Source organism: Pseudomonas sp. GW821-FHT03C07 (assembly GCF_059420925.1).
Genome location: NZ_JBWKUQ010000020.1, coordinates 1 through 115,343, shown reverse-complemented (window position 1 = coordinate 115,343; position 115,343 = coordinate 1). Strand labels below are relative to the sequence as shown.

Here is a 115,343-nt window from a genome sequence, read left to right as displayed (position 1 = left end):
GACTCCTGGCGCGAACTCGCCAACCCCCGGGACCTGAGCAAGTTATTCCTGACGCCCGAGCATGCCGCCTGGCGCAACCTGCGGCGCTCCGAGGACTCGCGCTATATCGGCCTGACCATGCCGCGTTTCCTCGGGCGTATTCCCTATGGCGTGCGCACCGCGCCGGTGGCGGAGTTCGCCTTCGAGGAAGTCACCGAGGGCCAGGCGCAGAACTATCTATGGGCCAACGCGGCCTATGCCATGGGGATCAATATCAACCGTTCCTTCAAGGAGTACGGCTGGTGCTCGCGGATTCGCGGCATCGAGTCCGGCGGCGCCATCAGCGGCCTGCCGGTACACACCTATCCGACCGAGGAGGGCGGTGTCGACATGACCTGTCCGACCGAGGTCGCCATCAGTGATCGGCGCGAAGTGGAGTTGGCCAAGAACGGCTTCATGCCCCTGGTGCATTGCAAGAACAGCTCGCTGGCGGCGTTTATCGGCGCGCAGTCCCTGCACGGTCCCCAGGAATACGACGACCCCGACGCCACCGCCAATGCCCAGTTGGCGGCGCGCTTGCCGTATCTGTTCGCCACCTGCCGTTTTGCCCATTACCTCAAGTGCATCGTGCGCGACAAGATCGGCTCCTTCAGCGAGCGCGAAGACATGGAGATCTGGCTCAACAATTGGATTGTCAAGTACGTCGAGCATAACCCGGCGACCGCCAGTGACGCCGACAAGGCGCGCAAGCCGTTGGCGGGTGCCGAAGTGGTGGTGCAGGAAGTGGAGGGTAACCCGGGCTTCTACCAGGCCAAGTTCTTCCTGCGTCCCCACTATCAATTGGAAGGCCTGAGCGTATCCCTGCGCCTGGTCTCTCAACTGCCCTCGGTCAAAGGCTGAGGGGTTCCTGCCCGACCGGGGCCTCCTCCCGGGAAAGGTGCTTAACCATTCAAATAAATAGATGTTGGAGTACCGAATGATTGTATTGAAGTTCAAAACCGAGATTAAGGGGAACTGCCAGGAGAAGGATCACAAGGACTGGATCGTAATCGACTCCTGGGGGTTCAGCAGTGGTCGTTCCATCTCCATTGGCAATGACCGTGAGCCGAGCGTCGGGCATGTCACCGAGATCACCTTGAACAAGACCACTGACGTTTCTTCGCCCAATCTGTTTATCGAGTCGGTCAGCGGCAAGTCCCTGGGTGAGGCGACCTTGCGCATCATCCAGACCAGCGGCAGTTCGACGGGCAAGAACGAACCCTATGTCGAGTTCACGCTGGATGCGCCGATCATCAGCAACTATGCGATCAGCGGCAGCGGCGACCGCCCGATCGAGACCTTCCAGATCAGCTTCACTGCCATCAAGTACCAGTACAAGCACTTCGTTGACGGCAAGGCTGTCGCGACCCTTGAAAAGGGCTACGACCTGCTCAGCAACACGACCGTGTGATCGAACGCCGATGGATTGCGCAACGCTGTGCGATCCATCGGTGCCTGGGTTTTTTCGGGAGGATTTTATGAGCACTTCCATGACGCCGCTGCTCGAACGTCTGTTGCGTCCCACCAACCCGGACGACGAGATGACCCGGCGCCGGGCCGGGGCTGGCGCGCAGCAGGAGTTGGAACAGCTGTGCCGGGATCTTAGGCTGCTGTTCAATGCCACTGGGCTGGGGGCGGTTTGTCCACTGGGCAGCCAGCCCCATGTTACCCGTTCGGTGCTCAACTACGGCCTGGGCAACCTGGCCGGGGTGGTGCTGTCGAGCATCGATACACAGAAGCTCGAGAACCGCATTCGTGAAATCGTTCTGGATTTCGAACCGCGCATTCTGCGTTACAGCGTCGCGGTGCAACTGCTGCCGGTGACACCCTGCAGTGCCAGCCTGAATTTTCTGATCGAAGGCGAGATTCGCGGCCTCGAGGCGTTGCACACTTTCCGCCTGGAGTCTGCCTGGAACACCGAGAGCGGGGAGGTGCGGGTCCGGCCCTACGACCGCCTGTCCGTCCATGGATGAACGGCTGCTGCGGCATTACGAGCGTGAACTGAGTTTCCTCCGTGAAGCCGGTGCCGAGTTCGCCGAGGACTACCCGAAGATTGCCGCCACCCTGGGCCTGCGTCCCGAGGAGGTGACCGACCCGTCGGTGGAGCGCTTGCTGGAGGGCTTGAGTTTTCTCACCGCCCGCGTGCAATTGCAAATGGAAGCCGAATTCCCGCGTTTCACCGAGAGCCTGCTGGAACTGGTGCAGCCGCAACAGTTGCTGCCGGTGCCATCCATGGCGGTGTTGCAGTTTTCCCCGGATTTGCAGGAGGGGTCGCTGGCCTCGGGGTTTACCTTGCCGGCCGATAGCGTGGTGCGCTCCGTGGGGGAGGCGGGCGGGCAAGACCCGCGTTGCGAGTTTCGCAGCCTGCGCCCGGTGACGCTCTGGCCCTTGGCGTTGGAATCCGCGGATTACCTGCCCAGTGCCGGGTTGCTCAAGGGCTTGCCCGCCAGCGTGCTCAAGCACGACGGTGGCGCCCTGCGCCTGCGCCTGCGGACCACGGCTGGGGTAGCTTTCGATCAATTGGCGCTGCAGGAACTGACACTGTTCCTGCGCGGCGATGGCTCGCTGCCCCTGGCGGTCCAGGAAGCCTTGCTGACCCGCGCCGAGGGGCTGTTCGTGCGTGCTGGCGAAGGCGAGGGCGGGTGGAGTCCGTGGATCGATCCCGGACAGATCCGCCAACCGCCGGCGCACCCGGTTTCCAGCCAGTATGCGCGGTCGTTGAACAGTGACGCGGTGTGCGCGCGGCTGAAGACCTTTCTCGCCTTCGCCGAGGGCGAGCGCTTTGTCAGCCTCGGGGGGTTGGGGTCGGCGTTGCGCAATTGCCCGGCGCGTAGCGTGGAACTGGTAGTGGTGTTCGCGCCCCTGTCACAACCGTTGTCGACGCTACTCAATGCCAGCCACTTCGGGTTGTTCTGTGCGCCGGTGATCAATCTGTTCAACAAGCGGGTCGAGCGTATTGTCGTCGACCCCTATCGGCCCGACTTGCCGTTGCTGGTCGACAAGGCGTGGCCGCTCGCCTACGAGATCCAGGAGGTGCTGGCGGTCCATGGTTATGCCGCCGGCTCCAAGGAGCGCCAGGTCATCCTGCCGCTGTATGCCCCGTCAGGGCTGGACGCCAACGCCGCTCGCGCGACCGGTTTCTACCAGATGCAGCGCACGCCCAGCCGCGTCCCGCAACGCTTCGTCGACGGGCAGCGGCGTTACCGTGGTTGTGACGCCAGCCTGGTGTTGGCACTGCAGGCGGATGCCGAGTTGCAGCGTCTGGCGGTGGACGTGCTGTGTTCCAACCGCGACCTGCCGTTGCGCCTGCCTTTGGGGGCGGGCAACACCGATTTTGTTCTCGATGTGGGCGCCCCGGTGCTGGCGATCCGCTGTGTGGCCGGCCCCTCGCGACCGCTGCCCGCGCCGTCCCAGGGCGATCGGCAATGGCAGGTGGTGCGCCAGCTGTCGCGCAATTACCTGCCCTTGGCTCACCACGACGGGGCGGCCGGGGCCCAGGCCTTGCGCGAGCTGCTGGCGCATTACCTGCCCGAGGACGACAGCAGTGGGCATAAGTTGCTGCAAGGCATCGTCTCCTTGCGCGCGCAGGTCGTCACCCGACGCCTGCCCGGTGCCGGTCCGGTGGCTTTCGGACGTGGGCTGAACCTGACCCTGGTGCTCGACGACGCCGCCTGCGAAGGCACCGGAACCTATCTGTTCGGTGCCGCGCTGGAGCGCTTTTTTGTCCGTTATGCCGCGCTCAATGCCTTTATGCAGACCGAGTTGCACAGTGTGGGCCGAGGCCATATCAAGACCTGGCGGGCGAGGGCGGGTCAATGCATGATCTGGTAGCGCCACCGCCCGAACTGGTCGCACAGCCCTGGCGCTACGATTTCTTCTCGGCGATGCGCTTGCTCGAGCGCACTTACCCCGATGCGCCGCGCTGGGGTACGGCGCAGCGCCTGGGCGACGACCCGTTGCGCCTGGCGCAGCACGTCTCGCTGGCGTTCGAACCGGCGATGATCGCCCAGTTGCGCTTGCGTGAGGGCCGCGCCGCGTTGCTGGCGGTGAACTTCTTCGGCCTAACGGGGGCGAACGGACCGATGCCCCTGCATTTCAGCGAAGATGTGCTGTCGCGTCAGATCAACCATGGCGACAGCACCCTGGCGCACTTTCTCGATGTGTTTCACCACCGCCTGCTGAGCTTGCTTTATCGAAGCTGGGCACGGGTGCGGTCGGTGGTCTGGGCCGATCGCCCGGGCGACGACCGTTTTGCCGACTATGTGTCGGCGTTCTCCCCGGGTGAGATCGGTGCGTTGCCCGATGGAGCGCGCTTTTATGCCCCGCAGTTTATCGATCAACGCCGTAGCGCCGCCGGTTTGCTGGCCCTGGTCCGGGATCTGCTGCGCCTGCCGGTGGCGGTGAGTACCCTGGGCCGGCATCGGGCCGTCCTGGCGCGCGATGAACGCTTGCAACTGGGGCGGCGTTGCGAGTCGGCGCGGCTCGGCGGGGCGGCGTTGCTGGGGCGTCGCCTGTGGAATATCCAGCACAGTTTCTGCCTGCACCTGGGGCCGTTGTCCTGGGCGGAGTACCCGCATCTGCTGCCCGGCGGGCGCGACTTCGAGCCGCTGTGCCAACTGGTCGAGTGTTATGTCGGCCCGACCTTTCAATGGGACCTCGACCTGCGCCTGCAACCGGCGCAGCGACCCGCGCTGCAATTGGGCGCGCGGCAAGGCCTTGGACGAGCCTGCTGGCTGGGCAACGGCTGCGAAGCAGCGCCGGGATGGCGTTTCGAGCCCGCCCGCTGGCGGCGATCTGCAGCGGCCAGCGCCGACTGATTTAGGAGTTATCCGATACCCCACGACGCCCCCTTGATTGACACTGCACGGGCTTTCCATGGATGTCTGTCTGGAGCACGCATGAATCAACAAGTTGTAATGGGTGCCTTGCTTTCCTGTTCGTTTGGCGCCGCACCGGCCCGCCTGAATGTCCTGCCGCTGGGGCGGGTCACGGCCGAAGGCCAGCCGGCGGCGAACATTCTCGATCATCAACCCCTGGTCAATATCCCTGCCTTCGGCTTGTGCCGCAGTCCGGCCAACCCCCAGGTCGCGGCGGCGACCGCTGCCGCCATGGGCGTGCTGACGCCGATGCCCTGCGTGCCCGCCACGGCCACCCCCTGGCAGCCCGGCGCGGCGCGGACGCGGATTGCCAAGCTGCCGGCGCTGGACAACCGCTGTACCTGCCAGTGCAACTGGGGCGGGCAGATCCGCGTCAACACCAGCGCCACCCTCAAGACCACGATTACCTGAGCGAGTCCTTGTCACCATGTCCGAAAATCCTTACCACGCTCTTCAGGTGCCTGGCATCGACGCCAAGCTGTCGTTGCTCGAGCTCAGTGGCCGGGAAGGGCTGAGCCGGCTCGGCGAATACGAGCTGACCGTGGCCTGCGCGGACGACGGCTTGCAGGTCGATAACCTGCTGGGCCACCCGTTGGCACTGAGCCTCGGGGGCGAAGGTGAACGGGCGCGCTCCCTTCACGGCTACATCACGGCCTTCAGCACTATTGGCCGGGTCGAGCGCGAGGCGCGTTATCGGCTTTCCCTCAGGCCCTGGCTGTGGTTTCTGACGCAGTCCCGGCGCCAGCGTATTTTCCAGAACCTGAGCCTCAGGCAGGTGCTCGAAGAGGTCTTTGGCGACTATCCCGGCAGCCTCGACTGGCAGGCCGAATGCTCGGAGCCGATGGAGTATTGCGTGCAGTTCGGCGAAAGCGACTTTGCCTTTTGCAGCCGCTTGCTGGAGAGCGCGGGGCTCTACTATTTTTTCGAGCATTCAGCCGACGACCACCTGCTGGTGATCGCCGATTCGATGAGTGCCCACAAGCCGGTGCGGCACTTGCGTGAAATGAACTACCGGCCCAATCAGGACAAGGTCCCGGGCAGCCTGCTCGTCTGGGAGTCCCATGCTGAACTGCGGCCCGGGGAGGTCAGCCTGGTGGACTTCGATTTCACCAAGGCCAGCACTCGAGAGGCCAGCGTCTTGTCGGCCAGCCATGCTGGCGCGGCGACATCCCGTCATGGCAACTATCGGCAGGAAGGTTTTCCCGGGCGGTTCAGCCGCCGCGAATCCGGCGAAGCCCAGGCGCGGATCCAGCTCGAAGCCGCGCATGCCAACCAGCAGTGGCGCCGGGGTGTCAGCCAGTCGCCGTATCTGGCGCCCGGACAGTGTTTTACCCTGGTCGATCACCCGCGCGCCGAGCAGAACGGCGACTACCTGATCGTGGCCGCGACCTTGCAGCTGGATGAAACGCAGCCGTTGCACTGCGAGGTCGAGGCGATCCCCACCACCCAGGTGTTTCGCGCGCCGATCCAGACGCCGCGTCCGCTGATCGCCGGACCACAGACGGCCTTTGTGGTTGGCAAGCCAGGTGAACCGATCTGGGTCGATGAGTTCGGCCGGATCAAGGTGCAGTTCCATTGGGACGGCAGCGGGCAGCGTAACGAGCACTGTTCCTGCTGGGTTCGGGTCGCCCAGCCGCTGGCCGGCAAGCGCTGGGGCGCGCTGTTCGTGCCGCGGGTCGGGCAGGAGGTGGTGGTGGAGTTTCTTGGCGGCGACCCTGATCGGCCCCTGGTCACCGCCGGGCTCTATAACGCCGGTCACCGGCCACCCTGGGAACTGCCGGGACAGGCGGCCCGTAGCGGTCTCAAGTCGCAGTCTCTGGGCGAGCAGGGGGTGTACAACGAGCTGCGCTTCGAAGACAAGGCCGGTCGCGAGCAGTTGCTGATCCATGCCGGGCGCAACCAGGACCTGACGGTGCGCAACGATGCCTTCGCCAGCATCGGCAACGACTGGCACCTGACGGTCGGCGCCAATCAGTTGCTCAAGGTCAAGGACGATCTCCATGAGTCCGTGGGCGGCAAACGCAACAGTCGGGTCGATGCCGATCACTCGCTGGATATCGGTGGCGACAGCCACTGCAGGATTGCCGGCCAATGGCAGTCGACAGCGACCGATATGGATTTCAAGGCCCACGGCAAGCTCGTGCTGGAAGCCGGCAAGAGTCTGACCCTCAAGGTCGGTGCCAGCACCCTGGTGCTCAGCGCCGCGGGTGTGGCGATCAATGGCAAGACCGTGACCCTCGACGGCTCGGCCGCGGTCGACATCAATGGCGGTGCCGCCGCGGCCACCGCCTCGGCCAAGGCGGCGAAACCGGCGGCGGTCAAGCAGCCCAAGGAGGCCGACGATGGTCGTGATTAAGCCGGTGTTTCGACGGCTCGTGTGCCTGCTGCTGGCGTTGGCGCTACCAGGCTGCAGCTGGTTTTGGGCGGACGAGCCGCCGGCACCTGAACCGCATATCGGGTTGTCCCTGGAAGCGGCGCTGGACAGCAATCCCGACCTGCATGGTCGGCCGTCGCCGGTGATCGTCAGGCTCCTGCAACTGGCCGACAGCAAGCGCCTGGAGCAGGTCGAGCTGTTCCAGTCCGAGGCTGCGGCCGAGCAGGCGCTGGGCCGTGACCTGCTCTGGCAGGAGTCATTGCTGCTACGCCCAGGCCAGTTGCAGGCGCAGGGGTTTCTGCCGGTGCCCGGCACCCGGTTTATCGCGCTGGTGGTCGAGTACCGCAATATCGACCATGCCCAGTGGTGGGCCTGGGCCGAAATCGATCCGACACGGCCCTCGCGGCTGACCGCGCTGATCGGTCGCCAGCGCGTGGCATTGACGCCCGCGCCCCCGGAGGAGAAAGCCGATGAGTAGTCACGATAGCGTCGTCTGGTCCGAAGGCATGTTCCTGCTGCCGCAACACTTCCAGCAGCAGGAGCGCCATTACCGGGCCCGGCTGGCGCAGGTCCTGCGCGCCGTGCAACCCCATGGCTGGGGCTTTGCCGCGCTGAAAATCGATGCCGCGCAGCTGGCGCTGGGCACCCTGGCCTTGAGCGTCTGCGAAGGGATCATGCCCGATGGCAGCCCCTTCGCCCTGACGGACGAAGAGTTGCTCCGGCTGCGTTATCCGCTGGCCGACAACGCGCGTGACGTGCAACTGGTGCTGGCCCTGGCGCTCAATCGGCCTGGGGCGGCGGACACTGAAATCGCCGCCGGGGACACCAGTCTGGCGCGTTACCGGGTCAGCGAAATCCTGCTGGCCGATGCCAATAGCGAAGGTGGCGAACCGGCCTGTGTGCAGGTCAGCCGCCTGAACCTGAAACTGGCGCGGGAAGCCGATGTAGCCGCCTCCCATGTCTTTTTGCGGGTGGCCCGGGTGGTGGAACGCACGGCTGCCGGCCTGGTGGTGCTCGACCGGCAACAGGTGGCGCCGCTGCTGGCCTGGCGTTGTTCGCCGGTGTTGGCGCGTTCCGTCGACGAACTGATCGCCCGGGCCCGGCAACGTGGTGCGGCCCTGGCCGAGGGGTTGGGCCAGGGCGGGCTCGCTGGGATGACGGAGATCCAGCAGTATGTGATGCTGCAGAGCATCAACCGCGCCGAAAGTCTGTTGCTGCACCTGGCCAGCCAGCCGGCGCTGCATCCTGAGTTGCTGTACCGCGAGCTGGTGCGGCTGGCGGGCGAGTTGGCGATTTTCTGCCAGGAGCGCAAGCGCCCCCGGGCCTATCCGCCGTATCGCCATGACCGCCTGGGTGAAAGCTTTGTACCGCTGATCCAGGATCTGTTGCAGGCGTTAAGTACGCTGGCCAGCGCCGACGTGGTCGCCCTGGCTCTCAAGCCTGGGGCCTTTGGCTTTCGTTTTGCCCAGGTGCCGGACATCCACCTGTACCAGGCGGCGCGTTTCATTCTCGCGGTTCGCGCGCAGGTGCCCGACGAAGAACTGCGCAAAAATTTCCCCAGTCGCTTGAAGATCGGCCCGGCCGAGCGCCTGCACGACCTGGTGAATCTGCAATTGCCCGGGCTGGCGATCCAGGTCTTGCCAACGGCTCCCCGGGAGCTGCCTTACTATCCCGGCTTCAGCTATTTCCAGCTGTCGAACGATCATCCCTTGTGGTCCGACCTGGTGGACACCAGCGGCTTCGGCTTGCATGTGGCCGGTTCGTTTCCGGGACTGCAATTGGCGTTCTGGGCCATCAGGGAGGCGTGATGGCATTCGCCAAGGTGGCTCCCGGATTGCCAAAAAGCACCGCTGAGGGTGTTCAGGCACGACCGGCGTCGGTCGACGAAAACCTCTGCGTGCTGGCTGACGATCTGCTGTATGAAGTGGTGCTGTTCCAGCGCCTGACGCGCCAGCCCGACTTGCCGACGCTGCGCCTGCGGCTGATCGCGCTGATGCGGACCTTCCAGCAGCAGGCCCTGGCTTGTGGTATCGAGCAGCACACTGTGCGGCGCGCCCGTTATGCCCTGTGCACCTTGCTTGATGAGGTCATCGCCAGCAGCGAATGGGCCCGCGGCGCCTGGTCACAGCAGAGCCTGTTGATGACCTTTCACCAGGAAAGCGAGGGCGGCGAAGGCTTCTTCGCTTTCCTGGATGAGGCACAGCTCAGGCCGCTGGAGCACCTGGCACTGCTCGAACTGATGTACCTGTGCCTGGCGCTGGGCCTGGAGGGGCGTTATCGAATCCAGCGCGAAGGCCAGTCGATCCTGGCTCTCAAGCGTGCCCAGCTTTACGAAACCTTGCGCCTGTACCGCGAGCGTTATCCGCGTTCGGTGCCCAGGCGTGTGCAGTTGAGGCAGCGCTGGCGGCGTGCCCTGCTCTGGGGCGCTTACGCTCTGCTGGTGCTGTCGCCGATCCTCACGATGGTGGCCGCATATGACGTGCAAGTGCGTTCCGAGCGGCAATTGCGTAACGCCGCGCGGGTCTTGGCGGCCATGGACACGGGCCCTTATGTTCCTCCGCGACGGCCCTCGTTGGTCGAGAGTCTGGCTGAACATCTGGCTGAGGACCTCCAGGCCGGGCGGTTGACGCTAAAGCGCGAGGCCAACGGCGTTCGGTTGCTGCTCGGGACCACGGAGTTGTTTGCACCAGGTGCCAGTGTGATCGCACCACGGCACAGGGCGACCTTGCAGCGTATCGCCACGGTGCTGGCGGATCGGCCGGGACGTATTCGGATCATCGGCCACAGTGACGACACGCCGGTCGGCAAGGGGCAGGTCTCCAACGAGGAACTCTCGCTCCGGCGTGCCCGTGCCGTGCAGGCGGAAATGTTCGGCGAGGCGGCCGCTCAGGCGAGTGTGCAGGCCCTGGGGCGTGGCGCCAGTGAACCACGGGTGCCGAATGACAGCGTGGACAATCGGGCACGCAATCGTCGGGTGGAAATTGTCTTCGAGTCGGTGATGACCGACGTCGTCGTGCCATAGGGCGCGCCCTCTCTTTGCCCCCCGCTGGATGACTGCCACCATGCTCCTGAGATTGCTGAAAAACCTGCTGCGGTTGCTTCCGCTGGCGGCCGGCCTTTATCTGTTGACCCTGCTGGTGCGCAGTCAGGGTCCGCGCTTGTCCATCGATGGGGTCTCGCCGTTGGCGCATGACTGGCAGCAGTGGCTGTTGCTGGGGCCGTTGTACCTGGGTGGGCTGCTTTATTTCTGGTGGACCCGGCGCCAGCGCAAGCGTCGGGAGTTGTGCCATGCCGAGGCGGCGCAAAAGACCTTGCAGGGGCTGGACCCACCTTGTGCTCGGGAACGCCGCTTGCGTGAACGGCTGGAGCGCTGGCGCCTGGAAAGCCAGGCCGGTTCGGGCGGTCCGGTCTTCCTGCTGCTGGGGGCGGCGGGCGCCGGCAAGCGCAGCCTGATGGGCGAAAAGGGGCGGCGGGCGCGTGGGGGCGGGGAGTCGCCACCGGATGACTTGCAGACCAGGCGTATCGGCGCCTTTTCGGTCATGGCCGTGAGTGCGGCGCTGTTGGCCCAGGCAGACCCCAGTTGCGTTCAGCTATGGCGTTGTTTGCTCGATGAGCTGAAAAATTCGCGCCGCCAGGGGATCCGTGTCGCCGGGGCGGTGCTGGTGCTCAATGTCGTGCATCTGTTACGCCTGGCCCCCGCTGCCCGCGATGCCCAGGCGCTGATCCTGCGGGCACGTCTGGAAGAGCTGGCCGCCGAGTTCGGTCACGGCCTGCCGGTGCAGGTGATTGTCAGCCATTGTGATCGTTTGCCGGGCTTCGAAGCGTCGCTGCTGACCTTGCCGGCCGAGGCGCGGGACCTGGCGTTGACCTTTGCCCATGGGCGTAACCGACAGAACCTGGCGGTGTTGGCCGAACGTCTGGCCTGCACCTTCGCGGCGGTGCAGGACGGACTCCCCGAGCGTTTGCAGAGGGAAGTGCAGACCTCGGCGCGGGTTCAGCTCTACGGTTTTCCGCGCTTGTGGCGACAGTTCGGCGAGGTCTTGCAGCCTTATCTGCGGACGGCGTTTTTCGAGCAGCCGCGGGTCTCGCAGGTGCATCTGCAATCGTTACGTTGCAGCGCTCACTTGCGCGTCGAACCGGGCGCCCTGGCTGCCAGCCAGCGGCTGGTTCGCTGCTTGCAGCAGAGTCGGCGTCACACTCGCTGGCCGGGGTTTTTGCTTCTGGGGGCTGGCCGGGGGCGCTGGTTTCTTGCGCTCGGGTCGAGTGTCCTGGTCATTCTGTCGGCGACGTTGTTCGGTAACGGTTACTGGCAGCAGACCCGGCAGTTGCAGTGGTTGGCCGAGCAGCAAGCGTTGCTCGCGGCGTTGCCGGCCAGCGCTGCCGGGACGTATGCGACGCCGGCGCTGGTCGAACGTCTGGCGCGCTTCAGGAGCCTGGCCTATCTCCCCACGGGCGGCTGGCTGCAGCCCGGTTTCTGGTTGAGCGAGTATCAGCGATTGCTGGACCTGACTCGTAGTCTTTACGAGGGCGCGCTGCTCAATGAGTTACTCCCCGGTGTTGTGCACACCTTGCAACATTCCCCGCCGAACGGGCTGCACAACGAGCGCCTGGAGCGCTTGCGGTTTTACCTGATGCTGGGCGGCCAGGGCCGCTTCGACGCGACAGCCTTCGAAGACTGGTTGTCGGCCCAGGTGCAGGGCGATTTCGCGCAGTCGCTGGCCCCGACGCAACGCGAGCAATTGCAGGTTCATGTCCAGGCGCTGATACCGCTGTTGGCGAAGGGCCCGGTGATCAGTGTCGATCCGCAGTGGGTCGAGCAGGTGCGTCAAGATCTGCGCCGCGTGCCGCAACAGCAGCGGCTGTACGCTCGATTGAGCGAGAGGTTGGGAAATGCCGATGGCGAGGATTTCAGTGTCGTCGCCGTCAGTGGCAGCGAGGGCCTGCTGAGCCTTGCCCGCCGCAGCGGTGCCCCCTTGAACCGAGGTGTTCCGCCACGCTTCAGTCCCAGGGGATACGAGCGGCTGCTCAGCCGTCTGCCATTGCTGGTGGCCGAGACGCTCAAGGATGACGACTGGGTCATGGGCGCGGGCCCGCGACTGGACGCGCCGACCTTGTACCACGAAGTGTCCGCGCTCTATGCACAGGACTATATCCGCCACTGGGAGCGTTTTTTCGCGGACCTGCAACTGGTCGGCCTCGACCAGCCCGAGTCCCTGGCTCTCAGGCTCGAGCGACTGGCGCGGGCCGACTCGGCTCTGTTCAGCTTGCTGCGCGCGGCAGGGCGTGAAACCCACCTGGCGTTCAGCGAGGCCCCGCAGCCACTGCTCGACAGGGCGCTGCAGCAGGTTTCGTCACTGGCCTCCAGCCTTTCCCCGGAGGTGCGCAAGCTCCCCGTTACGCTTGATGCCGAGGAGCACCCCGTCAATCGGCACTTTGCGCCGTTGCAGCAGCTGAGCGAAGGCGCTGGCGCCCCGCTCGAGGCGCTGCGCGAAGCCCTGGCCCAGGCCGCGGTTTACCTGCAGGCCCGGGAGCAGGCACTGGCGCTGGGTTTGCCGAGCCCGCCGGTGGACGGTCTGGAGCCATTGAAACGGCAGATCGACAAGCTGCCGTCGATGCTGCAACCGCTGTTTGCCGATATCGTCAGCGTTGGCCGGCAACATGTGCACCTGCAGACAGTGGTGACAGTCGGCGTCGGCCTGAACCAGCAACTGAACCCCGAATGTTCACGCCTGCTCGCCCAGCGCTATCCCTTTGACCGACAGGCCCGAGAGCAACTATCGCTGGCCGACTTCAACCGCTTGTTCGCTCCTGCCGGACTGTTGCAGGATTTTCAACAGCGTCATCCGGACGTCACGCGACTGGAAGGCCCGGTGGCGGCACAGTTCCGGCGCGCGGAGCAGATTCGTCGGGCGTTTTTCCCCGGCACCTCCGACGTCGCGCGGGTCGATTTCGAACTCAGCCCTGTGTCCATGGCTGAAAGCATCGCCCAGGTGCGCCTGAGCCTGGACGAGCTGCAACTCAACTATGCCCACGGCCCGATCCGGCCCAGCCTGTTCACCTGGCCAACCCGGGCCCTGGGTAGTCAATTGAGGATGGTGGTCACACTGATCGACGGCCGTAGCCTGGTGCGCTCGGCCGAAGGGCCCTGGGCCTGGTTCCGCTTTATGGAACAGGGGCGGCTGGTGCCGGCGCCGAGTGGGGAGGGCTACTGGTTGACCCTGGGCTTCGAGGACGTCGAGGTGGTGCTGCAATTGCGCAGTGCCAGCCTTGACCATCCCTTTGGCCGCAAGATCCTCAGCGATTTCCGATGCCCCTCGACATAGCGACTGTAGGTATTTGGTCCGTCCCGCAAGATGAAGGTCAGTTTCACAATGGGTCTGTGGAAATGTCCTATGTCGGATGCGCCGACGACTGTTTAGCATGGTCAGCCATAGCCCACTCCAGGGGCGTCGGTCGATTGCGGCGCGGCTGGCCGGGGTATCTGGCGCAGGGAGAGGGGCCCTGCGGATCTGGGGATGTATCGGTTGGGCAGGATGCCATTGTGAAGGGGTGGCAGTCCGCACAACGATTTTGCGTCGGGCGGACCTGACCACTGCCGAGTCAGTTTTTCGTTGGCAGCAGTGCCGGAGAGTCCATGCTCGAAAAAAAGCCTACCCGCCTCATGATTCTGGATGACCACAGCCTGGTCCTGTGCGGCATGGAGATCAAGATCCAGGCCGAGGCCGACCTTCTGTTGTTGGGCAGCTTCACCCGTGGCTCGGCGCTGATGACCGCCTTGCGCGAGCAGGAGGTCGACCTGGTGGTGATGGATTACTCCTTGCGTTCGGGCGAAGTCGACGGTCTGAACCTGATTCGTACCCTGAAGATCCGCTTTCCAAAGCTGCGGCTGCTGATCATCTCGTCCTTGTACGTACCGGCCACGGTGGCCCTGGCGCTACGCTGCGGGGCCAGCGGCTTTATTGGCAAGGAACTGAATTCCGGCGAGTTCGTCCTGGCCATTCGTCAGGTGGCGGCCGGCAAGGTCTACCTGCATCCGGACATGCTCGAAGCGTTGCAGGTGCATGAGGTGTCACGGCTCGATATCGCCACCCCGGCCTCTGAGTCCGAGGTCGCCAGCCTCGACGTGCTGGCCAGGACCTCCGAATTGACGGTACGCGAGCATGAAGTGCTGCGCTGTTGCCTGGACGGCTTGTCGGTGACCCACATTGCGCGCAAGTTTTCGCGCAGTATCAAGACCATCAGTACTCAGAAACAGGCGGCGTTTCGCAAGCTGGGCCTGCGTGGCGATAACGAGTTGTACAAGGTGCGTTATCAGATGGAAGGGCGCTGAGGTGCATTTTCCTGAAAATTCGCTGTCACAACCTGTTCAGCGTGCGCTCAGCGATCTCGAACTGATGCACAATACGCCCCGGACCGTTTTTCCTCAGGATTTTCAATGTCGACATCATTCTACTTGCGTGCCGTTGCATTGGCACTGATGCTGGCGGGCGCCGCGGGCTGCTCGTCGACCACCAAGACCGCCGTTTACGAACGGGAAAATTTCGACGACGCCGGCACGTTCTCGCGCAACTACGGTGTGAGCGACGCGGCGTCCTGTGAAGCGGCCCGGCGCGCCTTGCTCAGCCAGGGCTACATCATCACCAGCAGCGACCCGAAGCTGATCAGCGGTAACAAGAGCTTCCAGCAGACTGGCGATACCCATATGCAGATCAGCTTCAGCGTGGTCTGTGCGGCGGATGGCAGTGCCAATCATCGCTCGACCATGTTCGCCAACGCCCTGCAGGACCGCTATGCCCTGAAGAAGGTCAACAACTCCGCCAGCCTGGGCGTGGGTGTGCTGGGCTCGGTGTCGATGCCGATCGGCTCGACCGATGACTCGATGGTCAAGGTGGCCAGCGAGACCGTGTCCTCAGCAACCTTCTATGACCGCTTCTTTACCCTGGTGGAACTGTTCCTGCCGCCTGAAGTGAAGAAAGAGAAACATACCGACGAGAAACCCAAGGTTGATCTGGGGATGCCCGAGGCGATACCCGCCAAGGCCCAGGCGGACAAACCGGCGGACAAGCCGACGGACCCCAAGCCGGTAGAGCACAAGGCGGCAGAAGCCAAGCCTGCGGAACCGACGCCTGTACCGGCACCGAAGACCACGGAGCCGCTGCATGGCGCTCCTGTCACCCCGGCCGCGCCTGCCGCGTCCGAGCCGGTCGCCGCGCCGGTCACGCCAGCCGCCCCGGTAACCCCTGTTGAGCCGACGCCCGCCCCGGCGCCCGTCGCCAGCGAGCCGGCAACCCCGGCTCAGTAAGCCCGGCACCAGGCGGCAGGATCGGCTTTGTCGACCGCGATCCCGTGGCCTTGTGATGGGGGACGCCGCCTACAAAATAAAACTGGGTAAATCCTGACCGTTCTGCTAATTTTTTATTTCAGGCCCTTATCCAGGCGCCTGGGCAGACGGGGTGCTTCATTTTTCCTTCACATGAGACCCCTATGCTGGATCCAGCCCGCTTTTACCTGTAGGAGGCGGTCAGCAAGACAGCGGTTTTACCCTCGAATGAAAAAAGGAGTTTGACGATGGATGACTATCAAGAAGAGCTGCTGGAGTTCCAGGCTTTCGAACTGGACCCTGTTGAACCGGCTGAAGACGCGACCGAGCTGTAAGCGGTCGTTTTTTTCGGCTCAGGTCGAATGCCGCTGACTGCGGCGGAACTCGCCGGGTGTCTGGCCGTTCCAGCGTTTGAAAGCCCGTTGAAAGGCCTCGGCTGAAGCAAACCCGAGCAGGTAGGCGATTTCGCCAAAGGCCAGTTCGGTGTCGCGAATATAGGTCATCGCCAAGTCACGGCGAGTGTTATTGAGAATGGCGCGAAATTGCGTGCCTTCCTCGGCCAGTTTGCGACGCAGTGTCCAGGTCGGCAGCTTCAGGCGTGCCGCCACTTCTTCCAGGTCGGGTTCCCGGCCGCCATTAAGCAAAGGACCCAGCAACTGAGTGATACGTTCACGCAGGCTGCGGGTGCGCGTCAGTTGTTCCAGTTCTCGTTCGCACAGCTGCAGCAGGTGCCGCCAGGTACTGGGGCAATGGTCTCGGTTGCGCAGGCCCAGGCTGGCCTGGCCCAGGCGCAGTTGATTGTGCTCGGCGGCGAAATGCACCTGGCAGTCGCCCAGGCCCTTGTAGGCCGTGGCATAGTCCGGTTCGGTGAATTCGATATCGATGCGCTCGGCGTGCAGCGTTTCGCCGCCGACACTGGTCAACTGCTGCAGCCAGCCGGCGATGATCGAGTCCACCACGAAGCGGTTGTAGGCGTTGTACGGGCTGATGGAGTAGAAACGCAGCCAGGCGCCATCGGCGTCTTCGTGGAAACTTGACTGCCCGCGATAGTTGGAGCCGTAGAGTGCCTCGAAGCGGGTCAGGGTTCGCGCCGCCTCACGTACCGTCGGTGCCTGGGCGGCGGTCACACCGGCCAGGCCCGCTTGGCTGAGTCGGCTGAAGCGGCCCATGCGCAATCCGAGGGCCGGGTCGCCGGTGAGTTGGATCGCCGCGTGTCCCAGGCGCATATAGCGTGGAATCGACAGCCGTGCGTTGGGCTCGGCCAGGCGCGCCGGGTCCAGCCCGTACTGCTCCAGCAGCCTGTCAGGGTCCTGGCCGTGACTGCGCACCGCGTCGGCGAGGCTGTGGACGAAGCTCACGGACAGGTCGCCCAGGCGCATCGACACCGGCTTCATGGCAGCCACAGGTTCAGCAGGCGCGCGCCGCGATCGCCGCGGTCCTGCCCGTCGATGGAGCGCCCATCCTGGCTGATAAAACTTTGTCCCGAATAGCGCTGGTTCCAGAACTGGCCATGGAGGAACACGGTCATGCCGGCCAGTGACTGGCTGGCGGGGGCACGGCTGGCCAGGGTCAGGCGATGCCAGGCCTCGCCTTCGCCGAGTTCGCCGGGCCTGAGGCTGATCTGCGCCGGGGTGGCCGCGTTTTTGAAACCGCGCCAGGGTTGCTCCCAACTGTCCTTGCCGGGCAGCGAGGCCGTCACGGCAATCAGTGACACGCCGAGTTCGTCAAACCGGCGGTAGTTGTCCGGGTACCAGCTGTCATTGCCAATCAGCACGCCCAGGCGCCCGGCCGGGGTCTGCACGGCATTCAGTTCCTGGCGTTCGCCACCCTTGATATAGCCGCGTTCGTCAAAGGTCGGGTAGAGCTTGCGTTGGGGCTGACCCAAGGGGCGTCCGTCGGCGGCAAAGACCAGGCTGACGTTGTACAAGGCGCCCTTGCCGATTTTCAGGGTGCCTTGCTCGACGCTGGGGTCCGGCAGGACGATGGAACCGGCCACCAGGGTGACACCGAACTCTTTTGCCAGGCCGCCGAACACGGCTTGGTAATCCTGGGCCATGGCTTTGGCCTTCATGCGCAGGCGGGCGTCTTCGAGGAAACTGCGGCCCTTGGCGTTGAACAGCGCGCCGAGCAGTTTCAGCGGGTTGCCGAGCATCAGCCAGTTCATCGCTTCCTGCTGGTCGAGGGCCTGGTAGAGGTCGTCCTTTTCCCCGCGCAGCAGCAGCCAGGTACCGATATGTTCCGGCAGTACCACAATGGTCTTGTCGTTCAGCAGTCCCAGGCCGCGAGCCTGCTGCAGATAGGCGGCCAACTTGCGGTGCAGGCGCGCCGGGCTCTGGTAGTCGTTGGGAAACAGTTCCGGTTGCAGGCCCAGCAGGTTGCCGTGATCGCCTGCCACGCCCTGGTTCAGGGCCAGGCGGATACGCAGGTCGGAGAGGTAGTGGCCATTGCTGCGATGTTGGGTCCACACGCCGTAACCGGTGACGGCGGCGAGCAGCAGGACCGGTAAGGAGAAGAGCAGAAATTTGCGCATGGGCTTGGATAGCGAACGACCGGGAGTGTGATGCTTCTTTCGGATTTTAATCAAGGGTACGGCAAAACAGTGGCTCGGCGCATACTTTGCCAGTCATTTAAGGTTTTTTAGTGCTGCTAATCGGTTGATTTTTAATATCACTTTGTGTTCTTCTTGTCAATGATTGCCGTTGCTAAATGATGGCAACATGCCATAAAAATTCTTGAGTTGTATAAATTGAGACTGGCTCCGATTAAGGCAGTCGAGATATTCGGCGTTTGGCGAGGGTAGTTGGATCGGCGGTGATGTTTGCGGCGTAACCCTTGGTGTTGCTGGCGGTTGGTCAGTGTGCCGCAGGGAAGAGGGGGGAGTTTTCGCCGCGGGATGTTGGGCCGCGTGCTACAGGGTCGGCGCCGTTATTCTGTGAGATGACGGGCGCTATTGGATCGAATGTAGAGGGGGAAATAGCATTATGGATGTGTTATTTGTAACACCTGACTCTTCTGCCAAGGCCTATCAAGGCCTGGCTGATATCTACTCTGCAATAGAACCACCGACATGGTCTCTGCTTCTGGCGCAATCGTGTCGTAGTCAGGGCTTTGAGGCAGCGATTCTTGATTGCGACGCAGAAAGGTTGACCCTGGAGCAGTCGGTTCTACGGATAGAAGAGCATCAGGCGCGACTGGTTGTCTTCGTCGTCTATGGACAAAATCCAAACTCCGGCACCACCAGCATGATTGGGGCTTTGGAACTTGCAAAAGCCCTTAAGGAGCAGTCTTCATTATTCAAGATTTGCTTTGTCGGCTCCCACGTTAGTGCACTACCCCGAGAGGTCCTGGCTCACACCTGTATTGATATTGTTTTGCTCAACGAGGGGGTTTATGCATTGCACGCCCTGCTCAGAAGCAACTTGGGCGATGATCTCCCTTCCATCAAGGGGATAGGTTACAAGCAGCCGGGACCGGCGAATTTTTCCATGCCGATGCTCAATGCCCCCGAACGGTTGGTGCCGCAGGAGCGCATGGACATCGATATGCCTGGTTATGCTTGGGATCTCTTGCCCTACAAACAGCGGCCACTGGATCTGTACCGGGCCCACTTTTGGCACGCCGGGTTCGATCACGGCAATCGCACACCGTTTGCAGCAATCTATACCTCCTTGGGCTGCAATTTTGCCTGCAATTTCTGCATGATCAATATTCTTAACCGGACTGACAACTCTGATGATGTAGACGCCGCGAGCTTTCGTGGCATGAGATTCTGGAGCCCGGCCTGGGTGATGCGGGAGATGGAGAAGCTGGCCCGGCTGGGTGTGCGCACGCTCCGAATCAGCGATGAAATGTTCTTCCTCAATCGCAAGTTCTATCAGCCGATTCTGGATCAGGTCATCGAACGCGATTTCAATTTTAATATGTGGACCTACTCTCGGGTCGATACCGTTCGTCGCGACGCGTTGGAACGTTTCAAAAAAGCGGGAGTCAACTGGCTGGCACTGGGTGTCGAAGCAGGCAATCAAATGGTTCGCCAGGAAGTTTCAAAAGGTTCATTCAAGGAAGTTAATATACGCGACGTTTGTGATGGGATTCGGAGCAGTGGAATCAATGTCATCAGTAACTTTATTTTTGGGTTTCCCGAAGATACGCTGGAGACGATGCAGGAAACGCTGGATCTGGCCATTGAGCTGAATTGCGAAATGACCAATATGTATCCGTGTCAAGCATTGCCAGGAAGTCCGATGAATCGAATGGCTCGCGAAAAAGGTTGGTCGTTACCCTCCAGCTATGAGGGTTATGCGTTCTTGTCCTATGAGTGCGAGCCCTTGCCAACGAAATATCTATCGGCCGCGCAGGTGCTGAAATTTCGAGATGAGGCGTGGCAGCGTTATTTTACGAATCCGTTGTATCTGGGGCTTGTTCAGGAAAAGTTCGGCCTTGCACAACGCCAGAATATTGAGGATATGACGCGTATAAAGTTGAAGCGCAAACTGCTGGGGGATTAACCTATGATTGTCACGCGCACGCCTTATCGTATCTCTTTTTTTGGCGGTGGTACCGATTATCCGGGTTGGTTTCGTGAAGAGGGTGGAGTGGTTATTTCTACCTCGATCGACAAGTATTGTTATATCAACTGTCGGCATTTGCCTCCTTTTTTCGATCACAAGTATCGGATCGTTTATTCGGCGATCGAAAACGTGATGGATCCTAATGAGATTCAGCATCCCGCGGTGCGTGAGGTGCTCCGCTACATGGCCTGTGATCGGGGGCTGGAGATACACCATGATGGTGATTTACCTGCGCGCTCGGGGCTGGGCTCTAGCTCGTCGTTTACCGTAGGGCTTTTACACGCGATGAAAGCACTTAACGGCGAACAGATTTCCCAGAATTCCCTGGCGAAGTTGGCAATACACATCGAGCAGGATCTGATTAAGGAAAGTGTCGGCTCGCAGGATCAGATCGCTGCGGCTTATGGCGGCTTCAATCGTATCGACTTTCATCATGATGGCGGTTTCAATGTTGCGCCGATCATCTTGCCCGAGGAGCGCCTGCAGTCTTTGCAAGATCATTTGATGTTGTTTTTTACCGGGTTTTCCCGCATCGCATCGGAAATTGCACAGAGTCAAATCAAGAACATATCGTCGCGGCACCGTGAACTGACGCAGATCATGCAAATGGCGGATGAAGCGCTGTCGGTTCTTCAGGCCCCAGGGACACTGGATGACTTCGGTGCCCTGCTTCATGAAGGATGGTGCCTGAAAAAAAGCTTGTCGAACCGGATCAGTAATCCTGATCTCGACCATATCTACACTATCGCCAGGTCGGCGGGAGCCACGGGTGGTAAGTTGCTGGGTGCCGGGGGCGGAGGTTTTATGCTGTTTTTCGTCAAGCCCGAATTGCAACGGCAGGTCATTGAGTGTTTGAAAGACCTGGTGCATGTACCGTTCCAGTTTGAGAACTCCGGAAGTCGTGTGGTCCTTTATCAGCCGAATGGATTCTAAGCATGTCGCCTTTTTTTTCCGAAGGTTCAGGGATATTTATCGCCGGGCACCGCGGATTGGTTGGCTCGGCATTTGTCAGGCACTTTACCGCAGCGGGTTTTACCAACCTGATTCTGCGTGAGCACGATGAACTGGAGCTGAGGGACAAGCGGGCAGTTGACGCATTTTTCGCCGATCAGCGACCAGAGGTAGTGATTCTCGCGGCGGGCAAGGTCGGGGGGATTGTCGAAAATCTCACCTATCCAACTGATTTTATTACAAATAATCTTGAAATTCAGACCAATGTCATACAGAGCGCTCATCATTACGGTGTGCAGCGTCTGTTGTTTTTCGGCTCGTCCTGCATGTATCCGCGGGAGACGACTCAGCCAATGGCTGAGGAGGCGTTACTCAGCGGAAAGCCGGAGGTGACCAGCATCGCCTATGCCATCGCGAAATTGGCGGGTGTGCACATGTGCCTGGCGTACAACCGGCAATATGGCGAGCAGCGCTTTATTCCAGTAATTCCCAATAGTGTTTATGGGCCTAACGATAATTTTGATCCTCAATCCGGGCATGTACTTTCGGCATTAATCAATCGTTTCGACCGTGCGCTTCGATCCGCTGATCAAGTGATCACTCTTTGGGGCAGTGGCGCGCCACGGCGCGAATTCCTTTATGCAGACGATTTGGCCGCTGCCGGCCATTTACTTTTGGATACGGATCTCTCGTCTACCGAACTGCCCATCAATATTGGCACAGGGTATGACCTGCCGATCAGCGAATTGGCTCGACTGATTGCCGATATTGTCGGCTACCGTGGTGAAGTTCGCTGGGATAGCGAACGGCCTGACGGCACCTTGCGAAAGTTGCTCGATAGTTCACGGATGCGGGCCCTTGGCTGGCAGCCGGGTATATCCCTTGAAACGGGTATTCGCCAAACGTATGCGTCCTTTCTGGAGAGTGAGAATTTCCATGCATGATATTGAACCTGCTCTCAGTGGGCAGTTACTGGAAAAAGCACGCTGGGTTTGGCGAGAAACCTTGAAGATTCACCAGCGGGCGCCGGAGACGCGAGTGGCTTCATCGTTGTCGCCGATCGAGATTTTCGTGACGCTCTACTATGGCGGTTTTTTGCGGCAAAACCCGGCCGATCCACGTTGGCCGGGACGAGACCGTTGCATCATCAGCAAAGGCCACGGCTCACTCTGTATGTACCCGATCCTGGCCGATCTCGGCTATTTTCCGGCGGCTGAACTGGAGCGCGTGTGTCTGGCGGGAAGCTTTCTGGGAGGTATTCCGGACCCGGTGATACCGGGTTACGAAACGATTAACGGCTCGCTGGGGCATGGCGTGGGCGTGGGCGCGGGCATGGCGTTGGCGTTAAAAAGGCGCGGGCTGGATCAGCGAGTCTATGTTGTCACCGGGGATGGCGAGTTGCATGAGGGCTCTAATTGGGAAGCCTTCATGTTTTGCGCACAACACCGTCTGGATAACCTCACCGTGCTCGTCGACAACAACCAGATCAGCATGCTTGGCCACACTGACGATATTGTTTCCCACCGTGATTTGAGTGCCAAGCTCACTGCATTCGGATGGGCGACTCAGGTGGTGGCCGATGGTCATTCTCCACAGGCTATTGCCAATGCATTGAATGTCAGTCGCGCCAGTGATGAGGGGAAACCGCAGGTCATTATCGTCAATACTCGCAAGGGCCATAGGGTGCCAGGTCTGGAAAACGCACCGTTGTCACACATTACCCCGATAGCGGCGCAGTTGATGGATCAATTGCTGGGAGTCGAACAATGAGTGTTATGCCGCCGCCGTTAAAACCACGCGCCATGCGTGACACGCTGCTCTCGTCAATCCTCGAAGCCATGGAGAGCGATGATGTGTTCTTCGTCACCGCCGATTTTGGTTCGCCGGTGCTTGATCTCATTCGCGAGCGTTACCCGCACCGGTTCGTCAATGTCGGCATCGCCGAGCAGAACCTGATCAACGTATCGGCCGGCTTGGCCCTTGAGGGGTTCAAGGTCTTCGCTTATGCAATCGCGCCCTTTATCACGATGCGTTGTTTTGAGCAGATCCGGGTCAACTTGGCCTTGCTGTCCATGGTTCGTCCGCTCAACGTCAGTCTGATCGGGGTGGGAGCCGGTTACAGCTATGTGGTCTCAGGCCCAACCCATCAGTGTTATGAGGACATTACGCTGATGCGCAGCCTGCCGAACATGCAGGTGTTCTCTCCCGCCGATCAAGTGACGTCCGGCCTGTTAGCTGCCGAGTGTCTGGCGCGACCGGGTATCAAATACCTACGTCTGGACGCCCAAGTCCTTCCGCTGATTTACAGCCACAACCCGCCTGACCTTAAACGCGGTTTTCATGAGCATGGCGAAGGCCGGGAGCTTTGCCTGGTGTCAACGGGCTATATGACACAAACCGCGCTTAAAGTGGCCGACAGCCTTGCTGAGCAGGGGTTGAAGGTGAACGTTGTGGATCTGTTCGATCTTAGCGGGTTCGATGAAGAGGCACTGGTCTCCCGGCTTCGGGATGCTCGCGGGGTCGTCTCGCTGGAAGAGGGCTTTCAGGGGATTGGTGGACTGGACGCTTTGTTGTTCAACCTGCTGTCCCGACGTGTGCCAGGAAAGCCATTCTTGAATATTGGCGTGGCGCCGCAGTATCGATTCGAGCTGGGCAACCGTGAAACCCTGCACGAGCAGGTGGGTATCGGTAGCCATGCGGTTATCCAGAAAGCCCTCGATTTTCACCGTTCATTTTGATCCCTATTTCATGACTACATGTGCAATGGAGCAGTCGTCGACTATGAAATACCCCTTAATGCGTAACAACATCTTGCGGGAAGATTTGGATGCGGTGATTGAGCATCTGCGTCAGGACGATCCCAAGTTGACTCATGGTGAGAACGTGAGAGCTTTTGAGGGGGAGTGGTCGCAATGGCTGGGGGTCAAGTACAGCGTTTTCGTAAACTCCGGGGCCTCGGCAAACCTGCTGACCATGGCGTTGCTCAAGCTCCGCCACCCCGAAGGGGGGGAAGTCATCGTGCCCTCTCTGACCTGGGTATCCGATATCGCGAGCGTTCTGCAAAACGGTTTCACGCCAGTATTCACTGATATTGATCCGCGTACCCTTTCGATGGCGCCGGAAGAGATCTTGAGCAAGTTGAACGAGCGGACTCGAGCAGTATTTCTGACTCATGTGCAAGGTTTTGACGGTATCGACGATGAGGTCATGCAGGTATTGGAGCGGCGAGGCATTCCGTTGATCGAGGATGTGTGCGAATCCCACGGCGCTGAGCATAATGGGCGGCGCCTGGGCAGCCTGGGATGGGTTTCCAATTTCTCGTTCTACTATGCCCACCACATGAGCACCATCGAAGGCGGGATGATTTGCACCAATGATCCGCTGGTTTATCAACAAGCCCGGATGTTGCGTTCCCACGGTATGGTAAGGGAGTCCGACGATCCCGCGTTTCGGACCCGGTACCAGGAGGCCAACCCTGAGCTCAATCCGGATTTCATTTTCGCCTTCCCTGCATTCAACACGCGAAATACGGAGATCGGTGGGATTCTGGGGCGTAAGCAACTAAAACGCTTATCGGCCAACGTCGAGCGCCGTACAGCGAACCTGCATCGTTTCCTCAAGGGGATTGATCCGCAGAAGTACCGCACCGACTTCAAGCTGGAAGGCTCGAGCAACTATGCGTTCAATCTGATCCTGCGCGAGCCGGATGAGGCGCAGGCGCAGCGGCTTATGGCGCATATGAAGGAAGGTGGGATCGAGTTTCGTCGGGGCAGCGCCGGCGGCGGCAATCAACTGCGCCAGCCTTACCTCAAGGGTATTGTGCCGCCGGATTACTACCGTGAGTTTCCCGAAACGGAGCACATCCATTTCTACGGGTTCTACATCGGCAACTTTCCGGATCTGCGAGATGAGGAAATCGATGAACTTTGCCGCTTCCTGAATGGTGTGTAAGCCATGACCGTGACTACGGCGATCATACTGGCCGGAGGCTTGGGGACTCGCTTGCGCAGCGTCGTGTCTGATGTGCCCAAGCCGATGGCTCCGGTCAACGGTCGGCCCTTTCTCGAATCTTTGATGGACTACTGGATCGCTCAGGGTATTCGTCGTTTCGTCCTCTCGGTGGGCTACCAATGCGACGTCATTACCGAGCACTTCGGCAGTTCCTATCGTTGTGCCGAGGTGGAGTACGCGGTTGAGTACGAACGCCTGGGTACCGGCGGTGGTTTGCTGCTGGCGGCCTCTCGGTTGATCGACGAAGAGGCCTTTCTGGTCCTTAACGGCGATACCTTCTTTGCCGTCGAACTTGCGGCACTGGACCGGTTCGCCCGGCAAACAGTCGCGGACTGGACTTTGTCCCTTTTTCGCGCGGGTGAGGCGAACCGTTACATGGGCCTTGAGCTGAACCAGGCGCAGCAGATTATCTCGCTGGCATCACAGCGCGGGCTACCGGGCTGTCTTGCCAATGGTGGCGTCTATTGGGTACGCCGAAGCAGTTTGACAAACCTGCCGTTCGTCGTGGGCGAGGTTTTATCGCTGGAGGATGAGCTTCTACCGACCTTGCTTGACCGTGGGGTCCCGCTGTCGGGCTTCGCGGCTGACGGGACGTTTATCGACATCGGTATTCCTGACGATTACCACCGCGCGGCCCTTGTACTGGCGAGCATTGAAGGGTGAGTCATAAATGACTGGGGGCGGGGCATTTTTGTATTGACATCATTTTATACACTTGAAAAAGGTAGCAGACGATGAGCCACAACATTCTCGTGACCGGCGGCGCTGGCTATTTGGGGTCTACCCTTGTGCCTGCATTGCTGGAAGCTGGGCATAAAGTAACAGTGCTTGATAACTTTCTGTTCAAGCAGGCAAGCTTGAATCATGTGTGCCATGCACCCAATTTCAACGTGGTAAAGGGCGATATTCGCCTTGAAAGTGTGATGAGGCCGCTGTTGAGCAAGGCTGATGTGGTCATCCCTCTGGCGGCGTTGGTAGGGGCGCCCATGTGTATTGCCGATCCAGTGGGGGCATCGAGCGTCAATCACGATGCGATCGAGATGATGCTGCGCCTGATGTCACCTGAGCAGGTTGTGCTCATGCCCACCACGAACAGTGCTTATGGAACGGGAGATGCCAACAACTTTTGCAGTGAAGAGTCGCCCCTGCGGCCGATTTCGCAGTATGCCAAGGAAAAGGTCGAAGTCGAAAAGTTACTGATGCAACGGGACAATGTGATCAGCTTTCGCCTGGCGACAGTTTTTGGCATGTCGCCAAGGATGCGCACGGATCTTCTGGTCAACGATTTCACTTATCGTGCCGTCCATGATCGCTTTGTCGTATTGTTCGAGAGCTCATTCAAGCGCAACTATATTCATGTGCGCGATGTGGCTCGGGTATTCCTGCATGGTTTGGAACATTTCTCTTCAATGAAAGGTGAAATTTACAACGTCGGTCTATCGGATGCGAACATTTCCAAGCGTGAGTTGTGTGAGCGTATTCAAGCGCATATTCTGGACTTCGTATTCCTCGAGGCGCCAGTGGGCAAGGACCAGGACCAGCGCAATTATGTGGTTTCCAATGCCAAGCTGGAAGCGACGGGCTACCGGCCTTCCATGTCGCTGGATGATGGCATCAAGGACTTGATCAAGGGCTTCACCATGATCAAGAACATGGTCTACGGCAACATCTGACCGTGCTGATGCACAAGCCCATAAAAGGATCGTCGTTTGGCTAGTCAACTTTCGGCGCGGCAGCTATTGCGCAATGTCTTTCGGCATCGCGCCTTGATTCAAGCGCTGGCTATGCGTGATTTGCAGAGTCGCTATGTCGGAACCCTCGGAGGGATGTTGTGGGCGTTTGCCCACCCCCTCGCGGTGGTGGCGGTATTTTATTTCGTCTTCGCGGTCGGTTTCCGTTCCCAGGGACCGGTCAATACCCCCTTCATCCTGTGGTTTGTCTGCGGCCTGGTACCTTGGTTCTTTTTCAGCGATGCCTTGCACGCCATAACCCATTCGGTCACCCGCAATAGTCATCTGGTCAAGAAAACGGTTTTCCCCACGGAGATCCTTCCGGTGGTCCATCTGGTGTCGGGCCTGATTCCTCACGGTGTGTTTCTACTGGTACTCGCGGGCTTAATGCTGTTCTACAACGTCCCCCTGTTTCCGGAGCGCCTGCTATTTGTCTATTTCCTATTCTGCACAGGTGTTCTGTTGCTGGGGCTGGGATGGCTGCTTGCGGCGCTGCAGGTGTTCTATCGGGACATTGGCCAAGCCCTGACGATTTTGCTCAATTTGTGGTTTTGGAGCACCCCGATTGTCTGGTCCGCGGAAATCATGCCGCCAGTCATCGCTAAATGGATGGTCTATAACCCCATGTACTACATCGTCCAGGGATATCGCGAGGCGCTGATTTTTCAAACGGTTTCCTTGCCGGCATTGGATCAGACGCTGGTTTTCTGGGGGGGGAGCCTCTTTCTGTTGTTTCTGGGGTCTTTTATCTTTCGTCGGCTGAAGCCGGAATTCGCGGATGTCCTTTAATCGCCATGCCAAACGATATCGTAATCGCCGTGAAGAGTGTCTCCAAGAAGTTCAGGCTGTTCTCGTCGCCTCGTGAGCGTCTGATCGAAGGGCTTCACCCTTTGCGCAAGCAATACCACAAAGAGTTCTGGGCATTGCATGACGTTTCTTTCGAGGTGAGCAAGGGCGAGTTCATCGGCGTATTGGGCCGCAATGGTTCTGGCAAGTCGACGTTGTTGCAGATTATCTGTGAGGTGATGCAGGCAACTACCGGCAGCGTCTGGGTGAACGGTAAGGTTTCTGCGCTACTCGAGTTGGGGGCGGGCTTCAATCCAGAGTTTACCGGGCGGGAGAACGTGATTCTCAATGGCTCGATCATGGGCTTCAGCCGAGCCAAGATGGAGGCGAAGATGCCCGAAATCGAAGCGTTTGCCGAGATCGGCGAACACTTCGACCAGCCGGTGAAGACCTACTCGTCCGGTATGTTCGTACGAGTCGCTTTTGCGGCGGCGATTCACGTAGAACCGGAAATCCTGATCGTCGATGAGGCACTGAGTGTTGGCGATGCGAGGTTTCAGCACCGCTGCTTCCAACGTATTCGTGAGTTTGTCGAGCAGGGCAAGACGATCCTGTTTGTTTCTCACAGCGCCGATACCCTGCTGCGTCTTTGCCAACGTGGACTGGTGATCGAGAATGGTCGCGTGTGCTATGACGGTCCGATTGTCGCCGCGGTCAACCACTATCAAAATCTTTTATCTGGCACGGACGCGCCGAAGGACGTGTCGGACAAACCAGGCCAGGTCGTGTCAGGTGAAGTGGAGCGATCGCGGTTGCTGACCAATGGGCAAGCCGATGTGGTCTGTGACAGGCCTTTCTACAACGCTCACGAAACGCGACTGGGCAGTGGTGAAGTTCAGATAATCGATGTTGAGGTACTGGTCGATGGACGTAGGGATCCACCGACGATTCCCTCGGGCCAGACGGTGGAACTATTAGTCAAGTTGCTTTTCCATAAGAAACTGGATGGCGTGTCCGCGGGGTTTGCCATCGTGTCGCTCGATGGGACCTATGTGTTCGGGACCAACCTGCTGATGCGCGGCGACCCGCTGCTATCGGCGGACGCTGGAGAGTGTCTGGTCGTCAGGTTTTCCTTGTATGCCGGGCTGGTGGGCGCTGAATACTTTCTGGATATTGGCTGCACTCAGGTAACGCCTGAGGAAGACCGTTTCCTGGACGTACGACGTTCGCTGACCTGGCTGAAATTCGCCGATACCCCGGGTATCACCGGTTTCGCCGATCTACAGGTCAAATATGACGTCTTGTCGGTGTCTGGCCTTCAGGAGAGCCGCTCATGAGGTACAAGCGCTATGGAGGACACACATCGTGAGTGAGTTGGCCGTGGCTGTTGCTTGGAATCAGAGTCATTACATTCCATGGCGTGGATTTCATCCGTTGTATAGCGGGCTATTCGACCGAGCACCTGTTGGGGTTGCTATCAATGCCTGGGACAACGTGGCCTTGCAAGATCAGCTTGCCAGCTCTGCCGATGTTCGCCGGTGGTTGCTGTCGGGGCTGGCAAAGCAGGCCGATCATCAGGTCATGTCTGACATACGCGGTTTTGAGCCTGAAAACCGTCAGCTGACGCAGAAGTTGCCTGGCGATATAGAGCTTTTTCACTCGGTGCCATTCCCTAGTCTGACTCGACCCTTTTTGCTGCATTTCGAGTCTTTGCGCTCTTTGTTCTCGCCGTGGGTTGTGTCGCAAGACGCTGTCGAGGAGAAGTTGCCCCTCATTCGTGAGCATTATCGCCGTTTGCTGGGAGGGCCTTTGTGCCTGGGAGTGTTTTCCCACCAACCCGATGCTCTTGACGCCTTGAGTGACTTTCTCGAGGCTTCGGAGATTGAGCCTCGGCTATTCACTACGCCCATCGGACTGCCTGTGCCGATGCGGCAGGATTGGAAGACGCTTCCCGAGAAACCAGCGCTCAGCCATCCCAGGTTTCTCTTTGTGGTCACGCCGGATCACGAGACCGATTTTTTCACCTGTGGTGGGCATCGTGTACTGCGCTTTTGGAAAGACTTCTGCGCGGCTGGCCATCGCGCCACGCTCAGTATGGCCTGTGAGCGCCCCACACCGGAGGCGCTCGATGCGGCGGGTGTCGATCACGCATTCGTCGAGCGCGAGACGGGGCGTAGCATTTTATGGGCGACCTCTTCCAGTGCCCAAGTCGAGGCCTTGATGGCCGGCTCGCATATCTTCCTGCAGCCAGCGGATGTGTTATGCACGGTCGATATTCTCAGGGCGATGAGCTTGGGCTGCGTACCTGTAATTGCCGCGGTTCAGGGCAGCAATACGTTACTGCAGGACAATGTACACGGGGTGACGGTGGGTACCGAGTCCGTTGCTGCACAGCCCTGGAAGATACCTGTGCGGACAGATCGTGAGGACGAGCTGATTGGCGAGGAGCTGCTGCTGCGTATCCCCGAATTGCTCTCGTCGCAGCGGTACTTCGTATTGCAGCGTGGTGCTCACCAGCGAGCCATGACGGATTTCACTGTGGAGGCGTTTGCCGATACCTTCTGGACTCGTGTGCTCCAGCTTTACGCCGAGCACAAGACACCGGCACGGCCTGTCTTGGTTCCTCCGATACCGTTAAAGCAATGTCTGCTTGACGCGGTGGGATTACGCCGGGCCTTTGGCAGCAGCGCCCGCCCGGCACTATGGATCAATACCGGGTTGTACAGTGTCTGGTCCCAGGGGGCGTGTTTCGTACTTCTGGAAGGTTGCCCGGTCATGGCAACCCGGGATTGGTCGGTACTGACTCAATATCGGCAGCCACAGGGCCGGCCGATTGTATTTGCAAACAGTCTGCCCGAACTGATGGGCGGGTACCTGCCGCAGCCAGGGAAAGCTCGACAGCCTGAGCCCTCGCGGATGGTGAGGATAATCTCAAGTTTGCTGCTGCCGTTCCCACGTCTGCACAGCCGTTGTTCACGATGGTTGCGTCAATACCGGGGCTTGCGAAAGGTTCTGTCAGCTTCGAGCGTGAACCCGGCGGAGGCTGCATTTGCTGCCGACGGGGGGCATGAGTCGGAGCTGCAGCTGGTGGTTGAAGGGTTTCATGGTTTCAACATCATTCTTTACAAAGAGTGTTTTCATGCCGTTTTACAGAGTGATGGAGCGTTGACGGCCGAGAGATTGGACAATGGCTGTTATAAAAAATCCTACTCGGATGGGAACCTGCAGGTCGTCAAGCAGTCGGTCATTGCCGGTTTGGCTGGAGCGGGTTCAGCACGGGACCCGGACACGACAATACGAAAGGGAAATGCATGATGCAATTCCATACCCGGCCGCCCGTTCACCTGTGGGTCTATAACCATTCGTACTTTGGTATCAGCGATCAGGTCGATTTTCTAATCCTTGCACTTCAGCAGCAGGGGTATCCGGTTAGCGTCGGCAAGCACCCCAGTGAAGAGTGTTTGAATATAGTGATCGAGAATTTTTCCGAGCCATCACGTGACACCCTCATTGATTTTTGCACGCGCCACAACAAACGGGTCGCGGTGATCATGACCGAACATCTTGACTTTGTGGATGACAAGATTTTTATCCATGGCGACCCGCTCTGGAATAACAACGATTATATGCACCCCAGCGTGCAGGTAGCCCGTATCCAGCATTTGTTCGAGTGTTTACCCTATATTTGCAGTTTCCTGATACTGGGTGATCTTCCCGCATTGGTTAATATGGATAAGATGCTGCCAGGTGTTCCCGTACGAACGATCAGCTTTCCAAGGCTTGCGTTAGTCGAGCCACTCTCGGAGACCGGGGTGTTCGAAAGCGATCTGCTGTTTACCGGCGTTATCACGGACTATCGCGCTAAGCTGTTGGATCGGCTGCAGGAACAAGGTTTTTCTGTCGCCAGTCCTCGACGGTTTGTCTCCCATGAGCAGCGCGATACATTGAACCGTTCGACCCGGCTGGTGCTCAATCTTCCCCAGCGCCTGGAGTGGCGTTGGCTTTCGCTGATGCGCATCATTGCGGCCCTGCGGGTCGGCAGGGTGACCGTTTCCCTGGGGACGGCAGACACGTCGCAGATCGCCGCTTGCTGCCCCCAGATTGACCTGGAACGGCCCGATTGGCTTGAGGTACTGCGAGATTACGTCGAAGGCGCTGGAGTATTGTATGAACGAATGCATGCGGGATATCAGGCCATGGCCGAAAAATTCGCGCTGGAGCGGCCGTTTCCGCACGATCTATTCGCCTATTGGCAAATGACTGATCGCCTGAGTTGTTCGCCGGTAGCTCTGAATAAGGGGTCATAAATGGAAACTGAACTGTCCGCAGTCAAAAGCAGCGCAGGGCCTATCGTGCAGAGCGCTTCTGGATCCAGTGATCCGTTGCAAGGTCAGGCATTGATATCTCTGCTGCTACCGACCCGGGGGCGACCTGAGTTGGTCGCACGTTTTTTTGACAGCGTAGTGAGCACGGCAGATAGCCTTCACGCCGTCGAGGTCATCCTCTATGTCGACGAGGATGATCCGGGAAGTCACCATCTGGATGGCGGATCATTGCGTACGGTGCGCATTATCGGTCCCAACCGATCCATGGGGGCTTACAACACCGAATGCTATAAGGCATCGCGTGGGCAGATCATTGTGTTGGTCAATGATGACATGGTCATGCGGACCGCAGGCTGGGACCGGGAGTTACGGGCTATGGACAGTCGTTTCACTGACCGGATCTACTTGGGCTATTGCAACGATCTGCTAAAAAAAGGTGGCTTGGCAACCTTTCCTATTCTGTCACGCAGCACCTGCGAGTTACTGATTGACCCTTATCCGACGGCTTATGCGGGTGCTTTTATAGATTTTCATCTGTTCGATATTTTCAAGCGTCTTCAACACCAGGGCTTTGACCGGATTATCTATCTGCACGATGTGGTTTTCGAGCACCTGCACTATCGCACCGGCAAGGCGGCCTATGACGAAACGTACAGTAAACGTGGGCGTTTCCAGGATGATTCGATATTCATCAGATTGAGCGATAACCGGCGCCATGCGGCCCGGCGCTTGACTCAGGCACTTCGGGGGGAGTCAGTGGCTACAGCGTTGCTCCCGGAAGCGATGGGCGAGGCTCCGTCGACGGAGCGGGGAGCTTTGTTTTTTTATTTCAAAAAGATTTTTCTCGACTCGCAACTTCCACTTCGTTGGCGTAGCTATCTTTGGATCTGGTTCACGCTTCGTCACTCTGCCGCCCATGGTCTATTGAAGCCTTTTGTCAAAGGCTGAGGTGACGTCATACAGTCCGATTGAGTGGGTGGGGGGCGTGTCAAAGCCGTGGAGTGTGGGCGGCGAATGGCTAACAGACCTATGCCTATCAGGACGACTGCCGATATCGAGTGGTACTGGCGATATCAGAACTATTTTTCAGGAGACGCTTGAATTATGGCCTGGTTCCATTTCTGTACGGCCAATCACCATGAAATGGGCAAGTCGACGTTGGTTGACATGGCCGATTGGTTCCAAGCGGGGCTTCTCGAACTAGGGCATAAGGTCACTTTTTCCAGAACGCACGTAGAAAAATCCGCCATTAATCTATTTTGGGAATACTTCGAACCCGGCATGCTCGCAGAAATAGCCAGCTCAGGCGTCGACTACGGAATCATTGCCACGGAAATACCGGATGGCAAGGGGTTCAATTGGCGGGATGAATCCGAGTGGGTTGCCAGGTTTCAAGCCTTCGCCGAAGTGGCCAAAAATGCCAAATTTATATGGACGATGGTTGAAAGCTCGGTTCCGTTCTATTCAAGGTTTTGCCCGACTGCCTATATCGAATTGGGTTTTTCGGAGCGGCTGATTCCAGCATCTTTGAATGAAAACCCGACGGTTGATTTTTGTTTCTTTGGGCTGAGAACACCCTATCGAGAGCAGGTCGTCGAGCAGCTTGGAAAACATGCGAGCGTTGAGTGGCCTCAGCACTTTCTTTCTCCGGCTGGTGTGATGGCGCTGATTGGAAATAGTCGGATAGGTCTGAACTTCAAGCAGTCAGCTCAATGGCCAATACCCTCGCCGACCCGGTTGGGACGGCTAATGATGGCAAGGCGCGTCGTTGCCGCCGAGTATGTCCCTGTCTTTACTCGGCAGGGAGAGATTGCAGGTATTTGCCCGGAGACGACTCCATTTCATGAGTACGCCTTGAGTCTTCTCGACTTCGCTTGGCGTCAAAGAGCAGACGCCGTTTTCGAGCGTTATAAGGCGACGTTGCCGATGAGGCTGATTATGGAAAGCGTGCTGGATAGCACCATGTGCTACCCCGCCACGCCCAGTGAGTTTGGCGCAGTCCCCCTCAAGCTGCTTCCACCCATGCTGGTGGGGGAGAATGCGATCTGGAATTTTGTTTGTTGGGGTGGCGAATACTTTTCAATAAAAAAAGAACTTGGAGTGGTGGATGTGACGCTTGGGCTGGAGGTCCTGCAAAAAAAGTATCACATGAAAAATATCCTCCACGCTGAAAGTTTGCTGGAGTTGCACAGGCTGGTTGACATGCCGTGATGGCTAGTTTTCCTCCAGAAGAACCGGGGTCGGATGACGTCGGATGCCGCCTGTCGTGACCAGTAGATAAACGAATCAATCACCAAACGTGCGGATGAGAGCTACGGGAGTCTTTGACTTGGTGAGGCGGCTTCGGTGTCCTTGCTGAGGAGGCTGCGCATTTGGATCAATAAGTTGTCAGTTTCGGTCATTGAGCCAGGGCCGGGGGCTCTTTAATGTGCCAGTCATACAACTGACGGGGGCCACAGAGCTTCCCGCATTTCCGTGATCTTGCCTGTTGTGGAGTTTCTATGACCGCCGCCCAATACCCGCACCTGCTGGCCCCGCTCGACCTGGGTTTCACCACGTTGCGCAACCGTACCCTGATGGGTTCGATGCACACCGGTCTTGAGGAAAAGCCCGGCGGTTTCGAGCGCATGGCGGCCTACTTCGCCGAGCGTGCCCGGGGTGGTGTCGGCCTGATGGTGACCGGCGGTATCGCGCCGAACGACGAGGGCGGCGTGTATTCCGGCGCGGCCAAGCTGACTACCCAGGCCGAAGCCGACCAGCATCGTATCGTCACCCACGCGGTGCATGCGGCCGGGGGCAAGATCTGCTTGCAGATCCTGCATGCCGGGCGTTATGCCTACAGCCCGAAACAGGTGGCGCCGAGTGCGATCCAGGCCCCGATCAACCCGTTCAAGCCGAAAGAACTGGATGAGGACGGTATCGAGAAACAGATCGCCGACTTCGTGACCTGTTCGACCCTGGCCAGGAATGCCGAGTACGACGGCGTCGAAATCATGGGTTCGGAAGGTTATTTCATCAACCAGTTCCTCGCCGCCCACACCAACCAGCGTACCGACCGCTGGGGCGGCAGCTACGAGAACCGCATGCGCCTGGCGGTGGACATCGTGCGTCGGGTGCGTGAGGCGGTGGGCGCGGACTTCATCATCATCTTCCGTCTGTCGATGCTCGACCTGGTGGAAGGCGGCAGCACCTGGGACGAAATCGTGCAGTTGGCCAAGGCCATCGAACAGGCTGGCGCGACCCTCATCAATACCGGTATTGGCTGGCACGAAGCGCGGATTCCGACCATCGCCACCAAGGTGCCGCGCGCCGCGTTCAGCAAGGTCACCGCGAAACTGCGTGGCTCGGTGGGCATTCCGCTGATCACCACCAACCGTATCAATACCCCGGAAGTGGCCGAGCAGATCCTTGCCGACGGCGATGCCGACATGGTTTCCATGGCCCGGCCGTTCCTGGCCGACCCGGATTTCGTCAACAAGGCGGCGCAAGGGCGTGCTGACGAAATCAATACCTGTATTGGCTGCAACCAGGCCTGCCTGGACCATACCTTCGGCGGCAAGCTGACCTCCTGCCTGGTCAACCCGCGAGCCTGCCACGAGACCGAGCTGAATTACCTGCCGGTCACCCAGGTGAAGAAAATCGCCGTGGTCGGCGCCGGGCCTGCCGGCCTGTCGGCGGCCACCGTGGCCGCCGAGCGTGGGCACCAGGTGACGCTGTTCGATTCGGCGAGTGAAATTGGTGGTCAGTTCAACGTCGCCAAGCGCGTGCCGGGCAAGGAAGAGTTCTTCGAAACCCTGCGCTATTTCAAGCGCAAGCTGCAAACCACTCATGTCGAGGTTTGCCTGGATACACGGGTGGATGTGGCGCAACTGATGGCTGGTGGCTACGACGAGATCATTCTCGCCACGGGCATCGCGCCACGGTTGCCAGCGATTCCCGGCATCGACAGTCCCAAGGTCCTGAGCTACCTGGACGTGCTGCTGGAGCGCGAGCCGGTGGGCCACAAGGTAGCGGTGATCGGTGCTGGCGGTATCGGCTTCGACGTCTCGGAGTTCCTGGTGCATGAAGGTGTGGCCACCAGCCAGGATCGCGAGGCGTTCTGGAAGGAGTGGGGCATCGACAGCCGTCTTGAGGCGCGGGGCGGGGTGGCCGGGATCAAGGCCGAGCCCCATGCCCCGGCCCGTGAAGTGTTCCTGTTGCAGCGCAAGGCCTCCAAGGTTGGCGATGGCCTGGGCAAGACCACCGGCTGGATTCATCGCACCGGCTTGAAGAACAAGCAGGTGCAGATGCTCAACAGCGTCGAGTACCTGAAGATCGACGAGGCGGGCCTGCACATCAGCATCGGTGGTGGCGAGTCGCAGTTGTTGGCGGTGGACAACGTGGTGATCTGCGCCGGGCAGGACCCGTTGCGCGAGTTGCAGGCCGGGCTGTTGGCGGCAGGGCAGAACGTGCACCTGATCGGCGGTGCGGACGTGGCGGTGGAGCTGGATGCCAAGCGGGCGATCGACCAGGGTTCGCGGTTGGCGGCTGAGTTGTAAGTCTGACCAGACTGAACGCGGTCTTTCTCCTGTAGGAGCCGACTTGCTGGCGATGGCGTCTCGATGAGCAAGGGCCTCATCGCCGGCAAGCCAGCTCCCATAGAGTTTTGCGGTGCTTTCAAAATCTCTGGATGGCATTGGTCCCAAGACCCGAACTGTTAAACTTGCAGGTCTACCCCACGGGACCTCCCTCGCAATGTTACCCCCGACCGACTGGCACCCCCACGCCCCCCTCGAACCGCTGCACCTGGATTGGTTGACCCGGTCTGGTGTCGAGGTGGCCGTGCTGCGCCTCGACCTGATCGATCCGCTGATCAGCGGTAACAAGTGGTTCAAACTCACCGAGCATCTGGCGGCGGCCCGGCAAACTGGCGCCGAAGGCCTCATCAGTCTGGGCGGTGCGCATTCCAATCATCTTCACGCCCTGGCGGCGGCGGGCAAGCGTTTCGGTTTCCCCACCGTCGGCCTGCTGCGCGGCCATCCCGTGCAAACCCCCACCGTTTGCGACCTTAAAACCTTCGGCATGGAACTGCACTGGCTCGGCCATGGCGGTTATCGGGCGCGGCATGCACCGGATTTCTGGGCAGCGTGGCGCCTGCGCTATCCACACTTGCACGGCGTGCCGGAGGGCGGTGGTGGCTTGAGGGGCGCACGCGGCTGTGCAATCTTGCTTGATCAGGTTCGCGGGCAATTGCCGACACTTGGCTGGACTGACTATCACGGCTGGTGGCTGGCCGCCGGAACCGGTACCACCCTGGCCGGACTGGTGCTGGCCGAAGCCGGGCGTCGGCCGGTGTACGGTGCCCTGGCAGTGCCGGCCGACCATGGCGTAGCGCCGTTGGTCACGGCGATCCTGGAGGCGGGCGGGGCGGTAAGTCCGGCTTTTGAACTGATCGACGCCTGCCGTGGCGGTTTTGCCAAGGTCGATCCGGCGTTGCTGGGTTTTATCGAGCACAGCGAGCAACAGAGCGCTGTGCCACTGGAGCCGCTGTATACCGGCAAGGCCTTGCTGGCGCTGCGGGAGCAGGTGAGCGCCGGACGCTTCGCAGCAGGTACGCGCCTGGTGTTCGTGCATACCGGCGGTTTGCAAGGCCGCCGAGGTTTTACTCTGTAAACCGGTCCGTGTAGGAGCAGAGCTTGCTCGCGAAGGGGCTCTCAAGATCGCCAAAAGCTTCGCTGGCAAGCCAGGCTCCTACAGGTTTCGGGGGGACAGGTACTCCGCGTTATCGTTGGCGTCCATTGCGAGCAAGAAGGCTCAAGTACGCCGCTTGGGCAGCATGCGCAGCAGGGTGTTATCCCGCACGAAGTAGTGGTGATACAGGCCGGCCAGGGCATGCAGGCCGATCAACCAGTAGCCGATCGAGGCCAGCAGTTCATGCCAGCCCTTGACCTCTTTGGCGAAACCCAGGTCCTCGCCCGTCAGCGCCGGCAGCTCGACACCGTAGAACAGCACCGAATGCCCCTGGGCACTGACGACCAACCAACCCAGGGCCGGCGTAGCAATCATGAACAGGTACAGCGCCCAGTGCATCAGTTTCGAGATCAGCATCTGCCACACCGGCGGCGCGGGGGCGATCTTCGGCGCCACACCGAAGGCGCGCGCCAGCAGGCGCAGCCAGACCAGCAGGAACACGGTCAGGCCGAACATGTAGTGCGCCTCGACGATCAGCGCGCGTCCGCCGCTGCCCTTGGGGAATATCCCGCGAAACTCGATACAGGCGTAAACCACCGCCAGCAGCACCAGCATCAGCCAGTGCAATGCGATCGACACGCTGCTATAGCGGCTGTCGGTATTCTTCCAGGGCATAGCGTGTTCCTCGGGTCATCAGGGCTGGAACCTTCGTTCTTGAGCGACGAAGTCCATACACTTTAATGGTTTTTTCAGCATTTTGCCCAAGGCAACTCAGGGGGAGGGTTTGTATTGCCCGTGATTGGGACTTGCTTTTATATATGACTATCCATATATTCGAAAAAACATATGTAATGGTTTGCCCGCGATGTCCTGTTTTGCCTCCCCCGTGGAACTCTTCAAGTGCCTGGCTGACGAAACCCGCAGCCGGATCGTGCTACTGGTGGCCCGTGAAGGTGAACTCTGTGTCTGTGAATTGACCGCCGCCCTGGCGTTGAGCCAACCGAAAGTCTCCCGGCATCTGGCGCAGTTACGCCAGGGTGGGTTGCTGGCCGATCGTCGTCAGGGGCAGTGGGTGTTTTATCGCCTGCACCCTGAGTTGCCCCAATGGGTCTCGACCTTGTTGCAGGGCACCCTGCAGGCCAGCGAGTCCTGGCTGGCCGCGGATATCCAGCGGTTGCAGGCCATGGACGAGCGCCCGCTGCGCTGCTGCTGAGCCTTTACCATTTCTCTTGCTGACCTTGAAGGTTGTTGTGCATGTTGATTGCCGCGTTGATTTTCCTGCTGACCATTACCCTGGTGATCTGGCAGCCCAAGGGCCTGGGCGTCGGCTGGAGCGCCTGCCTGGGCGCGCTACTGGCCTTGCTCTGCGGCGTGGTCCAGCTCGCCGATATTCCGCTGGTCTGGCAGATCATCTGGAATGCCACGGGTACCTTTATTGCCCTGATCATCATCAGCCTGTTGCTTGACGAAGCCGGCTTCTTTGCCTGGGCGGCGCTGCATGTGGCGCGCTGGGGGCGGGGCAGCGGACGCAATCTGTTCGCCGCCTTCGTGCTGCTGGGGGCGTTGGTGTCGGCGTTGTTCGCCAACGACGGCGCGGCGTTGATCCTCACGCCGATTGTCATTGCCATGCTCCGGGCCCTGCGTTTCTCCAAGGCGGCGACCCTGGCCTTTGTCATGGCCGCCGGCTTTATCGCCGACACCGCCAGCCTGCCGCTGGTGGTGTCGAATCTGGTGAACATCGTCTCGGCGGACTATTTCAAGATCGGCTTCAATGCCTATGCCTCGGTGATGCTGCCAGTGAACCTGGTCAGCGTGGCGGCGACCTTGCTGGTGTTGCTGTGGTTCTTCCGGCGTGACATCCCCCGCGACTACGATCCGCAGCAGTTGGAGCTGCCTGCCAGCGCGATCCACGACAAGGCGACCTTCATCGCCGGTTGGTGGGTGTTGCTCATTCTGCTGGTGGGGTGTTTTGCCCTGGAGCCCCTGGGAATTCCCATCAGTGCGATTTCGGCGGCCTGCGCGGCCTTGCTGCTGGGGATCGCGGCCCGCGGTCACAAAATCTCGACCCGCAAGGTGCTGAAAGAAGCGCCGTGGCAGATCGTGATTTTCTCCCTGGGCATGTACCTGGTGGTCTATGGCCTGCGCAATGCCGGGTTGACCACTTACCTGGCCGGTTGGCTGGACCACTTCGCCGGCTACGGGATCTGGGGCGCGGCCATGGGCACCGGACTGCTGAGCGCGTTCCTGTCCTCGGTCATGAACAACCTGCCCACGGTACTGATCGGCGCCTTGTCCATCGACGCCAGCCAGGCCAGCGGGGTGGTGAAGGAGGCGATGATCTACGCCAATGTCATCGGTAGCGACCTGGGCCCGAAAATCACCCCCATCGGCAGCCTGGCCACTTTGCTCTGGCTGCATGTGTTGGAGCGCAAGGATATCCGTATCGGCTGGGGGTATTACTTCAAGGTCGGGATCGTCCTGACCTTGCCGGTGTTGCTGGTGACCCTGGCGGCCCTGGCCTTGCGTTTGTCGCTGGTCTGACGTTTCCGTCGGGTGGCGATAGTAAGTGGCGCCCCCTTTCCCAGGTCATGCACGGTTCCTGTAGGAGCTAGCTTGCTGGCGATGAGGCCCGCGAGTCTTGCGGCGATTGCTCGGCCGTCATCGCCAGCAAGCTAGCTCCTACAGGGGCGTGCGTTGACTCTGGTTGAGGGGGAGGGCTTGCTGTGCTGGCGCGATCAACCGATACCCGGCACATTCGGCCAAAGATCAGCCACCAGGAACAATCGCTCGGCCTCTTCCCAGTCGCCTTGCGCATTCCGGGTCAGGCGCACCAGCAGCTGTGCCGGAGCATGCGGGTCGAGTTCCTTCAGCCAGTGCTCCAGCTGTTCCCGTGGCCAGGTGTCCGCCTCGGCATAGTGCGCCGGTGCCAGCCAGGCATGGCGCGGCAGGGGTTGCCAGCGGCCCGCCGGGCTGCGCTTGATAAAGTCCGCCCAGTCGCGCTGATGCAGCCAGCGTCCGTGTAGATGTTGCGGATGAGCCCCCCGGGGAGGAAGTGCCGTCCCGGGCCACGGATACAACAGATAACCGCCCAGCCACAACTGTGCGCTGAACTGATGGATATCCAGCGTCGCCAAGGCCTCGCGGCTTTCCGGGCGGGCGGAAATCGGCAATTGGTGCTGGCTCAGGTGTGCCAACTTACGGTCCAGTCGGTCATGGCAACCCGGACCGAGCCAGCGCGCCGGGTCTTCGCCGCCGCCGTGCTGCGGGCCCAGGTACAGTTTGATCGCCAACTCCAGGTGATGCACACCATCGCGATCACGCAACAGCAGATCCAACTCACCCAGGGTGTGGCCTTCGCGGCGGATCGGCAGGTTGGCGCCAATCAACTCGATCCCGGGGGCCTGTTGCACCGCGAACTGCCACAACCGCTCGTAATACAGCCCCAGCCGGCGGGTCGCCCCGCGCACCAGCCAACCCTGCAACTCGACGGGATCGCGGTCCAGTCCGTGCAACCATTGCTCCAGCCGCTCCGGCGCCCGCACCCAGTCACTGCCGGCCAACGGGTGGCGTTGCGGCCACGGCGTGTCTTCCAGCATCGGTGGCGCCAGGATGACCCAGGCCAGATCACGCACTTCGGGATGGCGCAACTGTCGGGGCAGGTTGAGCAAGTCGGGGAAGAGGATCATCCTGCGAGCATAGCTGAAAGGGTTTTGTCTCGGGCCGGCTTTCGCCCATAATCTCCCCTTTGCCCGTCCCAGACCCCGCAGGAGCCCCATGGAGCAATTTCGCAATATCGGCATCATTGGCCGCCTGGGCAGTTCGCAGGTGCTGGATACCGTTCGCCGGCTGAAGAAATTCCTCCTGGCGCGGCACCTGCATGTCATCCTCGAGGACACCATCGCCGAGGTCCTGCCGGGCCATGGCCTGCAAACCTCGTCGCGCAAGATGCTCGGCGAAGTCTGCGACATGGTCATCGTCGTCGGCGGTGACGGCAGCCTGCTCGGCGCCGCCCGCGCGCTGGCCCGGCACAATATCCCGGTGCTGGGGATCAACCGCGGCAACCTGGGCTTTCTCACCGATATCCGCCCGGATGACCTGGAAGTCGAAGTGGCCAAGGTCCTTGACGGCCACTACCTGGTGGAGAACCGCTTCCTGTTGCAAGCCGAAGTGCGCCGCCATGCCGAAGCCATCGGCCAGGGCGATGCGCTCAACGATGTGGTCCTGCACCCCGGCAAGTCGACGCGGATGATCGAGTTCGAGCTGTATATCGACGGCCAGTTCGTCTGCAGCCAGAAGGCCGACGGCCTGATCGTCGCCACGCCCACCGGCTCCACCGCCTACGCGCTGTCCGCCGGCGGACCGATCATGCATCCCAAGCTCGATGCCATTGTGATCGTGCCCATGTACCCCCATACCTTGTCCAGCCGCCCCATTGTGGTCGACGGCAACAGCGAGTTGAAAATCGTGGTGTCCAAGGACATGCAGATCTACCCGCAGGTATCCTGCGACGGGCAGAACCATTTCACCTGTGCCCCCGGCGATACGGTGACCATCAGCAAGAAACCGCAGAAACTGCGGCTGATTCACCCGCTGGACCACAACTATTACGAAGTCTGCCGCACCAAGCTCGGCTGGGGCAGTCGGCTGGGTGGTGGAGGCGACTGATGCTCGATCCCGCGCGTGGCTACGATCTGATCGGTGATGTGCACGGTTGCGCCCATACCCTCGAACATCTGCTGGACATGCTCGGCTACCAGAAGCTGGGGGGCGTCTGGCGTCATCCGTTGCGCATGGCGGTGTTCCTTGGCGATATCATCGACCGCGGCCCGCGCATCCGCGAGGCCCTGCATATCGTCCGTGACATGGTCGTGGCCGGGCAGGCGCTGTGCATCATGGGCAACCACGAGTTCAACGCCCTGGGCTGGAGCACGCCGGCCGCGGCGGGCAGTGGCAAGCAGTTCGTCCGCGAACATACGCCGCGGCATGCCCGACTGCTCCAGGAAACCCTGACCCAGTTCGAACAGCACCCGGCGGACTGGCAGGACTTCCTCGCCTGGTTCTACGAACTGCCACTGTTCGTCGATGCCGGACGTTTCCGCGTGGTGCATGCCTGCTGGGATGGCGGCTTGATCGCGCCGTTGCGGGCGCAGTACCCCGACGGTCGGATCGACGAAGCATTCCTCAAGGATTCGGCGCTGCCCGGCAGTTTTGCCGCCACGGTGTTCGACCGCCTGCTACGTGGTACCGATATGCGCCTGCCGGACGGCCTGACGCTGACTGGCGGCGACGGCCTGACCCGGGCGTTCTTCCGCACCAAGTTCTGGGAAGACGACCCGCAGACCTACGGCGATATCGTTTTCCAGCCGGATGCCTTGCCTGAATTGGTGGCGAGCAAGCCGTTGTCCTCTACCGAAAAGAACGCCTTGCTGCGCTACGGCCTCGACGAGCCGATGCTCTTCGTCGGTCACTACTGGCGCAGCGGCAAGCCCGCGCCGATCCGTCCCAACCTGGCCTGCCTGGATTACAGCGCCGTGCTCTACGGCAAGCTGGCGGCTTACCGGCTGGACCAGGAAACCTCCCTCGACCCGCAGAAATTCGTCTGGGTCGATGTCGAACGTCCCGAGGCTTTGCGATGAGTGCCACTGCTGTCTTACGCCTGCCGTTGACCACTGACCTGAGTGGCTTCGTCAAACTGCTGGAGCGCATGCAGGTGCCGCACCGGGTCAACGAGGAATCCGGCGAACAGGTGCTGTGGGTGCCCGAGTCGATCAGTGCCGACGTCCTGTCCCTATATCAGCGTTTTCCCGCCGGCGATCCGGACAACCACCTGGAAGTCCCGGACAAGCCCGCGGCCATGACCCGGCCGAACTTTCTCAGCCAGGTGCGCCAGAGTCCGGCCACCGCGACGATCCTGCTGCTGAGCCTGATCATCGCCGGCGTCACCCTGCTCGGTGACAACCTGCAGACCTTGCACTGGTTCACCTTTCTCGACTTCCAGGTCCATGGCAACTACGTCCAGTTCACCCCCCTGGCCGACGGCTTGGCAGCGGGGCAGTGGTGGCGCCTGGTGACGCCGATGCTGATCCATTTCGGCATTCTGCACATCGCCATGAACGGTATGTGGTACTGGGAGCTGGGCCGGCGTATCGAGCTGCGTCAGGGCAGCATCAACCTGCTGGGGCTGACACTGCTGTTCAGCCTGGTCTCCAACTACACGCAGTATTACGTCAGTGGCCCGACCCTGTTCGGCGGCCTGTCCGGTGTGCTCTACGGTTTGCTCGGGCATTGCTGGATCTACCAGTGGGTGTCACCGAACCCGGTCTACCGTCTGCCCCGTGGTGTGCTGGTGATGATGTTGGTCTGGCTGCTGTTGTGCCTGTCGGGCCTGGTCTCGATGATCGGCTTTGGCGAAATCGCCAACGGCGCGCATGTCGGCGGACTGCTCATCGGATGTTTCAGCGGTTTGTTGGGCGGCCTCTGGTCTCGTCGTAAACTGGCCATCTAGTCGACTTTTTTCACGCGTGGAGAGCGCATGTCCTCTTTTATCGAAATGATTGAAAACATCACCCCCGATATCTACCAGAGCCTGAAATTGGCGGTGGAAATCGGCAAATGGTCGGACGGGCGCAAGCTCAGCGCCGAACAGCGCGAGCTGTCGTTGCAGGCGATGATCGCCTGGGAAACCCAGAACCTGCCGGAAGACCAGCGCACCGGCTACATGGGCGCGCAGGAGTGTGCTTCGAAGTCGGCGCCGGTGCCGAATATCCTGTTCAAGTCGGATGCCATCCATTGATCGAGCTTGGCCGCGGTGCAATCAGCAAGATGTCGACGCGCCTTGAAGGCGCGGACGTGCAGTACGCCTTCCGCCTGGGCGACAGCGAGGTGCCGGTCAACCCGTTGATCGGCCAGAAGCTGCGCCTGGAATTCCTTGGGGCGATTCATTGCAGCCACTGTGGACGCAAGACCAAGACCAGCTTCAGCCAGGGCTATTGCTACCCGTGCATGACCAAGCTGGCCCAGTGCGACACTTGCATCATGAGTCCCGAGCGCTGCCATTACGACGCCGGTACCTGCCGCGAGCCGTCCTGGGGCGAAAAGTTCTGCATGACCGAGCACGTGGTCTACCTGGCCAACTCGTCGGGGATCAAGGTCGGCATCACCCGCGCCAGCCAGTTGCCGACCCGCTGGCTCGACCAGGGCGCCAGCCAGGCGCTGCCGATCGTGCGAGTTGCCACTCGCCAGCAGTCCGGTTTCGTCGAGGACCTGTTCCGCAGCCAGGTGGCCGACAAGACCAACTGGCGCGCCTTGCTCAAGGGCGATGCACCGGCGGTGGACCTCAAGGCGGTGCGCGAGCAGTTGTTCGAGTCCTGTGCCGAGGGCTTCGCCGCCTTGCAGGCGCGGTTCGGCCTGCAGGCGATTCAGCCGGTGCGGGATGTCGAGCCGTTGGAAATCCGTTACCCGATCGAGCACTACCCGACCAAGGTGGTCAGCTTCAACCTGGACAAAGACCCGATTGCCGAAGGCACGCTGATGGGGATCAAGGGCCAGTACCTGATCTTCGACACCGGCGTGATCAATATCCGTAAATACACGGCCTACCAGCTCGCCGTGCATCAGTAGAAGGACGCCCTCATGCGCACCGAACAACCGAAGATGATCTATCTGAAGGACTATCAGGCACCGGACTACCTGATCGACGAGACGCACCTGACCTTCGAGTTGTTCGAGGACCATACCCTGGTCCATGCGCAGCTGGTGATGCGCCGCAACCCGGCGGCCGGCGCGGGGCTGCCGCCGCTGGTGCTGGACGGTCAGTTGCTGGAGCTGCTGTCGGTGCAGCTCGACGACCAGGTGTTGTCGAGCAATGACTACCAGCTCGACGACAGCCACCTGACCCTGCACCCGGGCAGCGAGCGCTTCAGCGTCGACACCAGCGTGAAGATCCATCCGGAAACCAACACCGCCCTGGAAGGCCTGTACAAGTCCGGCGCGATGTTCTGCACCCAGTGCGAGGCCGAAGGTTTTCGCAAGATCACCTATTACCTCGACCGCCCGGACGTGATGAGCAAGTTCACCACCACGGTGATCGCCGAGCAGCATCGCTATCCGGTGCTGCTGTCCAACGGCAACCCGGTGGGCAACGGTCCCCAGGACGACGGTCGGCACTGGGCGACCTGGGAAGACCCGTTCATGAAACCGGCCTACCTGTTCGCCCTGGTGGCGGGCGACCTGTGGTGCGTCGAAGACAGCTTCGCGACCATGAGTGGTCGCGACGTCGCGCTGCGCATCTACGTCGAGCCGGAAAATATCGACAAGTGCCAGCACGCCATGAACAGCCTGAAGAAGTCCATGCGCTGGGACGAGGAGGCCTATGGTCGCGAATACGATCTGGACATCTTCATGATCGTCGCGGTCAACGACTTCAATATGGGCGCCATGGAAAACAAGGGCCTGAATATCTTCAACTCCAGCGCCGTGCTGGCCCGTGCCGAAACCGCCACCGACGCCGCGCACCAGCGGGTCGAGGCCATTGTTGCCCACGAATACTTCCACAACTGGTCGGGCAACCGCGTGACGTGTCGCGACTGGTTCCAGCTGTCGCTCAAGGAAGGCTTCACGGTGTTCCGCGATGCCGGCTTCTCCGCCGATATGAACTCGCCTACGGTCAAGCGTATCCAGGATGTTGCCTACCTGCGCACCCACCAGTTCGCCGAAGACGCCGGTCCCATGGCCCACGCCGTGCGTCCGGACAGCTTTATCGAGATCTCCAACTTCTACACCCTGACCGTGTACGAGAAGGGCTCGGAAGTGGTCGGCATGATCCACACCCTGCTCGGTGCCGAAGGTTTCCGCAAAGGCAGTGATCTGTACTTCCAGCGCCATGACGGCCAGGCCGTGACCTGCGACGATTTCGTCAAGGCCATGGAAGATGCCAACGGCGTCGACTTCAGCCAGTTCAAACGCTGGTACAGCCAGGCCGGTACGCCGCGTCTGGCCGTCAGCGAAAGCTACGATGCGAACGCGAAGAGCTACAGCCTGACCTTCCGCCAGAGCTGCCCGCAGACCCCGGACAAGCAGGAAAAACTGCCGTTCGTGATCCCGGTGGAGATCGGCCTGTTGGATGCCCAGGGTGCGGAAATCGCCCTGCAACTGGCCGCTGAAACGACCGCTGGCGCTACCAGCCGCGTGCTCTCGGTGACCGAAGCGGAACAGACCTTTACTTTCGTCGGCCTCGACGCCAAGCCGTTGCCATCGCTGCTGCGGGGGTTCTCGGCACCGGTGAAGCTGAGCTTCCCCTACGACCGCGACCAGCTGATGTTCCTGATGCAGCACGACAGCGACGGTTTCAACCGTTGGGACGCCGGCCAGCAATTATCGGTGCAGGTACTGCAGGAACTGATCGGCCAGCATCAGAAGGGCGAAGCGTTGGTGCTCGATCCGCGTCTGGTCACGGCCTTGCGCAGCGTGCTGGGCAATGAGCAGCTTGATCAGGCGATGGTTGCTGAAATGCTCTCGTTGCCAGGCGAGGCCTACCTCACCGAGATCAGCGAAGTGGCTGATGTCGAGGCGATCCACACCGCTCGTGAGTTCGTTCTCCGGCAGTTGGCCGAGCAGTTGTTCGATGGCTTGTGGCAGCGTTACCAGGCCAATCGCGCGGTGTCGAAAGCCACGCCTTATGTGGCCGAGAACGAGCATTTCGCTCGACGTGCCCTGCAGAACATTGCGCTGTCGTACCTGATGCTCAGTGGCAAGCCTGAAGTGTTGGCGGCGACCCTGGAGCAGTTCGAAAGCGCCGATAACATGACCGAGCGCCTGACCGCCCTGGCGGTGTTGGTGAACTCGCCGTTCGAAGCCGAGAAGGCGTTGGCGCTGGCCAGTTTCGCCGAGCACTTCAAGGACAATCCGCTGGTCATGGACCAGTGGTTCAGCGTCCAGGCCGGCAGCCCGTTGCCTGGCGGCTTGCAGCGGGTCAAGGCGTTGATGGAGCACCCGGCGTTCACCATCAGGAACCCGAACAAAGTGCGGGCGTTGATCGGTGCCTTTGCCGGGCAGAACCTGATCAACTTCCATGCGGCGGACGGTTCCGGTTACCGTTTCCTGGCGGACCTGGTGATCCAGCTCAATGCGCTGAATCCGCAGATCGCTTCGCGGCAATTGGCGCCGCTGACCCGCTGGCGCAAATACGACGGCGCCCGCCAGGCGCTGATGAAGGCCGAGCTGGAGCGGATTCGCGGTTCGGGCGAGTTGTCGGCGGATGTGTACGAGGTTGTCAGCAAGAGCCTGGCTTAAGCTGTTTGCCTGCGGGCGCCCTTGAGGGCCCCTTCGCGGGCAAGCTCCGCTCCCACAGGATTTGGGTCGTTCACAAAGGTTGGGTTTGACTCAAAAACGGTGGGGGCTCAGCTGGCCCGCGAAAGCGGATCGAGCCTGAATGTTATGGGCGAGCAAAACACAGGATTTGGGTCGAGCCTGAATGTTATGGACGAGCAAAACACAGGATTTGGGTCGAGCCTGAATGTTATGGACGAGCAAAATAACTGTGGGAGCGGAGCTTGCCCGCGAAGGCGTCGGCACAAACACCCTTGAAACACCTGACTCACCTCCACAAAGGCCACACCCGTGGCCTTTGCTCATCACCTCGCCTGATGCCCCATCATTCAGGCCTGCCCTCAACGCCCCGGGTTAACAAAAGATAACGTGGCGTCGATTGTCAGACGATTCCAAAGCCCGATAGGATAGCTCCAGCTTTAGAAGGGGCTCTAGATTGCCGGTTTCAGACGACCCGGCAGTCATGAAACGCCCTCGAAGGCGCCCTGAAAGGTTGGACGACCTGACAATAATAAATGGGGAGAAAGGTCTATGAATGAGCCTGTGAGGCCTACGGGTTCTTGCTGTCCGCCGACCTGGCGCGGCACGGCATTGCTGGTGGCGGCGCTTTCGCTGTCGGGACTGGCGGCACTGCCGGCCAGCGCATACGCGGCGGCGCCAACCACTGCCGACACCGTCTACTCCATCGAATCCGCCAAGGCTATCAAGGGCCTGCTGCTCGACGTGGTCCACGCCGGCAAGCGGCTGGTGGCCGTCGGTGATCGCGGACACATCCTCTTTTCCGACGACCAGGGCGGCCACTGGACCCAGGCCAAGGTCCCGACCCGGCAGATGCTCACCGCGGTCTATTTCGTCGATGACCAGCACGGCTGGGCCGTCGGCCACGATGCGCAGATTCTCGCCAGCACCGACGGCGGTGCCACCTGGACTCGCCAGTTCCAGGACCTCAAGCGTGAAGCGCCATTGCTCGATGTCTGGTTCAAGGACGCCAGCAGCGGCTTTGCCGTGGGCGCCTACGGGGCCCTGCTGGCAACCACCGACGGCGGCCAGCACTGGGAAAATGTCAGCGAGCGCCTCGACAATCCCGACCAGTACCACCTCAACGCCATCACCGCGGTCAAGGATGCCGGGCTGTTCGTGGTCGGCGAGCAGGGCAGCATGTTCCGCTCCGCCGACTGGGGCCAGACCTGGGAACACGTCGAAGGCCCGTACCAGGGCTCGCTGTTCGGTGTGATCGGTACCGCCCAACCCTCGACGCTGCTGGCCTACGGTTTGCGCGGCAATCTCTACCGCTCCAGCGACTTCGGCAGCAGTTGGGAACCGGTGGAACTCAAGGCCGCCCGTGGCGCCCTGGAGTTCGGTCTGTCCGGCGCGACCTTGCTGGCCGACGGCTCGCTGGTAATCGTCGGCAACGGCGGCAGCGTGATCCGCAGCAGCGATGACGGCGTGACCTTCAGCGTGTTCAACCGTCCCGACCGGATTTCCCTGTCGGCGGTGACGGCGACCGGCAACGGCAACCTGATCCTCGTCGGCCAGGGCGGCGCCCACACCACCACGCCCACGGGCGCTGAGCTGGGCCAATAACAAGAAAGGCGGGAATCTATGAGCAGTCAGCAAAGTCATCATCAAGACAAGGCGACGTTTCTCGAACGCCTGATTTTCAACAACCGCCCGGCAGTGATCGTCATCTGCCTGTTGGTCAGCGCCTTCCTGTTCTGGCAGGCCACGCTGATCCGGCCGTCCACCAGCTTCGAGAAAATGATTCCGCTCAAGCATCCGTTCATTGAACAGATGATGGAGCACCGCAACGACCTCGCCAACCTGGGCAACACCGTGCGGATTTCAGTGGAGGCCAAGGACGGCGATATCTTCACCAAGGACTATATGGAGACCCTGCGTCAGGTCAACGACGAGGTGTTCTACATCTCCGGTGTCGACCGCTCCGGGCTCAAGTCGCTGTGGAGCCCCAGCGTGCGCTGGACCGAGGTGACGGAGGAGGGCTTTGCCGGCGGCGAAGTGATTCCGCAAAGCTACAACGGCTCGGCCGATAGCCTGGAAAAACTGCGCAACAACGTGCTCAAGTCCGGCCAGGTCGGACGCCTGGTGGCCAACGACTTCAAGTCGAGCATCGTCGATATCCCGCTGCTGGAGTCCTACCCGGACCCGCAGGACCAGGGCAAATTGCTGGCGCTGGACTACCAGAAATTCTCCCACCAGCTCGAAGAGAAGATCCGCGACAAGTTCGAAGCGCAGAACCCCAATGTGAAGGTACACATCGTCGGCTTCGCCAAGAAGGTCGGTGACCTGATCGATGGCCTGGTCATGGTGGTGCTGTTCTTCGGCGTGGCCTTCATCATCACCCTGGTGCTGCTGTACTGGTTCACCTGGTGCATCCGCAGCACCATCGCCGTGCTGAGCACCACCCTGGTGGCGGTGGTCTGGCAACTGGGGCTGATGCATGCGTTCGGCTTCGGCCTGGACCCGTATTCGATGCTGGTGCCGTTCCTGATCTTCGCCATCGGTATTTCCCATGGGGTGCAGAAGATCAATGGCATCGCCTTGCAGTCCAGCGACGCCGACAACGCCCTGACGGCGGCCCGACGGACCTTCCGGCAACTGTTCCTGCCGGGGATGATCGCCATCCTCGCCGACGCCGTGGGTTTCATCACCCTGCTGATCATCGATATCGGCGTGATCCGCGAACTGGCCATCGGCGCCTCCATCGGTGTGGCGGTGATCGTGTTCACCAACCTGATCTTGCTGCCGGTGGCCATCTCCTATGTCGGCATCAGCCAGCGGGCGGTCGGGCGCAGCAAGAAGGATGCGACCCGCGAACACCCGTTCTGGCGCCTGCTGGCGAATTTCGCCAGCCCCAGGGTGGCCCCGGTGTCCATCGTCCTGGCCTTGCTGGCCCTGGGCGGCGGGCTTTGGTACGGGCAGAACCTGAAGATCGGCGACCTCGACCAGGGCGCGCCGGAGCTGCGTCCCGACTCGCGCTACAACAAGGACAACCGCTTTATCATCAACAACTACTCCACCAGTTCCGATGTGCTGGTGGTGATGGTCAAGACAGCGCCCGAGGGCTGTTCGCACTATGAGGCGATGGCGCCCATCGACGAGCTGATGTGGAAGATGCAGAACACCGAGGGCGTGCAGTCGGCGATCTCCCTGGTGACCGTGTCCAAGCAGATGATCAAGGGCATGAACGAGGGCAACCTGAAATGGGAAACCCTGTCGCGCAACCCCGATGTGCTGAACAACTCCATCGCCCGCGCCGACGGCCTGTACAACAACAATTGCTCGCTGGCGCCGGTGCTGGTGTTCCTCAACGACCACAAGGCCGCGACCCTCGACCGCGCGGTGCATGCGGTGCAGGACTTCGCCAAGGAGAACAACAAGAACGGCCTGGAATTCCTCCTTGCCGCTGGTAACGCGGGGATCGAGGCGGCCACCAACGAAGTGATCAAAGAGTCGGAACTGACCATCCTGATCCTGGTGTACCTCTGCGTGGCGACCATGTGCATGATCACCTTCCGCTCCTGGGCGGCAACCTTGTGCATCGTCCTGCCGCTGGTGCTGACCTCGGTGCTGGGCAATGCGCTGATGGCGTTCATGGGCATTGGCGTGAAGGTCGCGACCTTGCCGGTGGTGGCGCTGGGCGTCGGGATCGGCGTGGACTACGGGATCTACATCTACAGTCGCCTGGAAAGCTTCCTGCGTGCCGGGCTGCCGTTGCAGGAGGCGTATTACCAGACGCTGAAATCCACCGGCAAGGCGGTACTGTTCACCGGCCTGTGTCTGGCGATCGGGGTGTGCACCTGGATTTTCTCGGCGATCAAGTTCCAGGCTGACATGGGCCTGATGCTGACCTTCATGTTGCTCTGGAACATGTTCGGCGCGCTGTGGCTGTTGCCGGCGCTGGCGCGGTTCCTGATCAAGCCGGAGAAGCTGGCGGACAAGGTCGGTGGGTCGTTGTTTTCCCATTGAGAGCACCTGATGTGCAGGCGCTGAATCCCCCCTGTGGGAGCGGCGCTTGCCCGCGAAGCTTTTGGCGGCATCAAGGGCCTCTTCGCGGGCAAGCTCCGCTCCCACAGGTAGTGGCGCCGCTGCAGGGCAATATCGCCTATCATGAGCACTTCCCCAAACACGATAGAACCTCATGACCGCTGCAACCGACACCCTGCTCAATGCCCTTGAAACCTGCAACATGCTTGAAGTCGACGGCCTGCACGCCTTCGATTTCACCCTCGACGACAGCCGCCTGTTGATCGAATGCATGGATGGCCGGGCCGAGAAGCGCTGGAGTTTCACCCGTGCCCAGCTTGAAGCGGCGACCTTCGATGAGACCCTGCAAAGCTGGACCCTGAGCGACGATTCCAGCGAACACCGTCTGGTCTGCATGAGCACCTTCACCGGTCGCGACGAGGAAGAGTAAGGCGTTAGGGTATCGATGCAGCTTGCCGCCCCGGCGCGCGCGCTGCTGCGACAATAGACCGCAGCGCCTGACGAATCAGTCACTTGCGCTTCTATTAATGACGCTGATATCCGCTACTGCTGCAATGAATTTCAACGATGTCCACCCTCGGATGTACTTTTGACTCACGGCCTGAAAGGGCAAGCAAGCCAACTGACATTCGAGGGTTACATCATGAACTTCAATCTTTTCTCCATCATCTCCGCTTCCGCTGTTTCCGCCACCGTGGCCCTGCCTGCCAGCGCCAGCGTGGAAATCAACAGCCCGAAAAGCCACACCCAGAGCTACACCCAGAAGTACCTGCAACAGAGCGCCAACTTCTACGCCGCCCTGGATCACAAAACCCAGCACTGAGCGTCGGTTGTAGGAGCGAGCTTGCTCGCGATGGACGTCAACGATAACGCGGGAAACCTGATGCACTGCGTCGCTGCGACTACCATCGCGAGCAAGCTCGCTCCTACAGGGGTTTTGTCATAACAGAGTTGAACAGTTCCGAAGCCAGGAACTGTTCCAGCCAAGTCTGTAGATGTTTGTACGGCGCTTGCGCAAACCACACCTGATCCACATGGGCAAATTGGCGCACGAACGGTGCGACTGCAATGTCCGCCAGGCTCAGGTGTTCGGCCAACAGATGGCCGTTACGCGCAAGCAAACCGTCCAGTTTCAAGAGAAATTGCCCGCCCTGTTCCCGATAGTGCTCCATGGGAAATTCCGGGTAGCGTACCGCGTACTTGTAGCGGTCCAGCCACAGCTTGAAAACCGTGTCATTTTCCTCGATCAGCAGCGCAGCGACTTGTGCCGCCGCCGGATCGCTGCCGAGCCGCCAATCCTGCGGGTCATGCTGGGCCAGCGCCCAGTGCATGATCTCCAGACTCTGTTCGATCACCCGCCCATCAGCGCAGGCCAGCACCGGCACCGTGCCTTTGCTCGACAACGCCAGCATCCGCGCCGGTTTGTCCTTGAGGCTGACCTCCTCGATATTCACTGCCACTCCCGAATACCGCAGCGCCATGCGTGCGCGCATGGCGTAAGGGCAGCGGCGGAACGAATACAGCGTGGCCGGGGTCATTTCACCTCCAGGGTGCTCAGCCCGTTGCCCTGGCGGCGTACCTGGATCTGCACCGGTATCCGCTCATGCATTTCCTGTACATGGGAAATCACCGCGACCTTGCGGCCCTGCGCTTGCAGGCCGTCCAACGCATCCATCGCCAGTTGCAGGGATTCCGGGTCGAGGCTGCCGAAGCCTTCGTCGATAAACAGCGATTCGATCTTCAGCGTGCTCGAGGCCATCGACGCCAGGCCCAAGGCCAAAGCCAGCGAGACCAGGAAGGTTTCGCCGCCGGACAGCGAATGCACCGAACGCAGTTCGTCGCCCATCTCGGTGTCCATCACCAGCAACCCGAGCATGCTGCCGCCGCGCTTGAGGCGATAACGTCGCACCAGTTGGCGCAGTTGCGCGTTGGCGTGGTGCACCAGCAGATCGAGGTTGTAGGCTTGGGCCAGTTTGCGGAAGCGATCGCCAGTGGCCGAGCCGATCAGCGCGTCCAGGCGCGCCCAACGCTGATACTCGCGGTTGGCGTCGACGATGCGCTGTTGCAGCTCCTGGTTGGCGTCCTGGCGCCGCTGGTCTTCGGTCTGTTGCGCGCGCAGTTCCGCGCAGTGCTGTTCGCTGACAATCAGTTGTGTTTGCAGATCGCCCAGGGCGGCGTCCAGCGCTGGCGCGTCGAGGTTGCCATTGTGCTGGGCCTGATGCTGCTGAAGGTGTTTCTCCCGCTCCTGCAGCAACACCCGGGCTTGCTCGACGGCTTTTTCGCTAACCTGTAATTGCTGTCGCAGTTGGCTGACGTGCTCATCGTCGCAGGCCAGCAGTTGCTCAAGTCCGGCGTCGTCCAGTTCCGGGTGACGAGCGCGCCAATCCGCAACCTGTTGTGCCAGTTCCAGGCTTTCTTGTTCCAGGGCCTGCCGGCGCTCCTGACGGGCCTTGAGCTCGGCGCCGAGCTGGATCAATTGACTGGCGAGCGCCTGCAACTGCTGGTTGGCCGAAGCATCGGCTTGCCGCGCATGCTCCACCGTCTGGTCCATCTGCTGTTGCCAGGCTTCGACGCTGGCATGTTCGCCAATCAGGCCGACCAGCTTGAGCCGGCTGGCCTGCTGCTGCTCAAGCAGCACGGCGCAACGTTGTTTCAGCTCTTCGCAGTGCTGCTCACGGGTTTGCTGGCGGACTTGCTCCAGTTCGATTTTCTCCTGGCGCTCGCGCTGTTCCTGTTGCTCCTCGCGCTGCTGCTCCAACTGGCCGAGACGTTGCGCGACCTGTTGATCGAGCTGCATGAAGGTCGCCGCCGGATCATTGCGCAGGCCCTGCAGGGTCTCGTCCGGCAACAGGCTGGCGAAGGCGCCCAACTCCTGTTCCAGTCGTTCCTGATCGGTACCCATCTGGCGTTGCTGATCGAGTAACTGTTGGTGCGCGGCCTGGCGGGCCTCGGTGGCCGCGCGCAGTTGTTGCTGGAGCCGCGCGGCATCCTGTTGCAGGGTGAGCAGGGCGGTTTGCCGTTGCTCGTCCTGGCCGATGTTCTGTTGCAACTGCTGCAACTGCTGGTTGAGCCAGGCATCACGGCGAGCGTCATCCTGCTCCAGCAGCGCGTTGTGCAATGGATGCGCTTGCAGGCTCGGTGCCAGTTCCAGGTGCTGCTGGGCCAACTGCTCCTGCTGATTGAGCAGTTCTTTCTGCTGGGCAATCAGCCCGCCGGCCTTTTCCCGCAGTTGGTTGAGTTTTTCCGTCAGCGTGTCGACGGCCTGCCGTGCGGCGGCTTCTTCGTTCTCGTCGTGACGACCCAGGCTCTGCAACAGCGCTTCGGGTTGATGGTAGGGATGCTCATGGCTGCCGCATACCGGGCAGGGCTGGTCATCCTGCAACTGCCCGCGCAGTTCTTCGACACTGGCGCTGCGGGCCAGGCGCTGACGCTCAAGCAACTGTCGGGTAAGCGTCAAAGCCTGTTCGGCGACCTTGAGTTCATCCCGTGCCTGCAGCCCTTCGCGGTTGAGTTCGTCGCGCTGCTGCTGGGTGCTCTGCTGCCGCTCCTGCAACTGCTGTGTGCGTTGGTCCAGCTCGCGCTGGCGACTCCAAAGCCGTTGCAGCTCTTCGAAGGCGCGCAGTTGCTTGCGATTGTCTTGCAGCAGGCTGCCGAGAATCTGGATCTGTTCGCCGACGGCCGCCGGTTCCGCCCCGGCTTCGCTGTACAGCACCTCGAGCGCGCCACGCTGTTCTTCAAGCTGTTGGTCGGTGTGGACGACACGGGTTTGCAACTGTTCCAGTTCGCGCTGGCCCTGGTTCAGTCGATTGCCGATCAGCATCAACTGCTGCAACCGATCACGATAGGCGTTCCAGGCCTCGCTCAACGGGGCGAGGGCGGCACTGTGCTGCAACTGTCCGGCGATCTGTTCCAGGCGCGTGGCGACCTGCTGCTGTTGGTCGAGCAGGCTGGCGAGCTGCGTGCGGCCTCCGCTACTGGCTTGTTCGGCAGCCTGTTTCTGCCGTTCGGCATCGCTCAGGTCTTTGCCCAAATGGCTCAGCGTGGCCTGCTCATCGAAGGCCTGGCGCAGCCGTGGCGCGCTGTCGCTTTGCCGGGCCAGGGCTTCGCTCAACTGGGTGTGAGCCGTTAATCGGCTCTGTTCAAGCTGTTGCTGACGAGCCTGCACGTCAGTCTGTTGGTCAATATGTTGCTGGATCTGCGCGGTCAGTGGCGCAAGCTGCTCGTTCAACTGCAGTTGACGGGCGAACTGATGCCGCTGCGGCGCCAGTTGCTCCAGGCGGGTGAGCTGCTGGCGCTCGGCGCCGCGGGCCTGCCAGTCCTGTTCGGCGCCTTGCAGTTGTTCGACGGCGGCCTGGTGTTGTGCCTGCCATTGCCGCAACTCCTTGAGCCAGGTGTGCTGCAGCTCAAGCTGCTTGAGTTGGGCTTGCTGGGTCTTGAGTTGCTGTTGGGCCTCAGCGAATTGCCGATCCAGCTCGACCCGTGCTTCAGCGTCCATGGGCGCGACGCCACCGGCCTGGTCCAGCAATAGCTTGTGGGCTTCGCGGGCCTGCTTGGTCTTGTCGAAAGCACACCGGCCGAGACGGGTGTAGAGGGCGGTGTCGGTGAGCTTTTCCAGCAGTTCGCTACGCTCGTTGTCGTCAGCCTTGAGAAAAGCGCTGAACTCGCTCTGGGCCAGTAACACGGCGCGGGTGAACTGTTCGAAGTTCAGGCCCAGGCGGCTTTCCAGCAGGGTCTTGTATTCGCCTTTCTGGCTGGCCAGCAGTTGATCGCTGTCGAGGTCGCGCAGGCTCTGGCGGCTGGCCTGCAACTTGCCGCCGGCCTTGTCCCGGGCGCGGTTGGCTTCCCAGCGGGCGCGGTAGCGGCGGCCGTCGATGCCGACAAAATCCACTTCGGCGTAGCCGGTGCCGGTGCCGCGACGCAGTAGGGTGCGCGGGTCGCCGGTGCCGATCTCGCCGTCGGCGTCCGGCACCTTGGCATCGCGCGAGGCGTTGTTCAACCGTGGCACGGCGCCGAACAGCGCCAGGCACAAGGCATCGAGCAGGGTGCTTTTACCCGCGCCGGTGGGGCCGGTAATGGCGAACAGACCGGCGCTGGCCAGTGGTTCGGCGGTGAAATCCAGTTCGAAGGGGCCGGCGAGGGAGGCCAGGTTTTTCAGGCGGATGGCGAGGATTTTCATGGCTGTTCGCCCTCCAGTTGGACTTCCTGCAACAGCAGGGCAAAGTCATTGAGGGTCGCCTCGTCCACCGGGCTGCCATAGCTGTCCTGCCAGGCACGGCTGAACAGTTCCTGCGGGCTGAGCTGGTCGAGGTTGATCAGCCGCTCGCTATCTGTTTCGCCTTCACTCCCATTTGAGCCAGCGTATTCGGCGGCGATGCGCACCAGGCGCACGGCCTTGCCTTGCAGGGCGGTTTCCACTTGCTGGCGCAGGTCCGGTTGCGGCTCATCCAGGCGTACCCGGACTTCCAGCCAGGGTTGGCGTTGCAGGTCGGCCAGCAGGTCGACATCCGGCAGTTGCGCCAGCTGTTCGAGGATCTCGGCAACGGGTGCCGGGCCCAGGCGCTGCAGGTTCACGGCGCGGGGGATCAGGTGGCTGTCAACGCTGACCAGGGTTTCGCCATCGAGGACGATATCGAGGATCTGGTGCTGATAGGCGATTTCCGAGAACGACAGCGGAATCGGCGAGCCGCTGTAGCGGATACGCTCTTCGCCGTTGACCTTCTGCGGCTTGTGCAGATGGCCGAGGGCGACATAGCTGAGGCTAGGGCCGAACAGGCTCGCGGGCAGGGCTTCGGCGCTGCCGATGATCAGGCTGCGCTCCGAGTCTTCGGAGACCGAGCCGCCGGCCATATGCGCGTGGCTGACGGCGACCAGGGCCTGGCCCGGCTGGCGCTTGGCGTTGGCCGCGGCGATCAGTCGGCGATGCACCTCGCCGATACCCTTCAGGTAGTTGTCACCCAACTGCGTGCCGGTGACTTCGGCGGGCCGCAGAAAGGGCAGGGCCAGGCACCAGGCGGCGATTTCGCCATCCTTGCCGGGCAACGGCAGCAGCAGGCGATCGCTATCCAGCTCGCCATCGTCGAGCCACAGCACCCGGCCCACGGCATGGGTGCGCAGGCGGCGCATCAGCGGCGCGGGCAGTTCGATACGGGAACCGGAATCGTGGTTGCCGGCGATCATCACGATGGTCAGCCGCGGCTGTTGTTCGTGGGCACTGACGATAAAGTCGTAGAGGCGTTCCTGGGCTTTGACCGGCGGGTTGACGGTGTCGAAGATATCGCCGGCGATCAGCAGGACATCGGGCTGCCGTTGCCCGAGTTGGGCCAGCAGCCAGGTGAGAAAACAAGCGTGTTCGAAATCTCGCTCCTGGCCATGAAGGTTCTGGCCAAGATGCCAGTCGGAGGTGTGAAACAGGCGCAAGGCAAACTCCAACTTATCGATTATTTAGGGTAGAGCGGCGGCAGGCTGCTGTCGCTTACCGGGTCCTGGACGCGCTCGGCGACCGGAATCGCGCGGATCGCCCGCCACAGTTCCTCACCCTGCCAATACTGGCCGCTTTCGCTGTAGAGCGCGCCATTGAGGCCATCCAGCGCATCGGACAGGGTGACGAAGCGCGCGGCCATGTCGGCCAGGGTTTCCGGTTGCTGCCGGGCCCAGGCATCCAGGGCCTGGCGGGTGGCCTGGGGATCGTTGGCCAAGCAGGTACGTTTGAGGTCGTCGAGCAGCGTCCGCGGGCTCGGGCCGGTCTGCGCGGTGCGGTGCACCGCCGGTTGCGAGCGGGCCCGCCACCACAGGCCGAAACCGAGCAGGGTGGAGCAGGCGAGGATCAGCGTGCTGAGCTTCCAGGCCCACAGCAGTGGCGGTTGCGGCGGCGCGTTGTTGACGGCGCTGGTCACCGGGGTGTCCACCGCCAGGCTTGGGTTGTTCGCCACTTGTAGGGTCCGCGCCGGCAAACTGCTGCGCTCCATATGGTCCTCATGGGTGTTCCACCAGAGCACTTCCACCGCCGGCAGGTCGAAACTGCCGCTGTGGGTCGGAACCAGCGCCTCACGTTCCTCGCGAGTGCCGATCAGGCCGCGTTCGCTGTTCTGGTTGCTCAGTTGCGCCTGGTCCGGGTAGCGCCGCAAGCCATTGATCGTGGTGGCCGGCAGCGGTGGCAGTTGCCCGCTGGAGAGCCCTTCGGCCTTGAGGGTCAGGTTGTGGGTCAGGGAATCGCCGACCTGGCTGTGGTCCGGTTCCGGGTTCCAGCTTTCGCTGAGGCTCAAGCTGCGGGCTGGCAGCCAGGGCGCTTCGGCCGGCCAGCTGGCGGGCTGCGGCTTGACCTGCAGGAGCAGGGGCGCGGAGCTGACGCGCATCAACTTGCCGGGCTTGGCGCCCTGGGGCACCTGGCCCTGGCTTTGATTCGGCTGGGCGTCCACCAGGGTCGCGGTAAACACCTGCGTGGGGATCGCCAGTTCGCCGCTGTGTTGTGGGTAGATCGCATAGCGCCACTCGATCACGCCATGGCGCACGCCATTGATCAGCTTTTCGTAAGTGCGCGACTCGCCCAACTGCTCGATACGGGCGTCGGCGATCTGCAACGGAGTGAGGCTGCTGTCGTCATACAGCGACACCGAGTGATAGATGCGCAGGGTCAGCACGGCCTGGGCCTGGACGTAGACGTTGTCCTGATCGAGGCTGGCGTCGATGAACACCGGCGCCAGGTTGCTGGCCGCTGCCTGGTCTTCGCCTTGTACCACTTGCAGGGTGATCGGCTCGCTGCTGAGTTCGCCCAGGTGCAGCTGCGGAATCACCACGCTGCCGTTTTCCTTTGGCGTCAGGGTGACGATCCAGCGTGTGGTGGCCTGGCTCTCGCCGCCCAGGGTGGTCAACTGGTTGACCTGGCGGGTGCCGCGCACTTCGAACTGCGCGTCCAGCGGGGCCAGGTCGGGTTTGCCGAACTGGGTGACATCCTTCGATTCGAGGGTCAGCTCCACCGACTCGCCGGAGTTCAGGCGCGTGCGGTCGACGCTGGCCAGCAAACCTTCGGCCTGGGCCGACAGGTTCGCGCAGAGCAGCAGCGTAAGGAACAGGGAGAAGCGCAGGGTCATCGGGTCTTGTCCTGATGGAGCTGTTGTTCGTACCAGAATTTGCGCCGCAGCAATTCCCCCGGATCATCGGGGATCTGTCGCAGCCATTGTTCCAACGCCTGATGGCGTTCACCGTCGATGATCTCGGCGGCGGCCCGCAAGGGCGGGTGGGTGGTCTGTTCGTCGCCCAGCTCGCTGCCCGGTACCTCATTGCTGCCCGGCTGATTGCCCGCTTGCGCCGTTTGGGCGGCGGGCGGCTGATTGCCGGTCGGTGGGCTCTGCTCCTGGGGAGCGGATTGCACCGTGGTGGTGCTGGACGAATTCGTCCCGACCGGAGCCGATTGAGCGGCGTTTTGCTCGTTGCCGGTTTCGGCGGTGTCGGCGGGCTTGCTCGGCTCAGCCGGCGGCTTGGCCTGTTTTTCCCTGAGCAACTCTTCCACCAGTGTCCGGTTGCGCAACGCTGGTCGCAAGTCCGGCTGACGTTCCAGGGCCTGCTCATAGGCGTCCAGCGCGGCCTCCAGCTCGCCGCTGCGGGCCAGGGCGTTGCCACGATTGTAGTGGGCGTTGGCATCGTCGCCTTCAGCAAACTTCTTCGCGGCGGCGCTGTAGTCGCCGGCTTCATAGAGGGCCAGGCCTTGCCATTGCGGATCTTCGAAATGCTGCGCGGCTTCGAGCGGGCGCTTTTGCTCCAGCAACTGCTGGCCCTGTTGGTCCGGTCGCAGCCACAGATCGCTCAGTTCAAAGGCCTGGCTCGGCTGCGGGAACAGGAAGAACAGCGGCAGGCAGAACAGCCAGCCACGCCGGCCGGCACAGGCGGCCAGCAGCAGGAGCGGCAGCAGCAGCCAGTAACCCTGGTCGGCCCAGCTGTCGAGTTGCACGGTCTGGCCGTCCTTGCGCAACTGCCGCGGGCCGTCCAGCAGGCCGAGGCTGCGCAGGTCGCTGTCGTCCAGGCGGGCCTGGCGGTAGCGGCCGCCGGTTTCGCTGGCAAAGTCCTTCAGACTCTGGCTGTCGAGATGAGGCACCAGGATCGTGCCCTGGGCGTCCTTGAGGAAGCCGCCGTTTTCCTGGGCCACCGGCGCGCCGTCGCGGGTGCCGATCCCAAGGATCAGCAGGCTGTGGGGCTTGCTGTCGAGGGCCTGGCGAATGCCTTGGCGTTCTTCTTCGCTGAGGGACGAACCGATCAGCAGCAAGCGACCCTGGCCCAGGGCGCCGCGTTCGAGCAGGCTCAGGGCCTTTTTTACCGCGAGGTCGGCGCGATGGCCGGCCTCGGGCATGATCGACGGCTTGATGGCGTCCAACAGATTGCGGCTGGTGCCCAGGTCATCGGACAGCGGCACCAGGGTGTGGGCACTGCCGGCGTAGACGATGATTGCCGTCTGCGAGTCGCTGCGGGCGCGCAACAGATCGAACAGTTTGCGTCGGGCCTGTTCCAGGCGGTTCGGCGGTGTATCGGTGGCAAGCATATCCGGCGTCAGTTCGAGCAGTACCACCAGTGGGTCCAAAGGTTTCTGGGTGGACTCTTCAACCCGTTGCCAGCTCGGCCCGAGCAGGGCCAGGGCCGCCAAGGTCCAGCCCAGGCCGAGGGCGATCCACGGCAGCTTGCTGTTGCTGCCGCTGCCGCCTTTGAGCAGCACCCGATGGAAGGCCGGCGGCAGGATCATCTGCCAGCGCCCGGCGCGTTTCTGTCGGTGCCAGAGTTGCCACAGCAACCAGCCGAGCAGCGGCAGGACCAGCAGCCAGGTGGGGCGGAACCAGTGGGGCCAGAGGGCTTCGATCATCGACGCCTCCGCAAGCGCAAACGCTCCAGGCGTTGGCGCCATTCCGGGCGCTGGGGCAGGAACTGTCGCCGTGCCAGCCAGCGTTGCAGCAGGTTGTCCGGCCAGCGTTCGCGAATCACCAGCAATACGCTGATCAGCAGTGCCAGGCTCAGCGGCCAGTGATACAGCGCCCGGGCGGGACGGGCCTGGGTCGGCTGCTGGGCGACAGGCTCAAGCTGGTCGAGGGTTTCCTTGACGGCTTGCAGTTCCTGGCCGTCGCGGGCACGGAAATAGCGACCGCCGGTGATGCTGGCGATGTCCTTCAGCGCCGGTTCGTCGAGGTCCATGCTCGGGTTCAGGCCGAGCATGCTCAGGGTCCCGGTTTGTTGCGGATCGGCACCGATGCCGATGGTATAGATCTTCACGCTTTCTTCGGCGGCCAGGCGCGCGGCGGTGATCGGATCGATTTCGCCACCGTTGTTGGCGCCGTCGGTGACCAGGATCAGCACCCGGCTTTGCGTCGGCCGCTGGCGCAGGCGCTTGATGGCCAGGCCAATGGCGTCGCCGATGGCGGTGTTCTTGCCGGCGATGCCGATTTTCGCTTCGTCCAGCCAGATGCGCACGGTGCGCCGGTCGAAGGTCAGCGGTGCCTGCACATAGGCTTTGCTGCCGAACAGGATCAGGCCCACGCGATCGCCTTCGCGATGTTCGAGAAAATCGCCGAGCAGGTGCTGGACCAGACTCAGGCGGCTGACGTCCTCGTCCTGCCAGCGCATATCGGGGTATTCCATGGAACCGGACAGGTCCACCGCCACCAGCAGGTCGCGACCGCTGGCGGCCACTGGCAAAGGCTCGCCCAACCATTGCGGACGTGCGGCGGCGGACAACAGCAGCAGCCAGAGCAGGATGTGGGGCAATTGCTGGCGCCAGCTCGGCAGGCTGACCCGGGCCCGGCGTCGGGCCAGGCTTTCCAGGTGGGCGAGAAAGCTGACCTTCAGCGCCGCTTCGCCACTGTCGGCTACTGGCAGCAGGATACGCATCAGCCAGGGCAGTGGCAGCAGGGCAAAGAGCCAGGGCCAGGCGAACTCAAACATGTTTGCGGATCCAGGTATCGATCGCCTGGTTCAACCCGGCGATGGCCTTGTCGTCGAGCTTGCATTCGGGCTTGTAGGCACCTTCCACCAGCACCATCCAACGGGTCAGGCCGGCGGCCGGGCAGCGGTTGTCGAGGAAGGCCAGCCATTTGCGGCCATTGAGGGTGTGGCTCTGGCTGTAGGGGTAATGGTTGCGGCACAGGCGCTTGAGCAGGCCGTTGAGTTGTTGCAGCCAGGCCCCGGCCGGTGCGCCGTCATAAGGTTTGGGCAACTGTGCGAGTTCCGCCAGGGCGGCCAGGCGCACCGGGTCCAGGGGCTGCTCGGCGCGGGCGACGGGGCGCTTGGCCGGGAGGAAACGGCGCAGGTACCAGAGCCCGATGGCCAGCAGCGGAATCAGCACCAGCAGCAGCCACCAGCCCGGGGCCGGTGGCCAGAAACCCTGGATCGGCGGGGTGATCAGCGGTTGCAGTTGCTCCAGGCTGCTCATGGCTGTTTCCCCGGTCGCTGAGGGTTCAGGTATTCGCGCAACTGCTCGACCATCTCGCTCTGGGTACTCAAGGGCATCAACAGCACCCGCAGTTTCTGCGCCAGCAGCTCCCAGCGGGCAATCCGCGCTTCGCCCTGGGCGCGGTAGGTCTGGCGCAGCTCCAGGTTGAGGGTGTCGAGTTCCAGTTGCGCGCCGCGTTCGGCGAAGCGCAGCAGGCCGGCGGCGGGGAGGGCGTGGTCGAGGGGGTCGGAGACCGGCAGCATCAGCAGGTCGCAATGGCGCGAGAGCAGGCTGAGCTGTTGCTCGGCGGCATCGCTCAAGGCCCGTTCGTCACAGATCACGATCACCAGGCTGCCGGGGCGCAGCACCTTGCGCGCGCGGATCAGCGCCAGGCCCAGGGCATTGGGCTCGGCGGCGGCTTCGGTGTGCAACGAGTGGTTGACCCGCACCAGGCGGTTGAGCAGTTGCAACAGGCTTTGCTTGCTGCGCCGCGGCTTGATTTCGTAGTGCTCGTTGTCGCCATAGACCAGGCCGCCGACCCGGTCGTTGTGGCCCAGGGCGGCCCAGCCGATCAGGCTTGCGGCCTGGGCGGCGAGCACCGACTTGAAGGTCAGCCCCGAGCCGAAGAACAGCTGGCGGCTCTGTTCCACGAGGATAAAGATCGGTCGTTCGCGCTCTTCGTGGAACAGCTTGGTGTGGGGCTCCTGGGTCCGGGCGGTGACACGCCAGTCGATGGTGCGCACATCGTCGCCGGCCTGGTAGACCCGCACCTGGTCGAAGTCCACTCCACGCCCACGCAGTTTCGAGTGGTGCAGGCCGATCAGCGGGCTGCGCTGGCTCGGGGTCGAGAACAGCTGCACTTCGCGCACGCGATGGCGCATCTCGATCAGTTCGGCGAGGGTGGTGCGGATGCCGGGTTCGGCGGGCAGGGGCGCGATCATGGTCCGGGTCAGGCGACGGCGACGACATCGAGGATGCGCTGCACCACCCGATCCTGGTCGATCCCGGCGGCTTCGGCCTCGAACGACAGGATGATGCGGTGACGCAGCACGTCGAACAGCACCGCCTGGATATCCTCGGGGCTGACAAAGTCGCGACCGGCCAGCCAGGCATGCGCCCGTGCGCAGCGGTCCAGGGCGATGGAACCGCGAGGGCTGGCGCCGTAGGCGATCCACTCGGCCATTTCCGGGTCGAACTTGGCCGGCGTACGGGTCGCCATCACCAGTTGCACCAGGTACTCCTCCACCGCATCGGCCATGTACAAACCTAGGATTTCCTTGCGGGCGGCGAAGATCGCCTGCTGGCTGACCCGGCGCTCGGGCTTGGTTTCGCCGTTCAGGGCTTCGCCCCGGGCCTGTTGCAGGATGCGCCGTTCGACCGCGGCATCGGGAAAACCGATCTTGACGTGCATCAGAAAACGGTCGAGCTGGGCTTCGGGCAGCGGGTAGGTGCCTTCCTGCTCGATGGGGTTCTGGGTCGCCATCACCAGGAACAACGGTGACAGGTCATAGGTACTGCGTCCGACGCTGACCTGGCGCTCGGCCATGGCTTCGAGCAGGGCCGACTGGACCTTGGCCGGGGCGCGGTTGATTTCATCCGCCAGCACCAGGTTATGAAAGATCGGGCCTTGCTGGAACACGAAGCTGCCGGTTTCCGGGCGATAGATCTCGGTGCCGGTGATGTCGGCGGGGAGCAGGTCGGGGGTGAACTGGATGCGATGGAACTGCGCTTCGATGCCTTCGGCCAACTCCTTGATGGCCTTGGTCTTGGCCAGGCCCGGGGCGCCTTCGACCAGCATGTGACCGTCGGCCAGCAGCGCGATCAACAGGCGCTCGACGAGCTTTTCCTGGCCGAGGATCTGCGCTGAGAGAAAGGTTCGCAGCGCAAGCAGCGCTTCACGATGTTCCATCGATGAGTGTTCCTGGAGAGGGTGGCCGGTGGCATTTAAATTAATGTCACGGCTGGGGGCGTTACTTTAATGCATCGGGGGGGCTGGCGACTAACGGCTATGGGGATTTTTATGGGTTTTGAGGAAAAGTCTTACCTTGTTTGGGTGGTGGCTCCTGCACGCAACGCCGCCCTGTGGGAGTTCCATCGGGCGGCGCGCGCTCGTGCTACGGATTATTTGGCCAGTGCGCAGCCATAGTCCTGGATCTCCCCGGCGGAGCCGCGGCTGAAGTCGGCCAGGCTCAACCGGTTCGCCAGCAACAGCAGGTCGCCGCCGGGCGCCACCACCAGGGCCAAGCCATAGTGGGACAGGCTGTCACCCTGTTGTCGGGCGTATTCGGCCAGTACCTTGAACGGGTTTTCCTGTATCAGGTCCTGGCCGTTCAGGCGTTTTGCCAGGTACCCGTGACCGTTCAGCTTGACCGCCAGTGGCTGCCACGCCTGGGTCACCTGCGGGGCCTGTTCGGCCAACTGTTGGTAGACCTCGGGGCGCAGGCAGGCGAGATGGATATGCAACTGGCCTTGGGAGCGGCCATACGGCGAGTTGATGGCCAATGACAGGAACTCATCCTTGATCGGTTTGCCGGCTTCGGCGGACAGGCGCCCGCGTTGTTGCCAGGCACTGGCGAAAAAGGCGTAGGCGTTGTCTTCGAGCAGCAGCGGACTTTCGATGCCGGTAATCCTGTCCGTCGGAATGGTCAGGTCGTGCGATGGGCCCTGGCGATCCTTGAGCAAGGCAACATGCTGCTGTAGATCGACCATCAGGCACGGCGCGGGGTTCTGCGAATTCTGCTGATGGGGCACGCATTGCTGGCTGACAATCTGCCAAAGCGCGTTGCCTTTACCGAGCCCCCAGATCAGCCAGGACCCTGCCGCCAGCACCGCGACCACCAACGCCAGCACTAAAACCTTCAGCCATTTGCTCATGCCACTTTCCCGATCAGAAGTAAAAACCGCCTCACTTTAAACCACTGTTTCGTGCTTTTTTGTGTCGGTTCTGATCGCAGATGTTTCAAGACGGGTCGGTGTCAGCCCAGTTCGCTGATATAAGTGCCGGTGCCGGCGAGAATATTTTTCAGGGTTTGTTCGACTTCAGCCAGGTCGGCCGTGGCGGTCTGGTGCTGGATTTCGAGGTGATCGTCGCCGTTGAGCGCGTCGGCATCGGCGGCGGCGATTTCGATCAGCAGGCGTGTGGCGCTCAGGGTGACCTTGATCCCGTCCAGGGTGGAGGGTTCGCCATCGAGGGTGATTTCCAGCTCATCCTCGTCGGGGTAGCGGGTCATCAGGAACATTTCACCCTTGTCGCTATGGCAGCAGAGCATCGCCATGTTGTCTTCTTCATCGTCGCAGGGGTTGGCGATGAGGTGGGCGGTACTGAGCTGCATGAGGGCGCGTCCTGTTTTGGCGGGGGAGCGGTATTTTGCCTGATTTTTCGGGGCTAAGTGGCTGAAAGGCTCGACGGGCGCTTTTTTTGCGGGGTGTTCGGTGGTTGTGGGAAATATCCTATGGAGTTTTCTATTGCTTCCATTTCTCAATCGGAATACTCGTATATACCTGTCATTTCTGACAGTAGACGATACCGATCGAAATCTTGATAATCACTGCCAAGCCGAGTTCCAGCGTTGTCCGGTTCAAGATTTTTCATAAAAATCTTTTAGCGGAGGATAAGGCCTTGAAAGTCTCGATCTTGATGTGCACCTATAACGGCCAGCGTTTTCTGGCTGAGCAGATCAACTCCTTTGAGCGTCAAAGCCATTTCAATTGGAGCTTGGCAATATCCGACGACGGCTCTACCGATGGAACCCTGGACGTCGTCCGTAGTTGTGCCAGTGACTGGCCGGAGGCGCGTCTTAAGGTTTTTTCCGGACCGAAGAAAGGATTTGCGGCCAACTTTCTCTCGTTGACCTGTCGTGCTGAAGTTCAGGCGGATTTTTACGCCTGGTCTGATCAGGACGATATCTGGAACGAGGACAAACTCGAAACGGCGTTGATGTGGCTGCAACGTGTGCCTGAGCAGGTCCCGGCACTTTATTGTGGTCGCACCCAATTGATCAGTGAGTTGGGCATCGCCGCCGGCCAGTCGCCGAAATTTTCCCAACCGCCGAAGTTTGCTAACGCCTTGGTACAGTGTATCGGCGGTGGCAATACGATGGTGTTCAATCATGCCGCCCGGGAGCTTCTGCGCGAGGCGGGCCCGCATATTTCCATCGTTTCCCATGACTGGTGGGCTTATCAACTGGTGTCCGGCGCCAAGGGCGGCGTGGTCTTTTACGATCACCATGCCAAGACGCTCTATCGTCAGCACAGGAGCAACCTGGTGGGCAGCAATGCTGGTTGGTACGCACGTCTTTATCGACTGTGGATGGTGCTCCATGGGCGCTTTCATGAATGGAGCTGGAAAAATATCCGAGCGCTGGAGGTGATGAGCCACCGCTTGGATAAGCAGAGTGTTGAAACCCTTTCAAACTTTAAAACGGCTCGCGATCAGCCACTGTTCCCTCGGCTTGCCGGTATTCGCCGTTCCGGCGTCTATCGACAGACACTTGGCGGCAATCTGGGACTGCTGTTTGCCGCCCTGATCAGAAAAATCTGAACGTTTTTTGTGAAGGGTTGTTTGTTTGGCTCGGCCGAGAGGTCGTCGTTTTTTGATTTTCAGAGGCATTGACCGCATGGATGAATTCACCAGCAGGTCGAAGGATATGTCGAGGGGCGTGTGGCGTCACCGAGGCCTCGCGTTGATGTTGGCGCGGCGTGACATTATCGGACGCTATCGCGGTTCGTTGTGGGGTGTTCTCAGGTCGTTGGTTTATCCTCTGTTTATGTTGGCTGTCTATTCTTTTGTCTTTGGTGGAATATTCAAGTTTAGTTGGGGAACCGGCAATCGTTCGTTGTTGGAGTTTTCCCTGATTCTTTTTGTTGGCATGATGGTCTTCAATCTGTTTTCTGAGTGCATCAGTCGGTCGCCGGGTGTGGTGCTGACCCATAGCAGCTATGTCAGGAAAGTCGTATTTCCTCTTGAAGTGCTGCCGGTGGTGTTGCTGGCGGGTGCGCTGTTTCAGTTTCTGGTCAATCTGTGTGTTTGGCTGTTGTTCTACGTCGTGTTTTTCCAACACCCACATTTGACTGCACTGCTGCTACCCCTGGTGATACTGCCTTTGCTGCTGTTTACCCTGGGGGTGTCCTGGGCCCTGGCGTCACTGGGGACTTACCTTCGCGATATCGGTCACCGAGTGGCTGCGCTAGTCACCGCGCTGTTGTTTCTGTCACCGATCTTTTATCCCGTCACGGCTTTACCTGGGCAACTCCAAGCGTTCATGTATCTGAATCCCCTGACCCAAGTGATTGAAAATGTCCGATTGGTATTGATTTCGGGCGGGCTGCCCGATCTCGGATCCTGGTGCCTGTCGTTGCTGGTCAGTGGCGTGGTTGCCTGGCTCGGTCTGGCTTTTTTCCAGAAAACCCGTGGAGGATTTGCCGATGTCCTCTGATATTGCCATTTGTGCTGAGGGGCTCAGCAAGTGTTATCCGATCTACAACAAAGCCAGTGATCGGCTCTTTCAAGTGCTGTCGCCGGGGCGAAAGGGGCGTTATCGGGAGCTGTGGGCGCTGAAGGATGTCTCGTTCGAGGTAAAAAGGGGCGAAGCCATTGGCATCGTTGGTCAAAAGGGTTCTGGCAAGTCAACCCTGCTGCAGCTGATTTATGGAACCTTGAGCCCTACCTCCGGAACTCTCCGTGTTCAGGGACGTGTTGCGGCACTGCTGGAGTTGGGGGCTGGCTTCAATGCTGAGTTCACCGGGCGTGAAAATGTCTATATAGCGGCTTCGCTGTATGGGCTGAGCCACGAGGAGATCAATCTGCGTTTTTCCGCGATTGCGGCCTTTGCGGATATCGGCGGGTTCATGGAGCAACCGCTCATGGCCTACTCGAGCGAAATGTATGTTCGTCTGGCTTTTGCGGTTATTGCCTACGTAGACGCCGATATCCTGGTGATTGACGAAGCCCTTTCCATGGGGGATGCCTGTTTTTTCCAGAAGTGCATGCGGTTTCTGCGCAAGTTCAAAGAAGAACATTCGCTGATTGTTGTCAGCCACGACACGGCGGCCATTATCGATCTGTGTGATCGGGTGATCTGGCTGGACCTCGGGGGAAAAAAGCAAGCGGGTCCGTCACAGTCGGTCTGCGAGGCGTATCTGGACGATTTATTTCGTTCGATGAATGACGAACTTGCGGAGCCGGTGATTGTTCATGCCGACGGGCATAAAAGCATGACCAAGCGCCAAGGCCATGATGGCTTGGAGTGGCGTGACCAGCGTGCCGGCACGATCAATTCAAATGACTTGGAAGTTTTCCGATTCGACCCACAGGCGCCTGGCGTAGACGCATTTGGTGGGGGCGACGCGCGCATTGTCGACGTCAGGTTCAACGACGCTTCGGGTGCCGGATTGACGTGGGTGCTGGGTGGTGAACGTGTCACGCTCTGCGTCGATGCGCAGACCTTTGTTCCGCTGGAAGGCCCCATTATCGAGTTTCTTCTCAAGGATAGCTTGGGGCAGACGCTGTTCGGAGACAACACCTATATCAGTCAGATCGGCAAGGATCGTAGCGCCCCGGCGGACTCGCTGTTATCGGCGCAGTTCGAGTTCTTCATGCCTTGGCTGGCCAAGGGCGACTATGTGATTCAGGTCGTGATCGCCGACGGTGAACAACATGATCACAAACCCTTGCACTGGTGCCACGAAGCCCTGTTGATCAGGTCGCATCGTGATCCTGTGTCGACTGGAGTCATCGGCAGTCCGTTTATCACTATAAGTCTCAACGTGACGGGGCAATGAGGAATCTTATGCATCCGACCAAGAAAGAGTGTGACCAATGAGGGAGGGAATTAGAGATCTGTTTGAATCTATTGCCAGGCGAGATATCTGGTTGAGTTTTGCCCTGAGTGACACCCGTGCACGTTATGTACGCAGCACACTGGGTCCTTGGTGGATCACATTGGGCACTGCACTGGGGGTCATTGGTTTGGGCTTGGTGTGGAGCGCGGTCATGGGCGTTGATCTTCATACAATGTTGCCCAATCTTGCCGTGGGTTTGATTTTATGGTTCATGATTTCGGGGGTGATCTCGGAGTCATCGAATTGTTTTATCAATCAGTCAGCGATCATCAGGAATTACTCACTGCCGTTGTCATTGCACACCTTGCGTTTGCTGTCTAAGCATTTGATTAATTTTGTTCACAATGTGTCAATTGTATTGGTTGTGTTTTTTATATATGGCTTTCCAACGCTGGCCAATTTTGCCTGGGCGTTACTCGGTTTCCTGCTGGTGATACTGAATTTGTGGTGGATCTCCCTGTTGGTTGCCACGTTGGGCGCCAGGTTTAGAGACTTGGGACCTTCGATCGATGCATTAATGCCGGTTTTGTTTTTTTTGACACCGATTCTGTATAAGAAGTCCGATGTTGCTGCCTCCATCAGTTGGTTTGCCTATAACCCAATTGCCACTCTGTTCTCCTTGGTAAAGAATCCATTACTTTCGTTGCCTGTTGTCCCCTTTGATTACATGAGCATGGCTATTTTTAGCCTGGTCGGTTGGGTCTTGGCGATCGCGGTTTTTGGTCGACACAAAAAACATATTGTTTTCTGGATTTGATATGGCGTTGATAGAGTTGAAAGACCTTTCGTTGACCTTTCCGGTGATCACTGAAGCCGGCGCGTCACTGAGGAAACAGTTGGTGAAAATGAGTACCGGTGGTGTGATCTCCAGTGATCACTCGCACACGGTACATATTCAGGCGCTGAAAAATATCAACCTGACCCTTAACGATGGCGATCGAGTGGGGCTGATTGGTCATAACGGTTCTGGTAAAAGCACTCTGCTGAGAACCTTGGCAGGGATCTATATGCCTTCCAGTGGCACTCGATATTTGCAGGGTAGTGTCCAGGCATTGTTTGAGCTTGGGGTGGGTACTGATCATGAATTGTCGGGGAGAGCGAATATTGATCGTTTGGCCCGCTTGTACGGTTTTCCGTTAAGGAAAGTACAAGAGGATATTGTTGAGATTGAGGAGTTCTCCGGGTTGGGAGGATACCTCGACCTTCCGATACGGTCTTATTCTTCGGGTATGCAGTTGAGATTGATATTTGCGATATCGACACTTTATCCCAGTGATATTCTCCTGATTGATGAAGTGTTTGGCGTGGGTGACGAGGCGTTCCAGGAAAAAGCCAAGCAACGTATGGAAAATATTATGCAAAGCTCAAAAATTGTAGTGATGGCTTCCCACTCCAAGGAGTTGATTAACAAATTTTGTAATAAAACCATTAAACTTGAATCCGGTAGCGTTATTGAAATTGATTCGATTAAGGAGGGTTTATGAGTAAGGCCGCATTTCTCAGGATCGCCAAAGCTACCGCTTTTGAGCTGTTAAGTCCCTATGCTTGTCGGCTCGCCTTGGCGACGTTGCGCGAGCGTAAGTCTCCGGAAAATTTACCGTCGAGAGTGAAACTCGCCTACTACTCGTTCAAGGTCGCGAATGTCTTTCTTCCCTTGGCTTCGCTCATGCGCGAGCAGGAGAAGTCGGAAATTGAGCGTCCGCAGGTGTACGACGAGCATTTGCTTAATCTGATGGTTAACAGAGCTTATGATCTGCCTGAAGTACGGGTCAGCGATCAGGAACCGGTACGTATCAATGTGCTGGTGCCGGCCTTCACCATCAGCACTATTTCAGCGGGTTTTTTTGGTGTTTTTAATGTGGCGCTTTTTATTGCACAGCAAGGCTATCGTGTGCGGCTGGTGCTGTTTGATAATTTTTACTATGTCGAAGACGAGTTTCGTCGCGCGCTAAAAAAATTTCCCTCGATGGAGCGTTTATTCGAGTTGCTTGAAATTGAATATATTGGGTCGCGGATTGATCCGCTGCGGGTGTCACCCAGAGATAATTGTGTTGCCACTGTTTGGTACAGCGCCTATTTTGCAAACAAAATCGCGCTGTTAACCGGCGGTCGTCCTTTCTTATATCTGATTCAGGATTTTGAAGCAGCCTTTTATCCATTTAATAGTCAGTACTGTATTTCCAGGAACTCCTACGATTTTCACTATCATACCTTGTCGTCATCGAACGCGTTGTTAAAGTACCTTGAAGTTAACGCCATTATTCCTCAGGGGCAATCTGTCAAGTCAATGAGCTTTGATAATGCTTACTCATCTTCAATCTACCCGGAAAATGAATTTCATCTGGAAAAACAGAAAGGTACCAAACGTTTTGTGTTTTATAGCCGCCCAGCGGTGAACAGGAATATGTTTGAAATGGCGGCGCTGGCCTTGATTGATGCGTTCAAGAAAGGTGCATTCGATGAGGGCGAGTGGGAGTTTTATGGGATGGGCATAGGGAACACAACGGTCCGATTGGCGGAGGGTGTAGAAGTGACCCAGTTGCCTAGATTGCCTTTGGATGAATATGAAGCGATCACCAAGACCTTTGATCTTTGCCTGACCTTGATGTCCTCGCCGCATCCCAGTTTGATTCCCATGGACCTTGCTGCCTCAGGCGCCATTGTGGTCACCAACACCTTTGAAACCAAGACGCCGGATTACCTGACGGGTATTTCAAAAAATATCATTCCGGCCCATCCCGACTTGTACCAACTGTCCTCGGCCATTATCGAGGGCGCCAAGCGAACCCAGGATACTGAGGCTCGGTATGAAAATGCGACGGTCAATTGGCCTAAGTCTTGGGCAGAAACTTGGACGGATCAGCATCGGAAGTTTATTCTGGAGGTTTTCAGTGATGCGCAATAAAAAAAGCCTTGAGGCGCGTCTCCAGGCGGTGGGTATTGAGTGTGGCTGCGATAAGGTGGTACCCCATCACTATCATCCGTTCTATGCGACTCACTTTCTGGGTTATGTCGATCGTCCATTCAAATTGCTGGAGATTGGTATCGGTGGCGAGGGGCTGGAGCTGGGCGGTGCTTCGTTACGGCTCTGGGCTGAGGTTTTTTCGTTGGCGGAAATCTATGGTTTGGATATTTACGACAAAAGTGCTTTGGACAGTGACAGAGTCAAGACATTTATCGTCGATCAGGGCGACGCGCTGGCCTTGAAGGAATTTGCGGAAAAACACGGTCCGTTTGACGTTGTCATTGACGATGGAAGCCACAAACGTTCCGATCAGTTGACCAGTTTGTTTACTCTTATTTCAAGCGTCGTTCCCGGTGGGTATTACGTCCTGGAGGATTATTTCACGTCGTATTGGCCGGTCTATGATGGGTCGACCTTGGCCAAGGATTTTCTGGATACGCCAGTGCGCTGGTTGAAACAGTCCATTGATATTATCAACAGGAGCAATCTGCTTTCTGAAGAGGTGAAAGCGTTGCTTCCCGATTGGGGCATTGAAGAGCTGCATGTGTACCCGGGTGTCGCTTTTTTGAGGAAGGGCATGCAGGCCATTCGTAGCGAAATACCGGGTGGCGACTTTTTTGAAAATCAGGTTGAACTGGATGAATTGAGGTATGGGAAATACAAGGTTCAATTTGTCGATCACGCCCGCGATCCGATGACCCATCTGGCGCTGCTGAATAAACTCAAGCAGGCGCTGGAGGATGAGATAGCCAGCATCAAGGGCTCTGACCGGCCGCAAAGCTGAGCCCGCCGACGCGGCCTGCCGTCCTGGCGGCCCTGGCTGAAAATGCCCCGCATCCCCCCGTACTACCAGCCAATGTCCGAATATGTCGCAGCACCGCAAGCAGCGGCGTTCGCGCACTCGTTAAGCTGCGCAACGGAGCGTCGCCCACGAAAATACAGCCTGTGCACCCGGCTGTTACCGTCGTGTGCGACTATCTTGAACGTGAATGTGACCCCTGGGTCGCGGCCAGCTTCATCAACCTGTCACTCTGTACTGCCCAGATTTACCCTGCAGAGTGATGCAGGTCCCCTTTTTCGGGGAAGAAAACGCGACGCTTCTCTCTATATAACAAGCCCAAGCGGAGTACCACAGATGGCGTTCTTCACCGCAGCCAGCAAAGCCGACTTCCAGCACCAACTGCAGGCGGCACTGGCGCAGCACATCAACGAACAGGCACTGCCACAAGTGGCGCTGTTCGCTGAGCAGTTCTTCGGCATCATTTCCCTGGACGAGCTGACCCAGCGCCGGCTCTCCGATCTCGCCGGCTGTACCCTCTCGGCCTGGCGTCTGCTGGAGCGTTTCGACCACACCCAGGCACAGGTTCGCGCCTACAACCCGGATTACGAGCGCCATGGCTGGCAGTCGACCCACACCGCCGTCGAGGTCCTGCACCCCGACCTGCCGTTCCTGGTCGACTCGGTCCGCACTGAACTGAACCGCCGCGGCTACAGCATCCACACCCTGCAAACCACCGTGCTGAGCGTGCGTCGCGGCAGCAAGGGCGAGTTGCTCGAAGTCCTGCCCAAGGGCACCCAGGGCGAGGGGATCGACAAAGAATCCTTGATGTACCTGGAAATCGATCGCTGCGCCAACGCCGCCGAACTGAGTGTGCTGTCCAAGGAGCTGGAACAGGTCCTGACCGAAGTGCGGATCGCGGTCGCCGACTTCGAACCGATGAAGACCAAGGTCCAGGACCTGCTGGCCGGTATCGACGCCAGCCAGTTCGCCATCGACCCGGAAGAAAAGGTCGAGATCAAGACCTTCCTGCAGTGGCTGGTGAACAACCATTTCACCTTCCTCGGCTACGAAGAGTTCGTGGTCCGTGACGAGCAGGACGGCGGGCATATCGAATATGACCCCAACTCCTTCCTCGGCCTGACCAAATTGCTGCGCGCCGGCCTGACCCCCGACGACACCCGCATCGAAGACTACGCCGTCAACTACCTGCGTGAACCGACGCCACTGTCGTTCGCCAAGGCCGCGCACCCGAGCCGTGTGCACCGCAATGCCTACCCTGACTATGTCTCGATCCGTGAGATCGACGCCGCCGGCAACGTCATCAAGGAATGCCGCTTCATGGGCCTCTACACCTCTTCGGTGTACGGCGAAAGCGTGCGAGTGATCCCTTACATCAGCCGCAAGGTCGCCGAAGTCGAGCGCCGTTCGGGCTTCCAGGCCAAGGCCCACCTGGGCAAGGAACTGGCCCAGGTCCTCGAAGTGCTGCCCCGCGACGATCTGTTCCAGACCCCGGTGGATGAGCTGTTCAACACCGTGATGTCGATCGTGCAGATCCAGGAACGCAACAAGATCCGCGTGTTCCTGCGCAAGGACCCGTACGGCCGCTTCTGCTACTGCCTGGCCTACGTGCCGCGTGATGTCTACTCCACCGAAGTGCGGCAGAAGATCCAGCAAGTGCTGATGGATCGCCTGAAAGCCAGCGACTGCGAGTTCTGGACCTTCTTCTCCGAGTCCGTGCTGGCCCGTGTGCAACTGATCCTGCGGGTCGACCCGAAGAACCGTCTCGATATCGACCCGCTGCAACTGGAAAACGAAGTGATCCAGGCCTGCCGCAGCTGGCAGGACGACTACAAGAGCCTGGTGGTCGAAGGCTTCGGCGAGGCCCAGGGCACCAACGTGCTGACGGACTTCCCGAAAGGCTTCCCGGCCGGCTACCGCGAGCGCTTTGCCGCGCACTCGGCCGTGGTCGACATGCAGCACCTGCTGAGCCTGAGCGACAGCAATCCGCTGGTGATGAGCTTCTACCAGCCGCTGGGCCACGTCTCCGGCCAGCGCGAGCTGCATTGCAAGCTGTATCATGCCGATACGCCGCTGGCCCTGTCCGACGTCTTGCCGATCCTGGAAAACCTCGGCCTGCGCGTGCTTGGCGAGTTCCCGTATCGCCTGCGGCACAACAACGGTCGCGAGTTCTGGATCCATGACTTCGCCTTCACCGCCGCCGAAGGCCTGGACCTGGATATCCAGCAGCTCAACGACACCTTGCAGGACGCCTTCGTCCACATCGTCCGTGGCGATGCCGAGAACGATGCGTTCAACCGCCTGGTGCTGACCGCCGGCCTGCCATGGCGCGACGTGGCGCTGCTGCGTGCCTACGCCCGTTACCTGAAGCAGATCCGCCTGGGCTTCGACCTGGGTTACATCGCCAGCACCCTGAACAACCACACCGACATCGCCCGCGAGTTGACCCGGTTGTTCAAGACCCGTTTCTACCTGGCCCGCAAGCTCAGCGTCGAAGACCTCGACGACAAGCAGCTGCGCCTGGAGCACGCGATCCTGTCTGCCCTGGACGACGTCCAGGTGCTGAACGAAGACCGCATCCTGCGTCGCTACCTTGATCTGATCAAGGCGACCCTGCGGACCAACTTCTACCAGACCGACGCCAACGGCCAGAACAAGTCGTACTTCAGCTTCAAGTTCAACCCACACGCGATTCCCGAGCTGCCCAAGCCGGTACCGAAGTTCGAAATCTTCGTCTACTCGCCACGGGTCGAGGGTGTGCACCTGCGTTTCGGCAATGTCGCCCGCGGCGGCCTGCGCTGGTCGGACCGTGAAGAAGACTACCGCACCGAAGTCCTGGGCCTGGTAAAAGCCCAGCAAGTGAAAAACTCGGTGATCGTGCCGGTGGGGGCGAAGGGTGGCTTCCTGCCGCGTCGCCTGCCACTGGGCGGCGGCCGTGACGAGATCGCGGCCGAGGGCATCGCGTGCTACCGCATCTTCATCTCGGGCCTGTTGGACATCACCGACAACCTGAAAGACGGCGCCCTGGTACCGCCGGCCAACGTCGTGCGTCATGACCACGATGACCCCTACCTGGTGGTGGCGGCGGACAAGGGCACCGCGACCTTCTCCGACATCGCCAACGGCATTGCCATCGACTACGGCTTCTGGCTCGGCGATGCCTTCGCCTCCGGCGGCTCGGCCGGTTACGACCACAAGAAGATGGGCATCACCGCCAAGGGCGCGTGGGTCGGCGTACAGCGCCACTTCCGTGAGCGTGGCATCAATGTCCAGGAAGACAGCATCACCGTGGTGGGCGTCGGCGACATGGCCGGCGACGTGTTCGGCAACGGCCTGTTGATGTCCGACAAGCTCAAGCTGGTCGCGGCCTTCAACCACCTGCACATCTTCATCGACCCGAACCCGGAGCCTGCCAGCAGCTTCGCCGAGCGCCAGCGCCTGTTCGACCTGCCGCGTTCGGCCTGGTCGGACTACGACGTCAGCCTCATGTCCGAAGGCGGCGGCATCTTCTCGCGTAGCGCGAAGAGCATCGCGATTTCCCCGCAGATGAAAGAGCGCTTCGACATCGGCGCCGACAAGCTGACCCCGACCGAGCTGCTCAATGCCTTGCTCAAGGCGCCGGTGGATCTGTTGTGGAACGGCGGTATCGGTACCTACGTCAAGGCCAGCAGCGAAAGCCACGCCGATGTCGGCGACAAGGCCAACGATGCACTGCGCGTCAACGGTAACGAACTGCGCTGCAAGGTCGTGGGAGAGGGCGGTAACCTGGGCATGACCCAGCTCGGTCGCGTCGAGTTCGGCCTCAATGGCGGCGGTTCCAACACCGACTTCATCGACAACGCCGGTGGCGTGGACTGCTCCGACCACGAAGTGAATATCAAGATCCTGCTCAACGAAGTCGTGCAGGCCGGCGATATGACCGAGAAGCAGCGCAATCAGCTGCTGGGCAGCATGACCGACGAAGTCGGCGGCCTGGTCCTCGGCAACAACTACAAGCAGACCCAGGCCCTGTCCCTGGCGGCCCGTCGCGCAGTCGAGCGGATCGCCGAGTACAAGCGCCTGATGGGTGACCTGGAAGCCCGTGGCAAGCTGGACCGGGCCATCGAGTTCCTGCCGTCGGAAGAGCAACTGGTCGAGCGCGTCGCGGCAGGCCAGGGCCTGACCCGTGCCGAGCTGTCGGTGCTGATCTCCTACAGCAAGATCGACCTCAAGGCGGCGTTGCTCGAGTCCAAGGTACCGGACGACGAGTACCTGACCCGCGACATGGAAACCGCGTTCCCACCGATGCTGGTGAGCAAGTTCGCCGACGCCATGCGCCGTCACCGCCTCAAGCGCGAGATTGTCAGCACCCAGATCGCCAACGACCTGGTCAACCACATGGGCATCACCTTCGTGCAGCGTCTGAAGGAGTCCACTGGCATGAGCCCGGCGAACGTGGCCGGTGCTTATGTGATCGTGCGTGACATCTTCCACCTCCCGCACTGGTTCCGTCAGATCGAAGCCCTGGACTACAAGGTTTCGGCCGAGACCCAGCTGGAGCTGATGGACGAGCTGATGCGCCTGGGCCGTCGTGCCACGCGCTGGTTCCTGCGCAGCCGTCGCAACGAGCAGGATGCTGCCCGTGATGTCGCGCACTTTGGTCCACACCTGGCGGCGCTGGGTCTCAAGCTCGACGAACTGCTGGAAGGCCCGACCCGGGAAGTCTGGCAGGCGCGTTACCAGGCTTATGTCCAGGCCGGTGTGCCGGAGTTGCTGGCGCGTATGGTGGCCGGTACCACGCACCTGTACACCCTGTTGCCGATCATCGAGGCCGCCGACGTTTCCGGCCACGATGCTGCCGAAGTGGCCAAGGCCTACTTCGCGGTGGGCAGTGAGCTGGACCTGACCTGGTACTCCCAGCAGATCAGCGACCTGCGGGTGAGCAACAACTGGCAGGCCCAGGCCCGTGAAACCTTCCGCGACGATGTGGACTGGCAGCAACGTGCGATCACCATCTCGGTGCTGAAACTGGCCGATGCGCCGCAAGACATGGAAGCTCGTGTGGCTCTGTGGCTTGAGCGCAACACGAGCATGGCCGAGCGCTGGCGTTCGATGCTGGTGGAAATCCGTGCCGCCAGCGGCACCGACTACGCCATGTACGCGGTGGCCAACCGTGAACTGATGGACCTGGCGTTGAGCGGTCAGTCGGGGCTGTAATCGACTGATAGCGTTGCGCTGAAAGAAAGCCCCGCCTCGTAGGAGGTGGGGCTTTCTTTTGCCTGGAAAGTGAGGGCGGTTGGCGTTGGAAAACAATAATTCGGGAAGTGGCAGTAAATACCTGTTTTTTATGAAAACTTGTGTGGAGGATTTACCTGGGCGGTTAATTATTTAAACTGTTTCCTGAGCGGTGAAGATTAGTATCGGAATGATCGAGGTTCTTTAAGGTTTTCCGAATATGCTTGTTTCTACCGTTGACGAAACAGATATCAGCGTTCCCCTGGAGGCGGAGGATTATTATGCAACCGTGGAACGTGGGTTGCCTGACTGGTTGAAAAAAGCGTCCGCCGAACATCGACGCTCCTACGTCGATAACATGCGCCTGCACCAGGCCGATAAAACCCGCCTGGCGGTTTACCTGCGGGGCTTGCAGAGCCCGGAAGTGTTCGCCGCGCCGCGCTTGCAAGAGGCCCTGGACAATGCGTTCGGGCCGGGCCTGGATATTCAGCGCGACAAACTCAGACATATTCATATATTGGCGGCGAAAACACTCTCCACGGCCTATCAGGAAAGCGTGACAGAGCAGACGTTATTGCAGGCGGCGCTGCAAAACTTCGAGAAAAGTGAAACCACTTATTTTGGCTTCGATCGGGGCTCGCAGATCATCCGCGAAAGCCACGCGGTTCTGAAAAAGCCACTGACCCTGCAGGCGTTCGCCTTGTTATGTCGAGGCCTGGATCTGGGCGGGCAATATAAAAAACATATTGAGTCGTTCCTTTTGCGCAAGAATGCCTTCGGTCAACCAGGCGACGAGTTTCAGCGATTGTGCGTGGCCAGCGAGACTTCCGAATTGGCGGTACAGGCCGATATTGCGCTGATGAAAGGGCATATCGACGAATCGGTCTATCGCATGCTCAAAGGCCTGGTCAGCGGCGATCCGCGGCCTGTCTGGGGCTCGGACCCGGTGGAATGTCATGACCTCAAGATCCTCAATGTGCCTGTTCCGCAAAGTGGCTATCGAGGTGCGCTGCTCAAGGGCGTGTTACTGACTTGCGCGGCGTCCCGACAAGCGCCCAAGGCGCGCCCCTGTGTGGTGTATCTGTCCGGTGATGCGGAGCAGGCAGTCAAGCAGTACCCGAACCTGACGGCCTTCGAGGATGAGCTGCGAGGCCGGCTGCGTAGCCTGGATTATCAGCGCAGCTTCCGACGGTATATCCACTTGCGCACCCAGCCGATCTTTTTCACGGTTCTCAACGAGCGGCTCAACCCCTTGCACCCGGGAATGCGTCAACGGGTAGCGGATGAGCGCGCCGACTTGCAACTGCGGACCGCACTGATGTTTGCCGATCCCTTCACCGAGCTCTATACCCAGCATCTGGTCAAGATGCTTGACGACGCCCGGGTGTTGGCGGTATCGACCGATGAGGAGGACAAGAAGCCCCGTCGCGCCCGTTGGCAAGCCTTCCTGAATTGGGGCGTCAACCTGCTGTTTTTTGTGCCGGGCTTGGGTGAGGCGATGCTGGCGGTCGCCGGCGCGCAGTTGCTTGTGCAGCTCTATGAGGGCATCGAAGAGTGGGAGCATGGCGATAAAAAACAGGCAGTGCTGAGCTTTCTCGGCGTGGTGCTGACCCTGGAGCTGGGGGCGTTCATGCAAGGGGTGGCGCGCGACAGTGACGCCGCCGCGTTTATCAACAGCCTCAAACGGGTCAAGGTGCCTGGCGGTGACATCCGTTTATGGCAAGCGAACCTCAAGCCCTATCGACAGACCCCGACGCTGCCCGAAGGGCTCAAGGCCGACGAGTACGGACTCCACCGGCACAACGCCAGCGCTTACCTGCCGTTCGAGGGTGGCTACTACAAGCTCAGGCCCGGCCAGCTTGCCAGTGAATACCATGCCGAGCACCCGGCCCGCAGCACCTATGAACCGCTGTTCAGGCACAACGGTTCAGGCGCTTGGGTACATGAGTTGGAAGACCCGCTATGGTGGGATGAATGCACCTTGTTCGAGCGTCTGGGCGCCGACTTCAAGCGCATGAGCTGGGAGCAGGTCGGGCGGATCATGACCGTCAGTGGCGTCGAGGCCGATGCCTTGCGTCCGGTTTACCTGGAGCAGATGAAGACGCCGGCGTTGCTCGGCGATACGGTGGCACGCTTCCGGGTCAATGCCGATATCCAGCGCTTTATCGAGACCGGCAGCACCAACGGTGACCTGGTTGATTGGCGTATCCAGGAACAGTTGCTGGAGACCGTATGGCCGTCTTCGAAGGTGCTGCGGTTCCTGGATGCCGATGGGCGTGTGTTGAAGGCGTACGGTCCCGCGGATAAAACCCAACTGCCGGTATTGTCGATCCGCGATAGCCAGATACGTGACGGCCAGCTGTTGGAGGTGGTGCAGCAGGGGCTCGATCTGGCGGAGATCGAGGCGATGCTCGGACGGCGTGCCGATCAGCCGTCGTTGAGCGCCGAGCAACAACGGGCGGCATTGAACAAGCGCCTGGTGGACGAGGCGCAAAATCAGCGCAGTGCGTTATTCGAGAACTATTACGAGTTTCGTACCCGTTCGACAAACCCTTTCGCCGCGGTGTTCAAACGTTCGTTTCCGGGCCTGTCAACGGCGGTTATCGAAGAATTGGTGAGTGCGGCCGAGGCTTATGAAATCGGCTTGCTGGAAGCCGGCAAGTTGCCGTTGCGGCTGGCGGAAGAAAGCCACTGGTATTTGCAACAGGTGCGTATCGCCCGGGCGTATGAGGGGATGTTCCTCGAGTCATCGGTCAGTCTGGATGCCGATCGGCTGTTCCTGCATTCCCTGGACAACCTGCCGGGTTGGTCGAAAGCCTTGCGTATCGAGCTCTATGAACCGTCTGCCTTGGCGCCGGGTGGCCTGAGGTTGATTGACAGCATGGGCGCGCCGACCTCGATTGAAAACCGCCTGGCGCTGATCCGCACCTCGAACGAGTACGTGATCGAGGGCGCGCTCGGCCGGCCGGCGCAGCCCCCGGGCAGTCTTCAAGCCACGTTGCTGAGGGCCCTGCCGGACGACGCGTTGAAGTCCGTGGGGTTCTCGCGAACCACTCGACCGGAGCAGCTTAAGCGAGCGGTGGTGCAACGTCTGACGCTGTCCCGCGAGCGGATTCGCCGGCTGTTGAAGATGCCGGCGATCCAGCCCGGATTCCGCTCGCCGATGCGCTTGAGCGATGGCCGCATCGGTTACCCGCTCGGAGGGCAGCGGCAGAGCACCCTGGCAGGGCTGCCGGGCCATATCCAGCGGCTGGTGGACAAGCTCTATCCCGGCCAGGACCCGGAGGCGGTGCGGCGATTTCTGGTGTTGGAAGGGCCGGATGACCAGGCGTTCCTGGCGGCCCTGAAGCTGCGGCGCACCGAGTACCAGAAGCTGAAGCTGGCGCTGGAGTACTGGCGGGTGGGGCCCGAGTACGAAAGTGAGCACAGTGGCGTCGGCGGCTGGCACGTCAATACCCTCGCGAAAAGAGCCGTGGTGGAACGGATCAAACAGTGCTGGCGCCGGGAGTCGCAGCCGATGCTCGATTCCACGGGGCAGGTGCTGGGGTATGAGTTGGATCTCTCCGGGGCCAATCTGCTGAAGTTGCCCGAACTGGATGAAAGTTTCGAGCATGTGGCCTCCTTGAAACTGGCCATGGTGGGGCTGCGCGATCGTAATGACCTGAATGAGTTTCTCAAGCGTTTTCCCAAGGTGCGCCGGTTGCAGATCACCGGTGGCCGGCTCACCCAGCTGCCGACGAGTCTTGGACTGATGGGCGAACTGAGCAACTTGCAGCTCAATGGCAATCGCATCGCCTGGACCCAGGCGCTGGGCGCGCAACTGCGCAGCATGAGGGGCCTGAGGCGCTTGAATCTGAATGGCAACCCCCTGAGCACCTTCGATGCCCGAGGCATGCCTGGACTGCGAGCGCTGCAGGTGCAACGCAGCGAACTTATCGCCTGGCCGGCCGGGGCGCTGGAGTTGCTGGACCTGACATTGCTGGATGTGCAAGGCAATCGCCTGACCTCCCTGCCAGGGGACTTTTATGCCCTGAGCAGCCAGCGGATGCGGACGGTCCTGCTCTACGGCAATCCGCTGGATGATGTGACACGGCAAAACATCGCCATGTTCCGTGATCGACCTTCGGTACGCTTTATGTTGCCGGGAGAAAGCGGACTCACGGTGGGCGTGCCGAGCCTGGTTCCGGTGGTGGAAAGTTGGTTGGACAGCAGCTTTTCGGTCGAGGAACAGGAGCGTCGACGGACGCTGTGGAACCTGATCGCCCATGAGCCCGGACATGAAACGTTCCTGGCCGCCATCGCGGCGTTGCGTCAGTCGGCTGATTATCGTATCGAATTCCGTGCGCAGTTGACCCGCCGGGTCTGGCGGATGATCGAGGCGGCGACCCGGGACACCACGCTGCGTCGGGCGCTGTTTGCCTGGACGACCGACCTGGAAACCTGTGCCGATGGCTTCACCGAGGTTTTCAGTCGCTTGGGGGCCGAGGTCTTGCTCTACGAAGCACGCGGCCTGACCGGGGAGGCCCGGGAAAGTGCCTATCTGCAACTGGCCGAGGGCCGTGCGCGGCTGGGGCGCTTGAACGACATCGCGAAAGTCGAGACCATAAACCAGGAGATCCTCAGGTCGACCCGGGTAGAGCAGGCCAGGACAGAGGCAATGCACCTGGCCAGGGCGCGTCAGGCCAGTCCGGCCGAGGTCGAGGAGGCGGGGAACCTGGCGGCGCTGGCGGCTGATGGGCGCTGGCCCGACGTCGACGAGGTGGAGATTTTCCTCGCCTATCGGGTCGATCTCGCCCAGCGCCTGGGGTTGTCCTGGCAGCCGTTGTCGATGCTGTATCGCGGCGCCAGCAACGTCTCGCAGGACATGACCTGGCAGGCTGGCACCCGGGTGCTGGCCGCCGAGAGCACGCTGGACAAGCGGGTCGCGCTGCTGCTTGAGCAGCCTCTATGGATGGACTACCTGGAAGCGTTGCCCGAGGTGGTGAGCTACGCCCGCGCCGCACAGGCGCGCTTGAATGCACTAGAGGACCTGCGGGCGGCGTTGGAGGACCTGGCGCGGCAGCCGCAAGCTTCGGCCCAGGAACGAGCGGGATGGACAGGTACGGTACTGAGCACGGCGGCCACCCTGGGGATCGCCCAGGCCGACATTCCCCTTGGCAAGGAAATGAGCGAGACCTTGTACACCGGTGCGCTCGAAGTGATTGCTCAGCAACGAAAAAGTGGCTTGGAGCAACTGACCCGGGAGGCATTGGCGCGGGCGCAGGGGGTCGAGAGTGTCGAGCTGTAGAAGCGTCGACCCTTGCACGCTGTGCCCGGCGCACCCGTCAAGGGCGAACGCCGGGCCTGGCTGCGAGTCGCTTAGATGCCGATATTGCCCAAGGTCTGGACGATATTGCGCAAGGTGACGGCGATGGCGGGGTGTTCGAGTTCGAAACGCTCCACGGCGAGGTTGACGCCGTCCGCCAGGCTGTTGTCCTGGGTCGAGGTTTCCAGTTTGATTTGCGCTTCGATCTGTTGCATCAACACTTGCAGATGTTCACGTTCTTCCGGTGACAGGGGCGGACTCTGCTCCAGTTGCTCGCGCAGGGTATTGAGTTGTTCTTGCAGTTCGCGGGCAGGCATTGTGGTACTTCCTCTTTGGATAGTCTTTGGCATAGACCGCCATGTGGCGCTAAAAGTCTGTGCCTGACTGTCAGAGTAATCCACTCCCGCGCGGCCTGCATGACCTCGATCAAGATCGCCGCGTCAGGGCTTCTCACCCTTGAGCCGGCGCAGGGCGATGTCATCCAGGCAGGTCGCCAGTTCACCCAGATGATCGATCACCGAGTGCACACCGAGGCCGAACAGTTCCACGGTGGCCTTGCCGCGTTTGCGCTCCCGCTCCTTTTGCGGCAGTGCCTGCCACTCCACTGGCGACAGGCCGCACAAGGGACCGCAGGAGGCCAGGCCGATGGTCCACAACCCGGCATTCAGGCCCGATTGCAACAGGCGCGGTTCGCCGCTGACCAGCACGCAGCCGTCCAGTTGCTGCACGCCGAGGGTCATCAGCGCATGCCAGCAGGCGTTGGGCGCCGGCCATTGGACGCCATTGGCGGGGGAGTGGGAGGCTTTGACCCAGCGTGGCAGGGTCGCGGCGAGCGGTTGACTGACCGCGAGGGGCAATTCATCCAGCCAGGCACAAGGCACGCCACGTTGCTGTAATCCCTGCAGTATTTCCAGCGCACCCGGTGTCGCGTGGTTGTGCTCGTCCGGGTCCAGATGAGGGCGGGCGCGGGCACCGAAATCCACCAGACAACCGCTCAGACCGAAGAGCAGGGCGGTGGGCGCGGGCAGCGGTACGGCAGCGGGTAATGGCATGGCAACGTCCCTGAAATGACTCCGCAGGTTAAGACACTCCCATGACAGTTGGATGACGGCGGCCGGTCTTGGGTAATCTGCAAATCTTTGTAGGACTTGTTCCGGCCAGACTGCCTAATCGAAGTTATCCGCTTTATACTGGCCGCTTTTCGAGGGCGCGGTTGCCCAGCCCGTCTTATCCAAGGAGTTCTTTTTATGCGCTGGATCGATCGTCTAGCTCAATTGTCCCTGTGTGCCAGCGTTGCGCTGGTGCCATTTGCCGCACAGGCGGCAGATGAAGATCCATGGGAGAGCGTCAACCGCCCCATCTTCAAGTTCAACGATGTGCTGGACACCTACGCGCTGAAACCTTTGGCCCAGGGCTATCAGGCGGTGACGCCGCAGTTCCTGATCGACGGCATCCACAACATGTTCCGCAACATCGGCGATGTGCAGAATCTGGCCAACGACGTGTTGCAGCTCAAGCCTCAAGCGGCCGGCGTCGATACTTCACGGATCTTCTTCAACACCATTTTCGGGGTCGCCGGTTTCTTCGATGTCGGCACCAAGATGGGGCTGCAGCGTAACGACGAAGACTTCGGCCAGACCCTGGGACACTGGGGCGTGGGCAGCGGTCCGTACGTGGTCATCCCGTTCTTCGGCCCGAGCACCCTGCGTGACGCGCCGTCCAAGTACATCGACACCTATACCCAGCCTTGGCGTTACATGAACGACATTCCAGCGCGCAACATGTCGCTCGGCGCGCAGGTGATCGACACCCGCACCAGCCTGCTGTCGAGCGAGAAGCTGATCACCGGCGACAAGTACATCTTCATCCGCAACGCCTACCTGCAGAACCGCGAGTTCAAGGTTAAGGACGGCAAGGTTGTAGACGATTTCTGATCGTCACCGGGCCAATGAAAAAGGCGACCTCAAGGGGGCGCCTTTTTTTGTGCCTGGCAGGTCTCAACTCATCTTCAGGATATGCAGCCCCAGTCGCTGACCAGCTTCGTCGTCGTGGACCCAAACCACCTCGGTCTCAGCCTCCAGGCCCTTGAGGGACGGGTGATCGGACTCGATGCGCACCAGCAGCTGGTCACCGGCCTTGAAGGCCCTTGGCGCGGCGATCTGCATGCCGCTGCTCGACAGGTCCAGGCAGGTGGCGGAAATCTCCAGTCCGGCGTGGATCAGCGTGACGTCGGCCTCGACGCGCATCCGGATGTAATCACGCTTTTCACTGTAGTCCTGATCGGTTCGGCTCATGGGGGCAGTCCTTCAATTCCGTTGTGGTTTGCACTGTTCTTATAACTCCCGGTGATTTGAGGTGTAAAGACGTCAAGCGACCATCGGCATGAGCTTGAAACGCCCGGCGGATGGGAGTACCGTCTGCGCCTTAGAAGGGCACCTCTGATACCGATGCACCGGACGTGATCGTCCGACTTGTTCGCGACAGAGAGGCTAGAAAGCGAATCCAGTAGTACGAGTCGGGCACGTTGCCTTGCTGTCTACGCCAACCTAATTCTGGCGCCGTTTGCCCACATGCAAAAAACCAGTGCCACGCTGCTGATAATTGATGACGACGAAGTAGTGCGTGCAAGCCTTGCGGCCTACTTGGAAGACAGCGGATTCAGCGTCCTGCAGGCCGGTAATGGCTTACAGGGTCTTGAGGTATTCGAGCAGTCCAAGCCCGACCTGGTGATCTGCGACCTGCGGATGCCCCAGATGGGCGGTCTCGAGCTGATTCGTCAGGTGACCGACCTTTCACCGCAGACACCCGTCATCGTGGTGTCCGGCGCGGGCGTCATGAACGACGCTGTCGAGGCGTTGCGCCTGGGTGCTGCCGACTACCTGATCAAGCCTCTTGAGGATCTCGCCGTCCTGGAGCACTCCGTGCGCCGGGCGTTGGATCGTGCGCACCTGCTGCTGGAGAACCAGCGCTACCGCGAGAAGCTGGAAACCGCCAACCGCGAGCTCGAAGCCAGCCTGCACCTGCTCCAGGAAGACCAGAACGCCGGTCGCCAGGTGCAGATGAACATGCTGCCGACCAGCCCGTGGAGCATCGACGACTTCCAGTTCGCGCACCAGATCATTCCGTCGTTGTACCTGTCAGGCGATTTTGTCGACTACTTCCGGGTTGATGAGCGCCGCGTGGCGTTCTACCTGGCGGACGTGTCCGGTCATGGTGCGTCGTCGGCGTTTGTCACCGTGCTGCTGAAATTCATGACCACGCGGCTGCTGTTCGAATCCAAGCGCAACGGTACCTTGCCGGAGTTCACCCCGTCGCAAGTGCTGGGTCATATCAACCGCGGCCTGATCAACTGCAAGCTGGGCAAGCATGTGACCATGGTTGGCGGCGTTATCGATGAAGAAACCGGGTTGCTGACCTACAGCATTGGTGGGCATTTGCCGTTGCCGGTGCTCTACACCCCGGACAGCGTGCGTTACCTGGAAGGTCGTGGTTTACCGGTGGGCTTGTTCAACGAAGCTACCTATGAAGATCACATTCTGGAGCTGCCGCCGGCGTTCAGCTTGACGCTGATGTCAGATGGCATCTTGGACCTTTTGAAGCAAGATACACTCAAAGAGAAAGAGGCTGCTTTGCCTGAACTGGTAAAAACAGCCGGGGGCAGCCTGGATGGCTTGCGCCAGGTCTTTGGATTGGCCACGCTAGGGGAGATGCCGGATGATATCGCCCTGTTAGTGTTGAGCAGGAACATTTGATGAGTACCGGTAGAATCCAGTTCGCCGAGCAGGATGGCACCTTCGTTCTGAAGTTCGTCGGTGAAGTTCGCCTGACCCTCTGTTCAGCGTTGGATGCAACAATTGAAAGGATTTTCACGGCGCTGAACTTCTCGGCGATTGTGATTGACCTGACGGAAACCCGCAGCATCGACAGCACCACGCTGGGTTTGCTGGCCAAGCTGTCGATTTTGTCGCGGCAGAAGGTGGGCTTGTTGCCGACCGTGGTCACCACCCACGACGATATCACCCGGTTGTTGCAGTCCATGGGGTTTGACCAGGTCTTCAATATCGTCAATCACCCGATTCCGTGCACGGACTGCCTGACTGACCTGCCATCGCAGGACCAGTCGGAAGAGGTGGTGCGGGTCAAGGTACTGGAAGCGCACAAGATCCTGATGGGCCTGAACGATTCGAACCGCGAAGCCTTTCACGACCTGGTGAATGCGCTGGAGCGCACCTGACCGTCTAACGCCGAGAGCGTACAAAAAAGGGCGACATCTAAGCAGATGTCGCCCTTTTTGCGCTGTTCTCGAACGCCCCGCCGCCCCTGTAGGAGCCAGCTTGCTGGCGATGAACGATAACGCGGTCCTTGTGGGAGCGGAGCTTGCCCGCGAAGAACGATAACGCGGTCTCTCGCCGAGCGCATTACCGCCCCTCCAACAACTCCCCAGCCTGATCCAGCAACGCCAGTGGATCCTTGGCCTTGTGAATATCCACCGACAGCAACTGCCGAAACCGCCGCGCCCCCGGAAACCCGGTACCCAGCCCCAGCACATGCCGGGTGATATGGTGCATCGCGCCACCATCAGCAATATGCGCCGCCACATAAGGCCGCAACTGCACCAACGCTTCCGCCCGTGAAATCACCGGCGCTTCACTGCCAAACAACTGCTGATCCACCTCGGCCAGCAGATACGGGTTGTGATACGCCTCGCGGCCCAGCATCACCCCGTCAAACGTCTGCAAATGCTCGTGACACTGCTCCAGGGTCTTGATCCCGCCGTTAAGGATGATCTCCAGCGCTGGAAAGTCCCGCTTCAACTGAGCGGCCACGTCATAACGCAGCGGCGGAATATCCCGATTCTCCTTTGGCGACAGACCTTCCAGAATCGCGATCCGCGCATGCACGGTGAAACTGCGGCAACCGGCTTCCTGCACTTTGCCGACGAAATCGCAGAGTTCGGCGTAGCTGTCACGGCCGTTGATACCGATGCGGTGTTTGACCGTAACTGGAATCGACACGGCATCGCGCATGGCTTTCACACAATCGGCCACCAGCTCGGGATGCCCCATCAGGCAGGCGCCGATCATATTGTTCTGCACTCGATCACTGGGGCAGCCGACGTTAAGGTTCACTTCGTCATAACCGGCATCCTGGGCCATACGGGCGCAGGCGGCGAGGTCAGCCGGCACGCTGCCGCCCAGTTGCAGGGCCAGTGGGTGCTCGGCTTCGTTGTGACGCAGGAAACGCTCGTGGTCGCCGTGAAGGATGGCGCCAGTGGTGACCATTTCGGTGTAGAGCAGGGTGTGCTTGGAGAGCAGGCGTAGGAAGAACCTGCAATGTCTGTCAGTCCAATCCATCATCGGGGCCACGGAAAAGCGGCGAGGTGGCTCGGAGCGGGAAGGTGTCGCGTCGTTCAAAGGCATGGAAGGTCTGTCGCTGTGGGCGCAGCCGGCGCGGATGGGGCAGGGCGCGGGCTTGAGTGGCGTGAGGCTGAATGGGGCAGTTTATCAGGAAATGGGGTTGATCGCCGGGGCTGGCAAGGGCAGTTGGCTTTTGAAATGTTTCGCTTCAAATGCTGGCTTGAGCGCTTCGAGTGCTTCGCTTTTACGATACGCCTAGGCCGGTAAACTCAGTTTCCCGCATCGCGACATCTGGCGCTATGATTGTGCCAAATGTCGTAGGGAGGTCATCGCTATGTCCGCAGCGAAGCAAGCTGACAAGCCAACCGTCAAATCCACGGGAAACGCAGCGGTGGTAACGAACGTCACTAGAAAGCCTACTGAGGTGCTATTACATGGCCGCAAAGGTGATGAGCGCATGCTGATCATCCGGTACACGCAGGAGGGCTTTGACCTGAGTGACGTCAGGGACATGCTTTCAACGTCCACTCTGTACATGGAGCACGGCCTGGTTCAGCGCATTACAGGGAAGTCTGTCAGGACCGTCCAGCGTTTGGCGAAAGAGACCAAGCCAGTACGCCTGAACCAGCAACAAAGTACGGTTGCGTTTCAGTATGCCCAGACTTTGGAGCACGCCACCAACGTGTTTGGCAGTCAGCAGTTGGCTGAGGATTGGCTGAAGAAACCCTGCAAGTACCTGGACGGTAATGTCCCACTGGAACTGATCGAGAACTCGCTTGGCTTCCAGGTGGTGGAAGATTACCTGAGCAGGATTGAACACGGTGTCTACCAATGAATCCTTTGCCCTGGGACGGGCGGTGGCACGCTTGGCGCCTCGACCGCGAGATCTACAAGGACACGTGGGACAGTGGCATTGGTGCGCAACGATCCGGTGGCCGATGGAACCCACCCGGCCGCCGGGTGATTTACGCGTCGTCCGACCCGTCCACGGCCATTCTGGAAGTTGCGGCCCACTTGGGGTTCGATGCACTGGATATGGTGCCCCATGTGCTGACGTGCTTTGAGGTGCTGGATTCGTCGCTTATCAAGGTTGTGCAGCCAGAAGATGTGCCGAACCCAAATTGGCTTGTCCCTTCATTACCCTCGCCCAATCAGCGACAGTTTGCTGATGAGTTGTTGGCGCAGTATCCCTTTGTGCTGATCCCTTCGGCGGTGACTCGGCACTCCTGGAATTTGCTGGTGAGCTGCGATTTGGCGGCTGAGCAGTTCAGACTTGTGTCGCAGGAGCGGTTTGGGCTGGATACTCGGTTGCTTAAGTAAGCGGCGCTTGGTCAGTAGGGACTCAAGTCCGTGTTTATTTACGAAAAAGGACAAGGTGTTTGCCTATGGAGGACGAAATCACAATCGAGCATGGGGGTATTCAATACTCTAATTTTTATGCTGTGATCGGGGGAATACGCTGACGGTGTTTTTGCCTAGTAGCGAGTCACGGACAACAGAACTGCGTGACCTGGATCCAGAAGAAGCCGCGCGAGTACACCTGCGTGACTATGTCGGTAGTGTCAATTGTCACTTTGCTAGCGCGTAGGATGTTTCTGATAGTTGGCTGAGAGTCGTCTAAAATAGCAGTATCGCTCTTCTTTTAGTGTTTATCTGCCTTTATATCTAACGCCATTTTTTATACATCAAGGATGTGAAACATGGCGCACGGATTCATCAATGGAAAAACCACTCATTACCCCAGTCTAAAAAGCCAACTGCTGATACAGCGCGGTTCACCTGCGCTCACCAAGTTCGACACGATCAATAGTCACCTGCGCCGCTCGATGGTAACCCCAGGGCAACTGGTGATCGTGCCCGACGACAGCACGGCGTCCTGTACTTTCGAAGAAGCCTGGCTGATGACCCGGGCCCGGGAAATCGATCTGGCTCTAAGTCTCGAACCCAGGGCGGGTGTCGAGATCCTGAACAACTATGATTTGTTGCAGGGTTTACTGGGTTACAGCTCGATTGGCATCGGCAGCACCACGGCGGCCTGGGGACGACACTTGAGTGGGATTGAGGACACCTTGAAGGAAATCGAAAAACTGCATCAGCAGCATTTGAAAGGTGGTACTTCAGCCAGGGCTGAGTTTATCGCCAAGCGGCAGGTACTGTTCCAGAAGCTGGACACCCAACTCCTGGGTGTCGGCCATTACGGCACTAGCCTGCGGCACAACAATTCGATCAAGAAGATGCTCGGCATTTCCACTCGACGCTACCTGCATCGCCAGGAAATCGATGGGTATGCGCAACGGATCAACAAGATTGCCAGTACTTCTCGTTTCCTGAGCAAAGGTGGCTATGTAGGCATGGCGCTGGATGTGGGGGCGGCGGGGTTGGCGATTCAGGAGGCGTGTTCGACGGGACGGGAGGAGCAGTGCAGGAAGGCGCGTTATGTGGAAGGAGCTAAAGCGGCGGGCGGGATTACGGGGTCTTACTACGGAGGAAAATTTGGAGCGCGTGCGGGGCTGCTGGTTTGCGGCCTTGGATTGGGCATCGTATCAGGGGGATGGGGAGCGTTGAGTTGCCGAATCATTGGTGGAGCCGCAGGTGGCTATATCGGCGGGCTGATCGGGGGCGGAGCGGGAGAGTTTACAGGGGATGTGATTTATGAGAGGGCACATTGATGATGGCGTTAGAGATCTCGGGTGCTTTTCTAGTTCTGTTCCTGATTTTCTTTGGTCTCGGCCTTTCGGGCTATGTTGCTAAAACCAAGCTGGATCTGGTTGAGGCTTACCTCAAGGATAATGTGGCGATGATTGCAGAACGCCAATATTGGAAAGGCAACTCCTATAACGACCGAATGGCGAGAACGTTTGCCATCGGTGGGCTTTTCGTGTTTTCAAAGCGTTGCATACGACGTGGATGGCTCACCGAGCAAGAGCTGGAATCCATTCCAATAGCCCTCAGGCGCTGGTTCGTCGTCCCTTTTTGCTTAGGGATGATGTTCTTATCGATTGCTATTGTTTATTGGGGATGGCGGCAGTTTCAATAAACACCTTCTTATGGGGGGGATCCGATTGTAGTCATTTTTTGACATCGAACGATGGAATCTCGACTTTGAACTCCATGAAGAACACCACGCCGGTCGCACCGGTCCACGTCTTCCCGGTCGGCGTCATCGTGCAATCCGTCTGGTAGTAGGTGGTTCCATCGGGGAACTCGATCGTTGCCTTGCTCGACACCGGCACATCGAGCTTTGGTGCAGGAGCTCCCTTGCTGAGGGTCGTGTAGTGCGAGATGTGGACGCCGTTCTCCAACTGCATTGTCTGCTGGAACTACAAGGCCGGGTTGGCAGCGTTTCCGAAGTTGCCATACTCGTGGTCCATCCACGTAAGCCCCCCAACAGCAAACTCATCGTCGCCGACGGTCAGTGTCTCCTCCGTGAGTACCTGCTGGTGCTGGCGAAAGAAATCTACTGTCAGCGAAGGCCGGGGGAACCCGGTATGGCTGCTCGCCGCGCCGCCATCCTTCGCTTCCCCAAAATGGGACGCAGGGTGGCGGCGGGTCAGGTCATGCACAATGAGGTGCAGGGTATTTTGCTAACAACGTGACTGCTCATTTCGGTAAGGGTGTGACCGGCTGTTTCGGAACAGGCGGAAATGGGTCACGACGGGCCGAAATACGCAAGCCTTCGGCAACCCTTACAGAGGGGCTCCTTGCTAAGCGGGACGCGGTGCTGCAACAGGCGGGGTACCGTCGTGAAACATCGTCTTCAGTTGCCCCCGCAGCTCCGCTGAGTCGGTGTGCTTGTGAACACTGACCGCATGCTGTACCGCGGCCTCGAGCAGTTCGTTTTCAGAGTCTGCGGACAGCGCGACCGAGCATTTTGAATCGCTTGGGAACTCGCGGCAGTCAATGTATTTGCGCGCCATGATCTTCTCCTCCCTACGACGAAAGGCAGGCTGTGGCCTGCGTGAACGATCATCCGACGCGCCATCCCCCCATCAAGCACACTGGCCTGTCGCATCGAATGGGCCGACTTTTAAAGTGTAGTAGAGGCCCGGCTAGTGACGAAGACGAGTTCCTCGCCTGTCCCTTCACCAGCCTCATTGTTTACGACCACGGTTGCTCGCGGTGAAACCTTTTATGGTTTCTGTTTCAGTGTATAGGTCAGCGTGCCGTAACCCAGTTGATCAAATCCGCCGCTATTGGGACCGTAGTTGCCGCCGCCGCCTTCCGGCCGAATCTTTTTGGCAAATGCACTGACGTACGGCGCATCGAGACCTTTGAGCACCACGTAGTGGTTGTAGAACAGCTCCCAGACAGGGCGAGTGTCGCCGCGTCCTGCGTTTGAAATGATGTCCTGGGTGACGTCGCTGTTGCTGTAAGGGGTGTAAGGCACATCCTGACCCAGGTTGTACTTCGCAATGTACTCCATGCCTTTCAGGACACGGTTGTCCTGGTAGGCGAAAAGATCATCGCCCTGGCTCCATGCCATCTGGCAGAACGCCCCCAGCTCGGCGGCATTGAGGGTGTTGTGTCCCTGGTCACGCCCGCTCTCTTGGGTCTGTCCAAGGCCATCTGGATAGATTTTCCACACGAGGTGATCGATGGAACCGTTGCCTTTGCCGTGCTTGAAGTACTCGATGGCCTCGTCGTAGATATCGCGGCGATCCGTCAGGATGCCAATGGCGAGCAGCGAATCCATGTTGGCCAGGTCCCAGTTGGCCCAGTAGTGATCGATCTTCGCGCCATTGTGGTTCACCAGGAAGTCGTGGTTCATCGGATAGAACACATCGAGCATCAGGCTCTTGAATCGGTTGAAATCCTCCGCGGGCCAGTGCTTGTAGGTGCGCATGATTTCCGCCGCGTTGGCCAACTGGTAGCCGTAAATACCGCTGGCGAGAAATTTGTCGGATGTCCCATCGATCCGGGTCAACGTTTTGGACCAGGCATCCAGAATCGCGATGGCCTTGTCGGCGTAGGCGGCGTCGCCGCTCACTTTCCAGCGCAGAGCGAGCGCGTACGCCGCGGCGGCGTCGTTGAACAGGAGGGCATAGTTTTCCTTGTTGGTGCCGTTATAGCCTCGGTAAATCACGCTCTGAGCGCGTGGCGTCCAGTTCAATGACGCATGGGGGTTCTTGACCAGTACGTCCCATCCGTCAGCCCAGGGCTGCAGGTGTTGTGTGACTTGAGCCTTCATGCGGTCGAAATCGGCCTGGGTGTGAAGTGCACCTGGATGAAGGAAAGAGCTTGCCATGACGGAAGGTGCAAACAAGGCGATCGCCATCAAGGTGCCAATTAAACGGCTCATGCTTTTGAATGAGGAGGTCAACGTTTTTAACTCCGAGTGAAAGGGCGGTCTGTACAAAACTGTACACCGTTCATTCTGTACCGCACGTGAACGGCTCGAGTTCGCTGTGTCGTTTGGGCTAAGCCGAGCAGGCTTGCTGCATGGACCAAATCATGCTTTTCTGCCATGGTCGTCAGACCGGCGGCCTACAGCAATGTGCAATCAAATTTCTGAATACCCGCAGGGAGCCTGTTTATGTCGAGTGAAGTGAAACTAGTCATTTTGATTTCCACACAGGTGGGGCGAGGGCAAGTGCAAATTGATGCATTTGAAAAACTTGCCCCGCTGGTCAGAAATGAAGAAGGGTGCCTGCAATACGATCTTCATCGGGTTACTGGCAATGACGAGCAGTTTGTTTTGATTGAGCGATGGGCATCGACATCAGCCCTGGAGGCTCATGATCTTACGCCTCATATGATTGCAGCGGACGCATACAACCCGACCTTCAGAGCCGGCCCCGCAACGGTTTTGCACCTCGGTTCAACGATTCCAGCCTAGCTGTGCGACCCTGGAATGAGAGGGGGCGGGTCAATTTTGAAGCGATCCAGGGTCTGGCTTACAAGATGGTTGTGATGTCTGCTTGGCGTGCCGCTCTACGAAATGATCAAACGCTATTGGGTCGTAGTCGAGCGGGCACGCTCCTTTTTTGTAAGACGTTATCAGTATTAGTTGGGTTTCAAGATATTTCTGATAGTTGATTGGGAACTGTATTAAACAGCGGAACCGCGAAGCGCTATTGTATTTTGAAATTCCTTTTTTTTGCTGCCATCACCTTCTGTCTATGGGGACAGATTCAATAAGTACTTTGCTTGTGAATTTGTATTCAGCTGTAGTTATTTTGATACATTTATTCATGTTTCGTAGTGTCGGTTTGTGCATGCGTGAGCAACTCCCGCATGCCGCTTCTGAACGGCCGTACGCTACTTTTGTCTGCTCGAAAAGTTTCATGTTCGAACGCTTGAGGTGTTTCAACGCATCAGCGAATATAACCGGACTCAGCTATACCGATATATTGAGTTCTCCGACTCAACAGCCAACAACCCAGACTAACGCCACATGCCGGACGTGACTTTCAATTCGCAGAAGAGGTTTCGCGTCTATGCAAGACAGCCATATCATCAGACCGCTGTCGGAGATTGACGCGCAACCGTACAGGGCAATCCGCCTTCGTGCGATTGTCGATTCACCATCCACCATGTGGCCAACGAATGTCGCTGCTAGCAACTTCTATCGCTCGCTCGGATTCGAGTCCTTCGGCATCAAGCCGCGGGTGCTGTGGATCGGTGGGCGCTTTTATGATGAAGAGCAAATGGTGCTGCGCCTGGACGACTAACGGGCGGGTGTCGAGATCCCGAGCAACCCGGGTGGGTGGCAAGCGGGCCGAGCAAAAAAAACGCTTGATCGGCATGGCGCCAGGCTATGTTCTCTCGGGCACGCCCGCATCTTCTACCATCACGCAGTTCCGGCCGTTCTGCTTAGCCTGATACAGAAGCTTGTCCGCCTTCTCGAATACCGCGGCGACGGATTCCCCCTCCGGTGTCCAGAGGGCAACGCCGAACGAAACCGTGATATGTCCGACGGTTTCGATGGTCGTGTGTTCGATCGAGGCCCGAAGCCGTTCGGCTACTTCGGCCGCCGACTTGAGTGAACTGTTCGGCAGCAGCAGAACAAACTCCTCACCGCCCACCCGGCAGGGCAAGTCGTTCTGTCGCGAGTTCTGTTTCATCAGGTCGGCGACGATTCGAAGGGTTTCATCGCCCACGCCATGGCCGAAGGTGTCGTTGACCCGCTTGAAGTGGTCGATGTCCAGGGAGACAACAGCGAATGATTGGCCTGTTTCCTCCCAGAGCGTCAGCGCATCTTGCATGGCCCGGCGATTGGCCAGGCCGGTGAGCGCATCGCTCTGGGCCTGTCGGTTCAGTCGGCCAATCTTCTCCTGTAGCAACCCGACGCTGAGCAGCAGTGCGCGGCGGATTTGCCAGGCCTCGTTGAAAAAGGCTGAAACTGCACTGATGCGCTTATAGCTTTCAGGCGCATCCAATCGTTTCGCATACCGGGCCAGCATGGACAGGGGGCTGGCAATCTTCGTCCCCGACCACCAGATGAGAATGAGCCCGAGCAATCCCACGGGCGCTATTCCCTGGCCGACCTTGGCCATCAGCTCATTCAGTGTGGCGAGGGTATTATTAAGCGGCTGTTGCGAAACGACGCCCCAGCCACTGCTGGAAACGGTTTCGAAGCCGGCAAGCATCTCGATGCCCTTGGCGTTGTGCGCCTGGAGGGTACCGCTCTTGTTTTGCAGGACGGCATCGACGATGGGGTCATCGCCCACTACGGCGCCGATGTTGTCGGGTTGAGGGTGATAGAGTACACGACGTGTCCTGTCGACCAGATAAACATGGGCACCGTCATGGCGAACATGTTGATCGACCAGGGTGTGCAAAGCGTTTTCCTGGTCGAGCCGCACGGTCCCGCCGATGAGCCCCAGGTATTCTCCCTTTGCCCCGAATACGGGATAAGAGATGAAGATCACCAGGTTGCCGGCGATGGACCTGAATGAGTTGCTGATCTTGGGGGCGCGGGTTTGCAGTGGCTCTTTGTCACGCAGCGCCTGACCACTGATGTTCAGATTTTCCGGCGCTGATGTCACGACCATGCCGGAGGCGTTTGCCACCAGGATGGAATTGAAACTGCTGTCCTGCTTCAGCAATCGCCGGGCTTCGTCACCCAGGCGTTCCTGCTCGTCAAAACCCTGGCCGATGACACTGGCGCTGTATTTGAGTTTGTCGATGTCGGAGCTGAGGACTTGCTCGATACCGACAGCGATTCTCGACGCATAATCCTTGTTGTTATTGAGTGCGTTGGTGATCAGTTCCTGCTTCTGAACCTTATAGATCACCCAGAAACTGTTGGCCAGGGTCGTGATTGCGGAGAGCAGCGCAATCAGCAGAATAAGAGTACGCAGGTTAAGTTTTGGCTTTGGCCGGGTGGGCATTTGATGGAATCCGGATCGACATGGGAATGCCTGTGGTGGCAATCAAGCAATGGGGCGGTTGGGATGCCTGGCGTACGCTGTCACGTAGTCGCCGGGGGGAGCGGAGCATCGTTGATGCTGTTTTGTTCAATTTTACCTTGAAAGGGCCTGGCAGCACAGGCACCCCACTGTGGAAGTGTCGACCGATTGCTCCCACAGGTGTTCAGGTTCCCGACAGACCCTTTGTCTTCAGCCGCGCCGCGTCAGCCCGGTTAGTGTATCGGCAATCGTCTTGGTCCGTCGTGACGTCCCCTCGGTCGTCTGGCTGGAGTCTTCCAGAGCGTTGAACAAGCCTCTGAGGGTGCCCACGGCCGTGGACTGATCTTCGATCTGCACCGCGACTTTCTGGATCTCGGACGACAGCCGATCGATATCCACGCCAATCTCCCCGGCATTCTTGCGGGTGATCTCCGCCAGTTTGCGCACTTCATCGGCCACCACGGCAAAGCCGCGGCCCATTTCACCGGCCCGAGCGGCTTCGATGGCCGCATTGAGGGCGAGCAGGTTGGTCTGGCCGGCGATCTGCTGGATCACCTGCACGATCGATTGGATGCGCAGGCTCGACTGCGCCAGCTCGCGGGCACCGCCGACTACCTCGTCGGCCTGGGTGGACAGGCCGTCGAAGGTTGAGCGCGCTTCGGCGGCGACGTCGTGTTGCTGGTCGATGGTGGTGGCCAGGTCGTCCATCGATAGGTGCAACTCCTGGGAATAGTGCTGCAGCTCGCTGGCGATCTGTTCCTGATGGCGGTTGGCCTGGTCGAGTGCGGCACCCAGGTCGGTCAGACCGTGGAACACCGGTTGCAGGTTTTCATCCAGGCCGCTCACATCCAGGGTGCTGACGAAGTTGTTGTTCTTGAAGGCTTCGATCTGCTTGACCAGCACATGGTTGAGGCCGACCAGCTTCTTGACCTGACGGCGCAGGAAGAAGGCCTTGAATTCGCCATAGTGGATCGGGAAGCGGTCGACGTAGTCATCCTCGAAACTGGCGCCGTGGGCGACGCGGAAGAAAAAGATCGCGGTCAGGGTCTGGTTGAGATTGAGCCCCAGAATCTCACCGAAGGTGGAAAAACCAATCAGCGGCACGTCGCCGAAGAGACCGGTCATGGACCCCAGTTCCGCGGTGTTGTTGAGCCGGCGCAGGATGCAGTCGTTGAGGATGCCGGCAATCGGCTGGCCGCCCTTGCCCTGCAGGAAACGTTGGTAGTCGGTGCGGGTGGCGTCGCGGATCGAGGTGCGTTTGACCATGATCAGTTCTTCGCCCGGCGCCACGTCGCAGAACAGGTGTACGAGGCCTTGCGCCGGATCGATGCGGGCGATGGAGCGGACGAACAATTCCTGGCCCACACGGATGGCGAAGGAGTAGTCGCTCAGGTGCTGCTCCAATGCCTGCGGTGCGCATTTGAAGGCGTCGGCCAGGGCCTGGACCATGGTCTTGATATTGCCTTGGGTGTCGATGACCTGGTGAATGGTGCGATCTTCCAGCGACGCGGTCAGGACGTTGAAGGTTAGTGTCGAGGGTTGGAAATTCTGGCTTTTGAACACGCCGAAACGAATGCCGGGCGGGCACTTGAGAAAGACGATCTGGGCGTGGTTCTCATAGCTGCGAGTGCCATCGTGGATCAGGGTTTTCTTGAAATCGCCCTTGCCGCCCGCCGAACCACCAACGAACAGGCAAGGGAAGCGACCGGATTCGTAAAGGGCTTCCATGAAGAAGGATTCGGACGCCGACAAACCGTCGAAAAGGATGTAGGCCAAGGTGTCACGCTGGTCGATACGGGTACGCAGTTGCACGCCTTTGAGGTTCTGCACCAGGCGGGCGATGCGCTCACGCATGCTGAGGCGTTTACCATCACCGCGGATGTCGCTGCACTCCAGGGAAACCATGGCAATTTCGGCGCTGGCGATCACGCCACGGTCAAACAACTGCAGCACGACCCGGTCCCAGCGTTCGCCGGTAGGGCAGTAGAGTTGGCTGTCGCTGCTGCAGAGTTCGCCGGAGGTGGTGCACAGGCTGATGACGCAGCCCGGGAAGCGCTGGCGCACCGTGCGGGCGATCTGGTCGAGGTCCAGGTGCGGCGACACGAAGCCGGAGATGAATACCGGCTCCAGGCGAATCGCCTGCAGCTTGGCCTGGAGTTCACTGGCGGTACTGTGCACGCTGAGGGTGCCTGGCGAAGAGGAGTGGGTCCGGTTGAACAAATGAGAGAGATTCATCAAGGACTACCTCAGGGTAAACCGCAGATTGTTATTGTGGATAACAGCGGTCCTTTGCCGTAGGGGGGCGCTTGCAGGGCTTGGCGATGCTGATTTGAGCGTTGCCTCGGCGCAACCCGTGCTGTTCAGCGTGATATCAATGTGATTTCGAGTTTTGATTTTGATCAATGAAACCGGTCAGGCTGACTTCGCCGACGGTTGTTGGTTGCACGACAATGCCCATCTGGCAGAGCAGAGAGGGGCAGGTTGCTTGCAACGAATCATGTAGTCTATGGGGGCAGAACGCTCCCAACATGCGTAGGCTACTCGTGCACGCTACATCGTCGTGACACACGGCCCTGATGGCTATCTGGTCAATATCGCCCGAGGCGGCGTTGTGGATACCGTTGCACTTCTCTCGGCACTGACAAACAGGGAAATCGCCGAGGCGCCCTGTCCTGACAGCGGTGATCGATCCGTAGTAGTCCTCAGCACCTTAAAGCTTGAACTGTGCTACCAGAACATTGAAGGCGACGGCCAGGCGCGACAGGTCCTGGCTGGAGGCGCTGGTCTGGTTGGCGCCAGCCGCGGTCTGGGTCGAAAGGTCCTGGATGTTCAGCAGATTGCGGTCCACCTCACGGGCGACCTGAGCCTGTTCTTCGGACGCTGAAGCAATCACCAGATTGCGCTCGTTGATGGTGACGACCCTGTCGCTAATTTTCTCCAGCGCCGCCCCGGCGCTCTGGGCCAGTTCCTGGGTGTTGGTGGCCAGCGACAGGCTCTTGCCCATGGCAGTGACGGCCCCATTAGCACCCGATTGCACGGTACTGATCATGCCTTCGATTTCTACGGTCGAGGCTTGGGTGCGGTGGGCGAGCGCGCGCACTTCATCGGCCACCACCGCAAACCCGCGCCCTTGTTCGCCAGCACGGGCGGCTTCGATGGCCGCATTGAGCGCCAGCAGGTTGGTCTGTTCGGCGATGCTGCGGATCACGTCCAGTACCTTGCTGACTTCCCGAATGTGCCCGGCCAGTTCGGTCACCGTCTCGGTCGACTCGGTGATCTCTTCCACCATGGTGCTGATGCCTATGAGCGTATGGTCGACCTGACTGCGGCCATGAGCGGCGTCTTCGGTCGCGGCTTTAGAGGCCTCGGAAGTCGACACGGCATTGCGTGCCACTTCCTCGACCGCCGCAGTCATTTCATTGACAGCGGTGGCCGCCTGCTGGATTTCGTCATTCTGCCGTGTCAGGCCACGGGTACTTTCCTCGGTCACCGCGCTCAGCTCTTCGGCGGCCGAGGCCAACTGATCCGAGGCGCTGGCGATCTCCTGAAGGGTGCGCTTCAAGCCTCCCTGCATGTCCGCCAAGGCATTGAGCAGTTGCCCCGCTTCATCGCCACGGGTAGTGGAAATGCTCTGGGTCAGATCGCCACTGGCAATGCGCTGGGCACTCGCGACCGCCACCGCCAGTGGGCGAGTGATCATGCGCGCAATCAGAATGCCCAGAGCAATGGCCACCAGAAAGGCGATCACGATCCCGACCAGCAGAGTCAGCCTGGAGTTGGCTTCGACTTCTTGCGCTTGCTCGGCACGTTCTTTGATCTGCCGATTGGTCGAATCGATCATAACCCGTAGGTACTCGCGGGAATGATTGAACACGTCAAGCGACAGCACGTGCAAGCGAGTGCGTGCCTGGGCAAGATCGCCAGCGTCTACCAGCTCAATGACCTTCTGGGTACCTGCCACATAAGCGGGCCACAGTGCTTCGTACTTGTCCCCCGCTGCTTGCTCATCAGCCTCCATAGGCGTGGCACGGTAGGTCGCGAAGGCCTTTTCCGCCCGAGCCAGATCCGTCGCCAGGCCCTGGCGAACACGCGTCTTGTCTGCTTCGGACACGTCGCCGGCCTGAGCGTCGAGCAACCGGTAGAGCCCGCGGTTGTGAGCGGTCAGGCTGAGCAGGGTCTCGCCGGTGTTGCTCGCTGAGACCAGGTTGTTGGAGATGGTCGACGACAGCACCGCGGACAAACGACTGATCCCCAGCATTCCCATCCCACCCACGGCCAGGGTGATCAGGGCGCAGATAGCGAATGAGGACAAAAGCTTGGTCGAGAATTTGAATTGATTCAGGATGTTCAAGTGGCAAACTCGATGGATGAAAGATGATGATCTCTGGGCTTAAACGATTCTTCACGACCTGATCAGGGTGATGTCAACGTAACATCATTTTGTCGGTGGCGCTCGCCGATTCCGACCCGGGTAGGCCGGTGTAGTGGGTATTTTCCGTCACCTTTCGAGGTCTGGTGGACGATGCCCTGCGTATATCCAGGCGACACCGGCCGGTCGGCAGATATTGCTGGCGCTGTCTGGGGCCAGCTCTTGCCCGGACGCCTGACGCAACGGGCCAGGAATCATGCGCTGATGGCAACGTTGGCGGCACTACGCGCCGTGGGACGAGGCGCTGATGTCGGAAAACGGTATCCGTCGTAACTGGTATTCCCATGCGGTGCCGTTGATGCCTGCGGGCGATCTGCAAAACAAGAAGGCAGTCCCCAAATGCATAAAATATTTGTGGCGTCAGGGGGGAGGCTCACACTTCTTTAGGTGCCAGGTAGGAGCAGACCAGGTGGACCAACTCTTTTTCAGCTCGGGGGATTGCAAGGTTCCTCTTCGGGCGCCGCTATGGATGCTGCACTTGCCCGATAGTGCAAAGGGAGTGCGCCTGCTCTGCGCCGATCCGGCGGCGCTGGAGGACGTGCTCGCCAGTGGCCAGAAAATTCGCGTGGTCCAGTACCCGACCTGGAGAGCGGTGGGCGTGACCCTGCGCTGTATGAGCAGCAGAATCGTGAAAATCTGGTGGACGAAGTCGCTCGCCAGGCCCATGGCCATGACCGGCAGCATGGTCAGCAACGAGGCCGCGCTGAAACTCAACGGGATATCCCCGCGAATTGCCGACAGCAAGGGCCCGACAGCGGCCATGGAAGGCCGCAGATTGAGGGCGACCAACACCACGCTGACCATCAACCAGGCGGCGTGGGTGCTTGAAGCTCGTACATTTTCCATGGGTGAGCCTGAGTTAACAAAGCTCTAATTGGGCCATCGCGGGTGGGTCGGTGCAATTTGATAAATACGGCAGGTTATCGAGAAATTAGGATTGGGCCTGTTCCAGGGCCGAGAGCTGCCCGGAGCGCGACTGAGTTTCGCCTGCTGCCAGATGGAGTTGACGGTAGGCGGCCACCAATTGATCAAGGCTGAACGCACGATTACGCCCACTGGGATTGGGCAGAATCCACACTGCGGCATTGCCAAAGGTCTGTGGCTGAAGCCCCCAACTGACATCGCGTTGACCGGATAACCCGCAGTACGCGGCCTTGCCGAGAAAGGCCACGAAGCGGGGCGCGTAACGGGCGATCTTGTGTTCAAAGTCCCTGGCGATAGCGGTGAATTCAGCAGGGGATAGCTGATCTGCGCGCGCCGTGGGCCGTTCAACCACGGCGGTCAGTCCACATCCATGCTGCAAGATTGCCCGATCATTTTCCGGGCGGATTTCCTCAGGGGTAAAACCGGCCAGATGCAGCGTGCGCCAGAAGCGATTGCTTCTTCCGGCAAAGTGATGCCCCTGGGCCGCCGCCATCAATCCCGGATTGATGCCGCAGAAAATCACAGCGAGGTCTTCACCAAGAATATCTTCGAGTCTTTCAGTCACCCCACACCTCGCGCGCCCGGCGGGTGCCGAGCACTTCATTCGAGCTCATCCGCAGATCACCTTGACCGCATTGCGTGCCAGCTCCGTCAACTCAGCACGGGACTTGCCCGCCCGGGCCCGTATCGAAAGGCTGTGCAGCAGGGATGAGGCGAGTACGGCAAGGGCGGCCGGGTTGGCGTCGCCTTTCAATTCACCGGAGGCGACGGCCAGGTGCAGTCGAGCTTCGAGATCGGCGTCGAGCTGGCTGAGGCGATCCGAAAGCAGGTCGCGTATTTCGGGGTCTTCGGCAGCCTCGGTGGTGGCCGTGCCGATCACAAAGCAGCCCCGTGGCTGACCGTCACCCGAGAAATAGATCGACAACTGCCCCTCGTAGAAACCCAGCAACGCCTCATGCAAGGTCAGCGTGCTGTCCATCAGCGCCTCGTGCACGGCGGCGGAGGCCTGCGCCCAATATTGCTCGAACGCCTTGATATAGAGGGCGTGCTTGTCGCCGAACGCCGCGTAAAGGCTTGGACGGTTCATGCCGGCCGCCGTGGCGATGCTGTCCAGCGATGCGCCGGCATAGCCGGTGCTCCAGAAAACCCCAAGCGCCTGCTGCAGCGCTGTCTGCGGGTCATACGCGCGGGGCCGGCCACGGCCTTTGCCTTCGGTGATTTTATTTTGTGCCATGATGTACAAAAATCCTTGAGAGAAGTCTTGTGTAGGGATATTCTTACATCATCGCACAAAATTAAGGAACCAGAAGTTCCTCAATCTCAGATTTGTTGTGGCGGAGCTCGAACCGGGTGGTGCTGCGATGAAACAGGTGCGCTGGGGCAACCCTCCAGGCGGCGCATGGACTGCTTTCTCACAGCCACCCCGATTTCCCGGTTAATAAGGTGCATTCGATCATGACTAAACCGTTCGACATCCCCGCTTCGCAGACCTTCGAGCACCCAGGGCCGAACCCGGCGGGCACGCCTGTCAGGAAACCGCTCAAAGAGCAATTACGACCTTTCCTGATGGTCGGTGTCCCGGTGCTTTTCGCGGCGGTCGGGTATGCCCGCTATCTGGCGGGCGAACCCTATGTCTCGACCGATAACGCTTATGCCCGGGTGGCGAAGGCCTCGGTCAACGCCCGGGTTTCCGGCCAGGTCGTGGAAATCGCCGTCGAAGACAACCAGCCGGTGCGCAAGGGCCAGGTGCTGTTTCGGATCAATCCGGAGCCGTTCCAGATCGCAGTCAACCGGGCTGAAGCCCAGTTGAGTGTGGCGCGGCTGCGTATCCAGGGACTCAAGGCCAGCTACCGCCAGCAACAGGCTGAGTTGCAATCGGCCAAGGAGTCGGCCGGCTTCGACCAGAAGGAGTTCACCCGCAAGCAGGCGTTGGTGGCGACCGAGTTTGTCTCGCGTTCTATTTATGAGCGCGCGGACACCGACCTTAAAGTGGCACGGCAACACGTGGCCTCTATCGAACAACAGATCGCCAGCACGGTGGTTGCGTTGAACGGCAATCCGGACATCGAAGTCGATAGTCACCCGGCGATTCGTGAGGCCAAGGCCCAGCTCGACGAGGCGCAGCTCTACCTCTCGTATGCGACGGTGTATGCGCCGGACGACGGTATCGTCGCCAAGGTCGACGATTTGCAGGTGGGCAACTATGTCAGCAACGGTACGCCGGCCTTTGCCTTGCTGTCTCGGCGGGTTTGGGTCGAGGCCAACTTCCGCGAAACGGAGGTGACCCATATGCATCCGGGCCAGGCCGCGACCATCCGTATCGATACCTATCCGGGCCACGCCTTCAAGGCCCACGTCATCAGCATGAGCCCGGGGGCCGGCGCGGACTTCGCTCTGTTGCCGCCAGAAAATGCCACCGGCAACTGGGTCAAGGTGGTCCAGCGGGTTCCGGTTCGACTCGAACTCGATCAAGCCGATCCGGATCTGCCGCTGTTCTCCGGCACCAGCGCCACGGTCAAGGTCGATACCGGGTATCGCTCGCCCTGGTGGCACCCGCTTGAGGCGTTGTTGACCGCGGGGACTGACCAATGAACGCCGACCTTGGAGAGAAGGGCGCGCGCGTGCTCAGGCTTGCCGCGCTGTTCGTGACCTATATGCAGTCTGCCAGCTTGCCGCTGCCGAATGCGATGCTCAGGTTTATCCAGGGCGCCGTGTCGATGAGCGACGACCAGGCAGGTTGGGTCTTCACTTCGTATCTGGCGGCGAGTGCGATCACCCTGCCGATGGCGCAGTGGTTGGCTGGCCGCTACGGCTTGAAAGTGGTGTATCAAGCCGCGATAGCCTGCTTCGTCCTCGGCTTGTTGCTCGCGACCCAGGCAACGACTCCGTTGCAGTTCGTCGGCGCACGGATTATCCAGGGCGCCGCGAGTGGGGTGTTGGCGCCGCTGTCGATGGCCATTGCCATGGAGACTTTACCGCCTGCACGGCGTGGGGCATTTGGCCCGACGTGGACGGCCATTGTGCTGCTGGGTATCGTCAGTGGCCCGAGTCTCGGTGGCTGGCTCGGTGAGCTTTACGGTTGGCGCTCGATCTTCTACATCAGCATTCCCTTGTCGGCCTTCATCTTCCTCGTGGTGACGCTTTTGCTGCAGGAGAAGAAGGCCGAGAAACGCCCGTCCTTTGACTTCTTCGGTTTTGGCAGTTTCACGTTGGGCATGATCGGGCTGCAAATGCTGCTCGATCGCGGTGAGCGCCTGGAGTGGTTTGCTTCAGTGGAAATCTGGCTGGAAGCCGTGGCCTGTGCACTGGGGTTGTACCTGTTCGTGGTGCATGCGCTGACCGCGAAGGTGCATTTCCTCAGCAAGGGCTTGTTCCGGGACCGCAACTTCGTGCTGTCGACCGTGATGTTTTTCGCGCTCGGTTTTGTGCTGTTGTCGACCATGGCACTGACCTCGCCGATGCTGGATGAACTGCTCGGCTTTCCACCTGAGATAACGGGCTATCTGACGATACCGCGCGGTGTCGGGCTGGTCGGTGCGTTCCTGCTGATGGGGCGTGTTTCCGAGCGCCTCGACCGCCGCCCTTTCGTGGCGGTGGGCATCGCCGTGGTGATCTATGCCAACTGGTTGATGCTCGGTTATTCGCCCTTGATGGACGTGTGGCCGGTGGCGCTGGCGGGTGCGCTCCAGGGTGCTGGGCTCGGGGTGTTGATGCCGGCGCTGAGCAAAGTGGCGTTCAGCACCCTGGATCCGAAGCTGCGCCCGGAAGGGACGGGGTTTTTCAATCTGGCCCGGGTCTACGGCAGCACGATCGGCGTCGCGGTGGTGCAGGCCTGTTTCTTCAATAACACGCAAGCAATGCACCTGGCGCTGGCGAGCCATCTGACCGCGTATCGCGTGGTGGCATCGACGTCATTGCCGGCACTGGGCGCACTTAACGAAATGATCACCGGCCAGGCGGCCTTCATCGCCATCATCGACCAATTCAAGATTTTGATGTGGGCGATGCTGGTGGTGAGTCCGCTGGTGGTGTTTCTTCGCAAACCCGTTCCGACCAACTAGTTTTCGTGGAGTCTGGCAAATGAAACCCAATGCATTCGTCCTCAACAGACACCGGTTCCCTACGACGGTCGGTGCGGTGTCGGCGGCCTTTTTTCTGTCCGCTTGTACTGTCGGGCCTGATTACAAGGCTCCCTCGCAAAGCCTGTCGCAACACTATGACCCACAGGCCGAGCAGGGGCTCGGCCAGGACGGCAACCGGCACATTGATCTGGGCAAGAAGATCAACGGTGAATGGTGGTCGGCCTTTCAATCACCGAAGCTCGACCAGGTTGTCCATCGGGCAATCGACGGCAATCTTGAATTGGTGGCGGCTGATGCCACCCTCCGGCAGGCGGCTTCGTCCGTGGTCGCGGCGGAGGGAGCCCTGTATCCGCGGGTCGATTTTGCCGGTCAGGCCGGTCGCCAACGGGTTCACACCGCCGCCGATCCATCGGTGGCCAATTTCTACAGCATCGGGCCGCAGGTCAGCTTCGACCTTGATGCGTTCGGCGGTAACAAGCGGCGGGTCGAACAACAGGCGGCCCTCGTCGATCTTCAGACGCATCGCTACGAGGCGGCGTACCTGGCCCTGACCGGCAATGTCGCCAGCCAGGCGCTGTTGGTTGCCTCGGCCAACGCGCAGATGGCCGCGGTCGGGAAACTGCTGGCCAATGACAGCCGAAATCTTGAATTGGTGCGCATGGCTCATCTCAATGGCAGCACCACGCAGATCGATGTTGCGCTGGCCGAGACGCGGCTGGCGCAGGATCGCACGCTGCTGCCGCCCCTGGCCCAGCAGCGTGATGCGGCACGCCATGCGCTGTCGATCCTGACCGGAAAAGGCCCTGCCGACTGGATCGCGCCTGACTTCGACCTGGCCGAATTTGTCTTGCCCTCCCGTGTGCCCGTCAGCTTGCCCTCGGAAATGGCCCACGACCGGCCCGATATCCTGCAAGCAGAAGCTGACTTGCACATGGCCAGCGCCGCCGTGGGCATCGCGACCGCGAACCTTTATCCCCATGTAGCGCTTTCCGCGTCGTTGGTGCAGGCGGCTTCCGGCAATGGCGGCGCGGCGCTCTGGGGCTTCGCGGCGGGACTGGCGGGGCCGATCTTCGATGGCGGAACGCTCAAGGCTGAACGCCAGGCGGCAGTCGATGGCTACAAGGCATCCCTCGCCGGCTACCAGCAGACGGTCATCCAGTCGTTCGGCCAGGTCGCTGACACGTTGCAGGCCATCAACCATGACGAGCAGGAAAATCTTGCCCAGGGGGATGCGCTACGCGCCGCCGAAACCAGCTTGCGCTTGAACCAGCAAGCCTACGCGCAAGGCGAGAACAGCGTGCTCCAAGTACTGGAGGCGGAACGTGCCTATCAGCAGGCGCTACTGGGACAGATCCGCGTGACGACCGCGCGCTATCTCGACACGGTGCGGTTGTTCGTGGCGCTCGGCGGCAATTCTGTCGGTGTGCTTGAGCAAAAAGTGGCTGCTCGCTAAGCGTGGCAAGCTGCGAATCTACAGGTAAGCCAGGTATTCGCGGGGCCTTCCAGGGTACTGGCCGGCCTCCCGGAATTTTATGAATGGTCACTGCCCTTGTTGTGGTCGTGGCCCAGGCAATGGAGTTAAAGACATGACCTATCACGATGCTCTTCGCGAGACCAGATTCCCCATTGTCCACGGAACCGGGGAGATGCCGGCCATTGGCTTCGGCACGCTGTTTCGAGACCTCTCGGTCACCACGCAAGCGGTCAAGGCCGCATTGGAAGCCGGTGTCCGTCATTTCGATTGTGCGGAGCGCTATCGCAACGAGGAGAGCGTCGGCATTGCGCTACAGGAAGTTTTTCAGGTTGGCGGTATTCGGCGGGAAGAGGTGTTCCTCACCACCAAACTGTGGAATACCAACCATCGTCCCGAGCGCGTCGAACCGGCTTTTGCAGCCAGTTGCCGCCGACTTCAAGTCGATTACATCGATTGTTATCTGATCCATACGCCGTTTGCCTTTCAGCCCGGCGATGACCAGGACCCGAGAGATTTTCAGGGGCATGTCATCTACGACTCGGGCGTCACCTTGATTGAGACCTGGAGGGCGCTTGAGCGCCTGGTGGATGACGGCCGATGCAGGTCCATCGGTTTGTCTGATATCACCTTGGAAGCCTTGAAAGAGCTGGTGGCCGTGGCGCGGATAAAACCTGCCGTCGTGCAGGTTGAATCCCACCCTTATTTACCTGAATGGGAGCTGCTCGAGTTTTGCCAGCAGCACGGGATTATCCTCCTGGCGTTTGCACCGCTTGGACATGGCATGGAACCTAACGTGTTGGAAGAGCCGGTGATTACCGGGATCGCCCAGCGCCTGCAGAAAACCCCGGCGCAGGTGGCGTTGGCCTGGGCGGTACAGCGCGGAGTGGCTTTTCTGACTACCTGCTCAACACCGAGCCATATCCGGGAGAACCTTGATATTTCCACCTTGCCACACCGGGCCATGGCTGAAATTCGCGACGATATCACCACCCGGATACGCTTCAATTCGGTTGTGGAAACCGGAGTGCCCGGGTTTATTCCACGGAAGAAATAGCGCCTGGGCGAGGGCGGCTTCGGCCGGGCCGCCCTTTTTTGCGCGAGCAACGCTTCGGGGCGGGCCTATAGTGTTTTTACTGATTTCCTGAGGTGGAAACGATGGACGTGTTTCAGACCATGCGTTTTTTCACGGCGGTTGCTCAGAGTGGCAGTTTTACCGCGGCCGCCGATCTCCTGAACAGCACCACCGCCAATGTCTCCAAAGCGGTCTCCAGTCTTGAGGCCAGACTGCAAACCCGCCTGATCAACCGGACGACCCGACGCCTGGCCCTGACCGAGGCCGGTCTGCGGTATTTGCAGCGTTGCGAGAAAATCCTCGATGAGGTGCGTGAAGCGGAGGATGAGGCCGGTACCGCGCAAGTCATGCCGGCGGGCAGGCTCAAGATTCACGCCATGTCGGCCATTGGCAATCATTACGTGATCCAGGCCATTGCCAGGTATCGGGAGACGCATCCTTCGGTGATGTTCGATCTGGTCCTGACCAATCGGCTGCCCGACTTGCTGGAGGAGGGTTATGACATGTCGATTGTACTGGCGCGGGATCTGCCCGATTCGGGGTTTGTCGCGCAGCGGCTCGGGAGCACCTTCAGCATTCTTTGCGCTTCGCCAGCCTACCTGGAAAAACGTGGATACCCGGCTTCCCCGGGGGATCTTTGTTCGCACGATTGCCTGAGAATCGTCAACACGGTGATGCCGGTTGAGAACTGGATATTCGAGGGGCCCGAAGGCCTGGAGAGCGTCAATACCCCATTGTCTCCCTTGCACATCAATACCGCCGATGGCATGACCGTGGCGATAAAAAGTGGAATGGGGATCGGGATACAACCTATTGCTTCGGCCGTCGAGGGACTCAGGGCCGGGACATTGCTGCGGGTACTGCCCAACTATCATCTTGAAGAGTTGAATCTGTTTGCAATCTACCCCTCTCGGAAATTCGTCGATGCCAAGATAAAGACCTGGGTGGAGTTTCTTAAACGTGCGATTCCGGATTTGCTGGCGTCCAACAAGGAAGTTGTCGGTTCACAATAACGGTAAGGGCTTTTTGAACGGGTCTGATCGTGCGGGGAAGGAGTGTCGACCCTCCATCGTCCACAAAAGCACTCAGCCGTTCGAGCAGCCGCTGCCCATCACTTGGTATTGCAGGATGTGGCGTTGACCCTTGGAGTCTTCATAGGTCATCTGCACTGGGACCGGCGCGCATTGATCGGCGGCGTCGGTAATGGCGATGACTTTTTCGATATCGGGTTTCATGTCGGATGTGTAGGTTTCGACCGCGAGCTTGCCGGTGGCTGCCGTCGACTGTCCGTCGTCGGCAAAGGCTTGTGCAGCTGCACTGCCAAGAACCAGGATCAGTGCAATTTTCGAGAATTTCATCATGTTCACCGTATCGTCTGGGTGTTTGGCTCCATGACCGAAAGGGTCATAAAGTCCATATCGGATTTCCGAGTGTTTACCCGCTGAGTCGTTGCTGAGTGCATTGGCTTACCGGGTAGAAACGATACTAGGCGCTTGCGATTCCCTCATATAGCGGCCCGCTGGACAAACACTCTTGCCGGATTTCACATCAATCGCGGGCAACCGGCAGAAACAACAACGGCCCCAAATCAGGGGCCGTTGTTGTTTCGCCAGTCCATGGCGTCGAGCTTGTTTACTCGGCACTTCGCTCATGATGGCTGGAGACGAATTGCTTGAAACGTTCGGTGGGCAAGCCTTCGAACAGTTCCGTTGGCGTGCCCTGGACATCGATCAGACCGCCGTGCATGAACACCACCCGGTTTGACACGTGGCGGGCAAAGCCCATTTCGTGGGTGACCACCAGCATGGTGCGACCTTCCTCGGCCAGGGAGCGCATCACCCGCAACACTTCACCGACCAGTTCCGGGTCAAGGGCCGAGGTCGGTTCGTCGAACAGCATGACCTGGGGGTTCATCGCCAGCGCACGGGCGATCGCCACGCGCTGTTGCTGACCACCGGACAGGTGCGCCGGGTAATAGTCGCGACGATCGTACAGGCCGACCTTGTGCAGCAGCGCCTCGGCTTCCTCGACGCACTCGGCACGGGAACGCTTGAGCACCCGCATCGGGCCTTCAATGACGTTTTGCAGCACGGTCATGTGCGACCAGAGGTTGAAGCTCTGGAACACCATGCCCAGGCAGCTGCGCATGCGCTCGACCTGGCGGGCGTTGCTTGGGGTCTGGCGACCGTCGGTGTGCTGCTTCATTTCGATCATTTCACCATTGACGGTGATGATGCCTTGATCGGGAGTTTCCAGCAGGTTGATGCAGCGCAGAAAGGTACTTTTACCGGATCCGCTGGCGCCGAGGATCGAGATCACGTCGCCCTTGTGGGCGTCCAGGGAAATGCCCTTGAGAACATGGGCGCTGCCGAAGGACTTCTGAATATTAGTCACCGACAGGGCTGAGGCGGACTGAGTGCTCATGGCAGGCTCCGTATCAAATCAGGAATGGGTAGGCGAAGGAATGGCTTTTTTGATCGGGTCAACTGGCCGCTCACGCAGGTGCGGCGAGAGGCGATACTCGAGCCAGGCGACGGCGCGAACCACCAGGAAATTCAGCACCAGGTAGATCATGGCCGCGCAAATGAACACTTCCATGGTGCGGTAGGTGCGCTGGATGATCTGTTGCGCGACGCCGGTCACGTCCCAGACCGTCACCAGGCTGGCCAGCGCCGTGGACTTGACCAGCAAAATGGCTTCGGTGGAGTAGGCTGGCAGGGCCTGGCGCAGGGTGACCGGCGCAATGATCCGGCGCAGCAGTTCCCACGGCGACATGCCCACGGCCTTGCCAGCCTCGATCTGTCCCTGGGGGACGCTGAGCAGCCCACCACGAATGATTTCAGCGGTATAACCGGCGGTACACAAGGCCAGCGAAACCACCGCGCAGCCATAGGGCGACTTGAGCAGGACCCAGGCGAAGCTGTCGCGGATGGCCGGGAACTGACCCAGCCCGTAGTAGATCAGGAACATTTGAATCAGCAGCGGGGTGCCGCGAAACAACATGATGTAGAAGCGCGCCGGATAGCTGAAAAACCACCAGCGGCTGACCCGCAGGCTGACAATGCCGACGGACAGGGTAAGGCCGATCACCAATGAGCAGAAAAACAGCGTCAGCGTTGTCGGCAACGCGGCCAACAGCTTGAGCATGGTGTCAGCGAGGAACGGAAAATCGATCATAAATAGCCCTCTCGACTCGAACTAGACTGGGCTGCGCTGCCGCGTGCGACGCACGCGAGCCTCGGCCATGTTGAAAAGCCGACCGGACAGGCCAGTGAGCACGAGGTAGACGATGCCGCCGATGATGTAGAAGGTGAAATATTGCCGAGTCGACCCGGCTGCGACCTGACTGGCGCGCATCAATTCCACCAGGCCGATCACTGAAATCAGGGCGGAGTCTTTCAGGCTCATTTGCCAGACATTGCCCAGCCCGGGTAGTGCAAAGCGCAGCACCTGGGGCACCAGGATCCGTTTGAAGCGCATGGCCCGGGTCATGCCGATGGCCAGCCCGGCTTCCAGTTCACCCTTCGAAACCGCGAGAAAAGCGCCACGGTAGACTTCCGCCTGGTAGGAGCCGGAAATCAGCCCGACCGCCAACGCACCGACGAGAAAAGGCGGCACGTCGATATAGCCTTCGCCACCGAACCAGTGGCCAACCGCGGTGACCACACTGGCACCGCCAAAGTAGAACAGGTAGATCACCAGTAGTTCAGGGATACCCCTGAACAGAATCGAATACAGGTCCCCGAGCCAGCGCAGGCCGCGCTGACGGGATAGCTTGGCCGCCGCGACCAGGCTGCCAAATACCGCACCCACCAGCAGCGCCGCCAGGGTCAATACCACGGTCATGCCCGCTGCCTTGAGCAGCGCCATTCCCCAGCCTGAGTCACCAAAACTGAGTAGCTGCAAGAGGTTCATAGAAGGTCCCACTTATGATGAAAGTTCAAGCAACCCGGCAACCTTTACGTTGCCGGGCCATTCAAGATCATTGCTTAGGGGTAAGGTCTGCCTTGAACCATTTTTCGCTCAGTTTCTTGATCGTGCCGTCAGCCATGGCTTCCTTGAGTGCTGCGTCGAACTTGGCCTTGAGCTCAGGGTCCTTCTGGCGGAAGCCCAGTGCTTCGCCTTCACCCCAGATCGGGCCTTTGATGACCGGACCGGTAAAGGCCAGTGGTTTGTTCTCTGGCTTGTCCATGACCGAATTGAAGAAGGTCACGTCGTCGAATGCCACGTCGATGCGGCCGGCCAACAGGTCGAGAATGGCTTCGGCTGAGCTGCCGTATTCACGAATGGTCGCTACGTCCTTGAAGTTTTCATCAATGAACGACGTGTAGATGGTGCCGGAGGCGATACCGATGGTTTTGCCTTTGAGGGCTTTGCGCAGGCCTTCAACGCCGGCGCGGACTTCCTTGGCGTCGGTGCCCAGGGTGATGGCGGCGGCGTCACCGGTTTTGCCCGGCAGCAGATCGGCTTTCAACGAGACGAAGCTGGCCGGGGTCTGGGCGTAAGGTGTCGAGAAGGCCATGACCTTCTGGCGTTCCTCGTTGATGACGATGGCATCCATCAGTACGTCAAACTTGCCGGCATTGAGGCTGGCGATCATCCCGTCCCAGTTCTGGACGACGACGTTGCACTTGAGCTTCATGCGCGGACAGATGATATCCATCAGCTCCGGTTCGAAGCCGCCGATCTTGCCACCTGGAAGCGTCAGGTTCCACGGTTCGTAGGCACCCTCTGTGGCAATATTGACCGAAGTCCATTCCTTGGCCTGCAGTGCCGGAGCACAGGCCAGAACCATTGCACTGAGCGCTACAGAACCCAACCAGCTTGATTTCTTCGACATCTTGATAACTTCCGCCTAATCAATGGAGTGTTGCGAACTGATCCGGCTCAGGCCGAATCTCCAATGCTTGTCCGCACGCGCGGACAAGACAAAACCCTAAAACCCAACCTGCCAGTTAAACCGGTTAATTCGCACCCATAATGGTTTTAGCCCGGACGGCTGCCCCATCTCCATGTGCCCTGACCGACAGATCAACCAGTGATCATCGGCAGGTTCAAGCCTTGCTCTTTGGCGCAGTCGATGGCGATCTGATAACCGGCATCGGCGTGACGCATGACCCCAGTGGCCGGGTCGTTGTGCAGGACGCGGGCGATACGCTCGGC

At 60.0% G+C, this 115,343-nt stretch carries 96 protein-coding genes and 6 pseudogenes (1 of these 102 running past the window's edge); 66 read left to right on the top strand and 36 right to left on the bottom strand.

Annotation, left to right across the window (positions count from 1 at the left end; genetic code table 11):
* The 13 genes from tssC to AC07VG_RS27865 form a co-directional block, all read left to right on the top strand.
* Nucleotides 1-879, top strand: the 3' portion of a protein-coding gene (tssC, locus tag AC07VG_RS27925) for a type VI secretion system contractile sheath large subunit (RefSeq protein WP_495003231.1). Its footprint begins 582 nt before the window's first position; 879 of the gene's 1,461 nt are visible here — the last part of the coding sequence; the start codon falls outside the window, past its left edge; the stop codon is at nt 877-879.
* Between the two features lie 76 nt (nt 880-955).
* Entirely contained in the window at nt 956-1,429 is a 474-nt protein-coding gene (locus AC07VG_RS27920) for an Hcp family type VI secretion system effector (RefSeq protein WP_495003148.1), read from the top strand.
* A gap of 67 nt (nt 1,430-1,496) precedes the next feature.
* On the top strand, nt 1,497-1,991 hold the full coding sequence (locus AC07VG_RS27915) for a type VI secretion system baseplate subunit TssE (RefSeq protein ID WP_495003149.1): 495 nt from the start codon (nt 1,497-1,499) through the stop codon (nt 1,989-1,991).
* Entirely contained in the window at nt 1,984-3,849 is a 1,866-nt protein-coding gene (gene tssF, locus AC07VG_RS27910; protein WP_495022258.1) for a type VI secretion system baseplate subunit TssF, read from the top strand. Before AC07VG_RS27915 ends, tssF begins: the two co-directional genes overlap by 8 nt.
* The gene (gene tssG, locus AC07VG_RS27905; protein WP_495022257.1) at nt 3,834-4,835 is read left to right on the top strand and encodes a type VI secretion system baseplate subunit TssG; all 1,002 of its coding nucleotides are present in this window, start codon (nt 3,834-3,836) and stop codon (nt 4,833-4,835) included. Before tssF ends, tssG begins: the two co-directional genes overlap by 16 nt.
* 81 nt (nt 4,836-4,916) lie before the next feature.
* Nucleotides 4,917-5,306, top strand: coding sequence for a DUF4280 domain-containing protein (locus AC07VG_RS27900; protein WP_495022256.1), 390 nt, complete (start codon nt 4,917-4,919; stop codon nt 5,304-5,306).
* 16 nt (nt 5,307-5,322) lie between these two features.
* On the top strand, nt 5,323-7,251 hold the full coding sequence (locus AC07VG_RS27895; protein ID WP_495003153.1) for a type VI secretion system Vgr family protein: 1,929 nt from the start codon (nt 5,323-5,325) through the stop codon (nt 7,249-7,251).
* Nucleotides 7,238-7,747, top strand: a complete 510-nt coding sequence (gene tssJ / locus AC07VG_RS27890) for a type VI secretion system lipoprotein TssJ (protein WP_495022255.1) — start codon at nt 7,238-7,240, stop codon at nt 7,745-7,747. Before AC07VG_RS27895 ends, tssJ begins: the two co-directional genes overlap by 14 nt.
* Nucleotides 7,740-9,077, top strand: a complete 1,338-nt coding sequence (gene tssK / locus AC07VG_RS27885; RefSeq protein WP_495003155.1) for a type VI secretion system baseplate subunit TssK — start codon at nt 7,740-7,742, stop codon at nt 9,075-9,077. The genes tssJ and tssK overlap by 8 nt, the downstream gene beginning before the upstream one ends.
* Nucleotides 9,077-10,291 carry a type IVB secretion system protein IcmH/DotU gene (icmH, locus tag AC07VG_RS27880; RefSeq protein WP_495022254.1) on the top strand — a complete coding sequence of 405 codons (1,215 nt, stop codon included), beginning with the start codon at nt 9,077-9,079 and terminating at the stop codon, nt 10,289-10,291. Before tssK ends, icmH begins: the two co-directional genes overlap by 1 nt.
* A gap of 40 nt (nt 10,292-10,331) precedes the next feature.
* Nucleotides 10,332-13,592 carry an ImcF-related family protein gene (locus tag AC07VG_RS27875; protein ID WP_495022253.1) on the top strand — a complete coding sequence of 1,087 codons (3,261 nt, stop codon included), beginning with the start codon at nt 10,332-10,334 and terminating at the stop codon, nt 13,590-13,592.
* Between the two features lie 311 nt (nt 13,593-13,903).
* The gene (locus AC07VG_RS27870; RefSeq protein WP_495003158.1) at nt 13,904-14,599 is read left to right on the top strand and encodes a response regulator; all 696 of its coding nucleotides are present in this window, start codon (nt 13,904-13,906) and stop codon (nt 14,597-14,599) included.
* Nucleotides 14,600-14,704: 105 nt separating this feature from the next.
* Entirely contained in the window at nt 14,705-15,571 is an 867-nt protein-coding gene (locus AC07VG_RS27865) for a DUF2242 domain-containing protein (protein WP_495003159.1), read from the top strand.
* 371 nt (nt 15,572-15,942) lie between these two features.
* Here the strand turns inward: AC07VG_RS27865 and AC07VG_RS27860 are convergent, their stop codons facing one another.
* Complete coding sequence (locus AC07VG_RS27860; protein ID WP_495003160.1) at nt 15,943-16,983, bottom strand: AraC family transcriptional regulator; 1,041 nt, start codon at nt 16,981-16,983, stop codon at nt 15,943-15,945.
* Nucleotides 16,980-18,119, bottom strand: coding sequence for a carbon-nitrogen hydrolase family protein (locus tag AC07VG_RS27855; protein WP_495003161.1), 1,140 nt, complete (start codon nt 18,117-18,119; stop codon nt 16,980-16,982). Before AC07VG_RS27855 ends, AC07VG_RS27860 begins: the two co-directional genes overlap by 4 nt.
* Nucleotides 18,120-18,570: 451 nt before the next feature.
* Between AC07VG_RS27855 and AC07VG_RS27850 the strand changes: the two genes are divergently transcribed.
* From AC07VG_RS27850 to AC07VG_RS27775, 16 genes are all read left to right on the top strand, one after another.
* Nucleotides 18,571-20,097 carry a B12-binding domain-containing radical SAM protein gene (locus AC07VG_RS27850; RefSeq protein WP_495003162.1) on the top strand — a complete coding sequence of 509 codons (1,527 nt, stop codon included), beginning with the start codon at nt 18,571-18,573 and terminating at the stop codon, nt 20,095-20,097.
* A 3-nt stretch (nt 20,098-20,100) separates the two neighbouring features.
* Nucleotides 20,101-21,093 carry a GHMP family kinase ATP-binding protein gene (locus AC07VG_RS27845; protein WP_495003163.1) on the top strand — a complete coding sequence of 331 codons (993 nt, stop codon included), beginning with the start codon at nt 20,101-20,103 and terminating at the stop codon, nt 21,091-21,093.
* 2 nt (nt 21,094-21,095) lie between these two features.
* Nucleotides 21,096-22,055, top strand: coding sequence for a GDP-L-fucose synthase family protein (locus tag AC07VG_RS27840; RefSeq protein ID WP_495003164.1), 960 nt, complete (start codon nt 21,096-21,098; stop codon nt 22,053-22,055).
* Nucleotides 22,048-22,881: a transketolase gene (locus tag AC07VG_RS27835; RefSeq protein WP_495003165.1), complete on the top strand. Its 834-nt coding sequence runs from the start codon at nt 22,048-22,050 to the stop codon at nt 22,879-22,881. The genes AC07VG_RS27840 and AC07VG_RS27835 overlap by 8 nt, the downstream gene beginning before the upstream one ends.
* Entirely contained in the window at nt 22,878-23,849 is a 972-nt protein-coding gene (locus tag AC07VG_RS27830; RefSeq protein ID WP_495022252.1) for a transketolase family protein, read from the top strand. The genes AC07VG_RS27835 and AC07VG_RS27830 overlap by 4 nt, the downstream gene beginning before the upstream one ends.
* 58 nt (nt 23,850-23,907) lie before the next feature.
* The gene (locus tag AC07VG_RS27825; RefSeq protein ID WP_495003167.1) at nt 23,908-25,062 is read left to right on the top strand and encodes a DegT/DnrJ/EryC1/StrS family aminotransferase; all 1,155 of its coding nucleotides are present in this window, start codon (nt 23,908-23,910) and stop codon (nt 25,060-25,062) included.
* A gap of 3 nt (nt 25,063-25,065) precedes the next feature.
* Nucleotides 25,066-25,785, top strand: coding sequence for a sugar phosphate nucleotidyltransferase (locus tag AC07VG_RS27820; RefSeq protein ID WP_495003168.1), 720 nt, complete (start codon nt 25,066-25,068; stop codon nt 25,783-25,785).
* Between the two features lie 71 nt (nt 25,786-25,856).
* Nucleotides 25,857-26,795: an NAD-dependent epimerase/dehydratase family protein gene (locus tag AC07VG_RS27815; RefSeq protein ID WP_495003169.1), complete on the top strand. Its 939-nt coding sequence runs from the start codon at nt 25,857-25,859 to the stop codon at nt 26,793-26,795.
* A 36-nt stretch (nt 26,796-26,831) separates the two neighbouring features.
* A complete protein-coding gene (locus tag AC07VG_RS27810; RefSeq protein WP_495003170.1) occupies nt 26,832-27,641 on the top strand; it encodes an ABC transporter permease in 810 nt (269 codons plus the stop codon).
* Between the two features lie 5 nt (nt 27,642-27,646).
* A complete protein-coding gene (locus AC07VG_RS27805) occupies nt 27,647-28,975 on the top strand; it encodes an ABC transporter ATP-binding protein (protein ID WP_495003171.1) in 1,329 nt (442 codons plus the stop codon).
* 28 nt (nt 28,976-29,003) lie between these two features.
* On the top strand, nt 29,004-30,953 hold the full coding sequence (locus tag AC07VG_RS27800; protein ID WP_495003172.1) for a glycosyltransferase: 1,950 nt from the start codon (nt 29,004-29,006) through the stop codon (nt 30,951-30,953).
* Entirely contained in the window at nt 30,953-31,945 is a 993-nt protein-coding gene (locus AC07VG_RS27795) for a hypothetical protein (protein WP_495022251.1), read from the top strand. The genes AC07VG_RS27800 and AC07VG_RS27795 overlap by 1 nt, the downstream gene beginning before the upstream one ends.
* Nucleotides 31,946-32,911, top strand: a complete 966-nt coding sequence (locus AC07VG_RS27790; protein WP_495003174.1) for a glycosyltransferase family 2 protein — start codon at nt 31,946-31,948, stop codon at nt 32,909-32,911.
* Nucleotides 32,912-33,067: 156 nt separating this feature from the next.
* Nucleotides 33,068-34,174 (top strand): hypothetical protein, encoded by a 1,107-nt coding sequence (locus tag AC07VG_RS27785; protein ID WP_495003175.1) that lies wholly within the window; start codon nt 33,068-33,070, stop codon nt 34,172-34,174.
* 290 nt (nt 34,175-34,464) lie between these two features.
* Entirely contained in the window at nt 34,465-36,501 is a 2,037-nt protein-coding gene (locus AC07VG_RS27780) for an oxidoreductase (RefSeq protein ID WP_495003176.1), read from the top strand.
* A gap of 196 nt (nt 36,502-36,697) precedes the next feature.
* Entirely contained in the window at nt 36,698-37,615 is a 918-nt protein-coding gene (locus AC07VG_RS27775) for a 1-aminocyclopropane-1-carboxylate deaminase/D-cysteine desulfhydrase (RefSeq protein WP_495022250.1), read from the top strand.
* A 141-nt stretch (nt 37,616-37,756) separates the two neighbouring features.
* Here the strand turns inward: AC07VG_RS27775 and AC07VG_RS27770 are convergent, their stop codons facing one another.
* Nucleotides 37,757-38,308 (bottom strand): cytochrome b, encoded by a 552-nt coding sequence (locus AC07VG_RS27770; RefSeq protein ID WP_495003178.1) that lies wholly within the window; start codon nt 38,306-38,308, stop codon nt 37,757-37,759.
* A gap of 190 nt (nt 38,309-38,498) precedes the next feature.
* On the opposite strand from AC07VG_RS27770, the gene AC07VG_RS27765 reads away from it, so the two are divergent.
* Together AC07VG_RS27765 and AC07VG_RS27760 are read left to right on the top strand one after the other, a co-directional pair.
* Nucleotides 38,499-38,846 (top strand): metalloregulator ArsR/SmtB family transcription factor, encoded by a 348-nt coding sequence (locus AC07VG_RS27765; protein WP_495003179.1) that lies wholly within the window; start codon nt 38,499-38,501, stop codon nt 38,844-38,846.
* A 41-nt stretch (nt 38,847-38,887) separates the two neighbouring features.
* Nucleotides 38,888-40,174, top strand: coding sequence for an arsenic transporter (locus tag AC07VG_RS27760; protein ID WP_495003180.1), 1,287 nt, complete (start codon nt 38,888-38,890; stop codon nt 40,172-40,174).
* A 194-nt stretch (nt 40,175-40,368) separates the two neighbouring features.
* On the opposite strand, the gene AC07VG_RS27755 is transcribed toward AC07VG_RS27760, so the two are convergent.
* Nucleotides 40,369-41,319 carry a DUF1853 family protein gene (locus tag AC07VG_RS27755; RefSeq protein WP_495022249.1) on the bottom strand — a complete coding sequence of 317 codons (951 nt, stop codon included), beginning with the start codon at nt 41,317-41,319 and terminating at the stop codon, nt 40,369-40,371.
* A gap of 88 nt (nt 41,320-41,407) precedes the next feature.
* Between AC07VG_RS27755 and AC07VG_RS27750 the strand changes: the two genes are divergently transcribed.
* The 10 genes from AC07VG_RS27750 to AC07VG_RS27705 all read left to right on the top strand — a co-directional run bounded on the left by AC07VG_RS27750 (nt 41,408) and on the right by AC07VG_RS27705 (nt 52,787).
* Complete coding sequence (locus AC07VG_RS27750) at nt 41,408-42,298, top strand: NAD(+) kinase (protein ID WP_100942950.1); 891 nt, start codon at nt 41,408-41,410, stop codon at nt 42,296-42,298.
* Entirely contained in the window at nt 42,295-43,269 is a 975-nt protein-coding gene (locus tag AC07VG_RS27745; protein ID WP_495003232.1) for a metallophosphoesterase, read from the top strand. Before AC07VG_RS27750 ends, AC07VG_RS27745 begins: the two co-directional genes overlap by 4 nt.
* On the top strand, nt 43,266-44,138 hold the full coding sequence (locus AC07VG_RS27740) for a rhomboid family intramembrane serine protease (RefSeq protein WP_495022248.1): 873 nt from the start codon (nt 43,266-43,268) through the stop codon (nt 44,136-44,138). Before AC07VG_RS27745 ends, AC07VG_RS27740 begins: the two co-directional genes overlap by 4 nt.
* Before the next feature lie 27 nt (nt 44,139-44,165).
* Nucleotides 44,166-44,426 (top strand): YeaC family protein, encoded by a 261-nt coding sequence (locus tag AC07VG_RS27735; protein ID WP_495003183.1) that lies wholly within the window; start codon nt 44,166-44,168, stop codon nt 44,424-44,426.
* Nucleotides 44,423-45,253 carry a DUF2797 domain-containing protein gene (locus AC07VG_RS27730; RefSeq protein ID WP_495003184.1) on the top strand — a complete coding sequence of 277 codons (831 nt, stop codon included), beginning with the start codon at nt 44,423-44,425 and terminating at the stop codon, nt 45,251-45,253. Before AC07VG_RS27735 ends, AC07VG_RS27730 begins: the two co-directional genes overlap by 4 nt.
* 12 nt (nt 45,254-45,265) lie before the next feature.
* Nucleotides 45,266-47,923 (top strand): aminopeptidase N, encoded by a 2,658-nt coding sequence (gene pepN, locus AC07VG_RS27725; protein ID WP_495022247.1) that lies wholly within the window; start codon nt 45,266-45,268, stop codon nt 47,921-47,923.
* Between the two features lie 567 nt (nt 47,924-48,490).
* Complete coding sequence (locus AC07VG_RS27720; protein WP_495003186.1) at nt 48,491-49,543, top strand: WD40/YVTN/BNR-like repeat-containing protein; 1,053 nt, start codon at nt 48,491-48,493, stop codon at nt 49,541-49,543.
* Between the two features lie 18 nt (nt 49,544-49,561).
* A complete protein-coding gene (locus AC07VG_RS27715) occupies nt 49,562-51,946 on the top strand; it encodes an efflux RND transporter permease subunit (RefSeq protein WP_495022246.1) in 2,385 nt (794 codons plus the stop codon).
* A gap of 172 nt (nt 51,947-52,118) precedes the next feature.
* The gene (locus AC07VG_RS27710; RefSeq protein WP_495003188.1) at nt 52,119-52,394 is read left to right on the top strand and encodes a DUF5629 family protein; all 276 of its coding nucleotides are present in this window, start codon (nt 52,119-52,121) and stop codon (nt 52,392-52,394) included.
* A 213-nt stretch (nt 52,395-52,607) separates the two neighbouring features.
* Nucleotides 52,608-52,787, top strand: coding sequence for a hypothetical protein (locus AC07VG_RS27705; protein WP_495003189.1), 180 nt, complete (start codon nt 52,608-52,610; stop codon nt 52,785-52,787).
* A gap of 103 nt (nt 52,788-52,890) precedes the next feature.
* Here AC07VG_RS27705 and AC07VG_RS27700 read toward each other — a convergent pair whose 3' ends face one another.
* The 11 genes from AC07VG_RS27700 to AC07VG_RS27650 form a co-directional block, all read right to left on the bottom strand.
* A complete protein-coding gene (locus AC07VG_RS27700; RefSeq protein ID WP_495022245.1) occupies nt 52,891-53,502 on the bottom strand; it encodes a glutathione S-transferase in 612 nt (203 codons plus the stop codon).
* On the bottom strand, nt 53,499-57,140 hold the full coding sequence (locus AC07VG_RS27695) for an AAA family ATPase (protein WP_495022244.1): 3,642 nt from the start codon (nt 57,138-57,140) through the stop codon (nt 53,499-53,501). The genes AC07VG_RS27700 and AC07VG_RS27695 overlap by 4 nt, the downstream gene beginning before the upstream one ends.
* The gene (locus tag AC07VG_RS27690) at nt 57,137-58,381 is read right to left on the bottom strand and encodes an exonuclease SbcCD subunit D C-terminal domain-containing protein (protein WP_495003192.1); all 1,245 of its coding nucleotides are present in this window, start codon (nt 58,379-58,381) and stop codon (nt 57,137-57,139) included. Before AC07VG_RS27690 ends, AC07VG_RS27695 begins: the two co-directional genes overlap by 4 nt.
* Before the next feature lie 20 nt (nt 58,382-58,401).
* Complete coding sequence (locus AC07VG_RS27685) at nt 58,402-60,051, bottom strand: BatD family protein (protein ID WP_495022243.1); 1,650 nt, start codon at nt 60,049-60,051, stop codon at nt 58,402-58,404.
* Nucleotides 60,048-61,805 (bottom strand): tetratricopeptide repeat protein, encoded by a 1,758-nt coding sequence (locus AC07VG_RS27680; RefSeq protein ID WP_495022260.1) that lies wholly within the window; start codon nt 61,803-61,805, stop codon nt 60,048-60,050. The genes AC07VG_RS27685 and AC07VG_RS27680 overlap by 4 nt, the downstream gene beginning before the upstream one ends.
* Nucleotides 61,805-62,881: a vWA domain-containing protein gene (locus tag AC07VG_RS27675; RefSeq protein WP_495003194.1), complete on the bottom strand. Its 1,077-nt coding sequence runs from the start codon at nt 62,879-62,881 to the stop codon at nt 61,805-61,807. The genes AC07VG_RS27680 and AC07VG_RS27675 overlap by 1 nt, the downstream gene beginning before the upstream one ends.
* Nucleotides 62,874-63,368: a DUF4381 domain-containing protein gene (locus AC07VG_RS27670; RefSeq protein WP_495003195.1), complete on the bottom strand. Its 495-nt coding sequence runs from the start codon at nt 63,366-63,368 to the stop codon at nt 62,874-62,876. Before AC07VG_RS27670 ends, AC07VG_RS27675 begins: the two co-directional genes overlap by 8 nt.
* The gene (locus tag AC07VG_RS27665; RefSeq protein ID WP_248797374.1) at nt 63,365-64,309 is read right to left on the bottom strand and encodes a DUF58 domain-containing protein; all 945 of its coding nucleotides are present in this window, start codon (nt 64,307-64,309) and stop codon (nt 63,365-63,367) included. Before AC07VG_RS27665 ends, AC07VG_RS27670 begins: the two co-directional genes overlap by 4 nt.
* Before the next feature lie 8 nt (nt 64,310-64,317).
* On the bottom strand, nt 64,318-65,277 hold the full coding sequence (locus AC07VG_RS27660; RefSeq protein ID WP_100942931.1) for an AAA family ATPase: 960 nt from the start codon (nt 65,275-65,277) through the stop codon (nt 64,318-64,320).
* A gap of 212 nt (nt 65,278-65,489) precedes the next feature.
* Nucleotides 65,490-66,242 (bottom strand): CDP-diacylglycerol diphosphatase, encoded by a 753-nt coding sequence (locus AC07VG_RS27655; RefSeq protein ID WP_495003196.1) that lies wholly within the window; start codon nt 66,240-66,242, stop codon nt 65,490-65,492.
* 101 nt (nt 66,243-66,343) lie between these two features.
* A complete protein-coding gene (locus AC07VG_RS27650; protein WP_495003197.1) occupies nt 66,344-66,700 on the bottom strand; it encodes a hypothetical protein in 357 nt (118 codons plus the stop codon).
* A gap of 287 nt (nt 66,701-66,987) precedes the next feature.
* Here AC07VG_RS27650 and AC07VG_RS27645 point away from each other — a divergent pair, with 287 nt between their 5' ends.
* The 9 genes from AC07VG_RS27645 to AC07VG_RS27605 all read left to right on the top strand — a co-directional run bounded on the left by AC07VG_RS27645 (nt 66,988) and on the right by AC07VG_RS27605 (nt 84,473).
* Complete coding sequence (locus tag AC07VG_RS27645) at nt 66,988-67,908, top strand: glycosyltransferase family 2 protein (RefSeq protein ID WP_495003198.1); 921 nt, start codon at nt 66,988-66,990, stop codon at nt 67,906-67,908.
* Nucleotides 67,909-67,984: 76 nt separating this feature from the next.
* Nucleotides 67,985-68,803 (top strand): ABC transporter permease, encoded by an 819-nt coding sequence (locus AC07VG_RS27640; protein ID WP_495022242.1) that lies wholly within the window; start codon nt 67,985-67,987, stop codon nt 68,801-68,803.
* The gene (locus AC07VG_RS27635) at nt 68,793-70,148 is read left to right on the top strand and encodes an ABC transporter ATP-binding protein (RefSeq protein WP_495022241.1); all 1,356 of its coding nucleotides are present in this window, start codon (nt 68,793-68,795) and stop codon (nt 70,146-70,148) included. The genes AC07VG_RS27640 and AC07VG_RS27635 overlap by 11 nt, the downstream gene beginning before the upstream one ends.
* Nucleotides 70,149-70,185: 37 nt before the next feature.
* The gene (locus tag AC07VG_RS27630) at nt 70,186-70,965 is read left to right on the top strand and encodes an ABC transporter permease (RefSeq protein WP_495022240.1); all 780 of its coding nucleotides are present in this window, start codon (nt 70,186-70,188) and stop codon (nt 70,963-70,965) included.
* Between the two features lies 1 nt (nt 70,966).
* Nucleotides 70,967-71,692: an ABC transporter ATP-binding protein gene (locus tag AC07VG_RS27625; RefSeq protein WP_495003202.1), complete on the top strand. Its 726-nt coding sequence runs from the start codon at nt 70,967-70,969 to the stop codon at nt 71,690-71,692.
* Nucleotides 71,689-73,113, top strand: coding sequence for a rhamnosyltransferase WsaF family glycosyltransferase (locus AC07VG_RS27620; protein WP_495022239.1), 1,425 nt, complete (start codon nt 71,689-71,691; stop codon nt 73,111-73,113). Before AC07VG_RS27625 ends, AC07VG_RS27620 begins: the two co-directional genes overlap by 4 nt.
* Nucleotides 73,103-73,957 (top strand): hypothetical protein, encoded by an 855-nt coding sequence (locus AC07VG_RS27615; RefSeq protein WP_495003204.1) that lies wholly within the window; start codon nt 73,103-73,105, stop codon nt 73,955-73,957. The genes AC07VG_RS27620 and AC07VG_RS27615 overlap by 11 nt, the downstream gene beginning before the upstream one ends.
* A 351-nt stretch (nt 73,958-74,308) precedes the next feature.
* Nucleotides 74,309-79,168, top strand: a complete 4,860-nt coding sequence (locus AC07VG_RS27610; RefSeq protein ID WP_495003205.1) for an NAD-glutamate dehydrogenase — start codon at nt 74,309-74,311, stop codon at nt 79,166-79,168.
* 238 nt (nt 79,169-79,406) lie between these two features.
* The gene (locus AC07VG_RS27605; RefSeq protein ID WP_495022238.1) at nt 79,407-84,473 is read left to right on the top strand and encodes a dermonecrotic toxin domain-containing protein; all 5,067 of its coding nucleotides are present in this window, start codon (nt 79,407-79,409) and stop codon (nt 84,471-84,473) included.
* A gap of 71 nt (nt 84,474-84,544) precedes the next feature.
* On the opposite strand, the gene AC07VG_RS27600 is transcribed toward AC07VG_RS27605, so the two are convergent.
* Together AC07VG_RS27600 and pcrP are read right to left on the bottom strand one after the other, a co-directional pair.
* Nucleotides 84,545-84,808, bottom strand: coding sequence for a DUF4404 family protein (locus AC07VG_RS27600; RefSeq protein WP_495003207.1), 264 nt, complete (start codon nt 84,806-84,808; stop codon nt 84,545-84,547).
* Nucleotides 84,809-84,931: 123 nt separating this feature from the next.
* Nucleotides 84,932-85,543, bottom strand: coding sequence for an HAD superfamily inactivated hydrolase PcrP (gene pcrP / locus AC07VG_RS27595; RefSeq protein WP_495003208.1), 612 nt, complete (start codon nt 85,541-85,543; stop codon nt 84,932-84,934).
* A 195-nt stretch (nt 85,544-85,738) separates the two neighbouring features.
* On the opposite strand from pcrP, the gene AC07VG_RS27590 reads away from it, so the two are divergent.
* Nucleotides 85,739-86,425, top strand: coding sequence for an MlaA family lipoprotein (locus tag AC07VG_RS27590; protein WP_495003209.1), 687 nt, complete (start codon nt 85,739-85,741; stop codon nt 86,423-86,425).
* Nucleotides 86,426-86,488: 63 nt separating this feature from the next.
* Here AC07VG_RS27590 and AC07VG_RS27585 read toward each other — a convergent pair whose 3' ends face one another.
* Nucleotides 86,489-86,785, bottom strand: coding sequence for a PilZ domain-containing protein (locus AC07VG_RS27585; protein WP_495003210.1), 297 nt, complete (start codon nt 86,783-86,785; stop codon nt 86,489-86,491).
* Nucleotides 86,786-87,061: 276 nt separating this feature from the next.
* Between AC07VG_RS27585 and rssB the strand changes: the two genes are divergently transcribed.
* On the top strand, nt 87,062-88,243 hold the full coding sequence (gene rssB, locus AC07VG_RS27580; RefSeq protein ID WP_495003211.1) for a two-component system response regulator RssB: 1,182 nt from the start codon (nt 87,062-87,064) through the stop codon (nt 88,241-88,243).
* Nucleotides 88,243-88,725: an anti-sigma factor antagonist RssC gene (gene rssC / locus AC07VG_RS27575; RefSeq protein WP_248805119.1), complete on the top strand. Its 483-nt coding sequence runs from the start codon at nt 88,243-88,245 to the stop codon at nt 88,723-88,725. The genes rssB and rssC overlap by 1 nt, the downstream gene beginning before the upstream one ends.
* Before the next feature lie 184 nt (nt 88,726-88,909).
* Here the strand turns inward: rssC and dusA are convergent, their stop codons facing one another.
* A complete protein-coding gene (dusA, locus tag AC07VG_RS27570; RefSeq protein ID WP_495003212.1) occupies nt 88,910-89,911 on the bottom strand; it encodes a tRNA dihydrouridine(20/20a) synthase DusA in 1,002 nt (333 codons plus the stop codon).
* 271 nt (nt 89,912-90,182) lie between these two features.
* Between dusA and AC07VG_RS27565 the strand changes: the two genes are divergently transcribed.
* The 4 genes from AC07VG_RS27565 (at nt 90,183) to AC07VG_RS27550 (ending at nt 92,885) form a co-directional block, all read left to right on the top strand.
* Nucleotides 90,183-90,683, top strand: a complete 501-nt coding sequence (locus tag AC07VG_RS27565) for an Xre family toxin-antitoxin system antitoxin (protein ID WP_495003213.1) — start codon at nt 90,183-90,185, stop codon at nt 90,681-90,683.
* Nucleotides 90,680-91,168, top strand: coding sequence for an RES family NAD+ phosphorylase (locus AC07VG_RS27560; protein ID WP_495003214.1), 489 nt, complete (start codon nt 90,680-90,682; stop codon nt 91,166-91,168). The genes AC07VG_RS27565 and AC07VG_RS27560 overlap by 4 nt, the downstream gene beginning before the upstream one ends.
* Nucleotides 91,169-91,548: 380 nt before the next feature.
* Nucleotides 91,549-92,517 carry a hypothetical protein gene (locus AC07VG_RS27555; RefSeq protein WP_495003215.1) on the top strand — a complete coding sequence of 323 codons (969 nt, stop codon included), beginning with the start codon at nt 91,549-91,551 and terminating at the stop codon, nt 92,515-92,517.
* Complete coding sequence (locus AC07VG_RS27550; protein ID WP_495003216.1) at nt 92,517-92,885, top strand: hypothetical protein; 369 nt, start codon at nt 92,517-92,519, stop codon at nt 92,883-92,885. The genes AC07VG_RS27555 and AC07VG_RS27550 overlap by 1 nt, the downstream gene beginning before the upstream one ends.
* Before the next feature lie 31 nt (nt 92,886-92,916).
* On the opposite strand, the gene AC07VG_RS27545 is transcribed toward AC07VG_RS27550, so the two are convergent.
* From AC07VG_RS27545 to AC07VG_RS27535, 3 genes are all read right to left on the bottom strand, one after another.
* Nucleotides 92,917-93,156 carry a hypothetical protein gene (locus AC07VG_RS27545; RefSeq protein ID WP_495003217.1) on the bottom strand — a complete coding sequence of 80 codons (240 nt, stop codon included), beginning with the start codon at nt 93,154-93,156 and terminating at the stop codon, nt 92,917-92,919.
* Nucleotides 93,157-93,552: 396 nt separating this feature from the next.
* Nucleotides 93,553-93,765 (bottom strand): DUF1059 domain-containing protein, encoded by a 213-nt coding sequence (locus AC07VG_RS27540; RefSeq protein WP_495003218.1) that lies wholly within the window; start codon nt 93,763-93,765, stop codon nt 93,553-93,555.
* 212 nt (nt 93,766-93,977) lie between these two features.
* Nucleotides 93,978-95,147, bottom strand: a complete 1,170-nt coding sequence (locus tag AC07VG_RS27535) for an alginate lyase family protein (RefSeq protein ID WP_495003234.1) — start codon at nt 95,145-95,147, stop codon at nt 93,978-93,980.
* Between the two features lie 234 nt (nt 95,148-95,381).
* Between AC07VG_RS27535 and AC07VG_RS27530 the strand changes: the two genes are divergently transcribed.
* Together AC07VG_RS27530 and AC07VG_RS27525 are read left to right on the top strand one after the other, a co-directional pair.
* On the top strand, nt 95,382-95,684 hold the full coding sequence (locus AC07VG_RS27530) for a putative quinol monooxygenase (RefSeq protein ID WP_495003219.1): 303 nt from the start codon (nt 95,382-95,384) through the stop codon (nt 95,682-95,684).
* Between the two features lie 601 nt (nt 95,685-96,285).
* Nucleotides 96,286-96,519, top strand: coding sequence for a hypothetical protein (locus AC07VG_RS27525; RefSeq protein WP_495003220.1), 234 nt, complete (start codon nt 96,286-96,288; stop codon nt 96,517-96,519).
* Between the two features lie 84 nt (nt 96,520-96,603).
* On the opposite strand, the gene AC07VG_RS27520 is transcribed toward AC07VG_RS27525, so the two are convergent.
* The 3 genes and pseudogenes from AC07VG_RS27520 to AC07VG_RS27510 form a co-directional block, all read right to left on the bottom strand.
* Entirely contained in the window at nt 96,604-98,181 is a 1,578-nt protein-coding gene (locus tag AC07VG_RS27520) for a sensor domain-containing diguanylate cyclase (protein WP_495003221.1), read from the bottom strand.
* A 228-nt stretch (nt 98,182-98,409) separates the two neighbouring features.
* On the bottom strand, nt 98,410-98,907 hold the full coding sequence (locus AC07VG_RS27515) for a methyl-accepting chemotaxis protein (protein ID WP_495003235.1): 498 nt from the start codon (nt 98,905-98,907) through the stop codon (nt 98,410-98,412).
* Between the two features lie 372 nt (nt 98,908-99,279).
* Nucleotides 99,280-100,434 (bottom strand): annotated as a pseudogene (locus tag AC07VG_RS27510) (FIST signal transduction protein); the annotation flags it as partial.
* Nucleotides 100,435-100,768: 334 nt separating this feature from the next.
* Between AC07VG_RS27510 and AC07VG_RS27505 the strand changes: the two are divergent.
* Nucleotides 100,769-100,864 (top strand): annotated as a pseudogene (locus tag AC07VG_RS27505) (NAD(P)-dependent oxidoreductase); the annotation flags it as partial.
* Nucleotides 100,865-100,909: 45 nt separating this feature from the next.
* Here the strand turns inward: AC07VG_RS27505 and AC07VG_RS27500 are convergent.
* Both AC07VG_RS27500 and AC07VG_RS27495 read right to left on the bottom strand, forming a co-directional pair.
* A pseudogene (locus tag AC07VG_RS27500) lies at nt 100,910-101,509 on the bottom strand (methyl-accepting chemotaxis protein); the annotation flags it as partial.
* Nucleotides 101,510-101,767: 258 nt separating this feature from the next.
* Nucleotides 101,768-102,550, bottom strand: a pseudogene (locus tag AC07VG_RS27495) (MCP four helix bundle domain-containing protein); the annotation flags it as partial.
* A 547-nt stretch (nt 102,551-103,097) separates the two neighbouring features.
* Between AC07VG_RS27495 and AC07VG_RS27490 the strand changes: the two are divergent.
* Nucleotides 103,098-103,291 (top strand): annotated as a pseudogene (locus AC07VG_RS27490) (hypothetical protein); the annotation flags it as partial.
* Here AC07VG_RS27490 and AC07VG_RS27485 read toward each other — a convergent pair.
* The 3 genes and pseudogenes from AC07VG_RS27485 to AC07VG_RS27475 form a co-directional block, all read right to left on the bottom strand.
* Nucleotides 103,274-103,474: pseudogene (locus AC07VG_RS27485) on the bottom strand (MFS transporter); the annotation flags it as partial. The pseudogenes AC07VG_RS27490 and AC07VG_RS27485 sit on opposite strands and share 18 nt — an antisense overlap.
* 85 nt (nt 103,475-103,559) lie before the next feature.
* Entirely contained in the window at nt 103,560-104,117 is a 558-nt protein-coding gene (gene mug / locus AC07VG_RS27480) for a G/U mismatch-specific DNA glycosylase (RefSeq protein ID WP_495003237.1), read from the bottom strand.
* 45 nt (nt 104,118-104,162) lie between these two features.
* The gene (locus tag AC07VG_RS27475) at nt 104,163-104,786 is read right to left on the bottom strand and encodes a TetR/AcrR family transcriptional regulator (protein ID WP_495003222.1); all 624 of its coding nucleotides are present in this window, start codon (nt 104,784-104,786) and stop codon (nt 104,163-104,165) included.
* A gap of 221 nt (nt 104,787-105,007) precedes the next feature.
* Between AC07VG_RS27475 and AC07VG_RS27470 the strand changes: the two genes are divergently transcribed.
* The 5 genes from AC07VG_RS27470 to AC07VG_RS27450 all read left to right on the top strand — a co-directional run bounded on the left by AC07VG_RS27470 (nt 105,008) and on the right by AC07VG_RS27450 (nt 111,193).
* Complete coding sequence (locus tag AC07VG_RS27470; protein ID WP_495003223.1) at nt 105,008-106,144, top strand: HlyD family secretion protein; 1,137 nt, start codon at nt 105,008-105,010, stop codon at nt 106,142-106,144.
* The gene (locus AC07VG_RS27465; protein ID WP_495003224.1) at nt 106,141-107,613 is read left to right on the top strand and encodes a DHA2 family efflux MFS transporter permease subunit; all 1,473 of its coding nucleotides are present in this window, start codon (nt 106,141-106,143) and stop codon (nt 107,611-107,613) included. Before AC07VG_RS27470 ends, AC07VG_RS27465 begins: the two co-directional genes overlap by 4 nt.
* 19 nt (nt 107,614-107,632) lie before the next feature.
* Entirely contained in the window at nt 107,633-109,087 is a 1,455-nt protein-coding gene (locus tag AC07VG_RS27460) for an efflux transporter outer membrane subunit (protein ID WP_495003225.1), read from the top strand.
* 133 nt (nt 109,088-109,220) lie between these two features.
* Nucleotides 109,221-110,162, top strand: coding sequence for an aldo/keto reductase (locus tag AC07VG_RS27455; protein WP_495003226.1), 942 nt, complete (start codon nt 109,221-109,223; stop codon nt 110,160-110,162).
* Between the two features lie 101 nt (nt 110,163-110,263).
* The gene (locus AC07VG_RS27450; RefSeq protein ID WP_495003227.1) at nt 110,264-111,193 is read left to right on the top strand and encodes a LysR family transcriptional regulator; all 930 of its coding nucleotides are present in this window, start codon (nt 110,264-110,266) and stop codon (nt 111,191-111,193) included.
* Nucleotides 111,194-111,265: 72 nt separating this feature from the next.
* On the opposite strand, the gene AC07VG_RS27445 is transcribed toward AC07VG_RS27450, so the two are convergent.
* The 6 genes from AC07VG_RS27445 to AC07VG_RS27420 all read right to left on the bottom strand — a co-directional run.
* A complete protein-coding gene (locus AC07VG_RS27445) occupies nt 111,266-111,538 on the bottom strand; it encodes a DUF2790 domain-containing protein (RefSeq protein WP_495003238.1) in 273 nt (90 codons plus the stop codon).
* A gap of 274 nt (nt 111,539-111,812) precedes the next feature.
* The gene (locus AC07VG_RS27440) at nt 111,813-112,604 is read right to left on the bottom strand and encodes an ABC transporter ATP-binding protein (protein ID WP_495003228.1); all 792 of its coding nucleotides are present in this window, start codon (nt 112,602-112,604) and stop codon (nt 111,813-111,815) included.
* 18 nt (nt 112,605-112,622) lie between these two features.
* Complete coding sequence (locus tag AC07VG_RS27435; RefSeq protein ID WP_495003229.1) at nt 112,623-113,357, bottom strand: ABC transporter permease; 735 nt, start codon at nt 113,355-113,357, stop codon at nt 112,623-112,625.
* Nucleotides 113,358-113,378: 21 nt separating this feature from the next.
* A complete protein-coding gene (locus tag AC07VG_RS27430; protein ID WP_248797334.1) occupies nt 113,379-114,095 on the bottom strand; it encodes an ABC transporter permease in 717 nt (238 codons plus the stop codon).
* A 67-nt stretch (nt 114,096-114,162) separates the two neighbouring features.
* Nucleotides 114,163-115,020, bottom strand: coding sequence for a transporter substrate-binding domain-containing protein (locus AC07VG_RS27425; RefSeq protein WP_495003230.1), 858 nt, complete (start codon nt 115,018-115,020; stop codon nt 114,163-114,165).
* 191 nt (nt 115,021-115,211) lie between these two features.
* Nucleotides 115,212-115,343 (bottom strand): hypothetical protein (locus tag AC07VG_RS27420; protein WP_495022259.1); only part of this gene is annotated, 132 nt, incomplete at its 5' end.

Excerpts from the sequence above, each read along its gene's own strand:
- AC07VG_RS27920 (WP_495003148.1), top strand. The coding sequence starts at position 956 with ATGATTGTATTGAAGTTCAAAACCGAGATTAAGGGGAACTGCCAGGAG.
- AC07VG_RS27915 (WP_495003149.1), top strand. The coding sequence starts at position 1,497 with ATGAGCACTTCCATGACGCCGCTGCTCGAACGTCTGTTGCGTCCCACC.
- tssF (WP_495022258.1), top strand. The coding sequence starts at position 1,984 with ATGGATGAACGGCTGCTGCGGCATTACGAGCGTGAACTGAGTTTCCTC.
- tssG (WP_495022257.1), top strand. The coding sequence starts at position 3,834 with ATGCATGATCTGGTAGCGCCACCGCCCGAACTGGTCGCACAGCCCTGG.
- AC07VG_RS27900 (WP_495022256.1), top strand. The coding sequence starts at position 4,917 with ATGAATCAACAAGTTGTAATGGGTGCCTTGCTTTCCTGTTCGTTTGGC.
- AC07VG_RS27895 (WP_495003153.1), top strand. The coding sequence starts at position 5,323 with ATGTCCGAAAATCCTTACCACGCTCTTCAGGTGCCTGGCATCGACGCC.
- tssJ (WP_495022255.1), top strand. The coding sequence starts at position 7,238 with ATGGTCGTGATTAAGCCGGTGTTTCGACGGCTCGTGTGCCTGCTGCTG.
- tssK (WP_495003155.1), top strand. The coding sequence starts at position 7,740 with ATGAGTAGTCACGATAGCGTCGTCTGGTCCGAAGGCATGTTCCTGCTG.
- icmH (WP_495022254.1), top strand. The coding sequence starts at position 9,077 with ATGGCATTCGCCAAGGTGGCTCCCGGATTGCCAAAAAGCACCGCTGAG.
- AC07VG_RS27875 (WP_495022253.1), top strand. The coding sequence starts at position 10,332 with ATGCTCCTGAGATTGCTGAAAAACCTGCTGCGGTTGCTTCCGCTGGCG.
- AC07VG_RS27870 (WP_495003158.1), top strand. The coding sequence starts at position 13,904 with ATGCTCGAAAAAAAGCCTACCCGCCTCATGATTCTGGATGACCACAGC.
- AC07VG_RS27865 (WP_495003159.1), top strand. The coding sequence starts at position 14,705 with ATGTCGACATCATTCTACTTGCGTGCCGTTGCATTGGCACTGATGCTG.
- AC07VG_RS27860 (WP_495003160.1), bottom strand. The coding sequence starts at position 16,983 with ATGAAGCCGGTGTCGATGCGCCTGGGCGACCTGTCCGTGAGCTTCGTC.
- AC07VG_RS27855 (WP_495003161.1), bottom strand. The coding sequence starts at position 18,119 with ATGCGCAAATTTCTGCTCTTCTCCTTACCGGTCCTGCTGCTCGCCGCC.
- AC07VG_RS27850 (WP_495003162.1), top strand. The coding sequence starts at position 18,571 with ATGGATGTGTTATTTGTAACACCTGACTCTTCTGCCAAGGCCTATCAA.
- AC07VG_RS27845 (WP_495003163.1), top strand. The coding sequence starts at position 20,101 with ATGATTGTCACGCGCACGCCTTATCGTATCTCTTTTTTTGGCGGTGGT.
- AC07VG_RS27840 (WP_495003164.1), top strand. The coding sequence starts at position 21,096 with ATGTCGCCTTTTTTTTCCGAAGGTTCAGGGATATTTATCGCCGGGCAC.
- AC07VG_RS27835 (WP_495003165.1), top strand. The coding sequence starts at position 22,048 with ATGCATGATATTGAACCTGCTCTCAGTGGGCAGTTACTGGAAAAAGCA.
- AC07VG_RS27830 (WP_495022252.1), top strand. The coding sequence starts at position 22,878 with ATGAGTGTTATGCCGCCGCCGTTAAAACCACGCGCCATGCGTGACACG.
- AC07VG_RS27825 (WP_495003167.1), top strand. The coding sequence starts at position 23,908 with ATGCGTAACAACATCTTGCGGGAAGATTTGGATGCGGTGATTGAGCAT.
- AC07VG_RS27820 (WP_495003168.1), top strand. The coding sequence starts at position 25,066 with ATGACCGTGACTACGGCGATCATACTGGCCGGAGGCTTGGGGACTCGC.
- AC07VG_RS27815 (WP_495003169.1), top strand. The coding sequence starts at position 25,857 with ATGAGCCACAACATTCTCGTGACCGGCGGCGCTGGCTATTTGGGGTCT.
- AC07VG_RS27805 (WP_495003171.1), top strand. The coding sequence starts at position 27,647 with ATGCCAAACGATATCGTAATCGCCGTGAAGAGTGTCTCCAAGAAGTTC.
- AC07VG_RS27795 (WP_495022251.1), top strand. The coding sequence starts at position 30,953 with ATGCAATTCCATACCCGGCCGCCCGTTCACCTGTGGGTCTATAACCAT.
- AC07VG_RS27790 (WP_495003174.1), top strand. The coding sequence starts at position 31,946 with ATGGAAACTGAACTGTCCGCAGTCAAAAGCAGCGCAGGGCCTATCGTG.
- AC07VG_RS27785 (WP_495003175.1), top strand. The coding sequence starts at position 33,068 with ATGGCCTGGTTCCATTTCTGTACGGCCAATCACCATGAAATGGGCAAG.
- AC07VG_RS27780 (WP_495003176.1), top strand. The coding sequence starts at position 34,465 with ATGACCGCCGCCCAATACCCGCACCTGCTGGCCCCGCTCGACCTGGGT.
- AC07VG_RS27775 (WP_495022250.1), top strand. The coding sequence starts at position 36,698 with ATGTTACCCCCGACCGACTGGCACCCCCACGCCCCCCTCGAACCGCTG.
- AC07VG_RS27770 (WP_495003178.1), bottom strand. The coding sequence starts at position 38,308 with ATGCCCTGGAAGAATACCGACAGCCGCTATAGCAGCGTGTCGATCGCA.
- AC07VG_RS27765 (WP_495003179.1), top strand. The coding sequence starts at position 38,499 with ATGTCCTGTTTTGCCTCCCCCGTGGAACTCTTCAAGTGCCTGGCTGAC.
- AC07VG_RS27760 (WP_495003180.1), top strand. The coding sequence starts at position 38,888 with ATGTTGATTGCCGCGTTGATTTTCCTGCTGACCATTACCCTGGTGATC.
- AC07VG_RS27755 (WP_495022249.1), bottom strand. The coding sequence starts at position 41,319 with ATGATCCTCTTCCCCGACTTGCTCAACCTGCCCCGACAGTTGCGCCAT.
- AC07VG_RS27750 (WP_100942950.1), top strand. The coding sequence starts at position 41,408 with ATGGAGCAATTTCGCAATATCGGCATCATTGGCCGCCTGGGCAGTTCG.
- AC07VG_RS27740 (WP_495022248.1), top strand. The coding sequence starts at position 43,266 with ATGAGTGCCACTGCTGTCTTACGCCTGCCGTTGACCACTGACCTGAGT.
- AC07VG_RS27735 (WP_495003183.1), top strand. The coding sequence starts at position 44,166 with ATGTCCTCTTTTATCGAAATGATTGAAAACATCACCCCCGATATCTAC.
- pepN (WP_495022247.1), top strand. The coding sequence starts at position 45,266 with ATGCGCACCGAACAACCGAAGATGATCTATCTGAAGGACTATCAGGCA.
- AC07VG_RS27720 (WP_495003186.1), top strand. The coding sequence starts at position 48,491 with ATGAATGAGCCTGTGAGGCCTACGGGTTCTTGCTGTCCGCCGACCTGG.
- AC07VG_RS27715 (WP_495022246.1), top strand. The coding sequence starts at position 49,562 with ATGAGCAGTCAGCAAAGTCATCATCAAGACAAGGCGACGTTTCTCGAA.
- AC07VG_RS27710 (WP_495003188.1), top strand. The coding sequence starts at position 52,119 with ATGACCGCTGCAACCGACACCCTGCTCAATGCCCTTGAAACCTGCAAC.
- AC07VG_RS27705 (WP_495003189.1), top strand. The coding sequence starts at position 52,608 with ATGAACTTCAATCTTTTCTCCATCATCTCCGCTTCCGCTGTTTCCGCC.
- AC07VG_RS27700 (WP_495022245.1), bottom strand. The coding sequence starts at position 53,502 with ATGACCCCGGCCACGCTGTATTCGTTCCGCCGCTGCCCTTACGCCATG.
- AC07VG_RS27695 (WP_495022244.1), bottom strand. The coding sequence starts at position 57,140 with ATGAAAATCCTCGCCATCCGCCTGAAAAACCTGGCCTCCCTCGCCGGC.
- AC07VG_RS27685 (WP_495022243.1), bottom strand. The coding sequence starts at position 60,051 with ATGACCCTGCGCTTCTCCCTGTTCCTTACGCTGCTGCTCTGCGCGAAC.
- AC07VG_RS27675 (WP_495003194.1), bottom strand. The coding sequence starts at position 62,881 with ATGTTTGAGTTCGCCTGGCCCTGGCTCTTTGCCCTGCTGCCACTGCCC.
- AC07VG_RS27670 (WP_495003195.1), bottom strand. The coding sequence starts at position 63,368 with ATGAGCAGCCTGGAGCAACTGCAACCGCTGATCACCCCGCCGATCCAG.
- AC07VG_RS27665 (WP_248797374.1), bottom strand. The coding sequence starts at position 64,309 with ATGATCGCGCCCCTGCCCGCCGAACCCGGCATCCGCACCACCCTCGCC.
- AC07VG_RS27660 (WP_100942931.1), bottom strand. The coding sequence starts at position 65,277 with ATGGAACATCGTGAAGCGCTGCTTGCGCTGCGAACCTTTCTCTCAGCG.
- AC07VG_RS27655 (WP_495003196.1), bottom strand. The coding sequence starts at position 66,242 with ATGAGCAAATGGCTGAAGGTTTTAGTGCTGGCGTTGGTGGTCGCGGTG.
- AC07VG_RS27650 (WP_495003197.1), bottom strand. The coding sequence starts at position 66,700 with ATGCAGCTCAGTACCGCCCACCTCATCGCCAACCCCTGCGACGATGAA.
- AC07VG_RS27640 (WP_495022242.1), top strand. The coding sequence starts at position 67,985 with ATGGATGAATTCACCAGCAGGTCGAAGGATATGTCGAGGGGCGTGTGG.
- AC07VG_RS27635 (WP_495022241.1), top strand. The coding sequence starts at position 68,793 with ATGTCCTCTGATATTGCCATTTGTGCTGAGGGGCTCAGCAAGTGTTAT.
- AC07VG_RS27630 (WP_495022240.1), top strand. The coding sequence starts at position 70,186 with ATGAGGGAGGGAATTAGAGATCTGTTTGAATCTATTGCCAGGCGAGAT.
- AC07VG_RS27625 (WP_495003202.1), top strand. The coding sequence starts at position 70,967 with ATGGCGTTGATAGAGTTGAAAGACCTTTCGTTGACCTTTCCGGTGATC.
- AC07VG_RS27620 (WP_495022239.1), top strand. The coding sequence starts at position 71,689 with ATGAGTAAGGCCGCATTTCTCAGGATCGCCAAAGCTACCGCTTTTGAG.
- AC07VG_RS27615 (WP_495003204.1), top strand. The coding sequence starts at position 73,103 with ATGCGCAATAAAAAAAGCCTTGAGGCGCGTCTCCAGGCGGTGGGTATT.
- AC07VG_RS27610 (WP_495003205.1), top strand. The coding sequence starts at position 74,309 with ATGGCGTTCTTCACCGCAGCCAGCAAAGCCGACTTCCAGCACCAACTG.
- AC07VG_RS27605 (WP_495022238.1), top strand. The coding sequence starts at position 79,407 with ATGCTTGTTTCTACCGTTGACGAAACAGATATCAGCGTTCCCCTGGAG.
- AC07VG_RS27600 (WP_495003207.1), bottom strand. The coding sequence starts at position 84,808 with ATGCCTGCCCGCGAACTGCAAGAACAACTCAATACCCTGCGCGAGCAA.
- pcrP (WP_495003208.1), bottom strand. The coding sequence starts at position 85,543 with ATGCCATTACCCGCTGCCGTACCGCTGCCCGCGCCCACCGCCCTGCTC.
- AC07VG_RS27590 (WP_495003209.1), top strand. The coding sequence starts at position 85,739 with ATGCGCTGGATCGATCGTCTAGCTCAATTGTCCCTGTGTGCCAGCGTT.
- AC07VG_RS27585 (WP_495003210.1), bottom strand. The coding sequence starts at position 86,785 with ATGAGCCGAACCGATCAGGACTACAGTGAAAAGCGTGATTACATCCGG.
- rssB (WP_495003211.1), top strand. The coding sequence starts at position 87,062 with ATGCAAAAAACCAGTGCCACGCTGCTGATAATTGATGACGACGAAGTA.
- rssC (WP_248805119.1), top strand. The coding sequence starts at position 88,243 with ATGAGTACCGGTAGAATCCAGTTCGCCGAGCAGGATGGCACCTTCGTT.
- dusA (WP_495003212.1), bottom strand. The coding sequence starts at position 89,911 with ATGCCTTTGAACGACGCGACACCTTCCCGCTCCGAGCCACCTCGCCGC.
- AC07VG_RS27565 (WP_495003213.1), top strand. The coding sequence starts at position 90,183 with ATGTCCGCAGCGAAGCAAGCTGACAAGCCAACCGTCAAATCCACGGGA.
- AC07VG_RS27560 (WP_495003214.1), top strand. The coding sequence starts at position 90,680 with ATGAATCCTTTGCCCTGGGACGGGCGGTGGCACGCTTGGCGCCTCGAC.
- AC07VG_RS27555 (WP_495003215.1), top strand. The coding sequence starts at position 91,549 with ATGGCGCACGGATTCATCAATGGAAAAACCACTCATTACCCCAGTCTA.
- AC07VG_RS27550 (WP_495003216.1), top strand. The coding sequence starts at position 92,517 with ATGATGGCGTTAGAGATCTCGGGTGCTTTTCTAGTTCTGTTCCTGATT.
- AC07VG_RS27545 (WP_495003217.1), bottom strand. The coding sequence starts at position 93,156 with ATGCAGTTGGAGAACGGCGTCCACATCTCGCACTACACGACCCTCAGC.
- AC07VG_RS27540 (WP_495003218.1), bottom strand. The coding sequence starts at position 93,765 with ATGGCGCGCAAATACATTGACTGCCGCGAGTTCCCAAGCGATTCAAAA.
- AC07VG_RS27535 (WP_495003234.1), bottom strand. The coding sequence starts at position 95,147 with ATGAGCCGTTTAATTGGCACCTTGATGGCGATCGCCTTGTTTGCACCT.
- AC07VG_RS27530 (WP_495003219.1), top strand. The coding sequence starts at position 95,382 with ATGTCGAGTGAAGTGAAACTAGTCATTTTGATTTCCACACAGGTGGGG.
- AC07VG_RS27525 (WP_495003220.1), top strand. The coding sequence starts at position 96,286 with ATGCAAGACAGCCATATCATCAGACCGCTGTCGGAGATTGACGCGCAA.
- AC07VG_RS27520 (WP_495003221.1), bottom strand. The coding sequence starts at position 98,181 with ATGCCCACCCGGCCAAAGCCAAAACTTAACCTGCGTACTCTTATTCTG.
- AC07VG_RS27515 (WP_495003235.1), bottom strand. The coding sequence starts at position 98,907 with ATGGACGACCTGGCCACCACCATCGACCAGCAACACGACGTCGCCGCC.
- AC07VG_RS27475 (WP_495003222.1), bottom strand. The coding sequence starts at position 104,786 with ATGGCACAAAATAAAATCACCGAAGGCAAAGGCCGTGGCCGGCCCCGC.
- AC07VG_RS27470 (WP_495003223.1), top strand. The coding sequence starts at position 105,008 with ATGACTAAACCGTTCGACATCCCCGCTTCGCAGACCTTCGAGCACCCA.
- AC07VG_RS27465 (WP_495003224.1), top strand. The coding sequence starts at position 106,141 with ATGAACGCCGACCTTGGAGAGAAGGGCGCGCGCGTGCTCAGGCTTGCC.
- AC07VG_RS27460 (WP_495003225.1), top strand. The coding sequence starts at position 107,633 with ATGAAACCCAATGCATTCGTCCTCAACAGACACCGGTTCCCTACGACG.
- AC07VG_RS27455 (WP_495003226.1), top strand. The coding sequence starts at position 109,221 with ATGACCTATCACGATGCTCTTCGCGAGACCAGATTCCCCATTGTCCAC.
- AC07VG_RS27450 (WP_495003227.1), top strand. The coding sequence starts at position 110,264 with ATGGACGTGTTTCAGACCATGCGTTTTTTCACGGCGGTTGCTCAGAGT.
- AC07VG_RS27445 (WP_495003238.1), bottom strand. The coding sequence starts at position 111,538 with ATGAAATTCTCGAAAATTGCACTGATCCTGGTTCTTGGCAGTGCAGCT.
- AC07VG_RS27440 (WP_495003228.1), bottom strand. The coding sequence starts at position 112,604 with ATGAGCACTCAGTCCGCCTCAGCCCTGTCGGTGACTAATATTCAGAAG.
- AC07VG_RS27435 (WP_495003229.1), bottom strand. The coding sequence starts at position 113,357 with ATGATCGATTTTCCGTTCCTCGCTGACACCATGCTCAAGCTGTTGGCC.
- AC07VG_RS27430 (WP_248797334.1), bottom strand. The coding sequence starts at position 114,095 with ATGAACCTCTTGCAGCTACTCAGTTTTGGTGACTCAGGCTGGGGAATG.
- AC07VG_RS27425 (WP_495003230.1), bottom strand. The coding sequence starts at position 115,020 with ATGTCGAAGAAATCAAGCTGGTTGGGTTCTGTAGCGCTCAGTGCAATG.